Origin of the sequence: Candidatus Poriferisodalis sp. (assembly GCF_965208555.1) — a bacterium.
Classification (GTDB): Bacteria; Actinomycetota; Acidimicrobiia; order Acidimicrobiales; family Poriferisodalaceae; genus Poriferisodalis.
In genome coordinates this window covers 2,687,559-2,800,832 of the sequence record NZ_OZ242342.1, presented here as the reverse complement: position 1 = coordinate 2,800,832, position 113,274 = coordinate 2,687,559, and the positions used below count along the sequence as shown (strand labels likewise).

Below are 113,274 nucleotides of genomic sequence, written 5' to 3'. Positions count from 1 at the left end.
CCTCCGGATCGATCCGCGTTCAGTGGGGCGACCGTACCGCGCCGCAGTCGTGAATCGAGGGACCCTCAAAGGCGGAGCCGCAAGGCGAAGCCGTGGCCCGAGCGGCCTGTGAGCGGAGCGAACGAGAGCGGGAAGTGATCAGAGCCGCCGTCAGCTCGGTGTCTCGGTGTCCGGGACGATGAGGTCCCAGCGGTCACCGCAATCGGCGCAGCGGTATGCGACGACATCGCCGGGCTGGAAGCCCCAATCCGGCTCGGGCACACTCAGCAGGCCGCAGCGGCCTCCGCAGTCGACGCAGATGATCTCCTCGGGCACTGCGAGTTCGTCCATGGTCGCAGTGTCGCACCCGCGTATGGTCGCCTCATGCGCGTGGTCGGCGGGAAGCTGGGCGGCCGTCGCCTCAAGACGGTCGGCACAGATGCGGTCCGGCCGACATCGGACCGCGCCCGCGAGGCCGTCTTCAACATGCTCGTCAGCCTGGGCCTGCCCGACGGTGCAGCAGTGCTGGACCTGTTCGCCGGCTCGGGAGCGCTCGGCATCGAGGCGCTGTCACGCGGTGCTGCGCACACCACGTTCGTGGACTGGGATGCAGTCGCCTGCCGGACTGTCACGGCGAATCTGACGGCGCTTGGCATCATCGAGCACGCCACGGTGGTCCGAGCTGATGTCGGCGGATTCCTGGCTCAGCATGGCGACTCGATGGATCTCGCATTCGCCGATCCGCCCTACCGATTCGACGGCTGGCGTGATCTCCTCGACGCAGTAAACGCCGACGTGCTGGTGTGCGAGTCGGACCGCGAGATCGAGCCCGGCCCCGGTGATGAGTGGCGCACGCATCGAGTGCGCCAGTACGGCACCCCCGTCATCACCATCCTGCTTCGACACGCCGAAGCGCCATGCGGCGAGTGAGCGGTCCGGGTTAGCCGCGCTGCAAGTAGTCGGGGTCGCGGCGGCTGGCGAACCAGTCGATTTCGTCTGCAAGCGCCGGATGCGCATCGAGATCCCCGTCGGCCGCGATGAGATCGGCAGCAGCGTCGCGCGCAGCCTGTACCCAGGTCAGATCGCGGGCCAGCGATGCCAGCTTCAGATCGCTGCGGCCGGACTGGCGTTCATCGAACAGCGTGCCCTCGCCGCGCAGCTCGAGGTCACGTTCGGCCAACTCGAATCCGTCGCTCGATTCCGAGAGTGCGGTGAGCCGTTGGACAGCCGTAGGCGTCGGCTCGTCGTCGCTGACGAGATAGCACGATGATGCATGGCTCCCCCGACCCACCCGGCCACGCAACTGGTGCAGCTGCGCCATGCCGAAACGATCGGCGGACAGCACGACCATCACCGTGGCATTCGGAACGTCGATCCCCACTTCGATGACCGTCGTCGCGACGAGCGCATCCAGCCCTCCTGTCCGGAATCGGGTCATCGTGCGCTCCTTGTCGGCGGGCGGCATGCGACCGTGCAGCAACCCGACCCGAAGACCGGCAAGGGATCCGTCTGCAAGCTCGGCGTGCATCCGCTCCGCCGAGCGCGCATCGAGGCTCTCGCTCTCGGTGATCAGCGGACACACCACGTACGCCTGACGGCCGGCTTCGATCTCGCTGCGCACGTCGGACCACATCGATTCGACAGCCAGGGGCCCGCGAACCCACTGCGTCGTAATGGGTGTGCGGCCCGGCGGGAGCTCGTCGAGCACGGAGACGTCCAGATCGCCGTACACCGTCATTGCCGCAGTGCGAGGAATGGGCGTCGCCGTCATGACGAGAAGGTGGGGGATGCGGCGGTCGTCACGGCCGCCTTCCCGGAGCTGCGCGCGCTGTGAAACACCGAACCGGTGCTGCTCATCGACCACAACCACGCTGAGCGAGCCGAACTTCACCGACTCCTCCAAGAGGGCGTGCGTGCCGACAACGATGTCCGCCGCGCCCGTGGCGATTTCCGCCAGCACCTCTCGACGCTGCGTTGCCGAGCCCGAACCGCTGAGCAGGCACAGACGCAGCGGCCGCATGCCGCTGAGGCGCTCACTGTCAGGGATCTCGAAGCTGTCGAGCAGCGCCCGCAAGGCAATGAAGTGCTGCTCGGCGAGCACCTCGGTCGGCGCCATGAGCGCACCTTGGTGGCCGTTCTGCACGGCGACGAGCAACGCATGCAGGGCCACGAGCGTCTTGCCGGATCCGACATCGCCCTGCAGCAAGCGATGCATCGGGCGCGAGGTGCTCACGTCGGCATCGATGTCGGCCATCGCACGGCGCTGCGCACCCGTCAGCTCGTAGGGAAGGAGACGGTGAAATCCCTCGATGAGATCACCGGCCGGCTCGTGTGCGATGCCGAGTTCACGGGCCTCACGCGCCAAGCGTTGGCTCCGGAGCATGAGCTGCACCCGCAAGAGCTCGTCGAACACCAGCCGGTTGCGGGCTGCCGCCTGGTCGGACATCGATGACGGTTCGTGGATGTCGGCCACCGCGGCGGCCCGTTCGACGACCTGGAACCGGCTTCGCAACCAGTCGGGCACCGGATCAGCAATACCCCGGGGCGAGCAGCGCCGCTGCGCTTCGGCTACCCAGCTTGCGACATCCCAGGTGGCGATTCCAGCCGTCTCTGACTGCGGGTACACCGGCACGATCCTGCCGGTGCGGTCTCCCAGCAGATCCACCACAGGATTGGTCATCTGCTTGCGTCCCCGGTAGTTCTCCACCTTGCCGAAGATCGCCACCGCCAAACCGTCGGTGAGCTGACGCTCTCTCCACGCCTGGTTGAAGAAGATCACGCTCATCGTGCCGCTTGCGTCGCCGACCTCGACGCTCACCAGCCGGCGGCCGCCTCGCAGGCGCCGGCTCGATACCGACAGCACATCTGCCACGACTGTGATCTCCGCGCCGACGGCGGCCTCGCTGATCGGGGCCTGGGCCGTCCGGTCGATGTACCGGCGGGGATAGTAAGTGAGCAGATCGAAGACGGTCTCGACCCCGACCGCGTGCAAGGCCTTGCGTCGATGCGGACCGACGCCATTGAGGCGTTGAACGTCAATCGAGTCGAGCTCACGCAGCGTCAGCGGTTCAGGGGCCGCTACGGCTCCGGAGTCAGTCCCGTGCGATGCAGCCGCGGCGCTGGATCGGCCCGGAGCCGGCTGGCTGGGCCGGGGTGGGCTCATTCGATGCCGAAGAGGTACGGGTAGTGGTCCTGCCCGCCTGCGTGGCGCTCCAGTTCGACGTCTGGCCAATGCTGAGCCAGCCACGACGCGACGTCTTCGGTCTGGGCGGGCACCGCACCTGCCCCTTCGATCAGCGTGAGTATCTCGTGGTCGGGCTGCAGCATGTGCCCGAGCAGCCCGATGGCGGCCGCACCTGCCGTGGAGCCAGCAGCCACGATTCCCGACTCGTCGAGTCCGATCCACTGTCCGGCCGCGACATGACCGACAGACGCATTCACCTCACGCACGGCCTGTGTCACCTCGCCTGCGGCAACCGCGTCGGCTGCGTCGGTCATCGTCGCGGCGTTCTGCGACGCATCGGCAGCCGGGTCGTAGCCGATCAGCGCCGCGAGACCCGCGGGCACCGAGGTGGTGGTCACGACCTCCACGTGCTTGACCGTGTGCGCATCGACCTGGCGCGCGACCGGGATGATGTTGGAGTTGTTGGGCAGTATCACGACATGCTGCGACGGTGCGGCGGTGACAGCTGCGAGCAGTTCCGCCGTCGAGGGATTCATCGTCTGCCCCCCGGTGACGATCTCCTGAGCGCCCAGCGCAGCGAAGAGCGCGTCGAGCCCGGCCGCAGGCGAGACCGCGATGACCGCGCAATCGACCTGCGGCCGATCCCCGCTCACGGTGTCGTGCCCGCCATGAGCGCTGTGTCCCCTGTGCTCCCCGTGCGCTCCATGCACACCCAGACCAGCGACCTGCTCGTGCAGATCGGTGATCTGAATGCGGTGCGGTCGTCCCGCGTCGATGCCCGCTTCGATGACAGGGCCGATGTCGTCAGTGTGGATATGGCAGTTCCACAGGCCGTCGCCGCCCACCATCACAATGGAGTCGCCGAGCGAATCCCACGCCGACTTGAAGGCATCGATCTTCTCGTCAGGCGCCGCGAGCAGGAACATCACCTCATAGCGCGTGCCGGAGGGATCGTGCGCCTCGTGCCCGCCGTGCCCGTCCCCGTCGAGGTGGCGGTGCAGCTCAGCCCGTTGCTCGGCCACAGGATCGACACTGCCGTTCGGCAGCTGAGCACCGGCGTTTCCGTGCGCGATGACGGCGGCCACATCGGCCGGCAGTTCCACCTCGGCGGGCAGCGGGCGCCCATCGACCACATGCAGCATCGCGTCGAGCAGCAAGAGGTAGCCCGCGGCACCCGCATCCACGACGCCGGCGTCGGCAAGCACCGGCAACTGCTGCGGTGTGGCCTCCAGCGCCTCCTGGCCGGCTCGCTTGGCGCTCTCGAGCACGGCTGCGAGCCCGTGGGCGCCGGGGCCGGCACTGTCTTCGGCGAGTGCTTCGAGTGTGCGCTGCGCAGCCTGCGCCGACGCGCGCGCCACACTCAGAATCGTGCCCTCAACCGGCCTCATGACCGCACTGTCGGCGGCCGCACTCGCGGCCACCAGGCCCTTGGCCAGCATTCCGGCGTCTATCGGCGGCGGCTCGCCGGCATGATCGTCCCCCGGTGCCAGCGTTGCGGCGAATCCTCGCAGCAGCTGGCTGACGATGACCCCGCTGTTGCCTCGCGCGCCCATCAGGGCGCCGTGCGAGATGGCACGGCAGATGTCCGCCCTGCCGGTACCGGACCCGAGCAATTCCTCGCTGACGGCCGCCAGTGTCATAGCCATGTTGGTTCCCGTGTCGCCGTCGGGCACCGGGTAGACGTTCAGACGATCGATCGTGATCCGATGCTGCTCCAGCGCTGCGCGGTACACGCGCATCGTCTCGGCCAGTGCTTCGGAATCCAGAACGGTTGCGGATCCGGCCGTCGATTCGAGGTCCCGATCGCCCATGACTGCCGAAGCTACAACGCGCCCGCGGTGACCGGTTGCTAGCGTTCCGGGGACTGCGCGAGCTGCTTCTGCAGCGCGGCAGATTCCCAGCCATCGGAGGCGCATGTGCAAGGCGTCATCAAGTCGTACGACCCGGCATCCAAAGTCGGAGTCGTGACCGACGACGTCACGCGCGCCGAGCATGAACTGGCTCCGAATGCCTTGGAGGGCTCCATCTTCCGGATGGTGCGGCAAGGCCAGCGAGTGATTTACGACCTGGACGGACGGGGGCTCGCCACGCGGCTGCGTCTCGGCTCGGAAGTGGACCTGGGAACACCTGATTGGATCACCGCCGGGGGGGAGACAGCGTGATCTGAGGCCGGGGCAGACGCGCCGGCCGAAGAGCGAGTTACCCGTCTCAGTTTGTGCGCGAGCGCGAGACTCGGACCCGGAGGACAAGTTGCCTGCCACCACTCACCGCCAGTTGATCGATTGGGTCGATCATTGGGCCGGCGTGCTGCGGCCCGATGCAGTCCACTGGTGCGATGGCTCACAGGCGGAGTACGAGCGGCTCTGCCGACAGATGGTGGAATCGGGGACGCTCATCCCGCTCGATTCCGACGCTCGCCCGAACAGCTACCTCGCCCGTTCCGATCCGGGCGATGTGGCCCGCGTCGAAGATCGCACCTTCATCTGCACCGAGGGCGCCATCGACGCCGGTCCGAACAACAACTGGCGGGAACCCGCCGAGATGCGCGAGGAGCTGCTGAAGCTGTTCGAGGGCTCGATGCGTGGCAGGACCATGTATGTGGTGCCGTTCTCGATGGGACCGCTCGGCAGCCATATCGCCCACATCGGGGTCCAGCTCACCGACTCGCCGTACGTGGCCGCCTCCATGCGGATCATGACGCGCATGGGCCAGGCAGCGCTCGATGTGCTCGGCGACGGCGACTTTGTGCCCTGCATCCACTCGCTCGGCGCACCATTGGAACCGGGTCAGGCCGATGTTGCCTGGCCGTGCGATGCCGATCGCAAATACATCGTCCACTTCCCCGAAACACGCGAGATCTGGTCCTACGGCTCCGGCTACGGCGGCAATGCCCTGCTCGGCAAGAAGTGCTTCGCACTGCGGATTGCTTCGACCATGGCCCGCGACGAGGGCTGGCTGGCTGAGCACATGCTCATCGTGGGCGTCACACCGCCGCAAGGCGAGACCGTCTACGTGGCGGCAGCATTCCCCTCCGCCTGCGGCAAGACGAACATGGCGATGATGATCCCCACGCTTCCGGGCTGGAAGATCCGCACGATCGGCGACGACATCGCCTGGATGAAGTTCGGCGACGACGGGCGCTTGCACGCCATCAATCCCGAGGCCGGCATCTTCGGCGTCGCGCCCAACACGGGCAACGACACCAACCCGAGCGCGCTCGGCACCATGTGGGGCAACTGCGTGTTCACCAACGTGGCGCAGACTCCCGACGGCGACGTCTGGTGGGAGGGCCTCACGCCGGAACCTCCGGAAGGTCTCATCGACTGGCGCGGCAACGAGTGGTCGCCGTCCGACGGAACGCCCGCAGCCCACCCCAACGCCCGCTTCACGGCCCCTGCCGCCCAATGCCCCACCATTGCGCCCGAGTGGGAGGACCCCGCCGGCGTGCCCATCTCGGCCATCCTCTTCGGTGGCCGGCGCGCTACCACGGTGCCGCTCGTGGTCGAGGCCTTCGACTGGGAGCACGGCGTGTTCCTGGGCTCGCAGATGTCCTCGGAGAAGACAGCTGCTGCGGCAGGGACGGTGGGCGAGGTGCGGCGCGATCCCTTCGCAATGCTGCCGTTCTGCGGATACAACTTCGGCGACTATTTCCAGCACTGGCTGGACATCGGCGCCAAACCCGGAACCCAGCTGCCGAAGCTGTACTACGTGAACTGGTTCCGCAAGGACGCCGACGGCAACTTCATCTGGCCTGGCTTCGGTGACAACGCTCGGGTGCTCAAGTGGATCCTGGAACGGGTTGCCGGCCACGGTGAAGCCGTGCCCACCGCGATCGGCCTGGCGCCGCCGCCCGAGGCGCTCGACACCAGCGGCCTGGACCTGACCCCGGCAGAGATCGAAACGCTCCTCGGCGTCAACGAGGACGATTGGCGAGCTGAGATTGACATGATCGAAGCCCACTACCGGAATCTGGGCGAGCGCCTGCCCGCGCAGATGCGTCACCAGCTCGACCTGCTCGAGGAGCGACTCGGGCTCTGACGTGCTGCAGCGGACTGCGTACCCGCCGCGGGGCGGCAGGACCGTCAGTTGCCCAGGAACATGGCCCGGATGGCGAGCCCCATGATGAACAAGGCGCCGAGTCCGAACAGCTCGTAGCGGCGATGGGGCAACTGCTGGCGGTAGGCGTAGACGAAGGCGACCGCCACTGCGCAACAGGCCCCGTAGAACACGTGGAACGCCGGCGCATCGACCGCCGCTGCGCGCATGAGGACAACGCCCGCTGTGAGCTGGACGAAGACCAAGACCCACGCCGCCCCCAAGAACCACCACAGGCTGCGGTGTCGCAGCACGTTCCAGCGGATCGCGGCGAGCGCCCACAGCCCCGCGAGCCCGTTCGACAGCACGAGAGCCCAGCCGAGCGCAGTGTGAACTGTCGCCCAGACGTCAGCGCTCACTGCGGCGGCGCCTGCGCTCCGTGGTCGCGCCCGGGGGGCGCCTGCGTTTCGTGCTCGTGCCGGGGCGGCGCCTGCGTTTCCTGCTCGCGCCCGGGGGGCGCGACGTGCTGCGTGAACAGGTGGATGAACATGAGCAGGTTCTGAGCATCGCCGTGACCGTTGGCGAGGTTGAGCTCGCCGGGACGTCGTGCCTCGGTGTCGCTCAGCTTCATCACATCGAGCGCTCGCAAGAGCCCGACTGGCGCCCCTGCCGACACCAACTCGCTGATGTCTCGCACGAGGTGACGGCCTCGCAGCCCTTGGGACTGGATCAGGCTGCGCAGCAGCAGCCGTGCCAGCGCGCAGGCACTGGCGGGCGAAGTCTCCGCAACCGCGGCTGCCTCGGCGTACAGCGGGACCAGCTTGCGGTCGAGCCCAGGCGGAGCGTCGTGCGGCTCCCGGCGCTCCGGCTCTGCAGCGCTCGCCCCGCCAGGCGCGCCGTCGGCTGTCTCAGGCAACGGCACCGGCATCGCGCAGCTTCGCGATGTCATCGGGGTCGTAGCCGGCAATGGCCAGCACCTCATCGGTGTGCTGGCCAGGGTGCGCCGGCGGTCCCTGCACGGCTTGGACCGTGCGGCTGAAGCGCGGCGACGGGCTCGGCTGGACCACGCCGGCCACTTCGCAGAACACGTCGCGATGGATGTTGTGCGGATGCTGCGGCGCCTCCGCCAATGTCAGCACCGGGGCGAAGCACACGTCGGTGGCGTCCATGATCTCGCACCACTCGTCACGCGTCTTCGACTTGAAGACCTCCGCGATCCGCTCCTTGAGTTCGGGCCATCGACTGCGCGAGTGCTGCTTGGCGAACTCGGGATCGCCCTCGAGGCCAGCGAGCCGCAGCAACTCGGCGTAGAACTGGGGCTCGATCGACCCGACAGAGATGTAGTTGCCGTCAGCGCACTCGTACACGTCGTAGAAGTGGCTGCCGGTGTCGAGCAGGTTCGTCCCGCGCTCGTCGTTCCAGACCCCGAGCGCCCGCAGCGAGTGGAACATGGCCATGAGCGTCGCAGCTCCGTCGACCATGGCCGCATCCACCACCTGGCCTTCACCGGAACGCTGCGACTCGAACAGCGCGCAGGCCACGCCGAACGCCAGCAGCATGCCTCCCCCGCCGAAATCACCGACGAGATTCAGCGGAGCGATCGGCGGCTCTCCCTTGCGGCCGATCGGGTCGAGCGCGCCGGCCAGTGCGATGTAGTTGATGTCGTGCCCGGCACCCATGCTGTACGGGCCCTCCTGGCCCCAACCGGTCATCCGGCCGTACACCAGTCGCGGATTCCGAGCCAGGCATTCGTCGGGCCCGATGCCGAGCCGCTCCATGACTCCGGGGCGGAAGCCCTCGATAAGAGCGTCGGAATGCTCCACCAGACGCAGCAGCGCCTCGACCCCGTCAGGGTTCTTGAGATCGAGTCCGATCGATGCCCGGCCGCGGGCCAGAACGTCGATCGGCGGCCTCGCAGGGTCGCGGTCCTTCACGTTGGCCGAGCGATCGACGCGGATGACCTCCGCGCCCATGTCGGACAGCATCATGCCGCAGAAGGGACCCGGGCCGATGCCCTGCAACTCGATCACTCGCACGCCTGCCAACGGTCCTGTGCCCATGCCGACTCCCTCCGTTACTCGACGGTCACGCTACTTGGCGAAGCTTGCGGGAGGCCCACCAGCCCCAGCGCCTGCGAGCTCGCTTCGGCCACCCGCGCTATGGCGCCGGGCGTGCGCGTGCCCCACCAGAACAGATCCTGACCATCGATCACATGAGTCGGCGCAAGCGCCGACAGCTGGTCGAGATGGCGCTGGTGCCACGGATAGGGCTCGGTGGGCGCAAGCACGACGTCGAAGTGCCCTGGTGACAGATCATCAGCCTCGAGCGTCGGGTAGGTACCTCGATCGGAGAACGCCACCTCGACTCCACACCAGGAGAGCAACGACGCGCCGTAGGTCTGGGCGCCGATGGTCATGTAGGGCCGGCGCCAGATCGGGACGAAGGCACGCACAGCGCGACCTGGAGCCAGCTCGAGTGCCGCGCGCCGGGGCGGGAGCGGCTCGGCAGCCCACGCGATGCCTATCCGCGCTGCCAGGCGGCCCAACTCGGGCCCGACATCGTGCAGCGATGCGACATGCAGTGCTTCGACCTCGATGCCGGTGCCCACCAGTGCGTCGTAGTCCTCCTTGCGGTTCTCCTCGCGGTCGGCCACCACGAGATCGGGTCGCAGCTCAGCGATGGCGGAGATGTCAGGGTTCTTGGTGCCGCCGATGTGGGGCAGATCGGGTCGCTCGCAGTAGCGAGTGCAGGCAATCGGGTCGACTCCCCAGGCCGCCAGGGTCTCGGTGACGCTCGGAACCAGGCTGACGATGTGCACTGCCCGCAGCGTATGTGTGCCACCGGTTCGTGCCGACAGCGCGGTGAGACGGGTCTAGGTTCGCCGCAGTGAATGACGCAGGCCACGACGCCGATCCGGGCGAGGCATTGCCGGCCGACGATGGCCTCGATGCCTCCCAGCGGGCCGCCGTGCGCTCTGGGGCAGGCGCGTTGCTGGTGGTGGCGGGCCCAGGCAGCGGCAAGACCCGTGTGCTCACGCAGCGAATCGCCTGGCGAATTGCTACCGAGTCGATGCAGGCGCGGCGCGCCATGGCGGTGACGTTCACCCGTCGAGCTGCAAGAGAGCTCCGGTCACGGCTGCTGCAGCTGGACGTCGACGACATGGGACCGGTCGGCACGTTTCACGCGATCGCGCTCGCGCAGGTGCGCCAACACGACGCAGACCGCGGCCGGGCCGAACGGAAGATCCTGCCGAACCGGACCGCCCTCAGCGACGAGCTGTCCGAGCATCTCCAGCGCTCGTTCGGTTCGAGACCGCCGATCACTGTCGCCACGGCGTTGCGCGAGATCGATTGGGCCAAAGCGAGCGACCTGTCGGTTGCCGACTATCGCGATGGGCCCGCTCGGCACCGACTCGGGCCAGCGGCCGCGGAAGCAGCCGCTGTGCTCTTCGGCCACTTCGAGCGGGTCAAGTCGCGCCGCCGGCTGCTCGACTTCGACGACCTGTTGGCCGAGTGCACGCGCCTGATGCGCTCCGACGAGCACTTCGCGGCAGCCCAGCGCTGGCTTGTTCGGCACTTCTTCGTCGACGAGTTCCAGGATCTCAACCGGCTGCAGTGGAATCTCCTCCTGGAGTGGATCGGCGGCCCCGAGGCGGTACGCAGTGAGGCTGCCGACATCTGCGCTGTCGGCGACCTCGACCAGGCGATCTACGGGTGGAACGGCGCCGACAGCCGCTACATCGCGGAGTTCGACCGCCGCTTCGAAGGCGCTCAAGTGATCCGGCTCGAGCTCAACTACCGCAGCCATCCGTCGCTCGTCACCGCAGCACAGGCAGTGATGACTTCGGGCACAGACCCAGACGTTGCAGATGTCGGCGGAGGGGCCCAAGCACCTGCGCGACCGCACGAGACCGGCCCCGCGCCGACGATGACAGCCTTCGACGACGCTGCGGCCGAGGCCGCCGGTATCGCCCAGTGGATCGCTGACCGGCACATCGGTCGCGTCCGCTGGGATTCGTTCGGCGTGCTCGCGCGCACGAACGCCCAAATCGGTGACATTGCGGCCGCTCTGGATGCCCGCGGCATCCCCTGCCGACTCAGCGGCCAGCGAAGCACGTTTCTCCAGCTGCCCGCCGTCCGGGAGCTGCTGGAACGCTTGCGAGCATCCGGCGCAGACTTCTCCACGGTCGTCGAGGATCTGCGCGCAGATATGGTCGCTGCCGAGCCTGCCGCCGAGTCGGATGAGCGACACGGGCCGGTGCTGGCACGGGTGCTCGACCTCGCCGATGCGTACCTCGCAGAGGCGTCCGGTGCTTCGGGCCGCCATTCGGGGCACCGCCGCCCCAGCGGACAGGGTTTTGCGACCTGGGTGGGACTGCTGTCAGGCAGCCATCGCGAGCTCACCGCCGACTTGATCGACGCCGACCACGCCGGCCGCTCTTTCGACCAGCGAGACGGCGCTGTAGCGCTGGCGACATTCCATGCAGCGAAGGGACTGCAGTGGCGCCATGTCGTGATCGCCGGTGTCGAGGACGGCCTCGTGCCCCTGCGCCGTGACGACCCCGAGGAACGTCGGCTGTTCTACGTCGCCGTCTCGCGCGCCGCCCGCACGTTGCACTTCACCTGGGCGCGGCACCGCGCCGGACGGGGTGCGGCGAGCGAAGTTCGCAGCCCATCTCCGTGGCTGGAGCGCATCGCCGCAGCCACTGCGGAGCCCCCGCCGCTGTCACCTGATGACGCCGCTTCCCGGGTGGCCGGCGCCCGCGCCGCCCTCGACGCCGCCCGGAAACAGTGAGTGCCGGACTCACTGGCAGCCCGGCCAGTCACAGAGCTAGATCGGCGAACACCGGTGTGTGATCTGAGGGCTTGGTTCCCTTGCGGGCGTTGCGGTCGATGAGGCAGAACTGCGTGGCCGCGAGCACCGGCGCGGTGCCCAGCAGCAGGTCGATGCGCAAGCCGTGGCGCTTGTAGAACGCGCCGTCTCGGTAGTCCCACCAGCTGTACAAGCCCGCATCGGCGTAGTGCTCCCGGAAGATGTCGGTCAGGCCCCAGTCGCACACCTCGGCCACGGCATCCCGCTCAGGGTCGGTGACATGAGTGCGTGGCTCAGGATTGTCGGGGTCCCACACATCCCGATCGTCGGGGCACACGTTGAAGTCGCCGCCGACGAGCACTGGCTCGGCCGGATCGCAGGCGGCCTCGAGGTGGGCGCGCAGGCGTCCCAGCCAGTCCAGCTTGTAGTAGTAGTGCTCGTGGTCGACGGCACGACCGTTGGGCACGTAGACCGAGCTCACGGCGACGCCGCCGCAGCGGGCCGAGATGATCCGTGCGTCAGGGTCGGGCTCGCGGCCGTCGGCGAAGCCTGCGATCGGGTCGTCGATCCCGACAGTCGACAAGATGGCCACGCCATTCCAGCGACCCTCTCCATGGTGCACTGAGGCGTAACCCTGCGCCTCGAAGTGTGCGTGCGGGAACTGCTCGTCGGACATCTTCGTCTCTTGCAGCAACAGCACGTCCGGCTCGGCATAGCCAAGCCACTCGTCGACCCGTTCCAGCCGCGCGTTCAGGCTGTTGACATTCCACGTGGCAATCCGCACCCCTCTGACGCTAACGGCGCGGCTCAGCGGGCGAGCGGCTTGTAGGCGATGCGAGTGGGACCGGTATCGGCGCCCAGCTCGCGCTTGCGGAAGGCCTCGTAGTCGGTGAAGTTGCCTTCGAACCAGCGCACCACGCTGTTGCCCTCGAAGGCCAGCACGTGGGTCGCGATCCGGTCCAGGAACCAGCGGTCGTGGCTGATGACCACGGCGCAGCCTCCGAATGACTCCAAGGCCGCTTCGAGCGAGCGCAGCGTGTCTACGTCGAGATCGTTGGTGGGCTCGTCGAGCAACAGCACGTTGCAGCCCTCCCTCAGCGTCCTGGCCAGATGCACCCGGTTGCGCTCGCCGCCTGCGAGCTCGCCCACGCGCTTCTGCTGATCCGCGCCGGTGAAATTGAACGACGCGACGAACGCACGGCCGTTGACCTCGCGCGCGCCGTCCAGCCCCGTGATTCGCAGCGTGTCGTGCCCGTCCGTGATCTCCTCATACACCGTGCGGTCATCGTCCAGGATCGCCCGTGACTGGTCCACGTACGCGATGTCGACGGTCTCGCCGATCGTGATGCTGCCCGCATCGGGCTGCTCGTCTCCGACCAGCAGCCGGAACAGCGTGGTCTTGCCAGCTCCGTTCGCACCGACCACCCCGACGATGCCGCCCGGCGGCAGGCGAAACGAGAGGTCGTCGAACAGCAGCTTGTCGCCGTAGGTCTTGACGAGGCCCTCTGCGACGATGACTACCGAGCCCAGACGCCGCGACATCGGGATGGTGATCTGCAGAGCATCTGCTCGACGCTGCTCGTCGGCGGCTCTGCGATGGGTCGCCAGCAGTTCCTCGTACGCGCTGACGCGTGCCTGGCTCTTCGCTTGTCGCGCCCGCGGCGACATGCGCACCCACTCCAGTTCGCGCGCCAGCGTGCGCGCCCGAGCGTCTGACTCGCGCTGCTGCGAGATGAGCCGCTCATTGCGGTGCTCGAGCCAGGCGCTGTAGTTGCCCTCGAAGGGATGCGTGCGCCCGTGATCGATCTCGAGGATCCAACCGGCAACGTTGTCCAAGAAATAGCGGTCGTGGGTGATGGCGACGACCGTCCCCGAGTAGTCGGCCAGGAACCGCTCCAGCCACGCCACCGATTCCGCATCGAGGTGATTGGTCGGCTCGTCCAAGAGCAGCAGATCCGGGTGGGAGAGCAACAAGCGACACAGGGCCACCCGGCGACGCTCGCCCCCCGACAGCGTGGTCACGTCGGTGTCGGCGGGGGGCAGCCGCAGCGCGTCCATGGCTATGGCGACCTGCCGGTCCAGATCCCAGGCATTGGCTGCGGCGATCCGGTCCTCCAGCTCTGCCTGACGGGTGCCGAGCGCATCGAAGTCGGCATCGGGTTCTGCCCAGCCCGCCATGACTTCCTCGTACGCCGTCAGCAGGGCGGCGGTCGCTGCCACGCCGCTCATCACGTTGCCCTCGACATCGAGTGCGGCGTCGAGCTGCGGTTCTTGAGGCAGCAGTCCCACCGAGGCTCCCGGCGAGAGCCGCGCATCGCCGACGTAGCCGTCGTCGAGGCCGGCCATGATCCGCAGCAGCGTGGATTTGCCGGAGCCGTTGTGGCCGATCACGCCGATCTTGGCGCCCGGCAGGAAGGCCAACGTGACGTCGCGCAGCACCTCCCGGTCGGGCGGGTAGAAGCGTCCGAGCTTGCGCAGTGTGTAGATGAATCCTGAATCCATCAGTGCATCGCCATCAGCACATCGCCGTCAACTGGTGACAGGCTGCCGGTCATCGCAGCTCGAAGCCGACGAGCGCTTCCAGCTCGCGCAGGGCCAGATCTGGATCGGTCACCTTGATGGCCGCCATGCCCATTGCCGCCGCCGGCTTGCAGTTGATGCCGAGATCGTCGAGGTAGGCCGTGCGAGTCGGGTCGATGCCGAGTTCGGCGCAGGCCAGCTCGTAGATCCGCGGATCGGGTTTGCGCAGTCCCACGATGGACGATTCGATCACGACGCCGAACAGCTTCATCACCTCGGCGACCGCCGCCGCAGTGCTCGCGTCCCGGGCCATGCCAGCGCCGTGGCCCGTTCTCACGTTGTTGGTGATGCAGCCGACCGGCACGCGGGCCGCAAGGATCTCCAGTGCACGCACCATCTGTGGCCGCAGGCCGCCGCTGAGGCATGCCAGCACCTGCGAGCCGGACATCTCGTGGCCCCGATCGGCAGCCTCTGCTTCGAACAGCTCAGCGAACTCATCGACGTTGACCTCGCTGCGCTCGAGTCGTGCCCACGCGTTGGTATCGGGGTTGGTGGCGTTGATCTGCCGGATGGTGTCGCGGGGCACACCGATGCGGTCCTCGTAGCGATTGAACGCTTCGAAGGGGCTCTCGGTGATCACGCCGCCGAAATCGAAGAGCACGGCGTTCACTGACGCCGACAAAGACGGGCCCTCAGACACGGCCCGGCACGCTAGCTCAGAGGCAGTCGGTCATCGCGGCTGCATGCAGAGCGCGCGATTCAGGTGCCTGAATCGCGCGCAGCGTACCAAAATTCGCGCGAATCGCGCGAATATCCACCGTCGGCGCGCGAGCGTTCGCTATGGTCCCGACATGGCTACGGACACTTCGGCGTCGTCATCTTCGACCTCAACGGAAGCCCCCGCACCCAAACGCAAGCGGTGGAAGAGCAGGGCAGTGTCGCGCACCGTGGATGCGGGCAATTCGGCCTATTGCGCTGTCTGCGACGAGCTCATCAAGTTCCGAGCCCGCATCCGCGCTGAGCAGATCATCTGCAACGTGTACGTGAAGAACCGCTGGGATCGCGTTGAGCACTACCACCCGGAGTGCTACGAACAAGCTGGCTCCCCGTACGGCGAACCCCAGGGCTAAGGGGCTGGTCGCAGGGTCTGCAGCCGTCTCCGCAGCGGGCGCAGCGCAGCTAGAGCACTTGGCTCAAGAACAGCTTGGTGCGCTCCTCGGCGGGCTCGGTGAAGAAGTGGTGAGGTGTGCCAACCTCCACGATCTCGCCTTCTTCCATGAAGATGATCCGGTCGGCCACCTCGCGTGCGAAGCCCATCTCGTGCGTCACGACCATCATGGTCATGCCCGAGCGTGCCAACTCCTCCATCACGTCCAGCACTTCTTTGATCATCTCGGGGTCGAGCGCCGAGGTGGGCTCGTCGAACAGCATGACGCGCGGTTCCATGGCCAGCGCCCGCGCGATCGCCACCCGCTGCTGCTGACCGCCTGACAGCTGGCCGGGGAACTTCTGCGCCTGCTCGGGAATGCCCACGCGCTCCAGCAGCGACTCGGCCAGTTCCTCTGCCTCGGGCCGTGACTTGCGGCGCACCCAGATCGGAGCCAGCGTGATGTTGTCCATCACCGTCAGATGAGGGAACAGGTTGAACTGCTGGAAGACCATTCCGACCTCGGAACGAATCTTCTCGATGTTGCGCAGATCATTGGTCAGCTCGATGCCATCCACGATGATCTGTCCGCTCTGGTGAGCTTCCAGCCGGTTGATGCACCTGATCCACGTGCTCTTGCCCGATCCGGACGGCCCGAGTACGACGACGATCTCCTGCTCCTTGATGGTTGCGGTGATGCCGCTCAGGGCCTGGAAGTCGCCGAACCACTTGTCGACGTCGCGGCACACGATCATGTCGTCGCGGGCCGCAAGCTCGTCGGACACCGCGACGGTGGCGTCACCGTGGGCCGGTTGTGTGCTCATGATCAGCTCCCCCTTGTCTGCGACGATTGGCCGGTCCCGCTCATCGCTGGCCCAATCCCACACGTCGCTCGAGCCGCTGGCTGTACTTCGACATCGCGAATGCAACCACCCAATAGACAACCGAGACGAACAGCAACCCTTCGCGCCGGACCCCCAAGAACTGTGACTGGTTCGGTATCACCGAGTTGGCCATACGCAGGAAGTCGAACAGCCCGATGATGGCGAGCAGCGAGGTTTCCTTGAACGTAGCGATGACCTGGCCCACCAGCGGCGGGATGGATACCCGCAAGGACTGGGGCAGCACGATGAAGCCAGTGCGCTGCGTGGTCGTGAGTCCGACGGCGTCAGCCGCCTCGTACTGCCCGCGGCGGATCGACTGCAGCCCCCCGCGCACGTTCTCGGCGAGGTAGGCAGCCGAGAACAGCGTGTACCCGAGGATCGCCGCGGCCAGCTCCGCCAGCTCCATGCCATCGGGCAAGAACAGCGGCAGCACGCCGGAGAAGAACAGCAGCAGCGTGATGAGCGGGACACCGCGGATCACCTCGATGTAGACCGTCGAGAGCACCCGGAAGATCGGCTGGCGGGAGGTGCGGGCCAGCGCCAGCAGCACCCCGATCGGGAACGACAGCATGATCGTCAGCACCGACACGAGCAGCGTGACGCTGAACCCGCCGATGAACATGTCGGTCGGCGTCTCGACAGTGGACGGCGAGTTGATGACCGTTGCGCCGTAGAAGACGACCAGCACCGCGAACAGCCACGCCCCCACCAGTCTCCGGCGCTGGGCGGCAACGCCCGCGAAGTTGGGAGCGAACAGCCCGGCGATGGCCAACAGCAGGAAGGCGATGCGTGCAACCTGCAGCATCGAGTACCAGCCGAAGTACGCCGCTACCCAGTGGAATGCCGCCAGCAGCAGCAAGCCGATTGCCGCCAAGCGCCCGACCTCGCCGGCGTCGCTGCGCGTCAGCCACCACAGCACCGCCCCGCCCGCCGCTCCGAAGGCCAACCCCATCGGCAGCATGGTCGAGAACACATGGGCATAGTCGATCTCGGGATCGCGCATGACGACCCAGTAGAGGAAGAACGGGCTCAGCACCCATGCCAGATTGACGATCGCTCGGGTTTTCGTCAGCGCGTCCCGTGGCAGTTCCCGTGCTCCCTCGTCATCTGCTCCCTCGATATCGCCACCCGCATCAGGAGCCGCTTGCGCCGAGGCGATGGCGCGATCGCGTGCAAGCCGACCGATCCCGTAGCAGCCGATCAACAGCAGCCACATGACCGTCCAGGGCACCCTCGTGCTCATCGCCACGAGCTGCGCAGGTTCAGCGATGAACTCGCCGTCAACAAATCCGTAGTGCCCGTAGCGAATCACCCAAGTGGACGCCACGAGCAGTGCCGGCACACCGAATACCAGCCAAGCCACCCCGATCTCGATGCTGCGCCGGCTCAGATCGTCGAACAGCGACCACAGCACCAATCCGAGCCCGAACAGCACGAGCGCGATGACCCACCACACCCACCGATCCGCCATCGCGGCAGCGAAGGACTCGCGCACCACCTCGCCGGCGTCGTCGCGCACCGACTCGCCTGCTGCGTCGGTGAGCACGCTCGGCTCGCGTATCAGCACGCCGACGGCGACCAGGGCGCCCCCCGACACCAGCCAGCCCATCAACCGCTTCAGCGTCACCCCGCCCCAGCGAGCCCAGATGCCGGCGCTCAGCCCGGCGAGCACCATGACGATCCCCACCGTCACCCACACCCGGATGTACTGGTGCTCGGGATAGGCCTGAGTGAACAGGAGCCGCAGATTGGTACGCACCGCAATCCACGAGCGCTCCTCGCTGAACACGAAGTTCAGCAAGCCGCGGTACGCGAACAGGGCGACGAGGATCGCGAAGATCGTGAGTATCGAGTTGCGAACGTTGGGAAAGAGGTTTTCTCGGACCCAGCGGCCGGGCGGCAGGCTCGGCCGGTCAGGCGGGCTCGCGGTCGGGCCGACCGGCTCAGCGCCGAGAGCCGTCGATGCGGCGGGCAGCATGGGATCGGTCACGTCAGCGCTCCACGATCCGCAGCCGGATGTTGAAGAAGTTGACGACTGCAGAGATCGTCAGCGAACAGGCGAGATAGAACAGCATCCACACCGCCATGACCTGCAGTGTCTTGCCGGTCTGGTTGTAGACGGTTTGGCCGATCTGCACGAGATCGCTGTAGCCCACCGCGATCGCCAGCGAGGTGTTCTTGGTGAGATTCAGGTACTGGTTGCCCACCGGAGGCAGGATCACCCGCAGCGCCTGGGGCAGGATCACCCGCCGCAGCGCTGTCGAACGCCGCAGTCCCACGGCCTGAGCCGCCTCGCTCTGGCCCTTGGGCACTGCCAGAATGCCGCCGCGCACGATCTCGGCAATGAACGCTGCGGTGTAGAACACCACGCCGAAGTAGACGGCTGCGAAGCCGATGGGCAGGTTCAATCCGGCGGGTCCGTAGTTGGGGAAATTGCCTGGCTGCACTATGTCGGGCCGCATCGCGTCGATAGGCGGGCCAGTACGGCCGTTTCCGAACTTGTCTGCGAGCACGCCGAGGCCGTCGCTCGACGAGTTGACGACCCAGCTCGACAATCCAGGCCACAGCACGGCCACGAAGAGCACGACGATCACCGCCGCCACGACAGCGAAGATCATGCGGAACCAGTCGTCGTCAGTGAGACGAGTGAGACCCGCCGGAGTGCGGTGCTGAGCGAGGAAGCGGCGTATCCACCACACCGCCACCGCTGCGGCAGCCAGTGCAGCGACGAGCTGCACCGCGCCTTGCGGGATCGAGCCGACTGCGTCCGACAGGCCGTCGAAGATGCTCCCCAGCCAGCCGAAGATGGGATGCACCCACCACCCCACGATGGCGAAGGCCGCGACGATGCCGGTGGCCCAGGCACCGGCATTGGTCTGTGTACCGGTCTGCTCGCGTCTCGCCGCCAACCGTCGGAATGTGACGCGCGCAATGACGCCGCCGATCAGCACGACGACCGCCCATTGGTAGAAGCCGTCGGCGACGAAGACGCGCGGGATCGACAGGCCCTTGTTGGAGAGGTGAACCCAACCCGAGACCGGCCCCATGTCGAACGAGACATTCGGCAGCGACGCCAGCACTGCGGCATAGACGAGGATCTGCACCAGCAGCGGGATGTTCCGCAGCGCCTCCACGTACACGCCCGCAAGGCGTCGGAGCGGCCAATTGGAGGACAGCCGGGCCAGACCCACCAGGACGCCGATGACCGAGGCGAGCGCGATGCCCGCGGCAGCCATGCGGATGGTGTTCACCATGCCGACCCAGAGCGCCCGGCCGCCCGAATCGGGGTTGGTGTCGATGCCCCAGCCGACCTTGATGCCGATGTGGTCGGAGATGAAGTCGAAGTCGATGTTCGCGCCGCGGGCTCGCAGACTGTCCCCCGCCTCGGTGGCGAGAAACCACAACGCAGCCAAGACCAGAATGAGCGTGCCGACCTGCGCTATCCAGCGGACCACCGTCGCGTCCCGGTAGAACGGCGGGCGGGTCCCCAGCGTGCTCAGGGAGGCGTCGCGGTCCGGTTCTCGGGTGTCGCTCACCGCAGGTCACCCTACGCGACGAGGTCGCATGCATCGGGCTATTGCATTGAGACATGCACAACTCGACTTCCCGCACCCGGGCGCGCGACGGCCCCCGACCCGGTCGGGTCGGGGGCCGTGCTGTTGAGCTGTGATCACGCGCCTGCCGGACCAGGCGATGCCCAGCCGGCAGGATCGTGACTAGCGAGCAGGCGGTGCGTAGATGAGACCGCCCGCGGTCCAGCGCGCGTTTGCTGAGCCGTCGCGGCTCAGACCAACGGGGCCGAGGTTGCGGGTGTAGATCTCGTCGTAGTTCCCGACCTGGCTGATCACGTTGTAGAACGCGTCGGCCGACAGACCCATCTTGGTCTGCAGCTCGCCCTCGCCGCCGAGCATGCGGACTGCCTCGGCATCGAGGTCGCCGCTGCCCATCATCGAGTCGATGTTGGCCGAGGTGATGCCCTTCTCATCAGCGATGATCGTGGCGTACACAGTCCAGTTCACGACGTCGCCGAAGGTCGACTGGTTCTGCGGGTAGACCGGCCCCAGCGGCTCCTTCGAGATCGGCGTCGGCGGGAAGATCACCCAGTTCTGATCACCCTCCTGCTTGACCTTGCGGCCGACAAGCGCAGAGCCGTCGGTGGTGACCGCATCGCAGGCGCCGGAGATGAAGTTCTCCGTGACGATGTCGAAGTCCTCGAAGGTCGACAGCGTGATCTCGATGCCGGCTGCATCGGCAGCATCGGCGATGTTCTTCTCGGTGGTCGTGCCGGCGTTGGTGCACACCGTCGCGCCGTCGAGATCCGCCACTGTTGACGTGGCCGAGAAGTCATCATCAGCGCGCGCCATGATCTGCTGGCCGTCGTAGTAGGTGGTGGGCCCGAAGTCGAGCACGAGGTCGGTGTCGCGGCTCTGAGTCCACGTGGTGTTGCGCACGAGCAGGTCGATGTCGCCGGCTTCCAGCGCAGTGAAGCGCTCGGCTGCCGTCAGCGGCACGAAGTTGACCGCATCGGCGTCGCCCAGGATGGCTGCGGCTACTGCGCGGCAGTAGTCGGCGTCGAAGCCGGTCGTGCTGCCGTCAGGCTGCGTTTCCGAGAAGGCCACTGCCGAACCGCTGACGCCGCAGTTGAGGGTGCCACGGTCCTGGACGACCGCGAGCAGGTCGCCGGTGTCCTGCGTCATTGCGACTTCGGTTTCCGGTTCTTCGGCCGCCGCTTCGGCCTCGGTTGTGGCCGCCGGCTCGTCACCGTCGACGTCCTGATCGTCGCCATCGTCGGAGCCGCACGCGGCGGCTACCAGAGCGATCGCCATCAGCACGCCGCCGAGTCGCAGCGCAGACCGCCGAGAAATCGGCGCGATTCGTCTAAACATAGAGAACATTCCCTCCATCGGTTGTCCATGACGCAGGCGCTCGATGCGCAGTGCCGCAATCCGCCGCGCCTGACCAACCGCGAGGCTACCCGCACCGATTCGCGGCCCCGACACCTCGCGCGAAGAAATACAGGTTTTCTTTGTTGGGCATGCTTCTGCGAAACGTCTCGAGCCGGGTGCCAGCGTGCTGCAGGCGCGTCCAGAGGGCACACTTGACCGATGGCCCAACCCGACGACCACGCTCTTGCTGCGAGCGTGGCCACCGAGACTGGGGCTTTGCTGGTGGAAGTCCGCGAGCGGCTCTTCAGCTCTGGGGCCGGCACTTGGGAGATCCGTGACACGGGCGACTCCGAGGCCCACCGGCACATCGTGAAACGACTGACCGAAGCGCGGCCCGATGACGCGATCCTGTCCGAGGAAGGGCGGGACGATCTCGCTCGCCTGTCCGCTGACCGGGTTTGGATCGTGGACCCCCTGGACGGAACACGGGAGTATTCCGAACCCGGCCGCTCGGACTGGGCAGTGCATATCGCCCTTGTGGAGGACGGTGTGCCGACAGCAGGCGCCGTGGCGCTGCCGGCGGTCTCCCAGACACTGTGCACCGATCCCGGACCGGTGCTCCCGGCACCGCACGATGGGCAGCCGCGTCTCGTCGTGAGCAGATCGCGCCCGCCGGCGGCGGCCGTCATCATCGCTCAAGCGCTCGACGCCGAGCTGATGACGCTCGGCTCAGCAGGCGCCAAGGCCATGGCCGTGGTGCTCGGCATGGCCGACATCTACGCCCACTCGGGAGGCCAATTCGAATGGGACAACTGCGCGCCGGTCGCGGTCGCGCGCGCGGCCGGCCTGCACGCCAGCCGCTGCGACGGATCGGAGCTGGAGTACAACTTCGCCGATCCGTGGCTTCCCGATCTGCTGATCTGCCGTCCCGAGTTCGCCGAGGACGCCCTCGAGGCACTTCGGCAGGTCATCGAAGGCGAAGCCTGAGATGACCCATCGGACACAGATCGAAGGCGAAGCCTGAGATGACCCATCGGACACAGATCGAAGGCGAAGCCTGAGGCTGCCGAGGGGGGACACATGGAGCTGAAGGCAACCAAATACTCCGTCGAAGGGCCGGTCGCGACGCTGACGCTGTCACGCCCGCATCGCCGCAACGCCTGGACGGGTCGGATGCACACCGAAATGCGGTGGGTGCTGGAACAGGCGGAGCGAGATCCGCAGGTCCGCGTCGTCATCATCACTGGCGACGGCCGCGATTTCTGTGTCGGCGCTGACACGCAGGCCCTGGAGGGTCACGGCGAACGGGGCGGCTACGACCCGGGCACCGCACCCGACTTGGCGATGCCCGGCTATGGCGTCGCCCCCGAGTTCGATCAGAACTTCGCGTTCATGATGGCCCTGGAAACCGTGACCGTCGCTGCTGTGAACGGTGCCGCGGCGGGTGCCGGGCTGGTGCTCGCCTGCTACTGCGACCTGCGCTTCGCCGCCGCGGACGCCAAGCTGACGACCGCACACGGCCCGCTGGGTCTGCCCGCCGAGTTCGGCCTGTCATGGGTGCTGCCCCGCCTCGTCGGCATCACGCGATCAAATGACTTGCTGCTGTCAAGCCGCAAGTTCCTGGCCTCGGAGACCGAAGGCTGGGGACTGTTCAACGAGATCATGGATGGCTCCGTGCTAATGGAGCGTGTGCATGAGTACGCGTACGACATGGCAGCTCGAGTCGCACCCAGCTCGCTGGCCACGACGAAACGGCAGATCTACCTCGACCAGCACCGGGATGTCGGTACCGCCGTCTCAGAATCGGATCGGCTGCTCGAAGAGATGATCCCCAGCCCGGACTACCTCGAAGGCGTCCGAGCGCTCACGGAGCGTCGGCTGCCCCAGTGGCCTGCTGATTGACACTTGGCGCCACAGATCCAGGCTGTTGCGCCACGCGTCACAGCTCCAAGACAGTGATCACGCCGGTATCACCGTTCACCTCGATGAGCGCGCCATCCGGAATGCGTCCTGTGGCCCCGGTTGCGGAGATGACGCACGGCAGGCCCAGCTCCCGGCTCACGATGACCGAGTGGCTCAGCGCCGCGCCGACATCCACGACAACGGCGCTCGCGCTCACGAAGAGCGGTGTCCACGACGGATCGGTGAGCGGCGCAACGAGCACATCTCCGGGCGACAGCGCGGTCGGATCGCTGCTGTCGAGCACCACGCGTGCGCGCCCGCGGGCGATGCCAGGGCATCCCGGCAGCCCGGCCAGCACCTCCCCAGCCCCCAACGCGGGCATCTCGGTGGCGCCGCGGCGCGGCCAGGACGACATTGGCGGCGGATCGCCGACAATGACGAATGGCTCCTGCCGTGCGTTCGCGTCGTCCCACTGCGCCTGCCGTTCGGCGATGATCTCAGCCCAGCCGGTCGGGTCATCGAGCATCTCGTGCAGCTCAGACAGCCGCAGCATGCCGAACTCGGTCTCCCCGCTGAACTGTCCCCGCTCGACGAACCGTTGACCCAGCACTCGTGATGCGATGCGGCACTCGTTCACGAAGCGCACACAGTTGGTCTTGGTGCGTTCACGTCCCGGCAGGTACACCGCCGCAGCACCGAGCGCCAAGTTGAACTGCATCTGCGTCTCGGGATCAGCCTCCAGCGCCGCAGATATCTCAGCGGCCAGCGCCTCCCGCTGGGCCGCCAGCGCCGCCCGACGCTGCGCCGGCTCGGCATCATCGGGGGCCAGACGCATGCGGTCGATGGCCGCGAGTGCGATGTCGGGATCGGTCTCCCAAGTCGGGCAGCTCATCTCCCACTCGTTCGGCCCCCGCGACCCGAACTCGTAGACGAACGAGGCGAACGCCTCGTTGAATGCTGCAACGTCGCCCGATGGGTCATCGGGGCCTGCTGCGTCCAGTCGATCGGCCAAGCCCGCCGGTCCGGCGTCGAACAACGCACCCAGCGTGCTGGACGCGGCGACCTGCCGCCCGAGCTGCCACATCGCATCTGACGGCGCCGCCGAGGCCACATCTCCGTAACCGGCCACCAGCTTGAGCGTGTCCTCGGGCCGGCCCAGCGCCGTGCAGACCTGTTCGAGTGCGCCCAACGGCACCGCCGCCAGGAACGATGTCTTCAGATGGCGTGCGAACAGCAGGCGGAAACCGGCGCCGTCGCCGTAGCCCGATTCCAGGAAGTCGCTGATCCAGTCGACGATCTCGTGATCGCCCATCTGGGCGAAGTCGGGCCGCTGTGCGCGCAGTTCGGCGATGTTCTGCTCGTCTTCATGCACCTCCGGCAGCGCCGGCGCCGTGAACAGCATCAGGAAGGTCTCCCCGATGCGCTGCTCGGCCTCGGGGCTCGCGTCGTCGGGATGCGGCTCGTACGGCGGGATGCCCGGCTGCTCGCCGAAGAATGTCCGGTCGACAGTGTCGACGTCGATCCCGGGGGCGCGGGCGCCGAACACGCGACCGACGGCGGCGTTCAGGTAGGTGTAACCGCCGAAAACGCCCAGGAAGACGCAGTTGTCCGGGTCGAACTCGTCGTATTCGAACGCACCCATCTCCACATAGGCATCGCGGAACCCCAACTCTGATATGCGAACGCCGTCGTCGTTCTGGAACGCGAAGTCGAAGGTGCTCATCCTCACTGGATCGGGGAACACCTCGCCCACGTTGGCGCGCGTCCAGATGGGGTAGCGCTCAGAGGGCTTCGTGCCGACGAAGTAGCCGCCGCTTCGATCTGTCAGGTCCGCCATGTTTCCTCCCGACGGTGCCGAACGTGAAAGGACAGCGGGCCGGGCAGCCGCCTCCCCCTCATGGCGGCTGCCCGGCCAGGCCGTGGTGCGATGCTAGACCGTCACGCACGCGTTGCGACCAACTGGGAGGCGGCCGATGCCGGTCACCATCGAGCACTATCGAGATCTCGGCGACTTCGACTACGGCGTCTGCGACCAAGTGTCGCCGCTGATCCGGCGCGTCATCTGCAAGAACCCGACACCGTTCACCTACCGCGGAACCGGCACGTACATCGTCGGGCACGGCGATGTCGCAGTGATCGACGCAGGCCCGCCGCTCGCGAGCCACCTTGACGATGTCCTCGCAGCGCTCGAGCCGGGCGAGACAGTCAGCGCCGCGCTGGTGACACACACCCACAGCGATCATTCGCCCCTCACCGGCGACCTCGTCGCAGCCAGCGGCGCGCTCAGCTACGGCTACGGGCCGCATGCCAGCGTGTGGAAGCTCGATCCTGACGATCGCGTCGACTTCTCCGACTACATCAGCGCCGAAGAGCAGGAGAAGTACCAGGCCGAATTCGACGAGCTGCCCGAGGAGCTGAAGCGGGAGGGCGCCGACACCGAGTTCGTCCCTGATGTCGCGCTGGTCGACGGCGATATTGTCGCCGGCGACGGCTGGACGCTGCGCGCCGTGCATACGCCCGGCCATTGCTCGAATCACCTGTGCTACGAGCTGCTCGAGGAGAACTCGCTCTTCTCGGGCGACCACGTCATGGGCTGGGCAACAAGCGTCGTCGGACCGCCCGACGGCTCGATGCAGGATTACCTCGACTCGCTGGCGAAGCTGCTCGCCTTCGAGCACGAGCGCTACTGGCCGACTCACGGTCCTCCGATCCCCGAGCCGACGGCGTACGTGCGCTCGTTCATCGCGCACCGCAGCGATCGCGAGCAGCAGATCATCTCCCATCTCCGGCCCGGGCCATGCCGCATCGCGGACTTCGTGCCGAAGATGTACGAGGCCTATGACAAGCGGCTGTGGTATCCCGCCGCGAGCTCGGTCTACGCACACATGCTCCATCTCGTCGAGAGCGGTCGCGCGCGGGTGCTCGATGCCGAGGGTCGCGATGGGGGTGAGCCGAAGCTCACGTCGATCTACGAGCTGACGGCAGCTGCGTAGCGCGGTGCGACTGGTCATCGCTCGCTGCACGGTCGACTACTCGGGCCGGCTCGACGCGCACCTGCCCGAGGCGGTGCGGCTGATCATGGTGAAGGCGGACGGCTGCGTGGCCATCCATGCCGACGGAGGCGCCTACAAACCGCTGAACTGGATGAACGCTCCCAACCGGCTCGTGTGCGAGCCCGACCTGTGGCGGGTCACCAACGACCGCGGCGAGCGCCTCGAGATACGCCTTGCCGAGGTGCTGAGCGACACCGCGCACGACATGGGCATCGATCCCGGCCTCGAGCGGGACGGCGTCGAAGCACACCTGCAGGAGCTGGTGGCCGCGCATCCCGAGACACTGGCCGATGGCACTGTGCTGGTGCGACGCGAGTACCCGACCGATATCGGTCCGGTGGATCTGCTGTGCCGGGACCGAGACGGAGCAACGCTGGCAGTGGAGATCAAGCGGCGGGGCGAGATCGACGGGGTCGAGCAGCTGTGCCGCTATCTCGAGTACCTGAACCGGGACGCTCGCTTGGCACCGGTGAACGGCGTCTTCGCCGCGCAGGAGATCAAGCCCCAAGCGCGGGTGCTCGCGGCCGACCGGGGCATCCGCTGCGTCGTGCTCGACTACGACGAGTTACGCGGCATCACCAGCGACGCGCTCAGGCTGTTCTGAGCTCGGGAGCAGAGCTTCCTGCCCGCTCCGCAGCTCGGGCAGCAGCTTCTAGGCGAAGATGCACAGACCGTTGTCGATGACCACGCGCTGCTCGTCGGTGCCCTTCTGGGCGACTGTGCGGTAGATCGCGCGACCCTCGCCGTCGTCCCAGACCTGAATCGTCAGCTCGTCGCCGGGGAACACCGGTGCGGAGAACCGGGAGTCCATCGACCGGAATCGAGCCGGGTCACCCTCGCACAGGGTGTGCAGCAGTGCCCGGCCGGTGAACCCGTAGGTGCACAGACCGTGCAGGATCGGCTTGGGAAAGCCGGCGAGCTCGGTGGCGAACCACGGGTCGCTGTGGAGCGGGTTGTAGTCGCCGCTCAGCCGGTACGTGAGGGCCTGATCGGGCCGGGTCTGGTACGAGATCTCGTAGTCGGGGTCGCGGTCAGGCGCGCTGACCAGCGGGGCAGTGCTGCCCGGCTCGCCCCCGAAACCGCCTGAGCCGCGGATCACCACCGAGCTGCGCAGCTCGAAGATGACGTCACCGGAATCGGGATCGACGGCGCTGGCCTCGGTGTCGATGATCGCGTTGCGGCCTTCGCCCTTGTCCCACATCCCGGCGATGCGATCGGTGATCTCGACGGACCCCTCGGTGGGAATCGGACGATGCACGGTGATCCCCTGGCTGCCGTGCAACAGCTTGCCCCAATCCAGATCACCGGCATTGGCCATGGCGCCGCCAGCCCCGAAGCCGATGACGACGCCCTGGGTCGGGAATGCCTGATGCGTGATGTTCTTGGAGTTGTGCGTGGTGAACTCCAGCTCGGATCCGAAAGGATCCTCTGCGCCGGCCCCGATGCCGACTGCATAGAGCAGCGAGTCGCGGAATGTCCACGACCGCTTCGTCGGCTTGCCGGTGGCGCCGACGGCTTCCGGATTGAGTCCCATGATTGATGTCCTTCCTAAGTGAAACGATTTGGGTGCGAGTCGAGTCTGCAGGTCGAAAGGGGCTTGCGGCTCAGTCGGCCACGCCGCCATCGGCCGGCTGGCCGCTCATGCCGCTGTTGAGGCGGGCGTCGCGCACGAGCTGGCGGGCCGCATCGCCGATCTTGGTCGGGTCGTCGACGGCGTCGATCGTCGGGCCGCGTTCCCAGCCCTCGGCGACCGCAAGCATGCGGCCCGATGCTTCGAAGACCCGGCCGTTGACGCCTGCTGCCTCGGCTGAGCACAGCCAGGTCACGATCGGCGCGATGTAGCGGGGGTGCATCAGGGCCTGATCCTCCTCGGAGGCCTCACCCATGCCCAAGTCCTCGGTCATACGCGTGAGCGCGCCAGGTGCAACCGCATTGACGCGCACGCCGTAACGCGCCAGCTCACGCGCCGCGATGATGGTGAACGCTGCAATGCCCATCTTGGCTGCGCCGTAGTTGGTCTGTCCCGGGTTGCCGTAGATGCCCGAGACCGAAGTCGTGTTCACAATCGACGCGTTCACCTGCTCGCCGGCCTTCGACTTCTCCCGCCAGTAGGAACTGGCCCAGCGTGCGGGCGCAAAGGTGCCCTTGAGGTGGACCTTGATCACCGCGTCCCATTCGGCCTCGGTCATGTTCACCAGCATCCGGTCGCGCAGGATGCCGGCATTGTTCACAATGCCGTGCAGGTCGCCGAACGTCTCTATGGCCTGGTTCACGAGCCGCTGAGCGCCTTCCCAATCGGAGACGTCGTCACCGTTGGCGGCCGCCTCGCCGCCCATCGCCCTGATCTCGTTGACAACCTCATCGGCCGGACCGATGTCGGCGCCGGTGCCGTCGCGGGCGCCGCCCAGGTCGTTGCAGACCACCTTGGCCCCGTGCTCGGCAAGCATCAGGCAATGCTCACGCCCGATGCCGCGGGCACCTCCGGTCACGATGACGACTCGCCCCTCGCACAGCTTGCTCATGATGTCGTGATTTCCTTCCCTCGGTAGCGCCGCCCGCGTGCGACGGCGCCGTCGGCACCGCTGCCGGAGCGGCGACGACGGCTCGGAGTATCGCACGCACGCCGCGCCGCCTGCACACGGCAAGCGACCCGTACGATCAACCCCCGTGCACTGGCCGACGTGGGCACCTCGCTGGTCGATCATCACGGCGGCCGCAATCCTGGTGGCGTCGATCCTCGGCACCGCCGTGCTGGCCATCAGGGGCCCGTCTGATGCTCCTTCTCAGACCGCTCCAGTGACGTCGGTTGGGCCGCCTCCGAGCAGCACACCGGTCGCCGTTCCCACTACGGCTCCGGGAACGCCGACCGAAGTGAGTCCCGACACGGTGCACCTGCGGATTGCCGCGCTTGCGGCAGAGCTGTCGGCGACGCCGGTGGTGGTGCGCACCGATGTCGGCGATCTCACGCTGACCGCGGCCGACCTCGGCATAGCGCTTGAGCATGACGCCACCTACAACGCCGTCCGGGAACTGCGCACCGGCACTGCGCAAGCGAGCGAGGCAGCCCCCGAGTCGTGGGTCGCGTGGTCTACCGATCCCCAGTTCACCGAACGCCGGTACAGCGTCGACCGGTCAATGGCCCGTGCTGTGCTCGCCGACGCCGCTGACCTCGGCGTGACGGCCACGCCCCCGAGGGTCGTCGTCGTCAACGGCACACTCGCTGTCGACCTCGGCCTTCCTGGCCAGGTCGTCGACGCCGATGCCATCGTCGATCAGGTGCTCGAAGGCATCGCTCGCTCGTACACGCGAATCGAGATCGCTGCGGAACTGATCGAGAGCGAACCGCTTGCCCACACGCCCGAACTGCAGGAGGCCGTCAACACAGCACACCAGAACTACGGGCGCAATCTCGTCGTCGCATACGGAGAGACGACCCATGACCTCACCATCGAGACGGTCGCCGGCTGGCTCCAGCTCGATGCGGAGGCAGCACCGCCGGAGATCTCGTTCGATCAAACGCAGGTAGGGCCGTACCTCGAGGAGGTCTTCGCCGATCACTCGGCCCCATTCGCCCCCGCCGCCATGGCTGTCATCGCCGGCGTGCCGACGGTTGTGGCGAGCGACGGCAGCATCGCCTGCTGTGCCGACGATGTCGGCGCCCTCATCGAGGAGGCGTTGCTGGCACGCGTACAAGGGCCGCTCGCGCTGCCGTCGCGCCCTGCGGTGAGCCGTGAGGAACAGGCGCACCTGGAATCGCTGGGCATCGTCGAACTCGTCGGCACCTTCACCACGAAGCATGCGTGCTGTCAGGGCCGCGTCGAGAACATCCACCTCTTCGCCGATTTGATGCGGGGCGCAGTCGTCGGGCCTGGTGAAAGCCTCTCGCTGAACTCGCATGTCGGCCGGCGAACCGAGGAAAAAGGCTTCGTGGAGGGCGGCTTCATCGAAAAGGGCGTGCTCGTCGACGACATCGGCGGCGGGGTGTCGCAGTTCGCCACCACCATCTTCAACGCCCTGATCCGGGCCGGCATGACCATCGACGAGTACCAGACGCACTCGCTGTACCTCAGCCGCTACCCGTTCGGGTTGGACCCCACCATCTCGTACCCGAAGCCTGACCTGAGATTCACCAATCCCACTCCGTACGGCCTGCTCATATGGCCGACCTACACCGACACCTCCATCACCGTCGAGCTGTACTCCACCCGCAACGTCCAAGTCACGGTCGGCGAACCCGAAGAGGAAATGCAGGACTTCTGCCGCCGGGTCCGCACGGAACGGACTCGCGAGTTCTCCGACGGCACTGTCGACGTGGACACCTTCCATGCGCGCTATCGGCCCGAGGAGGGGCGTGACTGCGATGGCTCACGTTCGGTGCCGAGGCAGTGCGTCGACCCCTTGCTGGCATCCCCGGATTCGCCAGGTGAGGGACTCTCCGCCGACGGCGAGGCATCAGAAGGCTCTGAGGGCACTGATGGGGCTGCCGGCGACGCCGAAGAAGTCTTGGTCGACGACGGCAGCGAGCGCGAAGACGGGTCCATCGTGGAATGCCCGCCGCTCGAGTGCATCGAGCAGCCCGGCGAACGCGACTCTGAACTGCCGCGCTATCCCGACGATCCCTGCCTCGGCGTCGACCTGAGCACGCTGTCCCCTGGCGGCGAGACCGCCGACGGCGATGCGGCCGGCCGCGAGGACGACCCGGTGGAGCCGGACGACGCCGCTGGGGGAAGCGATCCTGACCGCGCGGAAGACGAGCCGTCAGGCAGCGGCGGGGTCGTCGAGACTGCCGAACCCGACGCATCCTGAGACGATGAACGTCGTCGATGTCCTGATCGTGGGTGCCGGCCCGGCGGGTGCATCGGCTGCGGTGTGGGCCCGGCGCGCAGGACTCGACGTGCTGCTCGTAGACCGCGCGGCGGCGGGACGTGACAAGTGCTGCGGCGACGGCCTCACCGCGCTCGCGCTGCGAGAACTCGAGTCTCTCGGCCTGCAACCCGAGCAGATGGGCTCGTGGCAGCACGTGGCAGCGGCATGTGTCCGCACGCCCCAAGGTCGCGTCATGCGATTGCCCCTGCCAGCAGGTCGCGGGCAGTTTGCGGCCGTGTGCCGGCGCGCCGAGCTTGACGCGGGGCTCATCGACCTCGCGGCTGCGGAGGACGCCGACGTTCGTCTCGGCGTCGCGTTCGACGGTTTCGAAGACACAGGAGCGCAGACGAGCACGGCATCGGTCCGACTGAGCGACGGCGACGTGGTGCGAGCCCGATTCGTGGTGGCTGCCGATGGTGTCTATTCGGCCGTGCGCAAGGCGCTCGGCATCGGCCCGCACCGCTACCGAGGTGACTGGCATGCGTTCCGCGGCTACCTGCGGGCCAGCGGAGCTGCGGCGCACGACATGTGGGTGTGGTTCGAGCCCGACCTGCTGCCGGGCTACGCCTGGTCATTCCCCCTGGGCGACGGCCGCGTCAATGTCGGCTTCGGCGTGCCTCGAGACCATCGTCGCTACGAAGCCGGAGTGGGCACGGGAACGCTCGCCGGCCGGGAGATCGCCGCCGTCTGGGCCGGCCTCACGGAGCGCCGGCACATCGAGAGCGTGCTCGGCAGCCACGAGCCGGACGGCCCGACGCGTGCCTGGCCGATACCAGCACGGCTGGGAGAACTGACTCTCGCGCAGGGACGCACGCTGCTGTGCGGCGACGCTGCTGCGGCCGCTGACCCGCTGACCGGCGAGGGAATCGGCCAGGCGCTGCAGATGGGGCGCATGGCGGCGACGGCGATCGCACGGGGCGGCCCGCCGCACAGCGTGACCGCCCGTTACGTGCGCGAGGCACAGGCCGAGTTCGTACTGGACCACCGGCTCGCGAGAGGTCTGAGCCGCGTGCTGGCCCGCGAACGCCTGGCCGAACTCTCGCTGCGAGCAGTCGACTGGTCAGCGTGGACTCGCCGCCAATTCGCCCGCTGGATGTTCGAGGACTACCCGCGAGCTGCCGTCGCGACGCCTCGCCGTTGGCACCGCGGCATGGCAGCCGCGCGCGGCGCATACGATCCCGCCTCCCGACCGGTTGCGGTCACCACCACAAGTTCGCCAAGCTAGGCGGGTGACGGACGGCGCCATGCTCGAACCAGGCATCGATGACCGGCATTGCAGGTTCACCCGCGAGCAGTGGGCGAAGCTGCGAGACGCGACGCCGCTGTCATTGACCGAAGCAGAGCTCGAGGCACTGGCGGGTCTGGTCGAACCCGTGACGCTCGACATGGTGCGGGACATCTACCTTCCGCTCTCGCGCCTGCTGAACCTGCGTGTCGCTGCGAAGCGCCAACTGCGCGCGGCCACCGAGGGCTTCTTCGGCAGGGTCTTGCCGCCGCGGCCCTACCTGATCGGCATCGGCGGCAGTGTCTCGGCCGGCAAGAGCACCACTGCACGCATTCTGCGGGCCGTGCTGGCGTCATGGCCCGATCATCCCGAAGTGGATCTGGTCACGACGGACGGGTTCTTGCTGCCCAACGCCGAACTGACTGCGCGGGGCATCCTCGGACGCAAGGGCTTTCCCGAGTCGTATCGCCGCGGCGAGCTGCGCGACTTCCTCCAACGGATTTCGAGCGGCGAGCCGGACGTCGCAGCACCCGTCTACTCGCACAGCCTCTACGACGTGACCGACGAGGTTCAGCTCATCAACCAGCCCGACATCCTCATCGTCGAGGGCCTGAACGTGTTGCAGACAGGGCCGCCGTCGAGCACGCCCTTCGTGTCGGACTTCTTTGACTTCACCATCTACGTCGACGCCGAGTCCGAGGACCTCGAGGAGTGGTACGTCGAGCGGTTCCAGCAGCTGCGCAAGACGGTGTTCCGCGAGCAGTCCGCCTATTTCGCGCAGTTCGCCGATCTGCCGCCCTCTGCTGCCGACGCGGTGGCACGCACCATCTGGCGCTCCATCAACCTTGTCAACTTGCAGGAGAACATCCTCCCGACGCGGGCTCGAGCTGACCTGGTGCTCGCGAAGGGTCACGATCACGTCGTCGACCACGTCGAGCTCCGGTACCACTAGGCACCGCACGCCCTCGACTTATGGCGAATTCCGCTGCGAATGATCCGCCGGCTGCGGGCCGGATGCCGGGCTGCACGTTCTGTTCCATCGCGGCAGGCGACATCCCGGCACTGCGCATCTACGAGGACGAGCACGCCGTGGCGTTCATGGATCGACTGCCCATGACCGTCGGTCACTGTCTGGTCATTCCCCGCAGGCACGTGACCGACATCTGGGAACTCACCGATGACGATGCGGCACACGTGATGCAGGCGGCGCGCCGGGTGGCAAGCCTGGTGCGCGAACGACTGCAGCCGGCGGGTGTGAACCTGCTTAACAACAACGGCGCTGCGGCAGACCAGACGCAGTTCCATTTCCATATCCACGTGATCCCGCGCTATGGGCGGGACCGGTTGCTGCACCCGTGGGAGCGGATCTTCGCGCCGGCAGGCGAGATCGAATCGGCGTACCGGTTGCTCAGTGCGCCCAGCTCGCAGGCCCCGGCGGCTGCCACCCCGAACAACTAGCTTCGGGCGCCATGAACGACCGCTACGCCCCCTTCTCCGCGCTCGAGATCACCGGTCCCGACGACGACGGCGTGCTCGAGATCGTGATCGATACGCCAGGCCGGCTGAATTCGGTGGATGCGCCGAAGCACCTGGCGCTGGCCGATGTCTGGCGAGCAGTCGACGACGATCCTGACACCCGGGTGGCTGTCATCCGGGGTGCCAATGGCACGTTCTCCGCCGGCGGCGACCTGGACATGATCCAGGAGATCATGGACGACTTCGAGACGCGCCAGCGGGCACTGCGCGAAGCGCGGGACATCGTCTACAACATGATCAACTGCTCCAAGATCATCGTCTCGGCGATCGAGGGCGTCGCTGTCGGTGCGGGTCTGGCGGCTGCATTGATGGCCGACATCTCCATCGCAGGGCGCAGCGCTCGGATCGTCGACGGCCACACCAAGCTCGGCGTGGCCGCCGGCGATCACGCGGCGATCGTGTGGCCGATCCTGTGCGGCATGGCCAAGTCGAAGTACTACCTGCTGACCTGCGACACGATCACGGGCGAACAGGCCGACGACATGGGCCTCGTCAGCAAGGTGGTCGACGACGATGCCGTGCTCGACGAGGCATTCGCCGTTGCCCGCAGGCTGGCGGGAGGCAGCCAGAGCGCCATCCGCTGGACGAAGTACAGCCTCAACAATTGGATGCGAATGGCAGGGCCCATCTTCGACACCTCTGCTGCCCTGGAGATGCTGGGCTTCACGGGCGCTGATGTGCGCGAGGGCCACGCCGCCATCGTCGAGAAGCGCCGTCCGAATTTCGCCTGACCCGGGCAGAGAATCGAAGAGACGAAGACATGACGAAGCTGGATCCCCCCGACGAAGACCATCTCACCGCTCATGAGCGGGCTGCGCCGATGGCTGCCCAGAACTCGGGCCCGCTCCAAGGTGTTCGCATCATCGACTGCACCCACGCGCTGGCAGGCCCGTGGTCGACGATGATGCTTGCCGACCTCGGCGCCGATGTGATCAAGGTGGAGCCGCCGCGGGGCGAGCTGGCCCGCAAGATGCCGCCGTTCACCCGCGAGGACACCGAACGGAACTTCGGCGCCGGGTTCGCCAACTACAACCGCAACAAGCGAGGCGTCGCTCTCGACCTCACCGACGATGACCAGCGGGAGCAGTTCCTGCAACTCGTCGACACAGCGGATGCACTCGTCGAGAACATGCGCGCGGGCGTGATGGATGCGCTCGGAGTGGGCTGGGAGGTGCTCCACGAGCGCAACCCGCGGCTGGTCTATGGCGCCATCCGGGGCTTCGGCGACCCCCGCTCAGGCGAGAGCCCCTATGTCGACTGGCCGGCGTACGACGTCGTGGCCCAAGCGATGTCGGGCATGGTCTCGGCCACCGGCAGCGGTCCCGACGACCGGCACGTCGTGGGTCCCTACATCGGCGACACCTACCCCGGCACGATCGGCGCCATGGGAGTGCTGGCAGCGCTGTTCCATGCCCAGCGGACCGGCGAGGGACAGTTCGTGGATGTCTCGATGGTGGATGCCGTGATGGCGCTCGGCGAAGTCGGGGTCACCCGCTACAGCGTGATGGGCCAGCCTGATACGCCGCCCAGCGGCAACAAGAACCAGTACATCGTGCCGTTCGACATCTTCGAGACGTCCGACGGGGCAGTTGCCATCGGCGCGCCCACCGACAACCACTGGCGAGAGCTGGCCGTTGCCATGGGCCGGCCGGAGTGGGCTACTGCGGACGAGACCCGCACGCTTCGTGCGAGGTTCCATCACCGCGACATGATCATCGACGCGCTCACGGAATGGGCCGCGTCGCACACCAACGCCGAGGTGCTCGAAGCGATCGGCGGCAAGGTGCCGTGCGGGCCGGTGAACCATCCCGGCGACCTGTTCACCGACCCTCATGTCGCAGCCCGCGACATGCTGGTGTCGGTCGAGCAGCCGGTGGGCCGGCCGATCGTGCAGATCGCGCCGCCGATCCGCATGAGCGCCACGCCGCCGGGCATCTACCGCCGCGCTCCCAAGCTCGGCGAGCACAATCGCGAAGTGCTCGGCGAGCTCGGCGACGACGCCGATTGAGCGAGCCCGCTGCTGAGGCGGCACTGGCCCACGGGTAGCGTGACCACAATGGGCAGGCGCAAGCGTCGGGTGCCAGCAGCGCGCACGAGGCCTTCCGGCTTCGAGCCGATCGTCGCTGGCTTGGTATCGCCGCGGCGGGCTGTGCCCGCGCACATCGAACTGCCGCCCTACGCCATCAGCGGCAGGTCCTCACCGGCCCCGAGCGGGGTGGAACCCTCCGACAGCGCCACGATCGAGGCCATGCGTGCGGCAGGTTCGGCTGCGCGGCGGGTGCTGAGCGCCGTGGCAGCAGAGATCGCGCCTGGCGTCACCAGCGATCATCTCGACGAGGTCTGTCACGCGGCCTGCATCGCCGAAGGCGGCTACCCGAGCCCGCTCAACTACAACGGCTTCCCGAAGTCGCTGTGCACCTCGGCCAACGAGATCATCTGCCACGGCATCCCCGACGACCGGCAGCTGCGTGACGGCGACATCGTGAACTGCGATGTGACGATCTACGTCGGGGGGGTGCACGGCGACCACTCCGAGACGTTCCTGGTGGGCGATGTCGACGAGACCTCGCGGCGACTCGTCGAGGTCACCCGGGAGTCCATGTACCACGGCATCGCAGCAATCCGGCCTGGCGCCCAGGTGTGCGACATCGGCCGTGCCATACAGACCCACGCCGAAGCAGCGGGCTATGGCGTCGTGCGCGAGTTCGTCGGCCACGGCATCGGGCAGATCTTCCACCGGCTGCCGAACATCCCCCACTACTTCGACCCGTCGGCGCGCACCGAGCTGATCGAGGGCATGACCTTCACCGTGGAGCCGATGATCACGCTCGGCGCGCCGCGCGCACAGCTGTGGCCCGACGGCTGGACGGCGATGACCGTCGACCGCAGCCGCACTGCGCAGTTCGAGCACACGGTGCTGGTCACCGACGACGGCGCTGAACTGCTGACCGTGACCGACGACGAGCCGCAGCCCTTTCTCTCCGCGAGCTCCGCAACCCGGCTCAACCCTGACGACTGGCCCCGGCGGCTGCACACCGCAGCCGTGGGGGCTGGCTGAGTCATGCCGCGACCGCGCGTCGCGGCAACTGCTGCGCGCTCCGACCGGCCGCCCGCTCTCGTCGCCGCCGTCCGGGTCGCAACGGTGCTTGCGGCGATGGTTGCACTCAGCGGGGCCTGTGCATCCGAGCCGGAGGCGGAGCCGATCCCGACGACCCTCCCTGTGCTGACGACACTGCGCCCGCAGCTCACCACGACGACCATCGCCGCACCGCCTCCGCAACGACGGATTTATGTCGTGCAGCCGGGCGACACGCTCAGCAGAATTGCCAATGGATTCGGCGTCTCCGTCCGATCGCTCATGGACGAGAACGGCAAGGAAGACACGCTGCTCCGCATCGGAGAGCAACTCGTGATCCCGCCGACCGTGGTCGGCGCGAACAGCTCACAGTGACGACTGCCGGTGACTCGTCCTGCTCGCGGCACTGGGGTGTGATGGCGGCGGCGGTGGCGGTCGGGTTCGCGGGCATGGCCAGCGGGTGCACCCTGTTGCCGGGCGAATCCCGCACGCAGGTCTCCGCCACGACGTTCCCCGTCGCGACAGCAGCACCGACCACGACCACAGAGCCGCCGCTGCTGACGCCCTACACCGTGGTGCGAGGAGACACGCTGATCCAGATCGCAGACCGCTACGGCATTCACCTGAATGATCTCGTACGGGTGAACAACATTGCCGACCCCACCAAGATCTTCGTCGGCCAGATCCTGATGATCCCGCCGCCGCCGGATCCCGCTGCTGGGCCCGCGCTCACCATCGCCCCCGCCACCGATCCCGTCCTCCCGCCACTGCTGCCGACCACCACCGCGCCGCCGATCACGCTCGGCGGATCCGGATGATGTCTGCATCGTCATCGACCGACGCTGCGCCAGCCGAAGCGCAGGATCCGCTGTCAGCGGCAGCACAGCAGATTGCCCGCTTCGACGGCACCGTCGACAGGTGGTGGGAGGTTCTGCGAGGCCGCAAGCTGATGGATCGAGTGATGTACGGGGCCTCGGATATCGGTGAGTTCAGCCAGCTCTGGCATGTGCTGGGTGCAATTCGAGCGCTGGCGCCGCGACGGCAAGCCTCCGATGCACTGCGGTTCAGCGCGCTCATGGCCCTCGAATCGCTGGTCGTGAATCAGGGAGTCAAAAGGCTGTTCGCACGGCGCCGGCCCGGCACGGCGGCGGAGAACCCGACCCGCCACCGACTCCGCCAACCGATCACATCAAGCTTCCCGTCTGGCCACGCGTCAGCAGCATTCTGCGCCGCAGCGGTGCTGTCACGCGGTTCCCGGCTGGGGCCCGTCTACCGGTTGGCGGCGGTCATCGTGGCCGCCTCGCGCATCCATGTGCGCTTGCATCACGCGAGCGATGTCATCGCCGGCGCCGCCGTCGGCGAGGCAATCGGGCGCCTCGCCTCCCGGCTGATGCAGCGCTGAGACTGCCTCAGGCTCGGGCCACGTCCTGATCGGCCTTGCCGACGGTCGGCAGCTCGGCCACCTCGTCGCCTCGCCGCAGCAGCGTGCGCACGTCGAGCAGCACGTCGGTGACCTCGACCGACGAGACCAATTCGCGGCGGAAGAAGTCGCCCAGCGCGTTGTCGATGATTTCGAGTGCGTCGGAGATGATGCGGGGTTCAGCGGTCCGAGTTGGCTCAGTCGTCTCGGTCATCTCGGTTTCCTCCCCGCTCCCGACGTCGGTGTCGACGGCGTCGCTGGCTGTGAACCTCACCCTATCTCGCACCCGACGCTCGCCACCGTCAGTTCGCTGAGACGTCACAGGGCCGCCGACAATCGCCTGCGGCCGCACCGGCGAACCGCGCGACCGGCAGGTACGGTGCGCCGCCATGAACGCGAATGGACCGGCTGGGGCCGGCTCAACTGGGCCACGGCCCTTTGGCGTGACGGTCGGCAGCCTGGGAGTGCTGGGGCCCGCCGCCGTCACCGACATCGCCCGCTCCGCGGAGGCGCAGGGCTACTCGTCAATCTGGACCGTCGAGGCGACAGGCACCGATGCGTTCTCGCTCTTGGGCGCCGCTGCCCACGCAGCCCCCGGCCTCGATCTTGCGACCGGCATCATCCCGGTCCAGCTGCGAGCTCCCACGCTGGTGGCCATGACGGCCGCCACCTTGCAGTTGCTCAGCGATGACCGGGATGTCCTAGTGGGCCTCGGCGTCTCGGCACCGGGCATCCTCCGCCAGCACGGCCAGCCGCCGCCTGATCGACCGATCGCGATGATGCGCGAGTATGTGGCGCTGCTGCGCGAATGCCTGAGCGGCGAGCAGGTGACCTTCGAGGGCGACTTCTGGCAGGTGCGCAAGTTCCGCCTGGCCATGCGGCTGGGCGAGCGACGCCCGAAGATCGTCCTCGCGGCGCTCAACCCCCAGATGCTGCGCCTGGCGGGCGAGGTAGCCGACGGTGTCCTGCTCAACTACCTGCCCGCTTCGCACGTCCCCAGCGTGGTGGCAGAGGTGCGCAAGGGCGGCGGCGCGCAGATCATCTGCTACGTCCACGCCGCCACGGGCGAACTGGAGCGCTCGGCCCGCTCTGCACAGCGGGACCTGCTCAACTACGCGATGGCCGACGGCTATGCCAACGCCTTCCGCGCAGCGGGCTTCGGCGACGAGGTGGACGAAGCCCGCGCCCGACAGTCCGAGCGTGACCGAGACGGCGCCCTTGCTGCGATCTCGAACGAGATGATCCAGGCGATCGACTTCATCGGCACCCCGGCAGAGATTGCAGCCTTCGCCCGGGAATATGTCGATGCAGGAGTAGAGCACCCCGTGCTGATGCCGCTGCCGTGGGGCGAGGACCGGCGCGCCGTGACTGACGAGACCATGGCGGCGTTCGCCGCCGCCTTCGCCTAGTCCCCCGCTATCGCGCGCGACGCCGCTGGCTTCGCCGCTCGGCTCGGCCTGCGCAGGTCAGTCTGCGGCGGCGACTCCCACGGGACATGACTGGCCGGTGCTGCCCAGGCCGCAATAGCCCCACGGGATCTTGTGCAGGTACTGCTGGTGGTAGTCCTCGGCGTAGTAGAAGGGCCCGGCCAGGCAGATCTCGGTGGTGATGGCACCCAGGCCGGCACCGTCGAGCACGGCCTGGAACATGTCCCTCGACGATTCGGCGATCGCCAAGTCGTCCTGGTCCGCCACGTAGATGCCCGAGCGGTACTGGGTGCCGATGTCGTTCCCCTGCCGCATGCCCTGGGTGGGGTCGTGGCCCTCCCAGAACGCCTTCAGCATCGCCTCGAAGCTGGTGACCGCCGGATCGAACACGGCCAGCACGGCCTCGGTGTGGCCGGTCAGGCCCGAGCAGACCTCCTCGTAGCTGGGATTGGGCGTGATGCCGCCGGCGTAGCCCACGGCCGTGGTGTGGACGCCGGGAAGCTGCCAGAAGATGCGCTCGGCACCCCAGAAACAGCCCATGCCGACCACGATGTGCTTGAAGCCGTCGGGAAACGGCGGCGTCATCGAGGTTCCGAGCACGACATGAGCCGGAGCGACCGGCATCGTCTGGCTGCGCCCGGGCAGCGCAGCGTCGGCATCGGGGACTTCCAGCTTCCTTGACCACAACGCCACAGCGCTTCCTCCTGCTGTGCCTGAAACGCTAGCGACCTAATGTCAGCGGAATGAGCGAATCGCTGATTCCCGCTGAGACGCTGGCGCGCGTGGGCGAGGTGCTGTCGGGGCCGGTCACCGTGGTCATCGATCGGCGCGAAGCCCAGCGCTACGCCTACGCCGTCGGCGACGAGAATCCCATCTACTTCGACGAGGTCGCTGCGGTAGCAGCCGGATACCGGACGCTGGTTGCGCCGCCGACCTACGTCACCCACGCCGTGGTACAGCCGAGAACGGCGTCCGACCTGCGTACGGACGGCCTGTACCGCGAAGGCACGCGCATCCGGCTGCTGGTCGACCGGGTGATGTTCGGCGGCGAGGAGTGGGATTTCCTGGAACCGGTCTGCATCGGCGACGAGATCACCGCCACCGTCCGCCTCGCTGCGCTCGATCAGAAGGAGGGCCGCAAGGGACCCTTCGTGCGACAGGTGCGCGAGACCACGTTCGTCAATCAATTCGGCGACAAAGTCGCCCGTTCCCGCATGATCGGCATCGCACGATGAGCACAACCACTGAAGCGACGATCGCAGCACCAGACCTCGAGACGCTCGAGGCCGGCCAAGAGCTGCCGACGATGCACAAGTTCCCCGACGAGGCGCAGCTGTTCCTCTACAGCGCGGCCAGCCACAACCCGCACCGGATCCATTACGACCGCGAATACGCCCGCTTCGAAGGGCACGACGACATCATCGTGCACGGTCCCCTGCAGGGCGCCTGGCTGACGCAGTTCGTGACCGACTGGGCGGGTCCCGCCGCCCGCCTGCTGGGCGTGACGTGGCAGAACCGCGCCAGCGGACTTCCCGGCGAGGAGCTGGTGTTCTCCGGCACGGTGACGTCGGTGGACGCGGAATCGGGGGTTGTCGAGCTGGAGATCGCCGAGCACACCTCCGACGGAAGACTGCTCATGCCGGCGACAGCTAGGGTCCGCCTGCCCGCCGCGTAGCCCAGGAGACCACCGCGCATGAAGATCGCCGTCGACTTCCCGTCCATTGCGTTCCGGGAAGGTCCCCAGCGTGTGCTCGACCTGGCGAAGGCCATCGAGGACCTGGGCTACGACGAGATCGCTGCATTCGACCACGTGGTGATGGGCCATCCGGGCGAAGGCCGATTCACCATCTACCCCGCGAACATGCCGATCCTCGAAGCGCTCATGCTGCTCGCGAACGTGGCGGCAGTGACCGAGCGGGTGACGCTGTCCACCGAGGTGCTGGTGCTGCCGCAGCGCCAGCCGGTGCTGGTGGCCAAGCAGATCTCGACGCTGGACACGCTGTCGGATGGTCGGGTTCGCCTCGGCATCGGCGTGGGCTGGCAGGACTCGGAGTACGACGCGCTCGAGGAGGACTTCCGCACTCGCGGCCAGCGCATGGACGAAGCCATCGACCTCATGCGGACCTACTGGGCCGGCGGACGCATCGAGTTCTCAGGCGAGCACTACAACAGCCACGACATGGGCATGGAGCCCGTCTCGCCGCAAGGTGCCGCTATCCCGCTGTGGATCGGCGGCGACAGCCGCGCCGCGTTGCGCCGTACCGCCCAGAAGGGCGACGGCTGGATGGCGTCGGGCGTCAGCGACGAGCGGGCACTCGAGTGCATGACCGAGATCCGCCGCCGGGCCGAGGAAGACTTCGGCCGCGATCCCGATTCCATCGGCATGCAGCTGATGCTGGCGCCGCCGCCCCGCACCGACGCCGACAAGGGCTTCTACAAGGACCTGGACGCCATCGGCGAGCGGGCTGCCGTCGTCAGGGCACTGGGATTCGACTGGGCCTCGGTGAACGTGACTGCGATCTTCCAAGCCGGTGCCCGCTCGGTCGAGGCAATGATCGACCGGCTGGGCGAGATCATCGAACGCATCCGTGCCGAGACGGCCTGAGCCCTGCCGAGTCACCCGCTGACACAACCATCACAGGACAGAACAGGACAGCCACCATGAGCCAGCCGCAACTCATCATCGACAACCTCAAGGCCTGCTGGGCGAGCTGCAAGGAGTTCTACGGCTCGCTCGAGGGCGACCAGTGGCAGGTCCAGTCGCACTGCCCTGACTGGACGGTCCACGGCGTGCTGGTGCACCAGGTGTCGGTGGAGCAGGCACTGTCGGGCTGGCTGCCCGAATCGGTCGAGACTCCTCCCCCGTTCGGTGATATCGCCGGCTACGTCTCCGCAGCCACGGCCATGAGCGGGCCTGAGCTGACGGCGTTGGCCGCGGAGGTGTGGGACGGGCGCGCTGCGCAGCTCGAAGCGCTGGACGAGGAGGTCTTCGAGCGGGGTTCGATGACCCCGGTGGGGCCCGGCACCTACGGGCGCTTCATGGCCATCCGGGAATTCGACCACTGGATGCACGAGCGCGACTGCCGCACCCCGCTGGGGATGCCCACCGACAATGGCGGCCCGGCCGCAGAGATGGCGCTGAACGAGGTGCACCTGTCCATCGGCTACATCGCCGGCAAGCGGGTGGGCCTGCCCGACGGCGCCACCATGCGGTTCGACATCACCGGCGCCGTCGAGCGCGACATCTACGTGCAGGTTGACGGCCGGGCCCGCGAGGTCGACCACGTCGAGAACCCGACCGTCACGCTGCACTGCGATTCGATGGCGTTCATGGACCTCACCTGCGGGCGCATCGACCCTGAGGGCCCGATCGCTGCGGGACAGGTGACGTGGTCGGGCGACACCGAGCTCGGCGCGCACGCCGCCCGCAACCTGCGCTTCACGATGTAGTCCCTCGCCAAGCCCTGATCTCGACAAGACCCGTCTCGATAAGCCCAGTCTCGATAAGCCAAGGAGCACCCAGATGTCAGAGACATCCCTGCCAGTGCGGCACCTGTTCAGAATGGACATCGATGCCGACCTGTCGAATGCCACCCGGATCCGCGGCGGGCCCGCAGGCACCCGGATGGTGGCCTCGGTCGACAGCGGCACCGTCACCGGCGAGCGCATCAACGGCACCATCCTGGGCCCGTCGGGCGACTGGCTGTACCGATCGGCCGACGGCACGATGCACCTCGACGTGCGCATCTCGATCCGCACCGACGACGAGGTCGACATCTTGATGGAGTACCAGGGGAAGATCTACCCCGACGGTTCGCCGCGTTCCGCGCCCACCTTCCAGACGTCAATGGAGGGCCCGTACAACTGGATCAACAAGATCCAGGCCATCGGCATCGGCTCGATCGACGATGGCAAGCTTGCCTACGAGGTCTACGAGCTGCTGTAGGTCCGTCGAACTGCCGCAGGCGGTGCGGCGGGCCGGCTCATTTCGCGGCTGAGGGGCCGCGCGGGTAACCGAACCACATCAGCGGGATGCACAGCGCCTGCAGCAGGCCCAGCAGCAGCCACATCCAGTTGTAGAGATGCACCTGGTGGGTGCCGCCGAGCACTGCGATCGCCGCGGCCACGCCGACGGCGGCCAGCCCGTAGCGCAATGACTGGTGGACGCCGTTGGCTGTGGCAATCGAAGCGGTCGGGATGTCGGCGAGCGCCGCCGAGTTGAGGTGGCTGGCCAGCACGCCCAGGCCGAGCCCGAACAGCATCGTCGAGGGGAACATCGCGAACCAGTAGCGCACGCTCTCATCGAGGAAGAACAGCAGCCAGAGCATCCCGCCTGTGGCGAACACCGATGCCAGGGTCATCAGTCCCCGGAATCCGTGCTTGTCGGCCCAGCGGCCGCTCAGGATCGCCACCGCACCCGACACGACGGGCGCCGGCGTGAACGCCAGGCCGACCCCCAGCAGGCTGTAGCCCCAGACGCTGGTGAGAAAGAGCGGCCACAGGAACCAGCTGGTGAACGCGCCGATCATCGACAGCGCGACAGCGAGGTTCGCCACCGCAAAACTGCGTATCCGGAACAGGCGCGGATCGAACAGCGGCTCAGGGTGCCGGGCCGATCGCAACAAGAACAGCGGCAGCAGGATCGCTCCCCCGGCGAAGCATGCCAGCGTCCATGTGGACGACCAGCCCCAATGACGGCCCTGCAGCGTTGCCAGCACGATCAGGAACACCGCCGCTGTGCCCATGAACACGCCGAGCAGATCCAGGGGCGTGCTCAGGTCGCGTTTGGCCGTCTCGTACAGGAATCTCAGCGAGCCCAAGAACGCAAGGGCCGCGATGGGGACAATCGCCAGGTACACGCCCCGCCAGCTCGAGACCTCCAAGATGACGGCGGCCAGTCCCGGAGCGATGCCGGAGGCGACCATGCCCGCGGCCGCCCAGATGCCGATGACGCTGGCTTGGCGCCCAGCGGGGAATTGCGGCAGCACGAGGGCCAGCGACGACGGAACCGTCAGTGCGCCGCAGAGTCCCTGAATTGCGCGGGCAGCGAGCAGGATGCCGACGCCCGGCGCCAGCCCCGCAATGATCGACGAAACCACAAGCCCCAGCACCCCGACACGGAAAACCAGCAGGCGGCCGTATCGGTCAGCCAGTCGTCCGCCGACGATGATCGTCGAGGCGAATGCCAGCGCGTAACCGCTGACGATCCAGCCGGTGATGGCATCGGACACGCCCGGGAACGACCGGACGATGTCGGGGAATGCCACGTTGGTGACCGTGACGTTGACGGTGCCGAGCACGAACGCCAGCGACCCCGTCGCGAGCGCGAGGCCGGCCCGGCGGCGTGGAGGTTCGACATCGGCGGAGGCACGCCGCTCGATCGGGAGCGGCTCGGCTTGGTGTGGCGTGGCGCGATCGATGCGCGGGGGTGCTGCGCGATCGGCGGGCTGCGGAGTGACGCTGTCGATGCGCGGCGGTGCTGCGCCGGCCGCGCTCGGTGCCAGACGCGACGCACCGTCGGCGAGCCGGAGCTGGACGACCTGCGGTGTGGGGTTCGACGCTTCTGGGAGGTCAGTCATCGCCCGCCGGGGGGCGCCGGTCTCGGAGGCCGCTGAGCCGTGTCGGATGTGCGGCCAGGGCTTCTTCGATGGGCTCGGTGCCCCAGCCGGGTGCATCGCCCAGCACGAGGTGGCCATCGACGTAGTTCGGCGCGACCGTGACGATCTCGTCGTCCCATGCAATGCGGTCGATGTCGGTCTCCATGATGATGATGTTCGGCGTGGCCGCTGCCCAGTGGGCGTTCATCATGGTGGCCAAGTGCCCATAGAAGTTGTGCGGCGCAACGCTGTGGCCCATGCCGTCGGCCATCGCGGCCATCTTCGACGACTGCCAGAAGCCGTTCCAGATGCCGTCGATGATGGGGACGTCGAACGAGCCGGCCTGCAGGTACGGGTACAGCTCGCGCACGCCGAACAGGCTCTCTCCCCCGCTGATCGTGCAGCCGGCCTTGGAGCGGATGTGCGCCATGGCGTCAGGGTGGTCGGAGTCGATCTCGATCCAGAACATCCCGCAGTCGGCCAGCTCGCGCACGATGCGGGCGTAGCCCTCCGTGCGGGCGTTGAAGTTCAGGTCGAGCAGCAGGTCCATGCTGTCGCCGGCACCGTCCCGGAACGCCTGCAGGACAGCCCGGATCTCGTCGATGAGCTGGCGCGACACGTTCAGCTCAGGGGCGAACGGCGTGCCGAAGCCCGGCAACCAGCCGCGCAAGCCGTCGGGCGTCTGGCGAAAGATGTTGGTCTTGAGGGCGGTGAATCCCTTCTCGGCGACCTCGGCGCCGAGCGCACGCACACCGTCCAGGTCGGTGATGCGGTTGCCGTAGATGTGGCCGAGGTTGATGCGCCAGGTGCCGCAATGCGACCAGTACACCCGGATGCGGTCGCGCACCTTGCCGCCGAGCAGGTCGTAGCAGGGCACTCCCAGGGTGCGGGCCTTCGCGTCGAGCAGGGCGTTCTCGATGGCACCGATGGCCTCGCCGATGATGCCGCTGGCCGCCTGGCGGGTACGGGCGAACAGGTACTGGTAGACGGGCTCATGGTCGAAAACCGAGCGCCCGCTCACCAGCGGTGCCAGGGCCTCGATGGCGGTGGTGAGGCCGGGCGAGGCGAAGCCCTCGTCGTACTCGGCCCAGCCGACCACGCCGTCGGCGGTGGTGACCTTCAAGAAGTAGTAGTTCCGCCAAGCGGCGTCGCACGACAGCGTCTCGACGCGCTCGACCACCGTTCCAGCATCCGACGATCCACTGCTGGCGGTCACATCACTCACTGCTGTTCTCCCTGACGAGCGCCGCGGCGCCAACTGTCCATCGGCCGACGGCACCCTGAAGCTAATTCGGGCTCGGTGGTACCATCCGGCCATGACGGCTGTCACGCTCAACATCGAACCGCTCGATGCCACGTTCGGAGCGTGGGTTCATGACATCGAGCTGCGATCCATCGACGACGCGACATTCGCGGCGCTGCACGAGACATGGCTCGAGTACGCGCTGCTGATCTTCTCCGATCAGTTCCTGACCAACGACGAGCAGGACGCGTTCGCCCAGCGCTTCGGCAACCTGGAATTCAACGCTGCGCCGATCTCCAACGTCGGCAAGGACGGCAAAGTCCACCACGAGCCCGCCGACGACTTGGTGAAGTCGCTCAAGGGCAACTGGGGCTGGCATCACGACAGCACCTACATGCCATTGCAGGCCAAGGGCGCTGTGTTCACCGCCGAGCTGGTGCCCAAAGACGGGGCCGACACCGGCTGGGCCGACATGCGGGCGGCGTACGAGGTGCTGTCCGACGAAGACCGTGAGCTCGTGCACACGCTGGAGGCGCACCACTCGCTCTACTACAGCCAGGGCCGGGCGGGCTTGCTGCCGAAGAAGAAGGACGACGGCACCTACGGCATGTACGGCTACCACGACATGGACATCTCAGTCCGGCCGATGGTGAAGTACCACCCCGACACCGGTCGGCCCAATCTGCTGATCGGCCGGCACGCGCACGACATCATCGGTATGGACCCAGACGAGTCTGTGGCGCTGCTGGACCGGCTCAATCAAGAGGCCTGCCAGCCGCCGCGCACCTACCAGCACGCATGGACCGCAGGCGAAGCCGTGATCTGGGACAACCGCCGGCTCATGCACCAGGGCGTGCCGTTCGACATGTCCCAGCCGCGCAAGATGTGGCATTCGCGCATCGCCGGCGAGATCGAGTCGGAACTGGCGCTGAACCACACCGCAGAGACGGCCGGCTTCAAGCACGGCCGCGACGCCATCATGAACTCGGTTTCCTGACCGGTCCGATACCGGAACCGAAAGGAACGACGTGGCTGCATACGTCATCGTGCGGGTCGACGTCACCGATCCGGAGCAATACGCGAAGTACATGAAGCTGTCGCCGGGCGCCGTGTCGGCTGCTGGCGGGCGGTTTCTCGTCCGTGGCGGCGCCACCGAGGCGTTGGAGGGCCCCGACGAGCACCGGCGGGTCGTGGTGCTGGAGTTCGACGACATGGACGCCGCACGCAGCTTCTACGACTCCGACTTGTATGTCGAGGCCCGGGGGGTGCGTGCGGGCGCTGCGGTCATGGAAATGCTCGCCGTGCAAGGCGCATAGCGCCCCCATTCACAGCGAGCAGCCACTCAGGAGCATCAGGACATGGCGCGCAGGTCGATCGAGATCGAGAGCTTCCAGCACCAGAACCCGATTCCCGCTGCGACGCGGATCGGGCCGCTGGTGGTGTCCAGCATCACGCCGCCGACCAACCCGGGCAGTCGCGAGGTGCCGGACACGCTCGAGGAGCAGATCGAGAACCTGTTCACCCACGTCGGCCAGATGCTGGAAGGCGCTGGCGCCACCTGGGACGACATGGCCAAGATGACGTTCTACGTCACCGACCCGGCGGCCTCACGCCCGGCACTGAACGGTCCGTGGCTGGAGCGATTTCCCGACCCGGAATCGCGGCCGTCCCGCCACAACATGAAGGTGGAGGGCGGCGGGCCGGTGCAGATCTCCTGCACCTTCGTGGCCTACGTCGCAGACTGAGCTGCTGCGTCTCAGCCGTCGCCCTGGGGCAGGCCGACGCCGAAGCTGATTTGGCCCAACGGACCGAAGTCGGCGACGACGGCATCGCCGGGGCGGATCGTGCGGGCGCGGATGAACGAGCCCGACAGGATCGAGTGGCCCGCCGACATCGTGACGCCGAACTCATGGAGCTTGCGGGCGAGCCAAGCCACCGAGTTGAGCGGGTTGCCCATGACGGCTGCGGCGGTGCCGGACTCTTCGAGATCACCGTTCAGGTACAGCGCGCCGCCGATGTGGCGGATGTCGATGTCGGTGAGCTTGGTGGGCCGGCCGCCCACGATGATGAACCCGCATGAAGCAGCGTCGGCGATGCTGTCCACCACGCCGGCCTGGGTGCTGCGCCGGTTGTAGCGCCGATCCACCACCTCGATGCCAGGCAGGATGAAGTCGGTGGCACGCATCACATCGATGGCATTGGTGTCGGGCCCGCCCAGGTCGGACTTCAGCACGAAGACGATCTCGATTTCCACCAGCGGGACGTTCAGGATCGAGGCGGGCACGATGGAGCCCTCGTCGAGGAACCAGTTGTCGAACAGCGTCCCGTAGTCGGGCTCGGTGGCGCCCGATGTCGAACGCATGGCCTTGGACGTGAGGCCGACCTTGTAGCCCTTGATGACGCGGCCGGCCGCCACCTTGGCGTCGGTCACGTACTGGCCGATGGCGTAGGCGTCCTCGTTGTCGGCGCCCGGGTAGGTGTCGGTGATCGGGTCGATCCACTCGCGGGTGTTCTCGGCATGCAGCAGCGCCGCAGCCGCTTCGCGCCGCTCCTCGTCGGTCATCGCCATGTCGTGCTCCCCGTCTCCGCTGCCGGGCCGCGCCTCGCAGCCGATCAGCCGAGAACGCTAGAGCTTTCGTCGCCCTGCCCATCCGCCAGCTCGTGTCACGCGAAGCCGAAGATCGGCGGGAAGGCGACGACGACTACTGCGGCCCATGCGGCATAGACGCTGAGATGGGCGGTCTGCCAGCGCACGAGGTCGTCGAAGGGACGCTGGCGGCGCCAGAGCGCAATGTAGAGCCAGACGCTGCCTGCCAGGTTCACCAGGAAGATCGCATTGATGCCCGCAATCGCGGCTCGGTTCGGGCTCCAACCGAAGTCCGCGATGCGCCCGATTACGGCCGCCAGCGTCAGGACAGCGGTGAGCAGCCCCGCAGCGGCGAGCAGAGCCGCAGCGCCATCGAAGAATCCCGGTCGATCACTCGGGCGTCGCGCGGCGCCGCAGAACAGCAGCAGGCCGACGACGAGACCCAGCAGCACGTTGAACAGGATGAGCGCCTCCCGCTCGCCCTCGATACTCCGGCCGGTCGCCGGCACAGCCACCAGGAAAACCACCAACATCGCTGCGAAGAGCGGCGTGAAGATGTACGCCAGCATCGAGGCGAACTTCGAGACGGCACCGGCCCAGAACTCGACGAGCCAGGCGGTGACGACTACGGCGCCAGCCGCCCCGGCGACCATCACCCACTCCGTCATCCACCTCGTGTCGACGTCCAGGGCAACGAACGCACCGACGGTGAGTGCGCTGAACACAGCGCCCGCGAGCGCGATCAGCGCGCCGTACACAATCCACTCGCCCGTGAAACGCACGTAGTCCATGCGCGGGCCTGACAGCCGCCATCGTTCTCCGGTCCGAGCGAGACCGACAACCAGCCACAGCAGCACGGGCAGGTGGAGCGCTGCGAGCACAAGGGTCGAACTGTCGTCGTCGAACGGATAGGCGTTGATGACCGCTGCTGAAATTGCGAAGACGGCGACGATCACGACCATCGCCCAGCGCGGCGGTCGACTCAGCCACACGAACCAGCCCGCCAGCGCAGGCAACACGAGCAGGCTGACGTTGCGTGCATAGAAACTGGCGTCGTCGGAGTCGGTCAGGCTGAATCCGAACGCCTCGGGCAGCCGCACCGCCACCGCCGCCGCGGCGGCGAACGCCGCCATGATCCAGAACCCGCGTCGCTCGGTGCCGCGCTCGTCGGCGTCCGCCAGCGCAGGCTCGGGCTCGTCCCATATGCCGGCGAAGCGCTCCCGAGCAAACGCCCTCACCTCGGCGTCGCCCCCAGCCAGCCGCCGTGCAGCGACCAGCAGCGCCTCGTCAGGAGCGAGGCCCACCGCCCGAAGCGTCTCGGCTTCGGCTCTCAGGCCACGGTGAGTGGCGGGCGGAGCATCAGCAGCCGAATCTTCCGGCTCCGTCATGGCGCGGATGCGAAGCCGGACACGGTCTGAGCGCTGTCCAGTCGGCTTCGCACCGACGGCACCGAGAGTGCTCGCTAGTGGTCAGTAGGTCGAGTTGCCCCAAGTCTCGTCGAAGACGATCTCCGACAGCGGCAGGCGATCGAGCTTGCGCGGGAACGGCGTCGACCGGTAGCCGACGGCAATGTGAGCCGCGGTCGCCACGCCTTCGGGAATGTCCAGCATCTCGGCGACCTGTGGCTCGTACATGCACAGCAGCGTGGTGAGCGCGGTGCCCAGGCCGGCCTCACGGCAGCCGAGCAGGAAGTTCTGCACGGCTGGGTAAATCGAGCCGCCGCCCACGACGCTGAGACGTCCCAGCTCGGTGTCGGTGGGATGGACGCCGTCGATGTAGCCGCAGGCCACCACGATCACCGGCACCTCGGCGAAGTGCTCGGCGAAGTGGTCAGCGCTGTCGAGCAGGCGGTTGGCCTTCTCGCCGACGATCTCGATGTCGCCCGACCGGGCCATGCCCAGGTAGGCCTTCCACGGCTCCAGGTACCACTCCTGCAGCTGCCGCTTCTTCGCCTCGTCGCGGACCACGATGAACCGCACCGGCTGGCGGTTGCCGCCCTGGGGTGCGTGCCGTGCATAGTCGAACGCCTGCTCCAGCGTCTCGTCCGACACCGGATCGGTCGTGAAGTACCTCGTCGTCATCGACGTCAGTGCTGCTTCGCCAAGTTCCATGATCCCCTCGCTTGCTTGGAGTTGGCCGTTGCCGACCAGACGCCGATCCTCGCCGACGACGCCGCAACAGTAGCCACAGCCCGAACATCAGGTCGGTTCGAACTGTCGGCCAGTCACCCGGTGCGATCGGCTCAGAACGTCAGTCCTGCAGCAGGTCGAGCACGACGCGCTTGCCCTTGTCGCCAAGCGGCTCAATTCGGTGTTCTCCGTTCTCAAAGCTCCAGACGCCCGTGTTGGCGTCGGCAGCCCGGTAGATGTGAAATGCCACACGGCGCACGCTGTCGAGATCAGCCATCCAACCGTGGTCACGTGCACACTCGTGCAGATCGTCGGAACTGCGATCGACGTGGTGAAGCCAATTCTCCATCGCCGTTGGCGCAAGCAATGAGTCGGATTTCTTGCTGTTGACGGTCCGGGATGTCATAACGAAGTTCTCGATCTGCGAGAGACGCGCCCGCGACCACGGCACAACATGATCGAGGGATCCGCTGGCCCCCTTCAATCGATCACCCGTGTAGATGCAGCGACCACTCTGAATGTCAATCAGACGCTCACGCATCTTCGGCGGCGGCATCACCCGCCCGCGTCCGAACAGATGGGAATAGACATCGTCGACCGGCAGTTGAAGTGTTTCGCGGTTGATCCTCATGACCGCCTGGGCGAACCTGAACTCGACTAACGGTCGCAGTACACCTCCGAACTTCGTCAGGCCTTGCAAGGCGTCGGGGAACAGCGTCAGGCCCGCCGTGTCCGATTCGAGGTCGTATAAGAAAGGCGCAGGCTTGCCCGGCAGCTCCTGCAGCAGACGTACCGGGTTCTTCAGCAGGGAAGCGCGGACCCTCGCGAGCGCAGTCTCGAGTGCTTCTGCCCATCTTGAGTGCCATGTGGTGCCTTCGGCGCTCCGCTTGACGACGCCCAGCGGTTTGTCGCGCAGGTCGCCGCGTCTGCAGTCCAGCAGCAACTCGCGGAGTCGGTGAATCTCCTGCATGACCGTTGTGTCATCTGCAACCGTGCCGTCGTCGCGCCGCTTGCGTGCCGAACTCTGGCGCAGCGTGACTCCTTGATACGGACGCGCATGCTCCCAGTGGATCTCGATGCAGCGCTCTGCCATCTGCGTTCGGGTGATGACCGGCGCATCGCTGTCAACGGTTGGGGCCAAGTCGAGCAATGTCAGGAGGAGCCCGAGCTTGTTGGTGCCCGTCATGGAGGCACGGTCGAGGATCTCCAGCACACCTTGAATCGGGTCCAGCCGCGTTGGCCGGTCAGATGCGTCAAGAATCACCGGAGCCGACCGTAGCGCCAGCATCGAACAGGCACGTTTCGGAGCTCGGTGATGCGGACGCCGACGGATGAGCCGGAGCGCGGTTCAGAGCGCGCCTAGGTTCGGGGTTGGACGGTGCGGGACGGCCTGGGAGGGCTTGTGAGCGAGGCGACTGACGCTGAAGAACGCGAGGTGATGGACTGGCGGCGCTACGGCGTGGCCGTGCGAGAGCTGGCGCAGATGATCGCCGACGACGGCTACCGGCCCCAGATGATCCTGGCCATCGCCCGGGGCGGGCTGTTCTGCGCGGGCTCGCTGGGCTACGCCCTGTCGGTCAAGAACATCTACGTCATGAACTGCGAGTACTACACCGGCGTCGACGAGCGCCTCGAAGTGCCGATCATGCTGCCGCCCACCCCCGACCTGGTCGACCACCGCGATTCGGACATCCTGATCGCCGACGACGTTGCCGACACCGGCCACACGCTCAAGCTGGTGTACGACTTCTGCCTGCCGCGGGTGCGCAGCGTCCGCACCGCCGTGCTGTACGAGAAGCCGTGGTCGACCGTCAACTGCGACTGGGTGTGGCGCCGCACCGACCTGTGGATCAACTTCCCCTGGTCCACCGAGCCGCCCATCGTCACCGACGAGCAGGCCCGCGCCTGACGCACACGTCGAACTAGGTCTCGTCCCCGCAGTCGGAGCACTCGCCGTACAGATCGAGGCTGTGACGCAGGGGCGTAAAACCCGCCTCGCCCGCAGCGCCGACAAGCGCTCGGTCGACCTCGTCCTCGAGCTTGCCGTCGAGGCGCATGTCCTCGATGGTCCCGCACGACACGCAGATCAGGTGATGGTGATGCCCGAGCAGCGACTCGGCCAGCTCGAAGTGGGCCCGATCGCCGCCGGCGCTGATGCGGTAGACGATGCCCCCCTCCCGGAGAGCGTCGAGATTCCGGTACGCCGAGCTCTGGGGCAGCTCGGGAACCAGCAGCACGATGTCGCGCAGCGTCAACGGGCGCTGTGCCGTCGCAAGCACGTCGACAAGGGCACGCCGCCCGCCGGTGTAGCGCTGACCGGAGACGGCCAAGCGCCGCCCGACTTCTTCGTGGAGTTGATCGAGATCCTTCGGAGGCTCCATCTGGCTTTCCCGGTCAGGCTGGCAAACAGATCAGCGGGGCAACGGCAGACCGCCCCGGGCGGTCAGAGACGTCGAGCGTGCTGGTGCTCTGCTTCGTGGTCATGGTCGTGATGGTGACCGTGGTGGCTGCCTGGCGGCGCAAGCTGGCCGTGACGGGCGTGCGAGACGACGCCGACATACGGGCTGTGACCGGGATCGCCTGCCTCGTGGGCGTGGGTGCTCTCCATGATGAACTCGTGCTCGGTGCCGTCGTGGGCCACCACTGCGCCGCCGAATGCCGCCGTCAGGTGCGCATCGGTCAGCACCTCGTCGGGAGACCCGTCGGCAAGCACCATCCCCTTCAGCAACAGCACACGATCACAGCGTCGTGCCTCCTGCAGGTGGTGCGTTGACATCACCACGAGGTGGCCGGCCGCACGCTCAGCCTCGATCACCTCGAGAATGGTCGTCTGGCTCGGCAAGTCCAGGCCGGTGATCGGCTCGTCCAAGAGCAAGCAGTCATAGTCCGACGCGAGCACCATCGCCACCATCACTCGCTGACGCTGGCCCCCGGAGAGCTCGCCAAACGATTTGTGACGCAGGTGTGCAACGTCGAGCCGCTCAGCAGCAACGCGAACCGCTTCCTTGTCGCTGCGACGAAACCGCCTCAAGAGTCCGCTGCTGCGGTATCGCCCGATGGTCAGCACCTCTTGCACGGTCATCGGCATGAAGGGGTGCGGTTGGTGATGCTGGCACACAAACCCCACCCTGACGTCGCCGGCCGATTCCAATCGGCCCGACGTCGGGCGTTGCAACCCGCTGAGCACCCGCAGCAAGGTGGTTTTGCCGCTCCCGTTCGGACCCATGAGTGCGACCGAGGACGGGCCGTCGAGCTTCAGATCGCCTGTCTCGAGCACGTGGCAGGGCCCGAACGAGACACGGATGTCGTGGAGATGAAACAGGGCCTGCCTCGCTTCGATTTCGAAGGTGCTTGGGTTACCAAGCCTCGATAGGGTAGCTGAAACTGATTCTCATTCTCACAATCTGACGTGAGGCGAGAGCGCCAGCGGGGCTCTTCCGCACTTGCATCGGAGCATACGGGAGGCACACATGACGGTCGAAGCGGTCGCGAATCGACAAGGGCGCCGGCGGATCCGCCGAAGCGGACTGGTGGTAACGGTTGCCGCGGTGCTGTTCGCAGCAGCTTGCACCGGCACCGACAGCGACACCGAGGCGGTTGACGCGACGGACGCATCGTCGACGGTGCCATCGGTGGTCGCTACCACGGGTATCTGGGCCGACGTGGTCAGCAACGTGGGCTGCGACGACAGCGTCTCGGTGGCCACCCTCATCCCGCAGGGCGGCGACCCGCACACATACGAGCCGTCGTTGCGAGACCGCGAGACGATGGACGCAGCCGATCTGGTGGTTGCGAACGGCCTCGGTCTCGAGGAGCGCCTCACCGACACCCTGGAAGCTGTCGCGGCCGAGGGCGTGCATGTGTTCGAGGTGGCTGAGCACATCGACACGATCGAATTCGAGTTCAGCGGTGGGCACGACGACCATGGCCACGGCGAAGAGGACGGGCACGACGACGACCACGAAGGCCACGACCACGACGAAGAGGACGGGCACGACGACGACCACGAAGGCCACGACCACGACGAAGAGGACGGGCACGACGACGACCACGAAGGCCACGACCACGACGAAGAGGACGGGCACGACGACGACCACGAAGGCCACGACCACGACGAAGAGGACGGGCACGACGACGACCACGAAGGCCACGACCACGACGAAGAGGACGGGCACGACGACGACCACGAAGGCCACGACCACGACGAGGAAGACGGCCACGACGACCACGACCACGAGGGCCACGACCACAGTGGTGGCGACCCTCACGTTTGGTTCGATTTGCAGCGTGTCGCAGGTGCCCTCGGCGAACTGGCCGACGAGCTGATCCATGCCGGCGCCGATGCCGACACGGTCAACGGCTGCCTGGATGCCTACCGTGAGGCGCTGGAAGCTGCCGATGCCGAGGTCGCCGAGATTCTCGAGGCAGTGCCAGCGGACCGCCGCATCATGATCACCAACCATGATGCGTTCGGCTACTTTGCCGACCGCTACGACTTCGAGGTCGTGGGCACGGTCATTCCGTCACTCTCCACTGCAGCGGAGACCAACCCTGCGCTGCTGGAGGAACTCGCCGAGATCATCGAGCACGAGGGCGTGCCTGCAGTGTTCTCAGAGACGACACACTCCGACGTCGACATCCAAGCCTTGGCGACCGCCGCAGGAGACATTGCCGTGGTGCAGTTGCTCACGGGAAGCCTCGCGCCGGTAGGCGAAGACGGCGACACGCTGATCGGCATGCTGAGGTTCAACGCGCACGCAATAGCGGACGCGCTGGGCTGAGAGCCGTAGCGTTGCAACGACACCACCCCTAGCCAGGGGCGAGCCGACCACCAGCCCATCAGGGGGATGACATGACGTTCCTCACCGATCCGGTGGGCTGGTGGATCGAGCCGTTCACCTCCAACCCCTTCATGACCAAGGCGCTCGTCGCGGGCCTGCTTGCTGTGCTGACCACCTCGATGGTGGGCACTTGGGTGGTGCTGCGGAGCCTGAACTTCCTCGGCGACGCCTTGGCGCACGGCGTGCTTCCCGGCATTGCGATCGCGTTCATCGTGGGCTTCGACACGGGCCTCGGCGCGCTGGCCGCGGCCATCGTGATGGTGAGTGCAATCTCGTTCATCCCGCGCATCTCGCCGCTGTCGGAGGACACGTCCATCGGCGTGCTGTTCGTGGGACTGCTGGCGCTCGCGGTGGTGATCATGTCGTCGGGAGCTGCCGCCGGCAGCGGTGACATCGACCGTTTTCTCTTCGGTTCGATCACCGGGGTACAGAACACCGATCTGGTGCGCCAAGCGGTGGTCGCTCTCGTGGCCGTCGGCGGTGCGGTCGTCTTCTACCGGGCGTTCTTCGTGATGACGTTCTGCGAGGTGCAAGCAGAGATGGCCCGGCTTCGGCCGCGTCTCACCCACGGCGTGCTCATGGGCTTGCTGGCCATCACCATCGTGGGTTCGTTTCAGGTGGTGGGAAGCCTGCTCGTCATGGCCTTCTTGATCGCTCCCCCGGCGACTGCTGCGATGTTCGTGCGGCGAGTGCCGCTCATCATGGTCACGGCGGTGCTGATCGGAGCCGTGTCGGTCTATGTCGGGCTGCTGCTGAGCTACCACCACCGGCTCGCCGGAGGAGGATCGATGGCGTTGACCGCCGTGGCCATCCTGTTCGCGACCATGCTGATCAGGGCGCTAGTGCATGCGCTGCGGCCAGGGCCGCCGGACGATGCGCTGCCCGTGCAGATGCTCGCCGACAGCCGCTGAGCTGACGTTGCGAGCAGCGGCGGCCGGCTACTGCTCGCCGTCGGTGAAGCTCGTGTAGATGGTGGGGTTCTCGAGATCAGCGAGCTGCTGGTTGCGATGATTCACGTCGGCCAGCAGCTCTGGATGTGACAGCACCCAGAAGCGTCGCTCGTACATGGCCTCGATCACCTTGGCAGCCACCTGGGATGGGTCCATGCCCCGTTCCAGGGCCGCAGCGATATTGGCGTTGCGGCGGCGGGCGTCGGCAGTTTCCGTCGGTGCTTCGCCTTCCGGCCGGGGCCGCCGCTCGCGGCGCAGCTCTTCGGGCCGGTTGCGCTGCGCGGTGGCGATGTTGGTGCGCACCACGCCTGGGCACAGCACCGACACGCCCACATCGGCGTTGCGGTCGCGCTGCATCTCGAGGTGCAGCGTCTCCATGATGGCCACCACGCCGTACTTGGCGGCGTTGTAGGGGCCGAGCCCCGGCACCGACATGAGCCCCGCCACCGAGGCGGTGCTCATGATGTGAGATTCCTCTGCCTCGATGAGGTGAGGCAGGAAGTGGTGTACGCCGTGGATGACACCCCACAGGCAGACGTCCACCACCCACTTCCAGTCGACGAGCTGCTGGTTGCGGATGAGCCCTCCCCCGCCGACGCCGGCGTTGTTGCACACCATGTGCACTGCGCCGAAGCGGTCGATGGTGGCCTGGGCCAGCGCTCCCACCGAGTCGGCATCGGTGACGTCGGTGATGACGCCGAGCGCCTCGACACCTCGCTCGGCGACTTCGGCTTCCGCTGCGCGCAGCGGCTCCTCTTCGATGTCGGCGAGCACCACGTTGGCGCCCTCGCCGGCAAAGCCCAATGCCAAGGCCTTGCCGATGCCCGATGCCGCCCCGGTCACCACCGCGACGCGTCCGGTCATGGTTTCCATGTCTGTCCCCCTGTGTCGGTTGGCTCGAACTCGGCAGCGCTCACGCGTTGAGATGCTCGAAGCGCTCCATGACGTCGAGATACTCGCTGATCATCTCCTCGACGACCCGCGTGGCCGAGATCGACTCGTTGAGCTGCCCGACCACCTGGCCGACGAAGTAGTTGGCCAGCTCCACTGCGCCCTTGTTGGAGGGGTTCATGGCCGCTCGGTCGATGCGGCGGCTGGCGGCACCGATCAGCATCGGCTGCAGCGGCATCGGGAGCGTCCCCGGCGAGTTCTCGCCCTCCCACTCGTCGGTCCAGGCCGAACGAAGCTGGCGGGCAGGCTTGCCGGTGCGAGAGCGCGACCGCAGCGTGTCTGATGAGCCGGCCGCCAGGAACTTCTCCTTCACGACGGGGTGCGTCTCGGCCTCCTGGGTGGTGAGCCAGACCGACCCGCACCACACACCCTGGGCGCCGAGCGCCAGCGAGGCGGCCACCTGGCGGCCGTTGCCGATGCCCCCAGCGGCCAGCACCGGCACCGGTGCGATGGCGTCCACCACTTCGGGCACCAGCACCATGGTGGCGATGTCGCCGGTGTGGCCGCCGGCCTCGTGGCCCTGCGCGATCACGATGTCGACGCCTGCGGCGACATGGCGCTCGGCGTGCACCTTCTTGCCGGCCAGCGCCCCCACGAGCACGTCGTTGTCGTGCGCGCGCTCGATCATGTCGGGAGGCGGCGGGCCGAGCGCGTTCACCGCCAGCCGGATCGGGTACGAGAACGCCACGTCCATCAGCGGCACCGCCTGGGCGTAGGTCATGGGCGGCTCGGCGTCGCCGGCGATCGCGCCGGGTTTGTCGTCGGCCGCCAACGGAGGCACGTCGTAGCGCTCCATCATGTCGTCGAGGAACTCGCGGTGCGCCGGCGGGATCATCGCCTTGAGGTCCTTGACCGACAGCTCGCCCTCAGACTTGCCCTCGTACTTGGCCGGCACGATGATGTCCACGCCGAAGGGACGGCCGCCCACCTCGTCCTGGATCCAGCCCATGTCGATGTCGAGCTGCTCGGGCGTGTGCCCCGCAGCCCCGAGCACGCCGAAGCCGCCCGCCTTGGTCACCGCCGCCACCACGTCCCGGCAATGGGTGAACGCCACGATCGGGACGTCGCAGCCCAGCATCTCGCACACAGGTGTCTTCATGCCCCGAAACTACCGGCGCAGCACTCTCCCCCGCAGCGCCAGCGCAGGACGACTGACCGCTTCAGTCAGACAGCGAGTCGATGAACGCTTGGTCATCGGCAGCGTGCTCGCTCGCCGCGACCGCTGCGGATTGCCGTCGGGCTGCTTCAGCAAAGTCGGGCTGCCTGGTGTCGGGGATACCGACCTGGATCGGCCGCAGAACTCGCCCGCGCATATCGGTGCAATGCCCGCAGATCTCGTCCGCCAAACCTGACTCGTCCAGCTGCGTCACCATGTCTCCACCCTGAACACGACTCCGGCGCTAGGCGAGCATCAACCGCTCGCCCTTGGGCTCCGGTACTGGATCTCCGAACTCGCGGGCTGTGTCGATCCACAGGTCGATCGCTGATTCGGCGTTGTGCAAGGCATCCATCTTTGTGTCGCCATGCGCAACGCAGCCAGCAAGCTCGGGAACCTCGGCGATGAATGACTCGTCCAGATTGCTCCAGTAGATGATGACTTCGTACTTGTGCACGCCGTCCCTCACAATCCGTGCCGAAGAACAGTCTGGCGAACCTGTCGGAATGTATGCCACGTCTCGACAACACATGCAATGAAATTCGGCGACGGATTGAGGGCTGCGGTGGCAGGATGCGCAGATGAGCAACTCGGGAAGCATCAGCGCAGTCGGTCACAGCTACGTGGACGCCGCCACGGGCACCAAGCTGGATGCGTGGTTCCCGGAGGGGGCGACGGTGGACTCGCCGCCGGCCCGCTCGTGCCTGGCGGTCGAGCTCGGCGTCAATGCCGGCGAGACCATCACCGTCACGATCGACGATCTCGATGCGCCTCCGGCAGACCTGGCAGATGCGTACCTGCGGCTGCACCTGCTGAGCCGCCGGGAGATCAAGCCTCACGACGCCAACCTCGACGGCATGTTCGGTCTGATGACCAATTGCGCGTGGACCAGCGCGGGGCCGGTGCTGCCCGAACGAGTCGACGATCTGCGGACTGCAGCGGCTGCGCGCAGCCAGCCGGTCACGGTCACAGCCGTCGACAAGATCCCGCGCATGGTGGACTACGTGATCCCCGCAGGCGTGCGCATCGGCGACGCCGATCGGGTGCGGCTCGGCGCCCACCTGGCCGACGGCACCACGGTCATGCACGAGGGATTCGTCAACTTCAACGCCGGCACGCTCGGGCCTGCCATGGTCGAAGGCCGTATCTCCGCCGGCGTGGTCATCGGGGCACACTCGGATCTGGGCGGCAGCGCTTCGACCATGGGCATGCTGTCGGGCGGCGGCCGGGAGCGAGTTTCCATCGGCGAGCACTGCCTGCTGGGCGCCAACTCGGGCATCGGCATCGCGCTGGGCGACAATTGCACGGTCGAAGCCGGGCTGTACGTGACTGCGGGCAGCCGGATCACACTGCCCGACGGCTCCGTCGTGAAGGGCCGGGACATCTCTGGACACTCGGGCATGCTGCTGATCCGCAACAGCGTCACCGGCGCCATCGAGATGCGAGTCGCCGACCCGGGCCGATGGGAAGGCATCAACCCCGACCTCCACAAGAACTGACCACCCGCCGCCTGCAGGGCGAGTGTGCAGGGCAATCCCCCGCTACCGACTGCTGGCAGTAGATCCCAGCCCGGAAGCCCCAAAGACGGGAGCGATAACGTCGGGCTTGCAGGTGCCGCTGCGCGAGGGGGAACCGCCGTGCCATATGTCGAGGACAGGATCATTCACGACGCGGATGCACACACCATGGAACCGCCCGAATGGCTGGAACCGTTCGCTTCGCCCGAGGTGGCGCGATACGCGCTCGACCATTTCTCCATCGGCGACAACGACAAGGTGTTCGCTGACATCGAGAATGCCCGGACTCGCCAGGCTGACCCGGAGTTCCGCGCCGGTGCCGCGGCCGAGGTGATGCTGCGCAAGAACTACATCGCACCCGGCGCCTGGGATCCCGCCGATCGGTCGCAGGCGCTCGACGACCTGGGCTTCGCCAGCCAACTCGTGTTCCCGTCGATGCCCAACACGCTCATCGAGGAAATGGAGCACACTGCCGAGCCCGCCCTTACCTATGCGGCTTCGACAGCGGCGAACCGAGCCCAGGTCGCGTTCTGCTCCGGCGATCCGCGGCTGCTGCCGGTGTGCTCGGTGCCGCTGCAGGACATCGACCGGGCCGGGCCGCACGCCCGCCAGGCCATTGACGACGGCGCGGCGGCGCTGCTCATCCCCAACCGGATGCCCAAGCTCCACGCCCACAGCCACGTCGGCTTCGACCCGGTGTGGGCCGCCGCCCAGGAGGCCGGCATTCCCATCGCGATGCACGTGGCCACGCCGGACCTGGTGATGCCGCCTCAGCACCGCAACAACGGGCTGCCTCCGGAACCCGATTTCCACGGCGGGGGCGAGAACTTCCGCTCCGTGTCGTACATGGCGATCTCCGCCGCGCCGCTGCAGGCACTCTCGATGCTGATCTTCGACGGCGTGCTCGAGCGCTTTCCCGAGCTGAAGATCGGTGTCATCGAGCTGGGCGCTGTCTGGGTGCCGGGCTTCATCCGCCAACTCGAGGCAGCCTTCGACGCATTCGAGCGGCACGAGCAGCGGCTCGGCAAGCTCAGCCTGCGCCCCTCGGAGTACGTGCACCGCCAAGTCCGGGTGACCCCCTACCCCACCGAGCCGACCGGCTGGATCATCGAGAACACGGCACCGGAGATCTGCATGTTCAGCTCCGACTATCCCCATGTCGAAGGCGGCCGCAACCCACTCCGACGCTTCGATCGCGAGGTGGAGCACCTGCCCGCCGACGTGCAGGAGCGATTCTTCCGGCTGAACTTCGAGGACCTCATGGGCACCGCCGCGTACGTGCCGGCGGCTGCGGCCTAGCGGCCCCTCAGCCGGCCATCACGCGAGCTGCAGCCATGGGAATCCGCCTCGACAAGCCGTGGCAGCGGTTTGACGACATCGCAATCGATGCACTGCCCGCACAACTCGGCGTGTACCACGTGGCCGATTCGGACGGCACCGTGCTGTCGGTCGGTTATGCCGGCGCCCGTGAGCCGTTCGGCATGCAGTCCGCGCTGCAGAGGGAGATCGAGCAGTTGGGTGGCGTCGCCACGCAGTTCCGGTGTGAGTTCACCTCCAACTACCGCAGCCGCTGGGATGAACTGCTGATGCTGCACCTCGCCGACCACGGCGAACTGCCCGAACCGCAGCGCGACCAAGCACAGCGAGTCGGGCGCCTCTCCCCCGCCTGACAGCTCCAGATCGAGGCACCGGGGCCTCGGCGGATCAGATGATCCGTTCGGTTCTCAACGCAGCCAAGTCGTCGCCGTCGAGACCGCAGAACTCGCCGTAGACGGCTTCGTTGTCGGCCCCGACGGGCCGGAACGGCTCGAGCTCGCGCTTGTCCGAGCCGTGCCAGTGCAGCGGGCTGTGCGCCAGCGGGATCTCGCCGAGCCCATCCAACTCCGTCCATTGCAGGAAGCCGCGTTCGATCATGTGCTCGTCGTGGACCACGTCGGTCACCTCGCGCACCTCGGCCACTGGCACACCGGCCGCACCGAAAGCCGCGGCCGCTTCAGCCCGGGTGTGCTCTGACGTCCAGCGCGACACCAAGTCGTCCACCTCGTCCATGTGCTCGCAGCGGCCCGCATTGCTGCGCAGGCGCTCGTCGTCGAGCAGGTCGGCGCGGCCGATCACTTCCAGCACCGCCCGCCAGTGCGAATTCATGGCCGCGATCAAAGCAATGTGCCCGTCGCTGCACGGGTACACGTTGGACGGCGAGACGCTCATGGCCGCATTGCGATTGCCCATGCGCCCGGTCACGCCATGCAGCTGCCAGGCCTGCAGCGACGTGGTGAGCGTGTAGTAGGTGGCCTCTGCCATCGACGTCGACACCAGGCGTCCCCGACCGGTCCGCTGCGCCTCGAACAGCGCCGTCACCACGGCGCCGTACAGGTGGGTGCCGCCGAGGAAGTCGATGAACGTGGCCCCCGATTTCACCGGCGGACGGTCGGCGAAGCCGTTGATGCTCATGACGCCCATGTGCGCCTGCACGGTGACGTCCATGGCGGTGCGCTGCGCATCCGGTCCATCGAGGCCGTAGCCGCTGGCCTGGGCGAACACCAGCTTGGGGTTGGTCTGCCACAGCGTCTCGGCATCGATGCCCAGCCGCTCGGGCACGCCTGGGGCGAAGTTGCACAGCACCGCATCGGCACCGTTGGCCAGCTCGATGAACAGTTCCCGGCCGCCGGGCGACTTGAGATCCAGCGACACGGTCTCTTTCGACGAGTTGAGCATGGCGAAGGGCAACCCGTGGCTGTGCCCCCGCAGCGCCTCGCCCCGGGGATGCTCCACCTTGATGACCCGTGCACCCGAATATGCCAGCAGCAGCCCGGCGTACGGCCCCTGGTAGATCTGCCCGAGGTCCAGCACCACCACACCGTCGAGCGGCAGCGGCCGGGTCGGTTCGCCGGTCCCAGTATCGGACTCAGTGTGAGATTCGCTCATTTGAAGCTGCCGCCGAGGATGTCGCGGGCCATGATCAGCCGCTGCACCTCGCTGGGACCCTCGCCGATGCGCCGGATCCGCAGCTCCCGGTACCAGCGCTCCAGCGGCAGGTCCTTAGTGACACCGATGCCGCCATGAATCTGGATGCAGCGGTCCACCACCCGGCCGGCCGCCTCCGAAGCGACCAGCTTGGCCATGGCGGCCTCAGTGCGGAACCGCTCGCCGCGGTCGGCCTTCTGGGCTGCCTCCAGCACGCACCAGCGGCCGTGGCGGATGTCGATCTCGTTGTCGACGATCATCCACTGCACCGCCTGCTTCTCGGCCAGCACCGAGCCGAAGGTCTCGCGGCTGCGCGCCCACTCGATCGCCATCTCCTGCGCCATGATCGCCGGCCCCAGGCAGCCCGCCGCATACGGGATGCGCTGGCGGCTCAGCCGGTCGTTGGCGATGCCGAAGCCCCCGTTCACTTCGCCGAGCACGTGGCTCTCGGGCACCCGCATGTCGGTGAACTCCAGCTCGGTGGCATAGCGGGTGGCTCGCAGCGTGTGCACCACCCGGCGAACGTTGAACCCTGGCGTGTCAGTGTCGACGATGAAGGCCGTGACGCCGTTGCGCCCCGGGTCATCGGAGGTGCGCGCGAACAGCAGCGCGTAGTCGGCCTTGTCGGCGCCGGAGATGAACAGCTTCGAGCCGTTCAGCACCCACTCGTCGCCGTCCTTGAAGCCCCGGGTGCGTATGGCCCGACCGGGATCGGAACCACCCGAGGGCTCCGTCAGGGCGAAACAGCCCGTCTTCTCGCCCCGCAACGTCGGGTAGAGCCAACGCTCCTTCTGCTCCTCGGTGGCCTCGTAGAGCTGTGCCAGCCCGGCCCCGCCGAAGGTGCCGTAGCACGGGTTGTAGAGCCCGGCACGGTGCTTGGACATCTCGATGGCCATGAGCGCACGGGTGGTGGTGTCGAGACCCGGACCCCCGTATTCCGCCGGGATGTCAAGCCCGTAGAAGCCCATGTCGCGGGTCATCTGCGTGAGCCGCGCCGCGTCGTCAGGCTCCAGCTCGCCGGCGTCGGGATCGAGGTCGGCTTCCAGCGGGATGATCTCGCTCTCCACGAAGCGCCGAACGGTCTCGACAATCAGCGCCTGCTCGTCGCTCATGGAGAAATCCACGCTGTGCCTCCTTGCTTCGGCGACCGATGCTAGGTCTCGGCCCGCTTCGGAACCTGACTGACGCAGTCGCATTTGACTGTGGAAGCGGCAGGATGCTCGGCTTGTGCAGCTAGCCGGCGGTCCAGTCGAGCTGGGCGAACGCCGGGGCGACGACGAGCCGGTCACCGACGGAAACGGACATGTCGACGCTGAACCCAGCATCGTCGGATGTCGCGATCGTGCCGGAGCAGGTCACCGTCTCACCGGCGTGCACCGGAGCGCGATTCCGGTACGCGAGCCGGACCAGCCGCGCACCAGAGCCAGCGGCGCGCAAGACGCATTCCGCCAGCAAGGCGCCGAGCATCTGGCCGTCGACCAGCGGCGCCGGAGCGCCCAGCCGGCGGGCGTGAGCCTCGTCGTAGTGCAGGCGATGCCAGTCCCACGTGGCGGCTCCGTACGCGACCATGTCTGCCAAGGCGATCCGCCGGTGCAGCGGCCGGAGCGACCGGCCCGGGCTCAGACGCTCCCGAGGCAGCGGTTCAGGGCCAGCACGGGCACCGAGAGACTCGGCAGCACCGACGGTCGCTGGGTCGTCCGCCTCGGGGGTTGGCGTCGTCGGCACGGCCTCTGCCGTGGAGCCTTGGGCCGCGTCCGCCTCTGCTTCCTCATCGGGCGGATCGCTCTCGGGCTGAGAGGCCGCGAGCGGGCGGAAGATCATCGTCTCGGCGTTCGTCGCGAGCGGATCGCCGTCGGCGGAATACGCCGCCTCGGCAGTGACGAACAGGAGCGGATGGCCCTCCCGATCGAGCCGCTCGGTTGCATCGGTCAGGGTCCACGTCGTGGAGATGACGTGGTCGAACCGGGCAGGCTGATCGAAGCGGTAGTCGTTGCCACCCCGGAACATGGCGCATCGCACCGGCAGCGGCAGCTCCCAAGCGTGCCCGAGATACGCATTCCCATCAGGCACAGCGCGACCTGTCAGCTGCGCTGTCTCGCAGATGAGCGTGGGCGGTGCCTCATCCCGCCAACGCCCCGGATCGGCACCGATGGCCAAGGCGAAATAGCGAATGGACGCCCGGCCGAGCGGTTCGGGCGCCACGTACGTCACCGTCGTGCCGAGCGCGGCGCGTACTTCAGGAGTCAGCAACTGCGTCATGTTTCCCGCTCTTGTTCCCAGTTTCGATGCGATACGGGCTCACGGGCCGCTCGGACCCCGGCTTCGCCCGGCTCTGCCTCTCAGGGCATCAAGGCGACGGCTTCCACCTCGATCAGCCAGCGGCGACTGAGCAGCCCCGACACCACGACACCAGTAGAGGCGGGGAACGGTCGGCCCATCACCTGCTGGCGCACCTCTCCGACAGACCGGTAGTCGCCGACGCCGTCGGGCGTCACGTACTCGACAGTCTTGACGAGGTTGTCGATGGAGGTGCCTGCCATTTCGCAGATCGCGGCGATCTCGCCGTAGACGAACTCGGCCTGCCCGCAGATGTCGCCCTCGGCGACGGTCTCGCCAGTGCCGAGATTGAACGCTGTCGTGCCGGAAATGAACAACAGCCCGCCGGCCTCTACCGCTGGGCTGAAGGTGAGCGACGAGTAGGCCTCAGCCAGGTACGGCACGACTGTCTTGGGATGCGCCGACGCCCACACATCGAGCGCCACGAGGGCTTCGGGATGAGGCAGCTCGGGCATGAGCAACCCCGTCGACGACGGGAACTGCGGTGCGAGCAACCGCCAGCGTGCCTCCGCGGTCTCGTTGTACTGGCGGCGGGTGGCCGCTGTCGTCTGCTGCACGATCCTCACGACGTTGGACAGATCCATGCCGTGAGGTTCGAGGCGGCGGCCGGCTTCTTCGAGCGCCCACTCGCACTGACCGACGAAGTCGCCCGCCAGCACCGCGTTGCCATCGTCGTCGACGGGCAGTACCTGGGGCACGTGCACCAATCCATCGACTCGGCCGGCCACGACCTCGACTTCCACCAGCGCCTCGGGCCGCACGAGCGATTCGACGACGAACGTCGAGGGCCGGACCCCACCGACAGCCGAGCCCAAGCCATGCGGACGTTCACCCGCGATGGCGTCTCGCTCCGGTGCGCCTGCGACGGTGACGTATTCGGTCACCTCGGAGCACTCGCTGATGTCGCGCCCGGCCGCGTCGAGTACCGCCTCCACTTTCGCCCAGCACACGCTGGCCTGCTCGGCACCGTCGCCGCGCACGGTGACCCGCCCGGACTCTGCGTCATATGCGCCCGCGGTCTGGCCCGCCAGCCATGCCGCCCCGCCAGCCTCGATGCCCTGTGAGAAGGAATACCGGCTGGTGTCCAGCCACGGAAATGGCTCCGGGGTGATCTCCTGGGGAGGCATGGTTCGTGCTCCTCATGCACAAACGGCGACACGGTCGGTGCCGCTCACACCTTGTCTAGTGCGCGCAAGCGTTCGACGCTAGGACGCTCACAACAGCGCCGCGCGCCTCGGCGAACTTCCCCGCCGGGACTGGGCTGCAGCCCCTCGCGCGGAGCGGCGCTTCAGTTTCCGGTGAAGTTCGGCGCGCGCCGCTCCACGAATGCAGCGATGCCCTCGCGGCCGTCGTGGGTCTGCATGGCGTCGGTGATCGTCTTGCCTTCGAACTCGCCCGCCTGCTCAAGCGGCGAATCGATACCCGTATAGATCACACGCTTGGCATGGCCCAGCGCCCACGCCGGGCCGTCAGCCAGCGCCTGAGCCAGCTCGGCTGTTGCCGAATCGACCTCGTCGTCGGGAACCACCCGGTTGACTAGGCCCCACTGCTCGGCCTCCTCTGCCGACAGCACGCGGTTGGTGAGGGTCAGGTCGAGCATCCGCCGAAGCCCGATGTGGCGGGCCAGGAAGTACGACGATGTGCCGTCGGGCGTCACGCCAGCACGGGTGTAGGCCATGGTGAACTTCGCAGACTCGCCCGCCACCACCAGGTCGAACGAGGCGGCCAGCGACATGCCGGCCCCGCCGACGCTGCCGCCCACACCTGCCACGAACGGCTTCGGCGTGCGGTTCATCTTGTTGATGGCAGCGTGCAGGTCGATGACCATGTCCGACGCAAGCTGGGGCAGGCCGTCGCCCGCCGCGTGGAACTCCTTGAGATCGCCGCCTGCGGAGAACACCCGTCCTTCCGCAGTGATCGATGCTGCCTTGACCGCATCGTCGAACTCGATCTCCAGCATCACAGCCCGCAGCTCGCGTGAGAACTGCGGGTTGACGGCGTTGGCGCCCTCAGGTCGGTTGAACCGCACGTGCGCCACCCCGTCGCGCACTTCGTAGATGATCGTCTCGAGGTCCATGTCCGCTCCTGTGATGCGCCTGCTTGCCGGTCCCACGGGAGGTTACGCGCCCGGGCTGTCCCGTGATCGAGGCCGCTAGCCGCGGGCAGCAGGCGAGAGGTCGCGGGCGGCCTGAACGGGATCGATGCCGCCGAACGGCATGATCGAGATGGCCGACACGTCGACGCCGTTCGCGTGGTAGCGGTCGATGTGCTCTCGGCACGCCTCCGGCGGGCCGTGGACCAGCAGTTCGTCGACGAGGTCGTCGTCGATGACCTCGAGCGCCCCTCGGCGGTCGCCATCGGACCAGCGTTCCCACATGGCGGCAAGCAGGTCGCCGCGACCGAGCCAGCGATGGAACTCGGCATACACCGGCACGTTGAGATAGGCGGCGATTGCCCGCTTGAAGCCCGACCGGACCACCTCGGCGTCGGGGTTGGGGCACACGAAGATGCGAGCCACCACTTCCTTGCCCTCGCCGCCCTCGTCGACATAGGGGCGGACGGTGGCTACGTCATCAGCCGACAGCCAATTGATGATGGCGCCGTCGCCCTCGCTGCCCGCCAGCCGCAGCATGCCGGGCCGCAGGGCCGCCAGCAGGATCGGCGGCTGGATCTCCGGCGGCCGGCCGAGCCGGAAGCCCTGAATGTCGAAGGTGTCGTAGGTCTCGCTGATCCGCTCGCCGGTGAGGGCTTGGCGCAGGAATCGAGCTGTGTCGCGTGTTCGCTTGAACGGCTCGTCGAAGGGAATGCCGTTCCAGCGCTCCACGATGACATTCGACGAGGCTCCGATGCCCATGGCGAAGCGGCCCGGCGCTGCCTCGCAGATGGCTGCCGTCTGCTGGGCCAGCAGCGCGGGACCGCGGGTGAAGACCGGGATGATGGCGATGCCGAGACGCACGTCGGGCACCCATTGGCTGGCCAGCACGAGCGGGGTGAAGCCGTCGGTGCCATCGGCTTCGGAGCTCCAGAACTCCGTGTAGCCGAGGTCGGCGAATTCGCGGTAGAGGTCGGCCTGTGCATGCAGGGGATCATCAAAGGGAACCGTGATGCCGTAGCGCCAGTCGTTTGCATGGGAGGTCACGGCGCGCAGGCTAGTGAGGCGGCGCAACCGGATCCGGGTGCCGCCGCAGCGGTTTCGCCGTCTTTCGTGTCACACCCCCTGATCACACTGTGCACATGGCAGAACAGCTTGATCTCGCACCTCAGCTCCGGCTGGTGTCGACCAGTCGGATGCCCCACCGGCTGAACCGGGCCACCCGTCAGGAAGGCCTGCGCGGGGTTGCTCGGGCACGGGCTGCGCTGGCCGCCACGGCGCGCCCACCCGAGATCGATCTCCACGCCGCCTGACGCTGGCCGCAAGTACAGTGCCGGCCATGAGCAGCGCATCCACGTCCCAAGCCCACAGCGACGACATCGTCATCGTCGACGCCGTCCGCTCCCCCGTCGGCCGCCGCGGCGGCGATCTGAGCGGCATTCACCCCTCCGATCTGCTCAGCGACGTGCTCACGTCGCTGATGGAGCGAACCCAGGTCGACCCGGCCAGCATCGGTCAACTCGTGGGCGGCTGCGTCAGCCAAGCCGGCGAGCAGACGGCCAACATCGCCCGCACCGCGTGGCTCGGCGCGGGCTATCCGCTCTCGGTCGCGGCCACCACCGTCGACGCGCAGTGCGGCTCGAGCCAGCAGGCCACCACGCTGGCATACGGCCTGGTGCGCAGCGGGGTGGTCGACTCCGCCATCGGATGCGGCGTGGAATCCATGACGCGCAACCCGATGGGCTCGAGCTACAAGAAGGGGCAGCGCACGGCAACGTCGCGCTACAAGGAGCACTACGAGTACACGACGCAGTTCCAGGGCGCCGAGCTCATGGCCAAGCAGTGGGGCATCAGCCGCGAGGAATGCGACGCCTACGGCCTGCGCAGCCAGAACAACGCCGCCCGGGCATGGACTGAGGATCGCTTTGCCACCCAGCTCGTCGAGATCGACGCGCCGGTGCTGGACGAGGACGGCAAGCCCACCGACGAGGTCCGCCATGTCGTGCGCGACGGCGGCATCCGGCCTACGACAGCGGAAGGGCTTGCGGGGCTGTCGCCGGTGATGGACGGCGGCGTGCATACCGCAGGCAGCTCTTCGCAGATCAGCGACGGCTCGGGCGCGGTGCTGCTCATGCGCGCCGGTCGTGCTGCCGAGCTGGGCCTGCGCCCGCTGGCCCGCATCGTCGACACGTGCCTGGTCGGCAGCGACCCAGTGCTGATGCTGACCGGGCCGATCGAGGCCACCAACTACCTGCTCGAGCGCAACGGCATGCAGATGTCCGACATCGACATCGTCGAGATCAACGAGGCGTTCGCGTCGGTGGTGCTGGCCTGGCAGCGTGAGGTGAATCCTGACATGGACGGCGTCAACCCCAACGGCGGCGCAATCGCTTTGGGCCACCCGCTGGGCGGCACCGGTGCAATCCTGCTGACCAAGGCGGTGCACGAGCTGCACCGGGCCGACAAGAGCACGGCTCTCGTCACCATGTGCTGCGGCGGCGGGCTGGGTACCGGCACCGTCATCGAGCGGCTCTGACCGACGGCAGGCCGTTCTCGGGATCCGGCCCGGTCGGCCGCGCACCCGGCGAGGCTGGTCGCCGCCCGAGTGCTGGTCGCTCGGCCGGCGGTCGCAGAGCGATCCAAGTCGCCGCGATAGCGGCCACATGCGTGGGCGCGTTCGCCGGTTGGCAGTACCTCAGCGGCGGCGCGACGACCCCGGCTGCCCAGAGCACTCCGTCGGCATCCTCGGAGACTGTGGGCGGCCCCGGCACCACTGCCCCCCATGGAGCGCTGGAGCCGAACGCTGTCGTGCTCGCAGTTATCGACGGCGACACGATGGAAGTGGACCTCGGCGGGCGCCAGGCAACCGTCAGGTTCATCGGCATCGACACCCCGGAGAAGACCGGCGGCTACCTGCCGGCCGAATGCGGCGGCGACGCAGCTACCCGGCGGACGGCCGAACTGCTCCCGCCGGGCACCGAGGTGCTCCTGCAGCGCGACGTTGAGCTGTACGACCGGTACGACCGGCTGCTGGCCTACGTCTACCGAGCCGCCGACGGCCTGTTCGTGAACCGGTACCTCGTGCTCGACGGCTACGCCGGAACCATGCACTTCGAGCCGAACGCAGAGCACCGGGCTGTGCTCGACGATGCCGAAGCCGACGCTCGCGGCGCCCGCAGAGGGATCTGGGCCGACTGTGGCGGTCCGAACCGGCCGCTCGAAGGCGCCCGTTAGCGTGTCTGTGTGGCACCGCTGTGGGAGCGGCTCGGATACGGCCCCGACGACAGACTGCTGATCATCAGCGCGGCCGGACTCGGCGGCTGCCACGCGATGAACGAAGGCGTGTACGCCGCTCTGCGGGACGGCTTGGCAACCACCGGGACGCTGCTCGTGCCGTGCCCGTGGTCGCGCGAGGCGGCGGCGAGATTCCGGGGCGAGGACATCGGCGTGGCGCTCACGCTGAACGCCGAGTTCGAGCTGTACCGGTGGGGGCCCATCACCTACGGGCCGTCGCTGCTCGACGGCAACGGCGGGATGCCCAGCACCGTCAGCGATGTGTGGGATCACGCCGACCTCGACGAGGTCCGGCGGGAATGCCGGGCTCAGATCGAGCGGGCAATCCTGTGGGGCTTCGACGTCACGCACCTCGACAGCCACCTCGACGTTCTCAGCGTCCGCCCCGAATTCTTCGACGTGTACTTGGAGCTGGCAGTGGAGTTCCAGCTGCCCGTGCGTCTCATCTCCAGCGAGGCCCGGCGCCAGCTGGGATTCCCTGCTGAGGACCTGGTCACCTCCGAGGGCGTCGTGACCCCGGATCGGGTGCTGCGCATCGCACCCGGGATGATGGGGCGGTACCGGCGCATCGAAGCGCTGCTGGATTCGCTCGAGCCCGGGCTGACCGAGCTGCAGCTGCAGCCCGCTGCCGATCTGCCCGAGCTCCGATCGCTGACCGCCGAATGGGGATCGCGCGTCGAGGACCTGCTGCACCTGCGTGACAACGCCGAGCTGCGCACCCACATCCAGCGCAGCGGCATCAAGCTGATCGGCTATCGGGCGCTGCGTCAGCTGCAGCGATCTGGCACGGGTTGATCCAGCCCGACAGTGTTCCGTCGAGCACTGTTCAGCCGATCAGCTCGGCGAGCCCAGTGAACCCGCGGCGCGCCAGGCCGGGAGCAGCTCCAGCCAGAGCGCCATGTCGCCAGAGACCTTGAGATCGCCGGCCATGTAGTGCCGGGCGGGATCGGCATCGCCGCAGACCACGTCGGCGGCGAGCTGCCACGGCGCCTCCAGCGTCAGATCAGCACCTCGGGTCGTGCCCGCAGACGCAGCGGTCAAGACGCCGGACTCGAAGATCAGGCTGACAGCAACCTTGCCGTCGGGACCGCCAGCGGTCTTCATCACGACAGTGCCCGACACGTTGCCAAGCGGCTCGTGGCCGGCATCTGCCCACGTCGCCAGGAACTCGTCGTCGAGAAAGCTCATGGCCGTAACCCAGCGAAGAGGTCGTGCTCCATCGGCTCGGTGGCGATGCGCGACTCCAGCAGCATGTACTCCTCGTACGGATGGATCGAGTCGGCGACATCGTCGGGCAGGCCGAACCAGAAGGGCGAGTCGGGATCAACCTGGGTGGCATGGGCCAGCAGCGCCTTGCGTCGCACCGCGTTGTTGACCTCGATGACCGCGGTGATGCGGTCGTCCCGGCTTGGCCTGCCCAGCCATTTCTCGTCGAAGGGGGATTCAAGCTTCAAGTCCAGGAAGGCCTGATGGATGAGCCTCATGCGCTTGTGCGACCAGACGGGCGCGTACATCTTCATCGGCGTGAATGCCGGACCGCATTCCGGCCGCCACGCCGGCTCTCCGGCGTGAGCGAAAGCGGGGATGCAGATGGCCGTGACCTGCAGGTGATCGGGGTGCGGGTAGCGGGACTGCACCAGCGGGTACGTCAAAATGACCTGCGGGCGCACACGGCGGATCACGGTGACGAGCCGGGCGACAGCTTCGTCGAGGTCGGCATTGGCGAAGGCGTCAGGGTGGGCGTTGGCTTCGGTGTCGGGCATGCCGGAGTCGCGGTAGCCCAGCATGACCACCTCGTCGTAGCCGATCTCGACCGCGGCCGCGTCCAGCTCCGCTCGGCGGACTTCGCTGAGGTTCTCCTTCACCTCGGGTCGATCCATCGCCGGGTTCAGGATGTCGCCTTCCTCTCCCCCGGTGCAGCACACCAGCGTGGTGCGGATGCCCTCATCGGCATACCGGCGGACCGTGCCCGCCCCCTTTGACGCCTCGTCATCGGGGTGGGCATGCACGGCGAGAATTGACAGTCCCGTGTCCTGCGACATCGGCGGTCAAGCTACCGGCGTCAGCTCTATGTGGCCGGTTTCCTCGTCGACGTCCATGGAGTAGCCGCAGATCGCCGCGAGCCGGTCGCGGCCCTCTTCTGGACCCGACGCGAGCAGCTCGTCGCCGACCCACAGCCGCACCGTACGCGGGGGGTTGTAGATGTAGCTGGCGGCCCGGCGGATGGCCAGCACGTGATAGCCGGGGTCCACCGCCAGCCCCAGCGAGCCGAGGGTGGAGTCGTCGGCCTCGGAACCCGGCGCCACCGGCACCTGCACGACGATGTCGTCGGTGTCGCCCAGCGCGAGCGCCAGCACCGGGTGAATGTCCTCATCCTCGAGGACGAGCGAGGTGATATTGCGGGCCTGGTCGCCGATGTCCTCTGCAGCCTCGGCGACATGCAGCAGGCCGCGCAGTGCTGCGGGATCGGCCTCCGCGGCATCGGCTCCTTCCGCTGCCGCGCGCAGCACCCAGGTCTGCATGGAGACCTTCATGCCGTCGAGCCGCTCCTGCATGGACCGCACCTCTCGGGCCAGCGACAGGTCGTGCAGCACGAGCGCGGAATAGGCCAGCCCGATGGCCGCCTCCGACAGGTTCTTCATCTCGACCAGCGTGTCGACCGCTCGGTCGAGGTCGCTCGGTGCCTGCGCCTCGTCGGGTTCGGGCGGGTTCCAGCGCTCCATGGCCGCCAGTTCGCGCAACCGCACGATGCCCGCCGGGTCGCCGCGCATGAACAGCACGTCGCCCGGCTCCACGATGCTGTCGCCGCCGACATCGGTCAGCCAGTGGCGGCCCCGCTGGATGGCGACCACGCGCATGCCGACGGCCACGGGCAGCTCCATGTCGCGCAGCGGCCGGTTTGCGAGGTGACTGCCGTCCGCCACCACCAACCTGTGCGAGACCTCGGCGGCCTGTGCCAGGTCCACGATGAGCGCCCGGGGGATGCCCAAGTGGTGCAGCACGATCTTGCAGATATCCACGGCAGCATTGGCGATCTGCTCGATGGACGACACCACCTGCAGCACAGAGCTCATGCCGTCGACCTCGCGCGGGTGCCGCACGGCCAGCATGGCGAGCGATCGCATCTCGTGCACGAGGGTGGACATGTCCTCCTCGAGACCCAGGACGGCATCGGCCATGCCCTCATCGTCGAAATAGAGCGCGGCGTAGGCCAGGTCGACCATGAGCTCAGAGGCGTCCTTGGCCTCGGAGAGCATGGATTTCAGATTTCGAGGTTTGTCTTCAGGGTCTGATCGCATTGCAAATCGTCAGCGAGCGACGCGACGGGCTCCAATCGGCTCGGGGACCTGGATGCGTCGCTGTGCCAAGCGTAGGCACAGCGGCACAGGGGCGAGGAAGGAATTCACGACAAGCCCACCCAGCTGACGGCCAGCACGAGCGCCGCGGCACCGGCAAGGTCGACGGTGCTGTTGACGAGCGGGATGCCGTAGGTATCGGGGTCGACGCCGACGCGGGTCGCGACCACGGTGCCGTAGTAGGCGATGAAGCCGGCAAGCGCCGTCGCGATCATGCCGCCGATCAGCGAGATGGCCACAAGGCGGACGGTTCCCGGTGTGGACAGTGAGAACAATGTGCCGAAGGCGCTTGCGAGCAGCCCATTCAGCACGAACACGGGCACGGTCAAGCTGAAGGCGAACAGGATGTCGAGGCGCGCGCCTCGCTGCGGCAGGGCACGCGGCTCGATGACGCCCAGATGCAGCTTGGTCGACAGCCGGCTCGACAAGATGCCGCCGATGGCGCCGGCGGCAGCAAGACACGCCGGCACCAATATGAGCACGGCACGCTTGTCGGCCAGGTCCTCGAGACGGTGCTCGATCACGACGCCGGCCACGATGAGCACCAGGCCTCCGACGAACAGCACAGGGATCGACTCACGCAGGATCTGCCAGAGCTGTTCGAGCCCAGAGCGCCACGCCCAGAACATGGCCGCGGCAGCTGCGGCGACGCTGGCGGCTGCGAGGATCGGCGTGAGGGCGGTGATGCCCACGAGATAGGTGGCCAGGAACAACGCCGGCAGCGTGACCACGTCGCCGACAGCGGATATGAGCGGCGCACTGACGTTGTCGAGGTCCCAGCCCCGGCGAGTGGAACTGGCCGCGAGACCGAGCGTGACGACGAGCACCACGATCGAGGCCAACTGAGCGCCGACGACCGACACCACGATGAGATCGGTGATGCCGATGATGTCCGACAGGCCGAAAACCGGCGCCATCACCTTGGCCATGACGCCGAGCCCCACTGCCGTCACCAGCGTGAGCACGGCTGCAGCGATGACGTTCTGGCCCACGATCGTGTCGCTGCGGGCTGTGGCTCTGAAGGTTCCCGCGTGAATGGTGGTGGCGAGACGGCTGCCCAGCGCGCCGAAGATGTCGCCGCGCATGCCGATCGCAGCGGGAACGAGCACGAGCAGGCCCGGCAGGCGCTCGAGCGTGCCGGTGACCGCCGCGAGCAGGACGCCTGCAGCGGTGGCGGTCAGGCTGCTGACCGCAAGCGCGGTGAGGCTCTGGCGGGCACCGGTGACATCAGGGCCCAGCAGGCCACGCAGGAAACCCAGCGGGTGCAGCCTGACCACCGGGCGAAGCACCCGGTTGCGGCCGAGTCGAGCTGTTTCGCGTCGCAGTGCGAACTCCCTATGAGGGTGGTGCGAGCAGCGACTCGAAAAACGCCGCGAGGTCGGCGGGCCCCACACTGCCGGCGTACCGCAAGACGACCGCGTTCTCGGCATTGACGGCGACGAGGTAGGGCACCGACTGCAGGCCGAATGCATCGACGATGGACAGTGACGGCGTGTCGGCGACGACGGGGTGCTGCCAGCCTTCGTCGCGCAGCCACACCTCCGGTGGGTGGTTGCCGCGTGTGGGGTCTTCGAGCACCGAGACTGCGTAAAAGTCCACGCCCGAGGGCAGCTCATTGGACTCCAGCCATTCCATGAGGTCGGCTACCTCGGCTTGGCAGTGCGGGCACCAGTGGGCGTAGAACGCGATGACCATCGGACGTCCCTGGGTGGTGATCCGCACCACTTCGCCCGTGAGCAGATCGGTGCCCACGACGACCGGCGGCGCGCGGCCGACGGCGGGATCGTCCTCCAGTTGCTCGAACTGCGGCAACGCGGTGCCGAACACCTCGGTCCGACCCGGCGTGCCATCCGCGGCAGAGGTTGCGGCTGCGCCGGACGTGGTCGCAACGGCTTCGTCAGGCGTGCTGGTGGCCGCCGTCGTCTGGTCACCACCGCATGCCGCGACGAGCCCTGCCGCACACAACAGGATCGCCAGGACCGCCACTCGTCGCACGACAGTCAAGGCTAGGCACGGCACGAACGCCGCCCGACGCGAGATGGCAGCCACGCCCGGGGCTTGCCCGGCGGTCGATGGCAGACTTGGCCCGTGGAGACCCGCCAGCTCGAATCGACACCCGGCTTCGTCATCTTTGACCTGCCCGGCGCCCAGAACTACGTCGGGGCGGCGCGCCTCGGCAGCCGGCTCATCCCCGGCAACGCGACGATGCTGGTACGGCACCTCACCTACGTCTTCGCCACGCTGGAGCAGCAGCGCAGCGGTGCCAGCATCGGTTTGAAGTCCGACCCCGCCGATGCCGCGGGGGCGGTCGAGGCGCTGGCGGCTGAGCTGGCCGATGACTTCTCCAGCGGTCGGCTTTCAACCAGTCCGGGCCTGCGGCTGAATGCCGAATTGCTTGCGCCCGTACTGACCCACGACCAGCGCAATCTCATCGGCAATGACGACCGCGACGGCATCTCGTTCAGCGACGAGCTGATCGGCGTCGGTGCTGCCGCGGCGGCAGCCAGCCTGCTCGGCGGCCTCGACGGCAAACGCATAGCGATCGAGGGCTTCGGGCCGGCGGGGCTCGGCATCGCTCGTGAAGCGACGGCGGCCGGGGCCTCGATCGCCCGGGTCGCGACTGCGAAAGGCTGTACGGGCGACCAGGGTGAGGGTGGTCAGCTCGACCCGGTGGCGCTGGCCGAAGCCTGGCTGGCAGACGGCGAGATGTGCGTGGAATCGCTGTCGGGAAACGGCGGGCCTGCCAAGCCGTGGGCGGTCTGGAAGGACGATGTCGACGTGCTGTTCTGCGGCTCAAAGCCGGGCGCGATGTCCGGCGAGGGCGCGTCGATGGCCGGCACTACACCCGTCGTCGCGTTCTCAGCGGCGGCCGTGTCATCCAAGGCGCTCGCCGTGCTGCGGGCAGCAGGCACGCCAGTAACGGCTGATTTTGTCGCTGCCGTGGGGCCCGCATTGGGCTGGTGGGCCGACCCGGTGCTCACGCACGACGACCTGCGCTCAGCCACGGCAGAGGCCGTGAACTCCGTCATGTCCGAGACTGCAGACCATGACGACGGCCCGTTCATGGCGGCGTGCTATCGAGCAGAGTCGTTTCTGCAGACATGGCAGGACGAGCTGCCGTTCGGACGACCGCTGGGCTGATCTGAGACTGGGCTGAATCGGCGACAGCCCCGTCAGCGGAAGTCGCGGCTCCCCACCGAAGCGGGCACATCGAGAGCTTCGATTCTCTCGGCAATCACATTGGCCACGTTCTCATGGCGTTCGAGACGGCCTGACACCACCAGCGCGGGCATGTCGCGCGCAACCGAGCGGTACCGCTGCCAGCATCCCCGCGACACCACCACGTTCACCAGACCCGTCTCATCCTCAAGATTCAGGAACGTCGTGCCGCCGGCCGTCATGGGCCGCTGGCGGTGGGTCACCAGGCCGGCAACGCGGATCTTGCCCGGCGGGCACGTGAGCAGCTCCGCAGCAGTGCGAACCCCCGCAGCAGCCAGCTCGGTTCGCAGGAACTTCGTCGGATGCCCGCGGGGGGCTATCCCGGTGGCCCACAAGTCCGCTGCAGCGGTCTCGGTCGCTGACATGTCCCGCAGCGGCGGTGACTCTGCACCGGTCACGACCCCCGAGAGCCGGTCTGAGCCTCCCTGATGCACGGCCCCGGCCGCCCACAAGGCCTCGCGTCGCGACAGCCCGAAGCAGTCGAACGCCCCCGCGGCGGCCAACGCCTCCAGCGCCTGCAGACTCAGTTCTGCTCGACGCTGAAGGTCTTCCATGCTGCTGTAGGGGCCGCCGGCGGCGATCCGCTCGGCAAGCTCATCGCTCACCTCCCGCACTGACGACAGCCCCAGCTGCACAGCCATCCCGCCAGTGGAGGCGTTGCACAGCTCCAGCGTGGCTGTCTCGGAGGACAGGTTGATGCAGGGCGTATGCACCACCACCCCGTGACGGCGAGCGTCCTGGCACAGCGAGTGCGGCGAGTAGAACCCCATGGGCTGCGCATTCAACAGCGCTGCGCAGAACGCCGCCGGGTAGTGCAGCTTGATCCACGACGAGGCATACACCAGGTGAGCGAACGACACCGAGTGACTCTCGGGGAAGCCGTAGTCGGCGAAGGCGACCATCTTCTCCCAGACCCGTTCGGCCACATCGCCGACCAACCCCCGCTCGGCCATGCCCGCAAAGAGGCGCTCGCGCAAGCGGCCCATCCGCTCGCGGGACCGCTTAGAGCCCATGGCCTGGCGCAGCTCGTCGGCCTCGGCGGGTGTGAACCCGGCGACATCGATGGCTATCTGCATGAGCTGCTCCTGGAACAGCGGGATGCCCAGCGTCTTTTTCAGCGAGTTCTCGAGCAGGGGGTGCAGGTAGGTGACCGGCTCTTCCCCGTTGCGCCGCCGGATGTAGGGGTGCACCGAGCCGCCCTGGATGGGCCCGGGGCGGATGAGCGCCACCTCCACCACCAGGTCGTAGAAGCAGCGGGGGCGCAACCGCGGCAAGGTGGCCATCTGGGCGCGTGACTCCACCTGGAACACACCGATGCTGTCGGCCCGGCAGAGCATGTCGTAGACCTCGTCTTCCTGCGGCAGCATGCCGATGTCGATGTTCGTGTGATGCGCGTCAGCGATCAGGTCGACGGCGTGGTGCAGGGCCGACAGCATTCCCAGCCCGAGCAGATCGAACTTCACCAGCCCGACTGCTGCGCAGTCGTCCTTGTCCCACTGCAGCACCGAGCGATCCGCCTTGGTCGCCCATTCAGTGGGGCAGACATGGGTCACCGGCCGGTCGCAGATGACCATGCCGCCCGAGTGGATGCCGAGGTGGCGCGGCGCCCCCTCAAGCGCAGCGGCCAGCTCTGCCACGTCGGCGGGAATGCCGGTCTCATTGCGACCTGACGGCGGCTCGGGCCCCGCGTCGCGCCAGTCGCGTGCACGGGGCCGGCCTGCCCGATGGAGCTGGGCCGCGGACCCGTTCGAAGCGTCATTCGAGGAGGGCAGCGGGCTGTAGCGGTCCAGTGACTTCGACCAGGCATCGGCTTGGCCGGGTTCCCAGCCCAGCGCTCGTGCCATGTCACGCACCGACGAGCGCGCCCGGTAGGTGATGACGTTCGCCACTTGCGCCGTGTGAGCACGGCCGTAGCGCTCGTACACGTATTGGATGGCCTCCTCCCGGCGACCGCTCTCGATGTCGATGTCGATGTCAGGCGGCCCGTCGCGCTCGGGCGACAGGAAGCGTTCGAACAGCAGCCCCAGAGCGACCGAGTCGACATTGGTGATGCCGAGCGCGTAGCAGACCGCTGAATTCGAAGCTGAGCCGCGGCCCTGGCAGTAGATGTCGCGACTGCGGCAGAACGACACGATGTCGAACACCACCAGGAAGTAACCGGCGAAGCCGAGCTGTGAGATGAGGTCGAGCTCGTGATTGAGCTGCGCCCACGCCCCCGGCACCCGCTCGCTCTCAGGGGTGCCGTACCGCCACAGTGCCCGCTGAGTCACGAGGTGCCGCAAGTACGACATCTCGTCATGACCGTCGGGACAGGGGTACGGCGGCAAGTTGGGAGCGACCAGCGACAGGTCGAATGCGCAGTCGCGGCCGAGCTGCGCAGCAGCGCTCACCACACCCGGCCAGCGGGCGAATCGGCGGGCCTGCTCGGCACCGGATCGCACGTGCGCTGTAGCTGCTGGCGGCAGCCAGCCGTCCAGCTCTCCGAGGCTGCGCTGGGCTCGAACTGCGGCCAGAGCGGCAGCCAGCCGTCGCCCGGCGGGAGTGGCGTAGTGGACACCGTTGGTGCAGATCGGCTCGACACCGGCTCGCACCGCCAGCTCGGCCAGCGCGTCGTTCCGCTCGCTGTCGAGCGGGTCGCCGTGATCCCACAGCTCGACGAAGACGTTGTGACGGCCGACGGCTTCGACGAGACGGCCGAGCTGGGCGGCTGCGGCGCGCGGCCCGCCATCGTGCCCCCCTGAGATGAGCGCTGCGGGAACAGCGCCCTTGCGGTGCCCGGTGAGGATCGCCCACTCGTCGCGATGTGCCGCTGCGGCTGCGAGGAATTCACTGGTGCTCAGGCGCGGGGCGTGCTTGCGGCCCGCCATCTGCGCTGCCGAGATCAGCTCGCCCAGCGAGGCGTATCCTGCCGGCGAGCGAGCCAGCACCACGACATGGGATCCCGCAGGATCAGCGCACCCAGTGCGCTCCGGCCGCGTGGCGCTGTAAGCGTCGAGCGTCAACTCAGTGCCGAACACCGTCGGCAGACCGGCTTCGGCGGCAGCCTCCGCGAAGCGCACCACCCCGTAGAACCCGTTGTGGTCGGTCAACGCCAGCGCTTCGAGCCCCAGCCGCACTGCTTCGTCCACCAGCTCGGCTGGGCTCGACGCCCCGTCCAGGAAGCTGAAGTTGGAATGAGTGTGCAGTTCCGCATACGGCACCGTGGGGGCTGCCGGCCGCGGTCGAGCGACAGACTCGACCTGCTCGTTGCCCGCAGCGAGATTCTTGCCATGACTGTGTTTGATGGGCCGGCCCTCATCGGGCCGGCCGGGGAACGGAGGCCGGTCGGACAGTCGCCGCTCCAGTTCCCGCCAAGAGATCCCCGGATTCGTGAAACCCACGGTGCAACATTACCGAACGAAAGTTCTGAGAACAAGGGTTCTTACTGACCCCGCCCGGCAACCGAACTACGTTGCGGCCATGGCTGAGACCTCGACCACAGGCGCATCGAGCGGCGAGTCTGGCGAAGACCTACCCGACGGCGTGGCAACCGCCGAGCTATTCGCCTCGGGAGCCGCCTCGGCAGTCGAACTGCTCGACGAGGCCATCGCCCGAGCCGACCGGGTGAACCCGCAGATCAACGCCATCATCGGGCGGCTTGACGACAGCGCTCACCAAACGGCACAACGACTCGACGCGGCGCGCGGCACGAGCGAGCCGGTTGGCTCGCTGGCAGGCGTGCCATTTCTCACCAAGGACCTGACGTGCACGACCGACGGCCAGCCGTACCACGCAGGCAATGCTGCGCTCAAGGAGGCGGGCCACGTCGCATCGAGCACCGCTCACCTGGCCACGATGTTCGCCGAACTGGGATTGGTGAACTTCGGCCGCACAAACACGCCCGAATTCGGCCTCACCATCACGACTGAGCCGCTGGCCTACGGGCCGACAGCCAATCCGTGGGACACCGGCCACTCGACGGGCGGCTCCAGCGGAGGATCGGCCGCGGCGGTGGCCGCGGGCATCGTGCCCATCGCCCACGCCAACGACGGCGGCGGCTCCATCCGTGTGCCGGCGGCGAACTGCGGCCTGTTCGGCCTGAAACCGAATCGGGGACGGGTATCGCTGGGCCCTGACTCAGGCGACGGCTGGGCCGGACTCAGCGTGGACGGCGTGGTGAGCCGCAGCGTGCGCGACAGTGCCCGGGTGCTCGACGGCATCAGCCGGCCCTGGCCGGGGGACCCGTACTGGGCACCGCCGCCGTCGGACACGTTCTCTGACGCTGCTGCGCGTGAGCCCGCATCGCTGCGGGTCGGCCTCTGCGCGCACTCCGCCTGGGGGCCAGTGGATCCCGAGTGCGCCCAAGCGGTCCACGGCGCCGGCAAGTTGCTCGAGAGCCTGGGCCACCACGTCGACTATTCAGCGCCCGACGACCTGTTCCACGAAGAGTTCTTCGAGCACTTCCGCACCATCGTGGCCGTGTGCAACGTGACTTCCCTGGCGGGCTACGAAGCCGCCTTGGGCCGGCAGATGAGCCGGGCCGACACCGAGGGCGACACCTGGGCACTGATGCAGATCGGCCGCGAGATAAGCGGCGCCCAGTACATCGCGGCCGTGGAGTGGTGCCACGCGTGGACCAGGAGTCTGGCCGGCTGGTGGGCTGATCACGACGTGCTGGTGTCGCCGATCATGGCCGAGCCGCCTCCCCGGCTCGGCGAGCTGCGGAACCCCGAGACCGGCCGTGGGCGGCTGAATGACCTGCTGCAGTTCACGCCGCAGTTCAACGTGACCGGCCAGCCGGCAATGTCAGTACCCCTGCATTGGACTGCCGCCGGGCTGCCCGTCGGTGTGCAATTCGTGGGTCCCCATGCCAGCGAGGAGATGCTGCTGTCGCTGGCGAGCCAGCTTGAGCAGGCGGCCCCATGGGCCGAACGCACTCCGGCGCTGTGGGCCGGAAGCGACTGACCCCGGCTGGTCGGGGCTGGGGCATTGGAGAGCGGCGACATGTCCGCCGACCTGCGTTCGGTTGACGCAACGGCACTGGCGCAGGCGTTCGCATCCGGCGAGACGAATCCGGCCGAAGCGATGCAGGCCGCGCTCGAACGGATGGAGCGGCTGAACCCGGCTCTGAACGCGATCATCCACCCCCGGCCTGAGCGGGCGCTGGCCGAGGCAGCCGATGCCGCGGCGCGCTGGGAACAGCGCCGGAACAGGCGACCGGCCCCTCAGCAGGGGGTGCCGAGTTCGCCGGCCATCACGTTCGACGGCGTGCCGATGGCCATCAAGGACCTCGGCTGCGAGCAAGCCGGCGAGTTCCACCACGCCGGGGCACAGTTCCTGGTCGAGCTGGGCTGGCGCGGCAGCCTCGACAGCCACCTGTACCGGTTGCTGCGCAGTGCCGGCATGGTCTCGGTGGGACGCACGAACACCCCCGAGTTCGGCACCACCATCACCACCGAGCCGGCTGCCTACGGCCCCACGGCGAACCCGTGGGACCTGACCCGCTCGCCTGGCGGCTCCAGCGGAGGCTCAGCGGCTGCGGTGGCGGCAGGCATAGTGCCGGTTGCGCACGGCAACGACGGCGGCGGTTCGATCCGTGTCCCCGCAGCGGCCTGCGGGTTGGTGGGGCTGAAGCCGTCGCGAGGCCGGGTCTCCACCGCTCCGCGGCTCGGCGAGCACCGCGGCGGCTTCGCGGTGGACGGGATGCTCACGCGCACAGTGCGCGATGCGGCACGCTGCCTCGACATCATCAGTCGCCCGGCACCGGGCGATCCCTATGTCGCTCCCCCGCTGGGAACCGCCGAGACATTCGCCGACGCCCTGGCAGCCCCGCCGACGCCCTTGCGCATCGCAGTGTCGACCGGCGGGCCGAGCCGGGCGACGGAGTCGGCACAGCACGCCGTCGAGTTCGCCGCGAGCCTGCTGGCAGAGCTGGGCCATCGCATCGAGCCCGATACGGCACCCGACGGCTGGTATAGCTCCGACCTCGTCGACCACACGATCGTGGTGCGCACCGTCGCCATGTCTGCCGAGATGGCTGGCTGGGCAGAACGGCTGGGGCGTCCGATGACCGCCGACGACATCGAGCCCGCCAACTGGTGGTCGGCCGAGCTGGGACGCTCGCTGCCCGCCTCTGCCTACGTGCAGTCGCTCGCTGAGCTTGCTGGCTGGCGCAGACGCGTCATGTCGTTCTGGAAGATGAATCCCGCCGGCCGGCCGGGTACTCCGGATCCCAGCGGTTACGACCTGCTGCTCACCCCGGTGCTTGCCGACGTCACGCCGCCGCTCGGCTATCTGGCTGACCCGATCGACGGGGCCCGGCGGATCGCTGAGCTGGCAGCGTTCGTGAATCAGGCCAACGTCAGCGGGCAGCCAGCCATCGCGCTGCCGGTTGCATTCGACCCCGACGGAGTGCCGCTGGGCGTGCAGCTGCACGCTGCGCACGGTGGCGAGCACCTGCTGCTGGCCGTCGGCCAGCAGATCGCCGATGCCGGCGGGCTGATCCCGCTCCGCGACCTGCCAGCGGCAGAGTCATGACGCCCTCGGAGCGGGCTTTTGCCCGGGCCGTGGAACTGCTCGGCGAGGTCCACGCAGGCGTGCGCAGCGCCGTGGTGGTCACCGACGCCGAGACGGCCCGGGCGCACCGGCGCATCATGATCGTCCGGGTGGCTGCATTCGCCATCGGTGCCGCTTTGGCAATCGCCTGGGGCATCGGCTGGCTGCTGATCGTGGCCGCCGTCGTGGTTCATCAGCTGCTGTTCAACGTGCAACGACTGCTGGCAGCCACCGGCGACGGTCTGGTTCTGGCCGACATCGGATTCCGCAGGGCGGTCATCGTTGCCCGATGGGACACCGGCACCGACGCCACCCTGGTGCTGCGCACCAGCAGCCCGCGAGTGGAGGTTTCCGTGGATCCGCCCCTCGATGACCAGGGCGTCGGCAAACCTTGGACGGGCCACGTGAACGGCAACGACCTCGACAGCTTCGAGACCACGATCCGGGCGGCGGGCGGCGAGCCGCTGCGCCGGACGGCAACCGACTGATCGTCGCGCGCACCGCGGGCACCCTCGACCGAATCGGGCGGACGGCGGCCGGCCCAGTACGGTGACGCGCCGTGAAACTGCTGCGTTACACCCTTGCCGGCGAGGGCTCCACTCACATCGGCATGGCGGCCTCCGATGGCGTGGCGCGACTTGACGGCGTCGAGGTAGACGGCGCCCCGATTGCGACCATCGGCCAGGCGATCGCCGCCGCCTTGGCCGATCCGGCCGCGTTCGCAGGGGCGGCGGCCGACCATGGGTGGGACGACATCGCGTTCGCTGTTCCTGCCGACGTCGGCGCTCGCATGCTGTGCGCCGGTGCGAACTATCACAAGAAATACCCGCTGGACGGCAAGGTGCAGGCCCCGGCGCAGCCGGTCTATTTCAACAAGCCTCCGGGCACGCTCGTCGCACACGGCGAGGACTTGGTGCGGCCATCGGTGTCGGTCCAACTCGACTACGAGGTGGAGCTGGCAGTGATCATCGGCCGCGCGGGGCGTCACATTGCTGCCGCAGAAGCCCTCGACTACGTGGGCGGCTACACGATCCTCAACGACGGATCGGTGCGTGACTGGCAGCGTCACAGCGTGGCGGCGGGCAAGAACTTCTTCCGCTCCGGGTCGATGGGTCCGTGGATCACGACGGCAGACGAGATCGCAGACCCGGCGGCGCTGGAGGTGATCTGCCGGGTCAACGGCGAGGAGCGTCAGCGGGCCGGCGTCAGCGAGATGATCTTCTCGGTCGCCGAGATCGTCTCCTACCTGTCGGCAGTGATGCCGCTCGAACCCGGCGATGTCGTCGCCACCGGATCGCCCGAAGGCACCGGCGGGTCGCACGACCCGCCGCGCTGGCTGATTGCGGGCGACGAAATCTCCTTCGAAGTTCCCGGCATCGGAGTCCTCCAGAACCGGGTGATCGACGAGTAGCCGCGTCGCCCGACGCCATCAAGCTGAGAGCCGGCTGAGAATCTCTGGGGCGACACCCGCAGGCGACCGGCCATCGGTACCTTGGGCCGAAGGTCCCGGTCGTCGCCCGCGGCGGCCACAGGCGACCGCAGGCAGACGACGGCGCCGGCTCGAGGTCGGCCGCAGCAAGGACGCGCCCGGTGCGAGGTTCACAGCGGCAATCGCGCCCCACCACTGCAGGCTCCACCTGTGGGCGGCGCAGCGCGGCGCGCCGTGGTGCAGCAGCGGTCGCGTTCGCTCTTGTCGTCAGCATCGTGCCGCTCGCCGGCACGGGGGCGCAATCGCAGCCGTCCAACGCCGAGCTGCGCAAGCGCCAGGAACAGCTCGAACAACAGCAGAAGGAGCTGGAGGCCCAGCTTGCCGAGGAGAAACGGATCCGCGACGAGGCTCAGGCAGAACTGCTCGCGAAAGTCATGGAAGTCGACCTGCAGCAGGCCGATGTCAACGAGGTGCTGGAGGCCTTCGACCAACTGAGGCTGCTGACGAACGAGCAGCGGGCCGATCTCGATCAGGCCGAGCTGGCATTGGCCGCCGCGGAGGCATCGGTGGCGGCAGCGCTCCAGCGCCAGATCTCGCTCGATGCCCAGCATGACGAGCTGGGACTGCGGGTCATCGACCTCATCGTGCAGACCTACATCGGCCACGACGCGTTGGTAGAGGGCTCCTACGGCTTGGTCCGCACCGGCGACATCTACGACGCCGCTCGCATCCGTGTGCTGATCGGCGCTGCACTCGGCGATCTGAACGTGACCGCTGACCAGCTCAGAGCGCTCACTATCGACGCCGAACTGGCGCTGCGCGAGTTCCAGCGCGCCGAGGAACTGCGAGATATCCGCCGCATCGAGTCCGAGCGAGCCTTGGAAGACCTGCTCGACGCCGTCGAGCAGGAGGCGATCGTGCTGGTGGAACTCGAGGACGAGCTCGACGCCTTGCTGTACGAGCAGGCGGCGCTGGCGGAATGGAACGATGCCGCTGCGGCCGATGTCGCCAAGACCGCAGACCTCGTCAACAGTGCCATCACCGAGCAGAAGCGCATCGAGACGGAACTGAAGCGGCGCAAGGCGGAAGAGGAACGGAAGCGACGCGAGGCGGAGGAACGGGCCCGCCGGCTTCGCGAAGGCACCGCCGGGCAGCCCACCGACAACAACATCGACCTCGCCGAGCTCACCTGGGTGGGCGGCATCCAGGTCCACGAGTCGATTGCGAACAAGGTGCAGGATCTTCTCGAGCATGCTGCTCGCGACGGCCTCCGGCTGACCGGCGGCGGCTATCGGAGTGCCGCTTCGCAGATCGCGCTGCGGCGGGCTCATTGCGGCACCAGCGAGTGGGCGATCTGGCAGAAGCCCTCCTACCAGTGCCGGCCGCCCACGGCCCGGCCCGGGCGTTCCATGCACGAGCGCGGCCTAGCCATCGACTTCCGGCACAACGGCCGATCGGTCACCAGCCGCAATTCGACGGCGTTCAGATGGCTGAAGGCCAATGCCGCGACCTACGGCTTGTACAACCTGCCGAGCGAGCCCTGGCACTGGTCCACCAACGGCAACTGACGGGGACTCAGTCGTAGGTGGCTTCGCGCTGCCAGCGACCTCGCTCGACAGCGCAGAGATGGGCAGTGCCGTCATCGAGCACCAGCTGGAGCCGGGCTTGGCGACGACGCTTGGCGGGATCCCACCAGCGCTCGTCCAACGGCCACGGCCCTGCCCACGCCGTGATGCGGCGAGAGCGCCCGTCGGGCCAGCGCAGCAGGGCCGGAACGGCGTTGAGCTGTGCCCTGCCGCTCACGCCCACCGGCTCGTCGTTCGCATCGAGCACCACGAGCGGCTCGGGCTCAGCCAGCACCTCGGCGGGGGCCGGCACGCCGAGCCGTCCCGGCCACGGAGCTGGGTCTGATGCGCCGGTCCCACGAGGACCGGCTGGGTCTAATGCGCCGGTCCCACGAGGACCGGCTGGGTCTGATGCGCCGGTCCCACGAGGACCGGCTGGGTCTGATGCGCCGGTCCCACGAGGACCGGCTGTGCCGAACGGAAGGCGCTGCTCGAGATCGGCGAAGCGGCGGCCGGAGCCCAGCCGGCCCACGGTGACCCCGTCGAACCCGACCAAAGCCTGAACTCGCTGCAGCGCTCGCTCGGCCCGCTCATCGGTCTCGGACTGGCCGCCCCAGAAGCCGAGCTGGCGTCCTTCATCGGGAAACGTCTCGACAACCCGCAACCGGACGAACGAGATACCGCCGGTGGGACTGTTCCGGCCCTTGGCACTGCGCCAGCCGTCGAGCTGCCAGCGCACACGATCGACTACATCGGGCGGGCTGAAACGGAACCCATGACGCCACCGTCCGCTGCTGGTCTCGCCGTGCTCGGTCTCGGCACTGATCTCCACGCACACCAGTGCCTGACCCTCCCGGGCCAACTGGGCGTCGAGCTGATCTGCCAGAGACTTTGCAGCAAAGGCCACCATGTCGAGCCGGTCCGCGGGCGGGTCGATCTCGGTCGCAACGCTGAGATCAGGCTGAGCGGCGGCAGGCTGGCTCAGGCGAGGATCGCGCCCGCTGGCCAGTGCGTGCATCCATTCGCCTTGCCTGCCGAACCTGCCGACGAGATCGCCCGCAGGCAGTGCAGCAAGGTCGCCCAGGCAGCGCAAGCCCAGCTGCCACAGCATGCTGATCAGATCATCAGTCGTCCCGGCGGCGGCACATCCCGTCAGCAGGGAGAACTCTTCGGTCAGCGTCCACAATGACAGCCCGCTCAGGAACTCTGCACTGCCGCACGGCGGCACCACCATCACCTGTGTCAACGGGTTCGCAGCCGGTGCCGTCCGCGCAGCCAAACCGGCTGCAAACAGACCGTCGGCGATGCCGACACGGACGGAGACACCAGCCGGTACGCCAGCCGATGCATCAGCCAGCGCCTGGGCGACGGTGTCCTGCACCAGCATCGCCAGCGCTTCGTCGCCGCCGTAGTAGCGCGATGGACCTCGAGTGGCGACGACACAGCAGCCAGGTGCCAGCACCTCGACTCTCGGGGTCAGGTCTTCCAGCGCTGCAACCACGGGGGCGAAGCGGCGGGCGTCGAGATCGGAATCGCGTTCGATCAGCTCCAAGGTCTCGCACTCGGACAGGGCCCTGCGGCGACGCATCCCCGCTTTCACCCCCGCCGCGACCGCGGCAGGCGTGAGAGCAGTGACCCGGCCGGCAGACACCACTGCTGCAGCCCTCGCCGGGTCGAGTCCCGCTGCGATCGCGGACCAGTGCTCGACCTCCGCCACCAGCATCCGCGGCCCGCACTCGGCAGCGGTGCTCCGGCCGGCCCGACTGTCTCGATCGGCTTGGCTATCCCGCACGACTCAGCAGGGGGACGACCACATCAGTGACAACCGCATCAGCATCAGTGCGGGGAGCATCGGTGCGGGAGGCATCGGCGAGATCGGCAGGCTGATCGGTGCCAATCGGAGTGACCGCATTGCGAACGGTCATGATGCGCCCGGTGGCATCAGGCAGCCACAGGACGGCCCGTCGCGGCAGCGACGCCGCACCGCGGCCCACGGCGACCACCTCGGCCCGCCGTTCCCGCAACCGTCCATGGCCCTGCTCGAGGCCGGTCCACACTGCACGTTCCACCGTGAGGGTCACGTCTGGACTGAATGCGCCCGATGCGGCGATCTCGATCACCACGGTTCCGCGCTCTCGCAGGCGGGCCCGCAGGCGCCGACTATGGGCGGCTGCCAGCCGCACGCTCCCAGCCAGCAGGACGACATCGACGTTGCCGATCAGAGCGTTCAGCACCTCGGCCGCGGCATCGCCGGGTTTGTCCACGAACGCCCACCGGTCCAGCGATGCGCCCCGCTCGGCCGCTGCTGAGATGCCCATGCGCCCCAGGCCCACCGCAGTCACCCACCCGCCAGTACGCGAGACCTCCGCCGCGAAGGCGGTAGCCAAGGTCAGTGCTCCTGGGCCCTGAGCAGCCAGCACCGACCCTCTGACGAGCCCCGGCTGCGTCAGCAGCGGGGCGAGTTCGTCGGCAACCGGCAGCAGCCGATCGCGGCGACCGATGGCCGTGTCACTCAGGCGCACTGTCTCTGCCGCCACTGCCTCTGCAGCCATCGCGACAGGTTAGACGAACAAGCGTCCCCGCAAACGACTGTTTATCGTCGTTGTCGGTGCTACTTCGTGCCGACCAGCAGGGTGGCGCCGACAGGTCCGGCGTGCTCGCTGTGCAGCGTGCCGGCGGAAACCTCGCACCAGTCCCCCACCGCCATGACCCGGGTCTCGTCTTCCAACCCCAGCCGGAACTCGCCATCAGTCACCATGGCCATGGCCGAGAAATCATGGCTGTGGAGCTCACCGTCGGCATGAGGCTCGAACACGGCGTCACGCGGCTCGCCATAACCCCGCGCCGCAAGCTCAGTACGGAACTCTTCTTCGGTCATGCCGCAACCGTAGTCAGCGTTGTGCTGATCACAACAGCGCACAAGCCGTGCTTGTCACTATCGGTAGCAAGCTACCGACCGTGCTTGTCGCTACCGGTAGCAAGCTACCGATAGTGGGCGAACAGCTCTTCGATGAGTTCGGCGATGCCGTCGGAGGTGTGGCCCCGGGAGAGGTCGATGGTGGCCACGTTGCCGTACACGTGAATGTGGTCGACACCGCCCCGCTGGAACAGGCGCCACGCCAGCAGATCGGCCGGGTCCTCGGCGCTGGCGGCATCTTCGGCGCTGTTGTAGTAGCGGTGGCCCGCTCCGGTCAGCGGGCGGTTGGTCTCGAACTGCACCGTGCCCACACGGACGGACGACGGTCGTTCTGCTACTCGAACGGGCTGACCCATGGCCGATGAGCGTAGCGAGATATGTCGCTAGCTTGGGGCTGCTCGCATTCCGGATTTGCCACTACTTGCACGAAACAGGAGCCCGACATGGCCGCTGCCGACACCGCTGAGATCACCGAGGAACAGTTCGCCGTTGAGGCGCTGGAATTCTTGGAGGCCAACGCCAAGCGCAAGGCCGAGCGGCGCGAGTTCGTGTGGGGCGAGGGGCCTGACAACGCAGCGCTCTTCGAGGAGATCGACCGCGAGCGCGAGCGGCGGGAGCTGGACGCGTCAAAGGAGTGGCGGGCCGCCAAGTACGACGCCGGCTTCGGCTGGATCAGCGGACCGGCCGAATTGGGCGGCGGCGGCATGCCCCGCAAGTACGAGCGCATCTGGGGCCAGCTCGAGAGCCAGTTCGACACGCCCGACGGCGGCTTCTTCGGCATCGGCTTGGGCATGGTGGCGCCGACCATCCTGGCTCACGCCAGCCCTGAAGTGTCCGCCGAGGTGCTGCCCCAGATGTACCGGGCCGACATCGTGGGCTGCCAGCTGTTCTCTGAGCCGGGCGCCGGTTCCGACCTGGCCAGCTTGCAGATGCGGGCCGAGCGCGACGGTGAGGAGTGGATCCTCAACGGGCAGAAGGTGTGGACTTCGGGCGCGCACTACTCCGACATCGGCGAAGTCATCGCCCGGTCCGACTTCGACCTGCCCAAGCACCAGGGCCTCACCGGCTTTCTCGTGGACATGAATTTACCCGGCGTGGACGTGCGCCCGCTGCGACAGATGACCGGCGGGGCCAACTTCAACGAGGTGTACTTCACCGACGTGCGCGTGCCCGACTCGCACCGCCTCGGCGAGGTGAACCAGGGCTGGGGCGTGGCGCTGACCACGCTGATGAACGAGCGGGCGGCGATCGGCGGCGGCTCGGGCGGCGGCACCGGCGGCGGCAGCTTCACCAAGCTGGCCGCCATGGCCAACCACTACGGGATGTCAGGCGATGCGCTGGCTCGCCAGAAGCTCGCTGAGATCTACACCCACGGCAAGGTGCTGGGCTGGTCGAATCAGCGCACGATGGACGCGCTGCGTGCCGGCAAGACACCGGGCCCCGAGATGTCGCTGTCGAAGATGGGCCTGATTCGCCAGATGAACGCCACCTGCGAGTTCGTGGCCGACACCATCGGCCCCAAGCTGGTCGTCGACTCGGGCGAATGGGGAACCTTCTCGTGGGCCGGCTATGTGCTGGGCTTCCCAGCCATGCGGATCGCCGGCGGCTCGGATGAGGTGATGCGCAACATCGTGGGCGAGCGGGTGCTGGGGCTGCCCAAGGAGCCCGGCATCGACACGACGAGCCCCTTCCGCGAGCTGAAGGTCGGCACGCAGCGCGCTGAGTAGGCCGACACTCATGAAGATCGGGTTGGCGCCCACGAACAGCGACTACGGGCCTGCGACCGCCGACATGGCGGTCGAGGCGGAGCAGCGGGGCTACGACTCGCTGTGGGTGGGTGAGCACAGCCACATTCCCGCCAGCCGCCAGACGGTCCACCCCGACGGGGGCGATCTGCCGCAGCTCTACTGGCACATGCGCGACCCGTTCGTCTCACTGGCGACGGCCGCAGCGGCAACGTCGAAGATCAAGCTGGCGATGGGCGTGTGCCTCGTGCTCGAACACGAGATCCTGGACTTGGCCAAGAGCGTGGCGACGCTGGACGAGGTATCCGACGGCCGGCTGCTCTTCGGCGTGGGCGTGGGCTGGAACCGCGAAGAGCTGGCCAACGTGTCGAACGTGCCGTGGGCGCAGCGCTACAACGCCATGCGTGAGACGGTCGAGGCACTGCGGCTGCTGTGGACCGAGCACGAAGTCGGGTACTCGGGCGAGTTCGTGAGCTTCGCGCCCTCGTGGGTGTACCCGAAGCCGACCCAGCAGCCAGGCCCTCCGGTGCTGGTGGGCTGCCGGGGCCGGATCGGCATGCGTCACGTGGCTGAGTACGCGGACGGCTGGTGCCCGCTCGATGTCGGCTTCAGAGACGTCAGGGTCGGCATGGAGCGATTCCGGGCCGCTGCGGAGTCAGCGGGCCGTGATCCCGATGGCATCCCGATCTCCATGTACTGCTACGCAACGCCCGACGAACAGAAGCTGGAGCTGTACCGCGAACTCGGCGTCGAGCGGGTCGTCCTCGCCGCCCCCGACGGCGCGGATCGCTTAGCGCGCTACGTCGACCGCAACCAGCACCTCGTCGACACGTTCGCCGACTGACGCTCGCCGCAGCCCGAGCGGGTCAGAGCCGGCTGGGCAGATCGGCCAGGGGCACGAGCTCGGCTTGGGGAGTCTCGATGTCGCCTTCGGGCAGCATGAAGCGCCAGAACGCGATGCCGAATGGACGACCCTCGGTGTCGAGCCAGTTGGGAACGCCCGGGTCGGCATGTGCGATGACGGCGGTGAAACTGCCGTCGGCATTGGCGACCATCTGGGCACGGTTGAGCGAGATGGAGCGGTTCGCGTAGTCGAGCGACTGCAGGTGGCGGTTCCACAGGCTGATGTTGGCGTAGCGGCACTCGGGCCAGCGGCCACGGATCACCAGTGCCTCGTCGGGCCCGACCACGAACGGTGCCAGGGCATAGGCGGCGTCGGTGGCCGACAGGCCGAGGTCGCCGGGCAGGCCGGGCGGCGGGAACTCGTTGGGCACCAGCGACACCCACGACCGCGGCTCGCCCTGGGCCATCGGCACGCGGTCCACCGTGAGCTCGCGGATAAAGGCAGCGGCTCGCCGGATGCCGGCGCTGACCGTGGCATCCGACGGCCGAGGCGGAGGCGTGCCGTCGATCACCTCGATCTGCATCGCGGGCCACCGATCCGGGTCGGTGCCTGCGTAGGCGGTGTCCTCGAAGTAGTGACGGCTGATGATCTGGCCTTCGTCGGGCGGCGGCGCAAGCCAATTGCGCTCCTGCGGCTCGCCGCCGATGACGATCTCGAAGCGGCCCTCGGCATCCACGTCCAGCGTCGTGTCATTGAGCACGCCGAGCACCTGGTTGTCCATCGACCCCCAGCCGGCGCTCGACTCGACGGTGATCGACAGGTAATCGGCGCCCTTGGTCTCCCCCCGCACCCGGTAGGCGTAGTCAGCCGACACTGGGGCCTCGAAGTAGACCGTGTCGGGGTTGTCGCCGAGCAGCTTGCGGTTCGGTGTCACCAGGCGCTCGAACCGGGGGGCGGACGGGTCACGCTCGAACAGCCCCACCAGGCCCCACTGCAGGTAGTGCATGAGGGCACGGTGCGCCTCGACGGCGTCGTCGGCCGTGTACAGGTTCCACTCGGGCGACACCCAGCGCTCGTCGGCATCTCGCAGCACCTCGAGCAACTCGGCGAGAGCCCGGCGGGATTCGGTCTCGGGAAGCGGGTCCATGATCGGCGCCGGCTCAGCCCTCTGGGGGCAGGTCGAAACGCTCGATGTACTGCGCCGTGGCGTCGCGGATGCCTTCGGCGGTGAAGCCCCAGTCCTCGGGCTGGTAGCGATGCACGCCGTACTTGCCCTTGGGTTTGTGGTCCAGGTAGTCCCGCACAGCGGTCGCGTAGGCATCGGTCATCGACAGGCCCATCTGCTCGAGTGCCGCACCCAGCGTGGCCACAGGGTCGGTCACGAGCTGCATGTAGTTGACGTCCACGAAGCGTTCGTCCGGCACCACACCGGTTGCTCGCAGATTCACCGAGTCGTTGAGGGCGAACGCGAACGCGTCGTGCACGAAGTGCGCGTTCCCGACGGCGTCGACGTCGCTGAAGCGCATCCAGTGGACCATGGCCGTGATGTTGGCCGTGGAGGCCATCGTGCGGGCCGGATCGCGGTGGGTCTGGATGACCCAGGCGTCGCCGAACGCTGCGAACAGCTGCGGCAGCACGAACAGGTGGCCGGGCGTCTTGAGCACCCATTGCGTGGGGCCCCCGCCGTGCTGGAGCACCTGGAGGATCTGCCGCTCGTAGCTGTAGTTCACGTCCAAGTCGGGAATCCACTCGGTCAGCGGGGCGATCATGCTCCAGTGGAACCCGGCGAAGCTGCCGGTGGTGAGGGTGATGCACTCGACAGGCAGATCGGCCCGGAACTCGTGCATGGCCAGGAACTCGGGCTGGATGTCCGCCCAGAACTCCTGCTCGCACTGACCCATCTCCATCCGATCCGCGAGGCCCCCCTCGGGCAGCGGCACCGGGTGCAGCGCCTCGGCGCCCAGCGGGGCCCGCAGGTCGGGATGCAACCCCAGCAGCTCGAACAAAATGGAGGTGCCCGAGCGCGCCGGGCCGGCGATCATCACCGGCGAGGCCACGGGCTCAGCGGTGATCTGCGGCGTCGTGTCGATGGCGGCGGTGAGCAGCAAGCGGGTGCGCAGCGAGCGGAGCAGCTCTTGCTTGGTCATCAGCCGACCCAGCAGGTGCATGGGCGAGGCGTCCAGCTCGGCAGACAGGGCCTCGAAACGCTTCTGCCAGTCGGGATCGCCCAGATCGCCGGTCGGCATGCCGCCGACTGCTGCGGTGGCCAGCTTCAGCAGCTCACCGGTGTCGATGGGCACCAGGTCGCCGGGTCGCCCCCCGATCGAGTCGCCCATGAGGTTGATGCGCCGCACCCAGTCAGGCCGGGTGTAGCGCTCCCCCATGGACGGAAGTGCATTGCTTTCATGAGACATACGGGCGGCAAGGTATCAGCACGCCGCGACGGCCATGTAGTGGGCTAGTCAGCAGGAGGTGCGAGTGTGTCCTTGATGAGGTGCTGCACCACCTCGGCCAGGGCCTCGCTGTGATCCGCGCCGGCGTCCTTCGCTGCCTGGTAGACGGCAAGCTGGTTGTTCGCTGAAGTGCCCCGTTCGCAGATGGTGCGCAGCTGACCAACCTCGTCGACGCAGTCGAGTGCCTCGGCATCGGGGCTGACGAGCTCGATCAGCTCGTCGACCAAGTCCGCGTATGGCACCAGCGAGCCCTTGCCGAAGTCGATCAGCGAACCGTTGACGCCATAACGCTCGGCCCGCCACAGGTTCTCGCCGATCAGGAAGTTGGCATAGCTGCGCCATCGCTGGTTCCCGTCACGCAGCCGCCACAGCATCCGCAGCAGGCAGACATATGCAGCTGCGACGGCAATCGTGTCCTCCATGCGGGTGGGCAGGTCGGTGACCCGCATCTCCAGCGTCGGGTAGCGCTCCGAGGGCCGGATGTCCCACCAGACCTTCGAAGAGTCCTCGATGATCCCGGCATTCACCAGCACGTCGACGTGGCGCCGGAACTCGGCCCATGAGTCGAACTTCGGCGGCAGGCCCGTGCGCGGAAGCGTCTTGTACACCGCCGACCGGTAGCTGGCCAGCCCGGTGTCGCGGCCCTGCCAGAACGGCGACGACGTGGACAGGGCCAGCAGGTGCGGCAGGAAGTACGTCACCTGGTTCATCAGGTCGATCCGCAGTTCGGGATCCTCGATGCCCACGTGCACGTGCAGCCCCGAGATGACGAGCTGGCGCGTGATGTCCTGGAGGTCATCGGCGAGGTCCCGGTAGCGCTCCTTGTCGGTGATCTCGAGCTCCTCCGGCTTGGCAAAGGGATGAGTGGACGCAGCGATCGGCGCAAGCCCGTGCTCGGCGGCGGCCTCGGTGACTGCCAAGCGCAGCAAGCCGACGTCGGCGCGCAGATGCTGCATGTCACGGCAGATGCCGGTGCCGATCTCGATCTGCGCGCTGAAGAGCTCCGGACTCACGAGGCCGTGGCGCAGCTCGGCGACCCGCTCGATCAAGCCGGGCGGCTGGACCTTGACCAGTGCGCCGCTGTCATGATCGACAAGGAGGTATTCCTCCTCGATCCCTATCGTCCAGCTCGGTTCGTCGATCACGATCAGCAACCTCCGCGGCTCAATTGCGAGCCGTGACGATCCACGCGGCAGCAGGGAACACGACGCCTGCTGGGGTCTCGAACGGCGCGAGTGCCGCTATCACGGCTTCCTTGGCTTGAGCGTGCACTGCGGGCGGGTGCCCCTCCAGCGCCCGCTGGGCGATGCCGAGATCCATGGTGAACTGGGCCGTCTCGGCGAGCGTGTTGCCCGCGCCGTAGATCATCTCGGTCTCGAACGACGCAAAGTCGATGGCCGACCAGCCGGCATCGCTGAGGATGCCGCTAACGAAGTCGGTGTCAGCAAACGCGAACGGATCAACCGTGGGACCGTCGCTGTCGGGCATCTCCACGATCTCCAGCACCGCCTTGTTGACCGTGATCAGCCACGGGTTCTGCCGTGGCGTCTGCCAGCAGGCGAAGGCGAGCTGTCCGCCCGATCGAGTCGCTGCCCGCACGTTGGCGAACGCTGCTGCGGGATCGGCGAAGAACATCACGCCGAACCGGGAGAACACCACATCGAAGCCGCCGAACGCCCCATTTCGGGCCGTCGCCTTCGCTCCGAGTGCGGTCATGTCGGCGGTCTGCGCGTCAGCCACGGCGAAGCTGATGGGTGCCGCCGCAGGATGCTCGGCAGCGTGGGCGGCAGCCCGCTGCCGGGCCACCTCTACGAGCAGGTCGCTGATGTCAACCCCCAAGACTGATCCGCTCACCCGCTCGCTCCACTGCAGCGACGTCTGGCCACAACCGCAGCCCACGTCGAGCACGTGCGCTCCGGACGGGGGTTCCTGGGCGATGTCCATCGCCGCCAAGCCGATGTGCGCGAGCTGTGCGTCGAGTCGCTCCTGCTGCTGCACCCAGATGTCCGCTTTGCGCCAGAACTCGCGCTGGCCGGCGTTGGGATCGTCGCTCACGCTCATCGGTCGCCCCTCTCCGAAGCTGCCATCTTCTAGCAGCCCGCGCCCGCAGCTTGCTCCCGAGGCGGCACGCGGCCCTTGGGCCGGCAGGCCGATCAGAACGGTAGGTCAGAACAGTGTCGTATCGGGTCCTGCGAAGGCTCTCGAGTAGGTCGCCAGCGCCGTCTCGGCGTCGCGATGCGCACGGCTCGGCACCGGCTCGGCATCGGGCAGCGCGTCGGTGAACGACCAGCTCAGCCGGTGAATGGCGCACGGTCCGTGGGTGGCCAGGGCCGCACGGTGGACCGGCGCGGGATAGCCCTTGTTCGACCCGAACCCGTAGGGAGGGAAATCGGCCGACAGCGCCGACATGATCCGGTCCCGCACGACCTTGGCCATGATGGAGGCTGCGGCGATCGACAGGCAGCGCCGGTCGCCCTCGACGAGCGCCCTGCTGGGGCGCCAGTCCACGAAGTTGAACTTGCCGTCGAGCAGCACGCGGTCTGGCTCGGCCGGCAACGCGTCCAAGGCCCGGCGAGTGGCGACACGCAGGGCGTCGGTCATGCCCAGCTCGTCGCACTCTGCTGCGGTGGCGTGCCCTACCGACCAGGCGCGGGCCCAACCGTCGATGCGCTCGAAGAGCTGCTCACGCACATCGGGGCGGAGCTCCTTCGAATCGCGGATGCCGTTCACCCGGCCCTGCGACGAGACGACGACGGCGCCCACCGTCAGCGGTCCCGCCCAGGCGCCGCGGCCCACCTCGTCCACGCCGACGACCGTCGTCTCACCCGATTCCCAGCACCGCCGCTCGAACGTGAGGCTCGGCCGCACCGTCATGGAAGTGAACCTAGCTGCCGACCCCGTGCCGGTCGGCAAGGCGGTCACACGACAGAGGTGTCATGCCGGGTGCGCTATGCAGGGTGCGGCGCCAGCAGGATCTCGCCCCGCCAGCCGGTCGCCGCGAACGCCGGATCCAGTCCCGGTGCCGTGACTTCGGGCGCGCTGCCGCCCGGGTCGTGCGGCACGACGTCCCACAGCAGCGCCGGTCGCTGGCCATGCCAGCGCACCGCCCATGACACCCTGCCGATGCGCGTCGGCACATCGTGGATCTCGACCGGCTGGCCCAGCCACGCCGCCGGCCAGTGGGCAGCCAGCCGCAGCGTCGGCGTCTGCGCTGCGTGCAACGAGCCGCCGTCAGGCACATCGACCAGCAGACGAAGCAGCGTCCGCACGAACAGCCCGCCCACCATGAGGTCGTGCCCCGTGCCGTTGGTGCCGGTGTGCAACTGCGGATGCACATAGGTCGGCCAGCTGAACGTCGACGACGCCACCGACACCAGCGCCTCGAGCCGCTCGAAGGCACGCGCCGGTGCTGGTCGCGCCTCGGCAAAACCCAGCAGCGCAGTGGCGACCAGGTCATGGCCGCACGAAGCCGCCGTGTCGGCAACGAAATCGATCGGGGTGCCGTCAGCCGGCTCGGATGTCACAAACGGCAACGGCGGTGCCCAGGGAACCGCCCCATGAATCCACAGTCCGGTGTCGTGCGATATCCACTCCCAGCGCTGGCTTGGCGGCGCCGCGGCTGCCCCGCGCTGTGGAGCGGTCCAAGGAACCCGGTCCGCACGATCCCGGTAGAACGACGGCGAAGCCGGAACGTCCGCAGGGTCCACGCGCTGCGCCTCGCGCAGTCTCATGGCCTCGTGCCGCAACGCAGTCGCCGCCCGATCCGCACCGTGCCGCAGCAGAAGCCGGTAGCCGGCTCGCAAGCCTTCGCGAATCGTCCATGGCCCTTCCCGCCTGTCCGCGTCGCGCGTCAGCAGCCACCGTGCCCCAGTTGCGGCGAACTCCCCGATGGCCTCGGCGAAGGCGGGGTCGGGGTGAAGCGACAGCAGATGCTCGGCGAGCACGAGCGATGTGCCCGTGACCGAGACGCCCATGCTGGAGGTCTCGCCGGAAGGAAACTGCGCTTGGGCTTGACGCAGCAGGAGATCCCGCACCTGCTCAGGCGCTCCCGACTCGATCAGCGCCAGCAATTGCACCAGGTCGTCGCCGGCGAACTGAAAGTCGGTGGCCAGCGCCGAGGCGAGCATGGGACCGGCGACACCTGGTCCGTCATCGAACGGCGCGGTGGCGAGCAGTTGGGCGGCACGTGCCGACAGCACGGCATCGGCTAGACGGCCACTGGGCAATTCGATCCGGCAGCCTGCATCGACGCGCTGCCGCCAGCCGTTTGCCACCCGCTCCAGGCCAGGCACCGCATCCAGCACGGCGGAACCGAGCGCGGGGCTGCCGGCATCGTCCCACTCGAATGCCGAGCCTCGCCCGACAACCGCAGCACGCAGCGTCGCGCCGGCGACGAGCGGGAAGACCGCTGCCGCGTTGGCCAGACGCTGGGGGCACGTCACCGAGACTGGAACGCGCTCGAGTTCCGGTGTCGATGCCGGATTGCCGAGAGACCCACTGCTTCCGATGCTGACGGGCACCGAACTGGCCTGTTCCGTGGCGGCATGCCCGTCTGAGGACACGAGCCCTGCGGCGCAGTCGGTCCCGTTGCTGCCGACGACCACGTCGCCCGGCACGCGATCAAAGACCACAACCGCGCGGTTCGCCGCAGAGAGATACACATTGCCAAGCGTCATCACACGACCGTCGATGAGGATCTCATCGATCCCCCACGCGTTCGACCACTGCCAGATTTCGTTCTCTTCGTGCTCGAACGCACCCAAGTTGCATGGCCGTGCCGCGAGCGCCACGGCCACGGGCGCAGGCGTGCGATTGGCGATCTCCATCACCAATACCTCAGGAACGGCACTTGCGCCGCCGCCTTGCAGCCGCTCGCCCTGCGCGGTGACATGCCGCTCGGCGTCGCCGAACTGGACGGCAGCGCCCCGGGCCGCCGCAATGCGGTGGGAGACATCGCCGCCACCGATCCGCATGATCGTCTCGACCACCGGCATTCCATCCACCAGGCGCTGCCTTACGGAGGACGCCCGCGATGGGAAGGCCCACTCCTCGCCGGAACGCACCCACCAATCCAGCGACCATCCCCCGCACACCACCAGTCCCCGCGGATCCACCTCAGCCCGCTCGAGCGTCTCGGGCAGCCCGACAGTCGTCCATGAACGCCCGAGCGCGTTCGCGAGCACGCTCGCTTCGACATGGTCGTCGCTGTTCCAGTAGCGGACCCGACTCGGTGCCGGGGCGTACGCAGCCGAGTTGGGGTCGAGCTGACGCTCCGCCCACCACGGTCGGACCCAGCCGGACGGCGGCTCAGCGGGACGCGGGGGGCGGGGCCGGTCTAATCGAAGCCGGACTGAACGGGAACGCCTGCCTCGAAGCCAGCGAAGCACGCCTGCCCGCGGTTTTGCGACATCGGAGAGGGAAGCCCATTCGCCCACCTCATCGGCCCGTTTGCCGAATCTCACTCCACTGTCCTAGCAAGCCGACGAGTACGGGAGGTCGAACGCCGGTTCCGAGAGACCAGCGAGCGGGGGTGCAAGGCGCGACACCGATCACCCGTTACGGAAACGGTGCGTGAGCATGATTCGCGAAGGCCGGCAGGAATTCGCCGCTGAGGGATTCCTCGTGGACGGCAAGGCGGTGCTGTTCGAATGCCGTTTCCAGTTGTGCATCCCACGGCGTCGGGCCGCACGGCTTGGCGTCGCGCAGCAACTGCACGCCGTCGGCTTCGGCACGTTCGACAGCCTGCAGATAGTCCGCAGCGCTCATCATCCACGGCTCGCATCCGCGCTCAGCCATCCAGCGGCAGATGGCGATGCCCTTCGCGTCGAAATCGCCGTGATAGGCGAGCGCTGCGCCGCCGCGCGCCAACTGCCGCAGCAGTTCGGCCACGGCCGCAGATGGGTTCCCGTTTGTGCAGACCAGGCCGAACGACGCCCGAGAAGCGATTGCCGCCTCGACGACACTGGGGTTCTCGACCACGAGCACCGGCGTGCCGCGAGACACTTCGATGGGATGTTCACGCAACGAACGCAGGCTGACATGCAACGGCAGTCGGCCCTCCTTCGCTGCATGGAACATCTGGTCCAACGAGGAACAACCCGACGGCCGCAGGCCCCACGTCAGCACCGGCGCTGACACCGAATCGGTGCTAATGCCCGCCGCCTCCCACAACGCCCGTCCCTCCAAGTGCTGCTGCGACGGCCCGACGTGAAACCGCAGCACGTGATTCGCCGCAGCGCCGAGCCGTGTGCCGACATCAAGCGCGTGCGCCGAGCCGAACAGGTGCGCTGCTATCTCAGAGCGCAGCCGATACCTGTGCAACGGTCCACTCGCCCGATCGGCGGAAGTCTCGGCGCGCGGCCCCAAACGAGAACCTCCCGAGCGGCACGAACCGAGATCGGTTTCTGAGTCGTCGGAATCTCTGTCGAGCAGATCGACGAAGAGTCGAACGTTGCTGGCCAAGACGCGCACTTCCTGCGCATCCAGTCCGCTGATGAGGCCTGCGCCCCGGATTCCTGCTCCCCACTCGACAGCCCAGGGTTCGGGCCACGCTGAGGTGGATTCCTCGAGCGCCTGACGTGCGCGCTTGCCGCGCTGCCGAGACGTTCTGCGTTCGACGGCGGCCACGTCAGGTGGGTGCCCAAGCTGCGTCAGCGCCGTTTCCAGGCTCGGTCCCAAACCGAGGCGCCGCAAGCCGGTTGCGAGCGCGCCGAGGTCCAAGCGCTTGGTCGGCGTGCGGTCCAGCAGTGCCGCCAAGGCAGGCGAGCAGCGGATCTCGAAGTGCGGCATCGCCATGGTCCGCCCGACAAGCTCGCCGTCGCGATCGATGCGCTGACGCACCGCACGCCACAGCGTGTCGAGGCCCGGGTCGCGAAGCGAAGCAGGCACATCGTCACCATCCCCGGCAAATCCCGTCGCGTTCACAGCAACGGCACTTCCTCGTGAGACACCTCAGCGGCGTAGCGGAAGGCGGCAGGCAGCACCAGCACATCGCCATTGCTGCCGTTAGTTTCCACCAGGCGATGATCGGCAAGCAGTTCGAGTGCTTCGGCTGCCAGCCGTTCGGGGTTCTTGCGTAACTCGGACCAATACGCGTCGTGCTCGGCGGCGAGATCGCGCACGATGCTGTCGACATCCGCGCGGGCCGCGCGGTCGGTCGCTCGATGCGCGAGTCGGTCGATGAGCAGCAGCGCTGCCTGGCCAATGGTGCCGGTGGGTGGGAACGTGACATCAGTCAGCCGCCCGGTCTCATCCACGGCCATCAGCCCTTCGGCGCGTGCCTCGATGCACATGCCGAACATCTCCTCGAAGTGGCCGGACTCCTCGCCGAGCCGCCGCCGCAGCTCGAACCATTCGGCTTCGCTCAGATCGCCGCGATAGACGACGGGCTCTTCGAGCAGCAACGCCCGCATCCATGACCGCGCCGAGCGCCGGTGCTGAGTCCGGTCGATCAACTGGTCGACGCTCTCCGCACCTGCGAGCGTGTTCAGCGGGAGCGCAGCGACTCGGTCCGGGCGGATCTCGAGCACTGCGTCGGCGTCCTGGTCCTCGCGGTAGGCGTCCACGCCGTGGTGGAGTTCGATTGCGAGCCCGTGGACGATCATCCAGCGCAAGGCAGTCACCAGCGCCCTGCGATCTGCGGACTCGACGCTGAATTCGATTCCTGCGTCCGCGGCGGCAGCTCGCATGCTGTCCACTAGATCGCGCAGGCTGACAACGTTCGGACCCGAGACGACTGCGGCCAGCACCAGCGCAAGCGCCCGATACTCCGCCACCCGGAATGGACGAGGCTGCGTGCCGGCGGTGCGCAGAGGCCGACGACTCGGCACGACCGTGGTCTTGTACAGCCGCGCCGTGTCAGCGCTGATCTCCAGCCGGTAGCCGAAACGCTGCGTGAACCACTGGTCTAGCTGCTGATGGTGACGCCGGACCAAGCCGAACTCCTCCGGATGCCGTTCCGCTGCGATCAGCGGATGCACTGCGAGGAAGCCCGCTGCTTCGCGAAGCTCGTCAGCATGTCGATCTGCGGCGAGGGATGCGAGCCCGCTCATGCTGCGGCCTCCGCCCGGCGTGCATCTAGGCCGGGTTCGCCGCCGCAGGCACCCGAATCAGCACCCATGGCCTCAGTGGGGGCGACGGCAAAGACTGCGACCACGACGTCGTGCATCGTCAGGCGCCCGTGCGGGCAGGACACTTCGGTGCGCCGCGCCGGATCGCGGCGAAGTTCGCAGCGAAGATCTGTGCCGTGAGCGCTTCGGGTGCCGTTCGCATCGACGGAGCGGGGCGCGGCGGCGCTGATGAGGTCGCGCAGCAGTACGAAGGCACTGGCCGACAGCATTGCGCCGTCGAGACGCCCTTCCCCGTCAGCAGCCGCCAGCAGTTGCGCCGCGGCAGCAGACTGCTCGACGCGCTCACGCTTGACCTGCTCGCTCAGCGCCCTCCGTTGCGGGCTGCGGTCGGGAATCGGCGTGATGATCCCGCCGACGGTGCGTTCCCCTCGCTTGCGCAGCGAGACCGGCACCGCTGCAGCGGGCGCATCTGCCCACGGTGTGCTCGTGGGTGCGGGGTCGTCGACGTCTGCGGATACGAAGCCGGCGTGGCGGCACGAACCCAACCCGAGCGCGGCAGCGGCGATCTCGTGAGCACGCGATTGGTCTGACGCTGCGTCGAAGAAGATGGCCAATCGCAGAAAATCGCCGCGACGCGACGACATGCCGCTGCCGTGGCGAGAGAGTCTGCTGAGGTTCGTCGTCAGTGTCCTCACCGCAGCGAGCGCCTTCTCGGTGAGCTGGGTCAGACGAGATGGCCGTTGCGGGGCATCCTCGAACCAGATGCTGAGCAAGCGCCAGTCGTCTATTGCGATGCCCCGGACGCGCTGAACGCTGAACCCATCGTCGAGACCGGCTTGGGTCATGCGTCCGGCCAACCCGCGGTCGACCTTCGCCAGCAGCCCGTTCAGCCGAGGCACGATTACCGCCAGAGAACGAGCGATGGGCCTTCGCATCCGTTCGACCTCATCGAGGCGCTCACTGATGTAACCCACGATCACCTCGGCCAAACGCCGCACGTCATCGGGACCGAGGTCGTAGCGGTTCTGCCATTGGTCCAGGTGTCGGAAGAAGCGCGTCAGTTCGGCGGTGAAGCGTTCGTGCGTGTCGAAGACCGAGCGCACGAGCTCTGTGGCATCTTCGGTTGCGAGGTCCGCAAAGTCACCGGGCGCATGGTCGGCCAGCGTCGCCAGGCTGCGGTGCAGTTCGCGCATCCGGCCGACTTGAGGATCGGCAAGCTCGTCAGCACTGGCCAGCATGCCCTCGACCAGGTTGTGCACCTGCTGTCCCGCCGGAGTCATGAGGTAGCGGTGTCGCTTGCGGTAGTAGTCGTCGATGCTCGACGGCCTGCCGACATCGGTCGAGGCTTCCAGGTTGCCCCACTTGCGCAGGCTCTCAAGCCGGTCCCCCACGACCTCCTCGGCGAGCAGCACGCGGCCATCGAGCCGCTCGCGAACCTCGCCCGCGTCGAAGTCGGAGAAAAATGTGTCGGCGAAGACCGCGAGGATCGCCCGGTACTCGTTCCATTCATCGCCCCCGATGTAACGGAACAGCAGCCGTGCAGCGGGGTTGGCCGCCGGCTCGAGAGTCATGCGGCTTCGACCTGTTCCAGCCCGCGCCCATGCCAGCTGTAGCGCTCCAGCAGGATCGTTCGCAGCGCTGGATCACGCACGATCTCGATAATCGACAGCTCGGGCACCGACGCATGGTCTCCCCACAACCGCTCACTGGTCGCGATGAAGTCCAAGTCGAGCTCGACGAGCAGACCAAACAGAGCCTCATGGTTGTCGGCGGAGACTTTGGCGAAGGCGTCGTCAAGCAGCACGAAGCGCCCGATGCCCGGCGGCTCTTCGTGCGGCGCAGCCGCCGCAGCGGCCATGACATCGTACGAAGCAGCCACCGCCACGAACAGCGGCAGGTACGTGACCAGCTTCTTCTCGCCCTCCGAAAGAGGCGTGCGACGGCTGAGGCGCGCTTCGTCCGCCTCGGGTCGGCGGATCATGACATCGAGCTGGTGCCACGTCTTGTAGTCGAGTGTGCGGGCGATGAGCTGTCGATACGGGGCGTCAGGCTCGTCGGCACGGGCCTCGGCCAACCGGGCCGCGAGGGCAGACCGCACTTGGTCTGTCTCCTCGACGGTGCGCACGTCGGGAGGCTTGGCGAGCAGCCCGACCATGTGGGACACGGCAGGGTCGAGGTCTGGCGAGCGACGCCAGCGCAGCCGCACGCCGACGCGGTGCGCGGTGGAGATCCGGCTGAGCCGTTCGTTCATCAGCCCGATCATGTGAGCGGCGCCGTGCATCTTCTGGACGATCTCGGCGGCGATGAGGCCCTGCAGCAGCTCGCGCAGCGCGTCTCGCTGCTTACGGTCGAGCAGCCCGGTCGTCACCTTGAGCTGTGACACCGCGGCGGCGTACGCTTCGGGCAGCGTCGCGTTGCCAACGTCCGGCCAACTGACTTCGATGCGCAGCGGCAGGTTGGCGTCGTCCTGAATGTCGACTGCGTCCCAGCCGGCGCCGAGTGAATCGCGCCGCCGCCGAAGCGAGTCGCGCACGTTCTGTGCGGTGACCGTCGCCCCGACGCTGTTCGCATCGTCCTCGGTGCCGCCGCGACCACCGGCAGCCGGACTGGCACCGTCGAGAACCAGATCTGCGTCCGAGTCGAGCGTCGAACCATCGTCCGGCGCCCGAGCGTCGAGTGCTTCGAGCGGTGCGGTCAACTGCTCGATTCCAGCCAACACCTCTCGCAAGCCACTGCTGCCGCTTGCTGCGGCGCTCGGCACCACGGACATCGCGCCGTCATCGAGCGCGCCCACGTAGCCGGGAGTGGCCAGCACATCACCGAGATGGTGCCGGAAGGCATCGCAACGGTCCTCGGCAGCGGACAAGCTGCGCGCCGCCATGTCCGCCTCAGCGCTCTTCGTTGCCCGCATCGCGTTCGCAGCTTCACGCTCGCGTCGTCTGACAGGCAGGGCTTCCTCCACGACGCGCTGCTCGGTTTCGAGCCGGTCTCGGTCGTTGCGAAGCTTCTCGTAGGTGGCGCCGACGGATGCGGTCAGCCGATCCAGTCGTGCGCGCGTTTGTTCGAACTCCGACTCCGCGCGGCTCAATCGCTCGCGGGCGGCGGAGCGTTCGTCCAGCGCACCGCACAGCTGCGTCGCCGTGCGGACCCAGTCGCGGACGCCCTGTTCAAGAGTGCGCAGTTGCTCGTTGCCTGCAATGAGCAGACGATCGAGATCGGTCAGGTCCTCGCTCACCTTGTTGCGGGCAGCATGTTCGCGCGGCAGCGAGAGCTGAGCCGCCACGCGGTGCAGTTCGGCGCCAGCATCCGCGGCAGCCGTCTCGGCTGAATCGACTTCGGCTTGGGCCGCTCGGCGCTGCTCGTCGACACGGTCGTGTTCCGCTATTGCTGAGGCAGCGGCCAGTTCGGCATCGTCCAGCGCGGACGACGTCGGGAATGCGTCGCGGTGAGTTTGCAGACTGTCCAGCAACTGCCGCTGCTCAGTGTGCAGATCGTCGAACCGCAACGCCTCTGTACGCAGACGGTCGAGTTCGCGGCGTGCCGCCTCGCGTGCGCGTGCCAACGCTGCTTGCCGAGCCGCCGCTCCGATGTGCTCGGACTGCGGCTTTGCGTGACGGCCCCGCAGCGAGCCCACTGCGAAGGCGCCGTCGGTGCCGACGTACGCGCCGCTCATGCCGGTCACTGGTTCTTCAGACGAGTTTGCAGATTCGGGAGCATCGCAGCTCACCGAATCGAGCAGACGAGCAACAACGCGAGTGTCCACATCGTCAGCCAGATGCTCGGGAACGCTGACCTGCAGCAGCAGACTGAGCGGCCGGTCGACGCGGCGCGACCCCACGGCTACCAGTTCGCCCGTTGCCAACTCGAGCGCGTCGTCTCCGACAGGGCGTGCTTCCAGCAGGCCCGATGCCTCCAAGGCTGCTTCCAGCCCGGCCTGTGCGGCAGGCTGCAACCCCGTCGTGAAGTCGACCACTTCTGCGAGGCAGTAACCGTCCGACGACTGCCAGGCAAGTCGAGGGGGCTGCGGCGCCGCACGGCTGATCAAGTCGTCCAGCACCGACCGCTGCTCGGTGACCGCGGTGTGAGCCTCGCTGCGGCGGTGCGCGGTCGCTGCGGCAATCTCGTGCTGACGGGCAACAGCCGCCTCTACCGGCGCCAGCATCTCGGAGCGCAACGCCGCCCGCTGCTCACGAGACGGGGCTCGCGGGATGCTCGGGCTTGCAAGCATTCCCGAATCCGCGGCCCATTGCCCGACGCTCGCCTGCCAATCCCGGTGCGCCTCGGCCAGTTGCCGTTCGGACTCCTCGCATCGCTCGGCTGCTTGGCGAAGCAATTCGAGCGCCGCGTCGAGCGCCGTCTGTGTGTGCCCGTGTCTCGCCTCGGCGTCGTCGAGCCGTCCTTGTGCCGCACCGACAGCCGCCAGGTCACGGCGCCGATGCCCGATGGCTGCACTGGTCTCGTCTAAGCGTCGCGCCGATTCACCGGTCTCGACCGCCTCGGGCATGACTGCATCGGCCCCGTCAATGTCGCCGTGTCTCAGGCTCAGCCCCTGTGGCGGGCGGGCGGCGAGCCCGCAGGCACCGGCCAGCCGCGATGCGTCGACGAGCGCCCGGTTCACACGATCCAAGTGGCCTTCGCTTCGACGCTGCGCTGCGGTGGCCCCGCCGACAAACCCGTCCACTCGCTCAGCCGCTGCATTCACGGCGCGCTGCGCTTCGACTGCGCTCCTGCGCTTCGTTTCCACCAGATCGCGCACCGCGTCGAGCTGCTGTCCTTCCCGATATGCACTCGACTCGACGATGGCCATGGTCTCGGCGCGCAGCACTTCGGCACGACGCTCCACAGCGCCGATGCGCTCCCCTAGGCGCTGGAATTCCCGCTGGGCCTCGGCGGCCTCGCTGCGCAATCTCGTCTCGTCGCGACGCCATCGCCGAGCTTCCGACAACAGTTGCCGGCCCTGCGTCGCACGCTCGCGCAGGTCACTGCGGCAGTAGCCGCGGTAGCGCTCCAAGAGTGCGCCGAGCGCCGCGACGGTGCGTTCGGTTTCGGCCATATTGCGACGATGCTCATCAAGGTCATCGAGCGGCGCCGCGGCATCGGCCAGCGCCCGGTCGGACAGCTGCGGCAAGGCATCCATGAGGTAGTTCGGCAAGTCCACGTCGACGCGGTCGCCCACCCGCGGGCTGCGCACCTTGTCGATGAGCCGGAAATGCTGTTCGGGAGGGGCGCCGCCGAACAGCGTTCTCGCTACGAGCGCCCGGTACGCAGGACGGTCGGCCTCACGGAACACGGCGCCTTCCCCCAGCCGCTCCCGAAGTTGGTCTGCCGACAGCGGCACCCGCGCAACGACCAACTCGAAGTCGATGCACGGCCGCTGCGAGGTGGCGAACCACCACGTCGTCACGCGGTCAGACTGCCGGTTGGCCCGGATGCCGCAGCCGCACGTAAAGAACTCCTCACGCCTTCGGAACTCGATCCACAGGTAGCCGACAGGCTGCGCGTCGTCGCGTCCGGCCAGCATCCATGCGTGCAGTAGGCGGCTCTGCTCCCCCGCAGCATCGATGTTGCGCTGCTTCGCCGTGAGCAGGAACGGCAGCAGCATGTTCATGGCGGTGGACTTGCCCGAGCCGTTCGCGCCGCGCAGCAGCAGCCGGCCACCGGCGAAGTCAAGCACCTCGTTGTCGTACTGGTAGATGTTGATGATCCCCGCTCGTTCGAGCCGCCAGCGGGCAGGTCCATCAGCAGCAGCGTCGCTCACGGCGCAGAACGTACCTAACCGGTGTGACACGTCGTCGACCGCCACATCGCATCTACGATGTCAAGTGGTCGGAGTCACGTCTGTTGGTGCTGCAGCCACACGGGGCAAGTGCGAAGCCGTATCAGGTTCGCCAAGTTCTGAGGGCGATCGAGGAGTTGGAAGCGCAGAATGGCCACATCCGAACTCCCGAGCGAGTATCGGTTCCACACGGAATGGTCCGAGGAAGACCAGGAGTGGGTCGGGCTGTGCGACGCCTTCCCGTTGGCGAGTTGGCTCGAGCTCAAACGTGACGCTGCCGAAGCGGGTATCCGAGCGGTCGTCGCCGAGGTGCTCGGCCTGCGCGACACCGGGACCGACCCGCTACCACCCGCCTGAGCGGCCATACACTCGCCGCGGGTGACTGCAACCGGCGTCACGCCGACCGTGCTCATTCCCGTCAAGGGCTTCCGGCTCGCCAAGGGCCGCCTCGCGGACCGCTTGAGCGAGTCCGAGCGCAGCGATCTGGCGCGCGCCATGGCAAGCCAGGTCGTCAAGGCCGCCGGCTCGTTGCCGACCAAGATCGTGTGCGACAACGACGAAGTGGCCGAGTGGGCGCACGCGGTGGGCGCTGAGGTGCTGTGGATCGACGCCGACGGTCTGAATCCGGCGATCGCCGCCGCCGTGGCCGCACTCGAGACAGCCGGCACCAGCGGCGACGGTCTTGGCCATGTCGTGATCGCACACGCCGACTTGCCGCATGCTGAGACGCTGGACGGGCTGGCTGAGGCAGGCACCGTGACCATCGTCCCGGATCGACATCTGGACGGCACCAATGTCATGGCACTGCCGCTGGGTGCCGGTTTCGAGTTCCACTACGGGCCCGGCTCGTTCGAGGCTCACTGCGCCGAGGCGCTGCGGTGCGGGCTCGACCTGCGAGTGCGGCGGGTCGCCGCTCTCGAATTCGACATCGACACGCCCGATGACCTCGACGCCGCCGAGCTCGGCGGGCGTGCCCACGACGATGCCTGTTGAGGCCCCGAGCCCAAGCGCCGGCTTCTCGGTGGATCTGCCAGTACCGGGATCGGCGCTGGTCATCGCCGCGCATCCTGACGATGCCGAGTTCGACTGCGGTGCCACGCTGGCCAAGTGGGCGGCCGCCGGCGCGGTCGTGCACCACTTCATCTGTACCGACGGCTCGAAGGGCACTTGGGACCCTGACTGCGACCAGGCTGCGCTGGTTCGCCTCCGCCAGGACGAGCAGCGTGCCGCTGCGGCGGCGCTGGGCGCGACCGGCGAGGTCCGCTTCGGCGGCCATGTTGACGGCGAACTGAACAGCGATCTGGCCACCAGGGCCCAAGTCGCCGAGGTCATCCGCGAGCTTCGACCTGCCGTGGTGCTCGGCCATGATCCGTGGAAGCGCTATCGACTGCACCCGGATCATCGGCACGCAGGGCTGCTGGCCGTCGAGGGCGTGGTGGCGGCGCGGGACCCGTTCTTCTTCCCGGAGCAGGGCCTGCCGCCGCACCGGCCTGACGAGCTGCTGCTGTTCGAAGCTGACGAGCCCGACCACGCCGAGAACGTCGAAGGCTGGACTGCCGCCAAGACCGAGGCGCTGCTGTGCCATCGCAGCCAATTCGTGACGACCCACGACATTGCCGACCCCGACGACCCCGCCCAGGTGCAGCGTTTCGCCGATTGGGTGGACGCCGTAGCCGTGGCCAGCGGCCAGCAGGCGGGGATCGCCTACGCCGAGCTCTTCAAGCGCATCGACAGCGTGTGAGCTCCTAGCCGATATCGCTGTCGTCCCAAAAGCCGGCCAGCGGGGCTGCAGCGCCATCGGCGTAGCTCGTCAGCCGGGCAGCGGCGGCTTCGTCGAACAGCTCGATGACGTCAAGAACCGTCGCCGGACCCAGCGTGCGCAGGGCACGATCTCCTTCGCTCCCCACCCGGGGCAGATGCGGCGTCAGCATCAACAGCCGAGCTTCGGATTCAGCGGCCGCCAGCACCGAGGCTCGGCCCAGTGCCTTCCACAGGGTGTCGGCCCGCAACAGCCCGGGCCGCACGGTCGTGAAGGCCCCGGCCACATCGATCCACCACTCGCGCTTCGATCGATCGGCCACCAGGAAGCTGAACTTCACACCCGAGCCGCGCACCGTGGCAGGGCTGCGGACGATCTCGAAACCCGAGCGTTCCAGCATCTCGCTGGCGATGTCGTGCGCCTTGCGACCGGCTTCCACCGCTTGACGGACAAATGCGTCGGCGGTCATTGCATCGGCAATCGGTGCCGCGGCCGGGACACTCGACTCCGAAAGAGTCATCGATGCGGCCAGGCCGGATCGGGGCACATCCGACGCCACCCGTGCTGGCGAGGAAACCTCACTCGGTTCGAACAGCGGCTGCTGCGCTGTGCGGGGCGAGCCTTCGGTCGGAGCTGAGGCCGCAGCGACGACGCGCGCACGGGCCAAGTCCGCGTAGTCGGGGTTCAGGTCGTAGCCCACTGGCCGCCGCCCGCACAGCACGCTCGCCACGAGCGTCGTGCCCGAGCCCATGAATGGGTCCAGCACGAGATCGTCCTCGTAGGTGTACAGGTCGATCAGACGCCGCGGGAGCTCCAAGGGGAACGGCGCGGGGTGCCGCACCCGCTGCGCGCTCTCGGGCCCCATGTCCCACACGTCGAGCGTGGCCTCCATGAACTCGTCGGTGGACAGGCTGCTGCGGTGCGGCAGGCCCTCGCTCTCGCGCTGCGATGCCGAACGAGCCCGGTCGAAGCGGCCCTTGCTGGCGATCACGATGCGCTCGGTGGTGTCGCGCAGCGTCGGGTTGGAAGGGCTGCGGAACGAGCCCCACGCGCACGACCCGCTCGAGCCCTTGCTCTTCTGCCAGACGATCTCGCCCCGCAGCAGCAGGCCGAGCTCCTCGAAGATCTTGGCGACGTCGCCCGACAGGCTGCGATACGGCTTGCGGCCCAGGTTGGCCACGTTGACGGCGATGCGGCCGCCCGGCTCCAGCACCCGTGCACACTCCGCAAAGACGTCCTTCAGCATCGCGAGATAGTCGAAGTAGCTGGTGGGGATGCGGCGGTCAGCACCGGCTGCAATCGCGTCTTCGTAGGACTTGCCGACGAAGTACGGCGGTGAGGTGACCACCAGCGCCACGCAGGCATCGGGCAGTTCGGCCATGCGGCGAGCGTCCCCGCAGAAGCAGCCGTCGCCGATGCGTGCCAGCAAGTCCGGGTCGTGCGCGGGCCCGCGGGCCACCACGTCGTCGTCGGACAGGATCGGCGGCGTGAAACGGGCGTAGAACGCCGATGCGTCATGGCCCTCGCGCCGTGAGGCACCGAATCGGGACGTCGCCGTCCGGCGAGCGGACGGTGCAGCCAAGCCCGCTCCGCCCAGTGGCTCCCGGGGAGTCATTTTCCACAAGGTACCGAACAGACGCGCGCCCGCCAAGAGCGGGCGCCGAACAGACGCGCGCCCGCCAAGAGCGAGAGCGAATCAGGCGTCGTGCAGCACCATGCGGACGCGCTTGTTGCCCTTGCCCTTCGACTCGGTCTTGATGATCTCGAACCGGCCCACCGCTCCGGTGGAGGCCACATGCGTGCCGCCGTCGGCCTGGCGGTCGAGCCCGACGATGTCCACGACCCGGATGTCGGTCACCCACTCGGGGATCAGGTTGACCTTGGTGCGGATGAGCTCGGGATCGGCGAGCGCCGCCGAGCGCTCCAGGAAGCTGACCTCGATGGGCCGATCCGCGGCGATCTCGGCGTTGACCAGCTCGGTCACCCGCGCTGCGAAGC

At 67.7% G+C, this 113,274-nt stretch carries 107 protein-coding genes and 1 pseudogene (1 of these 108 cut by a window edge); 49 read left to right on the top strand and 59 right to left on the bottom strand.

Translation table 11 applies throughout. The annotated features are described in order from the left end of the window. Positions 1-150 precede the first annotated feature (150 nt). Positions 151-330 (bottom strand): hypothetical protein, encoded by a 180-nt coding sequence (locus ACOGXE_RS12895; RefSeq protein ID WP_419931315.1) that lies wholly within the window; start codon positions 328-330, stop codon positions 151-153. 33 nt (positions 331-363) lie between these two features. Between ACOGXE_RS12895 and rsmD the strand changes: the two genes are divergently transcribed. Next, entirely contained in the window at positions 364-909 is a 546-nt protein-coding gene (gene rsmD / locus ACOGXE_RS12890) for a 16S rRNA (guanine(966)-N(2))-methyltransferase RsmD (RefSeq protein ID WP_419931314.1), read from the top strand. A 10-nt stretch (positions 910-919) separates the two neighbouring features. Here the strand turns inward: rsmD and recG are convergent, their stop codons facing one another. Beyond that, entirely contained in the window at positions 920-3,037 is a 2,118-nt protein-coding gene (gene recG, locus ACOGXE_RS12885) for an ATP-dependent DNA helicase RecG (protein ID WP_419933521.1), read from the bottom strand. Positions 3,038-3,138: 101 nt separating this feature from the next. Beyond that, on the bottom strand, positions 3,139-4,974 hold the full coding sequence (locus ACOGXE_RS12880) for a DAK2 domain-containing protein (protein WP_419931313.1): 1,836 nt from the start codon (positions 4,972-4,974) through the stop codon (positions 3,139-3,141). A gap of 153 nt (positions 4,975-5,127) precedes the next feature. On the opposite strand from ACOGXE_RS12880, the gene ACOGXE_RS12875 reads away from it, so the two are divergent. After that, the gene (locus ACOGXE_RS12875) at positions 5,128-5,325 is read left to right on the top strand and encodes a hypothetical protein (protein WP_419931312.1); all 198 of its coding nucleotides are present in this window, start codon (positions 5,128-5,130) and stop codon (positions 5,323-5,325) included. A 79-nt stretch (positions 5,326-5,404) separates the two neighbouring features. Next, positions 5,405-7,201 (top strand): annotated as a pseudogene (locus ACOGXE_RS12870) (phosphoenolpyruvate carboxykinase (GTP)); the annotation flags it as partial. A gap of 44 nt (positions 7,202-7,245) precedes the next feature. Here the strand turns inward: ACOGXE_RS12870 and ACOGXE_RS12865 are convergent. The 4 genes from ACOGXE_RS12865 to ACOGXE_RS12850 are packed head-to-tail and all read right to left on the bottom strand — an operon-like array spanning position 7,246 to position 10,016. Then, positions 7,246-7,617: a hypothetical protein gene (locus ACOGXE_RS12865; protein ID WP_419931311.1), complete on the bottom strand. Its 372-nt coding sequence runs from the start codon at positions 7,615-7,617 to the stop codon at positions 7,246-7,248. Beyond that, positions 7,614-8,126 (bottom strand): hypothetical protein, encoded by a 513-nt coding sequence (locus ACOGXE_RS12860; RefSeq protein WP_419931310.1) that lies wholly within the window; start codon positions 8,124-8,126, stop codon positions 7,614-7,616. Before ACOGXE_RS12860 ends, ACOGXE_RS12865 begins: the two co-directional genes overlap by 4 nt. Continuing rightward, a complete protein-coding gene (locus tag ACOGXE_RS12855) occupies positions 8,107-9,258 on the bottom strand; it encodes a CaiB/BaiF CoA transferase family protein (RefSeq protein WP_419931309.1) in 1,152 nt (383 codons plus the stop codon). Before ACOGXE_RS12855 ends, ACOGXE_RS12860 begins: the two co-directional genes overlap by 20 nt. Before the next feature lie 14 nt (positions 9,259-9,272). Beyond that, a complete protein-coding gene (locus tag ACOGXE_RS12850; protein ID WP_419931308.1) occupies positions 9,273-10,016 on the bottom strand; it encodes a helical backbone metal receptor in 744 nt (247 codons plus the stop codon). A gap of 68 nt (positions 10,017-10,084) precedes the next feature. On the opposite strand from ACOGXE_RS12850, the gene ACOGXE_RS12845 reads away from it, so the two are divergent. Then, complete coding sequence (locus ACOGXE_RS12845) at positions 10,085-11,992, top strand: ATP-dependent helicase (protein ID WP_419931307.1); 1,908 nt, start codon at positions 10,085-10,087, stop codon at positions 11,990-11,992. Positions 11,993-12,020: 28 nt separating this feature from the next. Here the strand turns inward: ACOGXE_RS12845 and ACOGXE_RS12840 are convergent, their stop codons facing one another. From ACOGXE_RS12840 to ACOGXE_RS12830, 3 genes are read right to left on the bottom strand one after another with little or no spacing between them, the layout of a single operon-like run. Then, complete coding sequence (locus tag ACOGXE_RS12840; RefSeq protein WP_419931306.1) at positions 12,021-12,794, bottom strand: exodeoxyribonuclease III; 774 nt, start codon at positions 12,792-12,794, stop codon at positions 12,021-12,023. A gap of 23 nt (positions 12,795-12,817) precedes the next feature. Next, positions 12,818-14,512: an energy-dependent translational throttle protein EttA gene (gene ettA / locus ACOGXE_RS12835; protein WP_419931305.1), complete on the bottom strand. Its 1,695-nt coding sequence runs from the start codon at positions 14,510-14,512 to the stop codon at positions 12,818-12,820. A 49-nt stretch (positions 14,513-14,561) separates the two neighbouring features. Then, entirely contained in the window at positions 14,562-15,230 is a 669-nt protein-coding gene (locus ACOGXE_RS12830) for an HAD-IA family hydrolase (RefSeq protein WP_419931304.1), read from the bottom strand. Positions 15,231-15,465: 235 nt separating this feature from the next. Between ACOGXE_RS12830 and ACOGXE_RS12825 the strand changes: the two genes are divergently transcribed. Beyond that, positions 15,466-15,660, top strand: a complete 195-nt coding sequence (locus tag ACOGXE_RS12825; protein WP_419931303.1) for a hypothetical protein — start codon at positions 15,466-15,468, stop codon at positions 15,658-15,660. A 49-nt stretch (positions 15,661-15,709) separates the two neighbouring features. Here ACOGXE_RS12825 and ACOGXE_RS12820 read toward each other — a convergent pair whose 3' ends face one another. From ACOGXE_RS12820 to ACOGXE_RS12805, 4 genes are all read right to left on the bottom strand, one after another. Then, positions 15,710-16,432 (bottom strand): amino acid ABC transporter ATP-binding protein, encoded by a 723-nt coding sequence (locus tag ACOGXE_RS12820; RefSeq protein ID WP_416246674.1) that lies wholly within the window; start codon positions 16,430-16,432, stop codon positions 15,710-15,712. A 109-nt stretch (positions 16,433-16,541) separates the two neighbouring features. Beyond that, a complete protein-coding gene (locus tag ACOGXE_RS12815; protein WP_419931302.1) occupies positions 16,542-18,551 on the bottom strand; it encodes an ABC transporter permease subunit in 2,010 nt (669 codons plus the stop codon). A 1-nt stretch (position 18,552) separates the two neighbouring features. Continuing rightward, complete coding sequence (locus ACOGXE_RS12810; RefSeq protein WP_419931301.1) at positions 18,553-20,097, bottom strand: amino acid ABC transporter permease; 1,545 nt, start codon at positions 20,095-20,097, stop codon at positions 18,553-18,555. A gap of 180 nt (positions 20,098-20,277) precedes the next feature. Next, positions 20,278-21,561 carry an amino acid ABC transporter substrate-binding protein gene (locus tag ACOGXE_RS12805; RefSeq protein ID WP_419931300.1) on the bottom strand — a complete coding sequence of 428 codons (1,284 nt, stop codon included), beginning with the start codon at positions 21,559-21,561 and terminating at the stop codon, positions 20,278-20,280. Between the two features lie 105 nt (positions 21,562-21,666). On the opposite strand from ACOGXE_RS12805, the gene ACOGXE_RS12800 reads away from it, so the two are divergent. Both ACOGXE_RS12800 and ACOGXE_RS12795 read left to right on the top strand, forming a co-directional pair. Continuing rightward, positions 21,667-22,434, top strand: a complete 768-nt coding sequence (locus tag ACOGXE_RS12800) for a 3'(2'),5'-bisphosphate nucleotidase CysQ (protein WP_419931299.1) — start codon at positions 21,667-21,669, stop codon at positions 22,432-22,434. A 93-nt stretch (positions 22,435-22,527) separates the two neighbouring features. After that, positions 22,528-23,349 carry an enoyl-CoA hydratase-related protein gene (locus tag ACOGXE_RS12795; protein WP_419931298.1) on the top strand — a complete coding sequence of 274 codons (822 nt, stop codon included), beginning with the start codon at positions 22,528-22,530 and terminating at the stop codon, positions 23,347-23,349. 37 nt (positions 23,350-23,386) lie between these two features. Here ACOGXE_RS12795 and ACOGXE_RS12790 read toward each other — a convergent pair whose 3' ends face one another. After that, complete coding sequence (locus ACOGXE_RS12790; protein ID WP_419931297.1) at positions 23,387-25,186, bottom strand: PEP-utilizing enzyme; 1,800 nt, start codon at positions 25,184-25,186, stop codon at positions 23,387-23,389. 136 nt (positions 25,187-25,322) lie between these two features. Between ACOGXE_RS12790 and ACOGXE_RS12785 the strand changes: the two genes are divergently transcribed. Together ACOGXE_RS12785 and nucS are read left to right on the top strand one after the other, a co-directional pair. Beyond that, complete coding sequence (locus tag ACOGXE_RS12785; RefSeq protein ID WP_419931296.1) at positions 25,323-26,342, top strand: MBL fold metallo-hydrolase; 1,020 nt, start codon at positions 25,323-25,325, stop codon at positions 26,340-26,342. A gap of 4 nt (positions 26,343-26,346) precedes the next feature. Beyond that, entirely contained in the window at positions 26,347-27,006 is a 660-nt protein-coding gene (gene nucS, locus ACOGXE_RS12780) for an endonuclease NucS (RefSeq protein WP_419931295.1), read from the top strand. A 48-nt stretch (positions 27,007-27,054) separates the two neighbouring features. Here nucS and ACOGXE_RS12775 read toward each other — a convergent pair whose 3' ends face one another. Both ACOGXE_RS12775 and ACOGXE_RS12770 read right to left on the bottom strand, forming a co-directional pair. Next, positions 27,055-27,936, bottom strand: coding sequence for a MaoC/PaaZ C-terminal domain-containing protein (locus ACOGXE_RS12775; protein ID WP_419931294.1), 882 nt, complete (start codon positions 27,934-27,936; stop codon positions 27,055-27,057). A gap of 70 nt (positions 27,937-28,006) precedes the next feature. Further along, complete coding sequence (locus tag ACOGXE_RS12770) at positions 28,007-28,924, bottom strand: SDR family oxidoreductase (protein ID WP_419931293.1); 918 nt, start codon at positions 28,922-28,924, stop codon at positions 28,007-28,009. A 145-nt stretch (positions 28,925-29,069) separates the two neighbouring features. On the opposite strand from ACOGXE_RS12770, the gene ACOGXE_RS12765 reads away from it, so the two are divergent. Genes ACOGXE_RS12765 through ACOGXE_RS12720 form a run of 10 tightly spaced genes read left to right on the top strand, consistent with a single transcriptional unit; the run spans position 29,070 to position 38,507 of the window. After that, positions 29,070-31,208, top strand: a complete 2,139-nt coding sequence (locus ACOGXE_RS12765; protein ID WP_419931292.1) for a VanW family protein — start codon at positions 29,070-29,072, stop codon at positions 31,206-31,208. Between the two features lie 4 nt (positions 31,209-31,212). Beyond that, positions 31,213-32,493 carry an NAD(P)/FAD-dependent oxidoreductase gene (locus ACOGXE_RS12760; protein ID WP_419931291.1) on the top strand — a complete coding sequence of 427 codons (1,281 nt, stop codon included), beginning with the start codon at positions 31,213-31,215 and terminating at the stop codon, positions 32,491-32,493. A gap of 19 nt (positions 32,494-32,512) precedes the next feature. After that, a complete protein-coding gene (coaA, locus tag ACOGXE_RS12755) occupies positions 32,513-33,445 on the top strand; it encodes a type I pantothenate kinase (protein WP_419933520.1) in 933 nt (310 codons plus the stop codon). Positions 33,446-33,465: 20 nt separating this feature from the next. Further along, entirely contained in the window at positions 33,466-33,951 is a 486-nt protein-coding gene (locus ACOGXE_RS12750) for an HIT family protein (RefSeq protein WP_419931289.1), read from the top strand. Between the two features lie 11 nt (positions 33,952-33,962). Then, positions 33,963-34,760: an enoyl-CoA hydratase/isomerase family protein gene (locus tag ACOGXE_RS12745; RefSeq protein WP_419931288.1), complete on the top strand. Its 798-nt coding sequence runs from the start codon at positions 33,963-33,965 to the stop codon at positions 34,758-34,760. A 29-nt stretch (positions 34,761-34,789) separates the two neighbouring features. Next, on the top strand, positions 34,790-36,037 hold the full coding sequence (locus tag ACOGXE_RS12740; RefSeq protein ID WP_419931287.1) for a CaiB/BaiF CoA transferase family protein: 1,248 nt from the start codon (positions 34,790-34,792) through the stop codon (positions 36,035-36,037). Positions 36,038-36,085: 48 nt separating this feature from the next. Then, on the top strand, positions 36,086-37,087 hold the full coding sequence (map, locus tag ACOGXE_RS12735; protein ID WP_419931286.1) for a type I methionyl aminopeptidase: 1,002 nt from the start codon (positions 36,086-36,088) through the stop codon (positions 37,085-37,087). 3 nt (positions 37,088-37,090) lie between these two features. Next, positions 37,091-37,480, top strand: a complete 390-nt coding sequence (locus ACOGXE_RS12730) for a LysM peptidoglycan-binding domain-containing protein (RefSeq protein ID WP_419931285.1) — start codon at positions 37,091-37,093, stop codon at positions 37,478-37,480. Beyond that, positions 37,477-37,923 carry a LysM peptidoglycan-binding domain-containing protein gene (locus ACOGXE_RS12725; RefSeq protein WP_419931284.1) on the top strand — a complete coding sequence of 149 codons (447 nt, stop codon included), beginning with the start codon at positions 37,477-37,479 and terminating at the stop codon, positions 37,921-37,923. The genes ACOGXE_RS12730 and ACOGXE_RS12725 overlap by 4 nt, the downstream gene beginning before the upstream one ends. Beyond that, positions 37,923-38,507 carry a phosphatase PAP2 family protein gene (locus tag ACOGXE_RS12720; protein ID WP_419931283.1) on the top strand — a complete coding sequence of 195 codons (585 nt, stop codon included), beginning with the start codon at positions 37,923-37,925 and terminating at the stop codon, positions 38,505-38,507. The genes ACOGXE_RS12725 and ACOGXE_RS12720 overlap by 1 nt, the downstream gene beginning before the upstream one ends. A 7-nt stretch (positions 38,508-38,514) precedes the next feature. On the opposite strand, the gene ACOGXE_RS12715 is transcribed toward ACOGXE_RS12720, so the two are convergent. Then, positions 38,515-38,799 carry a hypothetical protein gene (locus tag ACOGXE_RS12715; protein ID WP_419931282.1) on the bottom strand — a complete coding sequence of 95 codons (285 nt, stop codon included), beginning with the start codon at positions 38,797-38,799 and terminating at the stop codon, positions 38,515-38,517. A 169-nt stretch (positions 38,800-38,968) separates the two neighbouring features. Here ACOGXE_RS12715 and ACOGXE_RS12710 point away from each other — a divergent pair, with 169 nt between their 5' ends. After that, positions 38,969-39,934: an LLM class F420-dependent oxidoreductase gene (locus ACOGXE_RS12710; protein WP_419931281.1), complete on the top strand. Its 966-nt coding sequence runs from the start codon at positions 38,969-38,971 to the stop codon at positions 39,932-39,934. Positions 39,935-39,991: 57 nt separating this feature from the next. Here ACOGXE_RS12710 and msrA read toward each other — a convergent pair whose 3' ends face one another. After that, entirely contained in the window at positions 39,992-40,576 is a 585-nt protein-coding gene (msrA, locus tag ACOGXE_RS12705; RefSeq protein WP_419933519.1) for a peptide-methionine (S)-S-oxide reductase MsrA, read from the bottom strand. A gap of 119 nt (positions 40,577-40,695) precedes the next feature. Between msrA and ACOGXE_RS12700 the strand changes: the two genes are divergently transcribed. The 5 genes from ACOGXE_RS12700 (at position 40,696) to ACOGXE_RS12680 (ending at position 43,898) form a co-directional block, all read left to right on the top strand. After that, on the top strand, positions 40,696-41,187 hold the full coding sequence (locus ACOGXE_RS12700; RefSeq protein WP_419931280.1) for an FAS1-like dehydratase domain-containing protein: 492 nt from the start codon (positions 40,696-40,698) through the stop codon (positions 41,185-41,187). Beyond that, positions 41,184-41,627: a MaoC/PaaZ C-terminal domain-containing protein gene (locus ACOGXE_RS12695; protein ID WP_419931279.1), complete on the top strand. Its 444-nt coding sequence runs from the start codon at positions 41,184-41,186 to the stop codon at positions 41,625-41,627. The genes ACOGXE_RS12700 and ACOGXE_RS12695 overlap by 4 nt, the downstream gene beginning before the upstream one ends. A gap of 18 nt (positions 41,628-41,645) precedes the next feature. Then, entirely contained in the window at positions 41,646-42,557 is a 912-nt protein-coding gene (locus ACOGXE_RS12690) for an LLM class F420-dependent oxidoreductase (RefSeq protein WP_419931278.1), read from the top strand. Positions 42,558-42,613: 56 nt separating this feature from the next. Next, positions 42,614-43,402 (top strand): maleylpyruvate isomerase family mycothiol-dependent enzyme, encoded by a 789-nt coding sequence (locus ACOGXE_RS12685; RefSeq protein ID WP_419931277.1) that lies wholly within the window; start codon positions 42,614-42,616, stop codon positions 43,400-43,402. Between the two features lie 73 nt (positions 43,403-43,475). Further along, entirely contained in the window at positions 43,476-43,898 is a 423-nt protein-coding gene (locus ACOGXE_RS12680) for a DUF3237 domain-containing protein (RefSeq protein ID WP_419931276.1), read from the top strand. A gap of 37 nt (positions 43,899-43,935) precedes the next feature. Here ACOGXE_RS12680 and ACOGXE_RS12675 read toward each other — a convergent pair whose 3' ends face one another. Next, positions 43,936-45,531 (bottom strand): MFS transporter, encoded by a 1,596-nt coding sequence (locus tag ACOGXE_RS12675; RefSeq protein WP_419931275.1) that lies wholly within the window; start codon positions 45,529-45,531, stop codon positions 43,936-43,938. Next, complete coding sequence (locus ACOGXE_RS12670; protein WP_419931274.1) at positions 45,524-46,774, bottom strand: mandelate racemase/muconate lactonizing enzyme family protein; 1,251 nt, start codon at positions 46,772-46,774, stop codon at positions 45,524-45,526. Before ACOGXE_RS12670 ends, ACOGXE_RS12675 begins: the two co-directional genes overlap by 8 nt. 91 nt (positions 46,775-46,865) lie before the next feature. Here ACOGXE_RS12670 and ACOGXE_RS12665 point away from each other — a divergent pair, with 91 nt between their 5' ends. Genes ACOGXE_RS12665 through ACOGXE_RS12655 form a run of 3 tightly spaced genes read left to right on the top strand, consistent with a single transcriptional unit; the run spans position 46,866 to position 48,537 of the window. After that, entirely contained in the window at positions 46,866-47,789 is a 924-nt protein-coding gene (locus ACOGXE_RS12665; RefSeq protein WP_419931273.1) for a TauD/TfdA dioxygenase family protein, read from the top strand. Positions 47,790-47,820: 31 nt separating this feature from the next. Next, on the top strand, positions 47,821-48,108 hold the full coding sequence (locus ACOGXE_RS12660) for a DUF1330 domain-containing protein (RefSeq protein ID WP_419931271.1): 288 nt from the start codon (positions 47,821-47,823) through the stop codon (positions 48,106-48,108). Between the two features lie 42 nt (positions 48,109-48,150). Next, positions 48,151-48,537, top strand: coding sequence for a RidA family protein (locus tag ACOGXE_RS12655; protein WP_419931270.1), 387 nt, complete (start codon positions 48,151-48,153; stop codon positions 48,535-48,537). An 11-nt stretch (positions 48,538-48,548) separates the two neighbouring features. Here ACOGXE_RS12655 and ACOGXE_RS12650 read toward each other — a convergent pair whose 3' ends face one another. The 4 genes from ACOGXE_RS12650 to ACOGXE_RS12635 all read right to left on the bottom strand — a co-directional run bounded on the left by ACOGXE_RS12650 (position 48,549) and on the right by ACOGXE_RS12635 (position 52,772). After that, positions 48,549-49,361, bottom strand: a complete 813-nt coding sequence (locus ACOGXE_RS12650; protein ID WP_419931269.1) for a 2-keto-4-pentenoate hydratase — start codon at positions 49,359-49,361, stop codon at positions 48,549-48,551. A 95-nt stretch (positions 49,362-49,456) separates the two neighbouring features. Next, positions 49,457-50,767: a hypothetical protein gene (locus tag ACOGXE_RS12645; protein WP_419931268.1), complete on the bottom strand. Its 1,311-nt coding sequence runs from the start codon at positions 50,765-50,767 to the stop codon at positions 49,457-49,459. 81 nt (positions 50,768-50,848) lie between these two features. Further along, on the bottom strand, positions 50,849-51,490 hold the full coding sequence (locus tag ACOGXE_RS12640; protein ID WP_419931267.1) for a nitroreductase family protein: 642 nt from the start codon (positions 51,488-51,490) through the stop codon (positions 50,849-50,851). Positions 51,491-51,629: 139 nt separating this feature from the next. Next, a complete protein-coding gene (locus tag ACOGXE_RS12635) occupies positions 51,630-52,772 on the bottom strand; it encodes an HNH endonuclease (RefSeq protein WP_419931266.1) in 1,143 nt (380 codons plus the stop codon). 174 nt (positions 52,773-52,946) lie between these two features. Between ACOGXE_RS12635 and ACOGXE_RS12630 the strand changes: the two genes are divergently transcribed. After that, on the top strand, positions 52,947-53,417 hold the full coding sequence (locus ACOGXE_RS12630) for a phosphoribosyltransferase (RefSeq protein WP_416246710.1): 471 nt from the start codon (positions 52,947-52,949) through the stop codon (positions 53,415-53,417). Between the two features lie 13 nt (positions 53,418-53,430). Here the strand turns inward: ACOGXE_RS12630 and ACOGXE_RS12625 are convergent, their stop codons facing one another. Together ACOGXE_RS12625 and ACOGXE_RS12620 are read right to left on the bottom strand one after the other, a co-directional pair. Then, entirely contained in the window at positions 53,431-53,889 is a 459-nt protein-coding gene (locus ACOGXE_RS12625; protein ID WP_419931265.1) for a Fur family transcriptional regulator, read from the bottom strand. A gap of 62 nt (positions 53,890-53,951) precedes the next feature. Then, positions 53,952-54,785 (bottom strand): metal ABC transporter ATP-binding protein, encoded by an 834-nt coding sequence (locus ACOGXE_RS12620; protein WP_419931264.1) that lies wholly within the window; start codon positions 54,783-54,785, stop codon positions 53,952-53,954. A gap of 193 nt (positions 54,786-54,978) precedes the next feature. Between ACOGXE_RS12620 and ACOGXE_RS12615 the strand changes: the two genes are divergently transcribed. Both ACOGXE_RS12615 and ACOGXE_RS12610 read left to right on the top strand, forming a co-directional pair. Next, positions 54,979-56,289, top strand: a complete 1,311-nt coding sequence (locus tag ACOGXE_RS12615) for a metal ABC transporter solute-binding protein, Zn/Mn family (RefSeq protein ID WP_419931263.1) — start codon at positions 54,979-54,981, stop codon at positions 56,287-56,289. A gap of 71 nt (positions 56,290-56,360) precedes the next feature. Beyond that, positions 56,361-57,260, top strand: coding sequence for a metal ABC transporter permease (locus ACOGXE_RS12610; protein ID WP_419931262.1), 900 nt, complete (start codon positions 56,361-56,363; stop codon positions 57,258-57,260). Between the two features lie 27 nt (positions 57,261-57,287). Here ACOGXE_RS12610 and ACOGXE_RS12605 read toward each other — a convergent pair whose 3' ends face one another. The 4 genes from ACOGXE_RS12605 to ACOGXE_RS12590 form a co-directional block, all read right to left on the bottom strand. Beyond that, entirely contained in the window at positions 57,288-58,172 is an 885-nt protein-coding gene (locus tag ACOGXE_RS12605; RefSeq protein ID WP_419931261.1) for an SDR family NAD(P)-dependent oxidoreductase, read from the bottom strand. Positions 58,173-58,212: 40 nt separating this feature from the next. Beyond that, positions 58,213-59,349, bottom strand: a complete 1,137-nt coding sequence (locus ACOGXE_RS12600; protein WP_419931260.1) for a nitronate monooxygenase — start codon at positions 59,347-59,349, stop codon at positions 58,213-58,215. Positions 59,350-59,410: 61 nt separating this feature from the next. Beyond that, on the bottom strand, positions 59,411-59,623 hold the full coding sequence (locus ACOGXE_RS12595) for an antitoxin MazE-like protein (protein ID WP_419931259.1): 213 nt from the start codon (positions 59,621-59,623) through the stop codon (positions 59,411-59,413). Positions 59,624-59,650: 27 nt separating this feature from the next. Further along, positions 59,651-59,863 (bottom strand): type II toxin-antitoxin system HicB family antitoxin, encoded by a 213-nt coding sequence (locus ACOGXE_RS12590; RefSeq protein WP_419931258.1) that lies wholly within the window; start codon positions 59,861-59,863, stop codon positions 59,651-59,653. Between the two features lie 124 nt (positions 59,864-59,987). On the opposite strand from ACOGXE_RS12590, the gene ACOGXE_RS12585 reads away from it, so the two are divergent. The 3 genes from ACOGXE_RS12585 to ACOGXE_RS12575 all read left to right on the top strand — a co-directional run bounded on the left by ACOGXE_RS12585 (position 59,988) and on the right by ACOGXE_RS12575 (position 62,593). After that, on the top strand, positions 59,988-60,905 hold the full coding sequence (locus ACOGXE_RS12585) for a DapH/DapD/GlmU-related protein (RefSeq protein WP_419931257.1): 918 nt from the start codon (positions 59,988-59,990) through the stop codon (positions 60,903-60,905). Between the two features lie 138 nt (positions 60,906-61,043). Next, positions 61,044-62,222, top strand: coding sequence for an amidohydrolase family protein (locus ACOGXE_RS12580; RefSeq protein ID WP_419931256.1), 1,179 nt, complete (start codon positions 61,044-61,046; stop codon positions 62,220-62,222). Between the two features lie 35 nt (positions 62,223-62,257). After that, a complete protein-coding gene (locus ACOGXE_RS12575) occupies positions 62,258-62,593 on the top strand; it encodes a DUF7508 domain-containing protein (RefSeq protein ID WP_419931255.1) in 336 nt (111 codons plus the stop codon). 34 nt (positions 62,594-62,627) lie between these two features. Here ACOGXE_RS12575 and ACOGXE_RS12570 read toward each other — a convergent pair whose 3' ends face one another. From ACOGXE_RS12570 to ACOGXE_RS12545, 6 genes are all read right to left on the bottom strand, one after another. After that, complete coding sequence (locus ACOGXE_RS12570; protein WP_419931254.1) at positions 62,628-63,848, bottom strand: CaiB/BaiF CoA transferase family protein; 1,221 nt, start codon at positions 63,846-63,848, stop codon at positions 62,628-62,630. Next, a complete protein-coding gene (locus ACOGXE_RS12565; RefSeq protein WP_419931253.1) occupies positions 63,845-65,011 on the bottom strand; it encodes an acyl-CoA dehydrogenase family protein in 1,167 nt (388 codons plus the stop codon). Before ACOGXE_RS12565 ends, ACOGXE_RS12570 begins: the two co-directional genes overlap by 4 nt. A 109-nt stretch (positions 65,012-65,120) precedes the next feature. Then, positions 65,121-66,146, bottom strand: coding sequence for a MaoC/PaaZ C-terminal domain-containing protein (locus ACOGXE_RS12560; protein ID WP_419931252.1), 1,026 nt, complete (start codon positions 66,144-66,146; stop codon positions 65,121-65,123). 80 nt (positions 66,147-66,226) lie between these two features. Further along, on the bottom strand, positions 66,227-67,351 hold the full coding sequence (locus ACOGXE_RS12555; protein ID WP_419931251.1) for a RidA family protein: 1,125 nt from the start codon (positions 67,349-67,351) through the stop codon (positions 66,227-66,229). 161 nt (positions 67,352-67,512) lie between these two features. Further along, a complete protein-coding gene (locus tag ACOGXE_RS12550; RefSeq protein ID WP_419931250.1) occupies positions 67,513-68,301 on the bottom strand; it encodes an enoyl-CoA hydratase/isomerase family protein in 789 nt (262 codons plus the stop codon). A gap of 75 nt (positions 68,302-68,376) precedes the next feature. Then, positions 68,377-69,363 (bottom strand): LLM class F420-dependent oxidoreductase, encoded by a 987-nt coding sequence (locus ACOGXE_RS12545; RefSeq protein WP_419931249.1) that lies wholly within the window; start codon positions 69,361-69,363, stop codon positions 68,377-68,379. A gap of 95 nt (positions 69,364-69,458) precedes the next feature. Between ACOGXE_RS12545 and ACOGXE_RS12540 the strand changes: the two genes are divergently transcribed. The 4 genes from ACOGXE_RS12540 to ACOGXE_RS12525 all read left to right on the top strand — a co-directional run bounded on the left by ACOGXE_RS12540 (position 69,459) and on the right by ACOGXE_RS12525 (position 72,405). After that, positions 69,459-69,629 carry a hypothetical protein gene (locus ACOGXE_RS12540; RefSeq protein WP_419931248.1) on the top strand — a complete coding sequence of 57 codons (171 nt, stop codon included), beginning with the start codon at positions 69,459-69,461 and terminating at the stop codon, positions 69,627-69,629. Between the two features lie 26 nt (positions 69,630-69,655). Beyond that, entirely contained in the window at positions 69,656-70,852 is a 1,197-nt protein-coding gene (locus ACOGXE_RS12535; RefSeq protein ID WP_419931247.1) for a steroid 3-ketoacyl-CoA thiolase, read from the top strand. Between the two features lie 131 nt (positions 70,853-70,983). Next, positions 70,984-71,550 carry a thermonuclease family protein gene (locus ACOGXE_RS12530; protein WP_419931246.1) on the top strand — a complete coding sequence of 189 codons (567 nt, stop codon included), beginning with the start codon at positions 70,984-70,986 and terminating at the stop codon, positions 71,548-71,550. Positions 71,551-71,559: 9 nt separating this feature from the next. After that, positions 71,560-72,405 (top strand): ChbG/HpnK family deacetylase, encoded by an 846-nt coding sequence (locus ACOGXE_RS12525; RefSeq protein WP_419931245.1) that lies wholly within the window; start codon positions 71,560-71,562, stop codon positions 72,403-72,405. Positions 72,406-72,444: 39 nt separating this feature from the next. Here the strand turns inward: ACOGXE_RS12525 and ACOGXE_RS12520 are convergent, their stop codons facing one another. The 5 genes from ACOGXE_RS12520 to ACOGXE_RS12500 all read right to left on the bottom strand — a co-directional run bounded on the left by ACOGXE_RS12520 (position 72,445) and on the right by ACOGXE_RS12500 (position 76,961). Next, the gene (locus ACOGXE_RS12520; protein ID WP_419931244.1) at positions 72,445-72,798 is read right to left on the bottom strand and encodes an SCP2 sterol-binding domain-containing protein; all 354 of its coding nucleotides are present in this window, start codon (positions 72,796-72,798) and stop codon (positions 72,445-72,447) included. Beyond that, a complete protein-coding gene (locus ACOGXE_RS12515; RefSeq protein WP_419931243.1) occupies positions 72,795-73,652 on the bottom strand; it encodes a PIG-L family deacetylase in 858 nt (285 codons plus the stop codon). The genes ACOGXE_RS12520 and ACOGXE_RS12515 overlap by 4 nt, the downstream gene beginning before the upstream one ends. Positions 73,653-73,658: 6 nt before the next feature. Further along, positions 73,659-74,867 carry a potassium channel family protein gene (locus ACOGXE_RS12510; protein ID WP_419931242.1) on the bottom strand — a complete coding sequence of 403 codons (1,209 nt, stop codon included), beginning with the start codon at positions 74,865-74,867 and terminating at the stop codon, positions 73,659-73,661. Between the two features lie 146 nt (positions 74,868-75,013). Further along, entirely contained in the window at positions 75,014-76,243 is a 1,230-nt protein-coding gene (locus tag ACOGXE_RS12505; protein WP_419931241.1) for a magnesium transporter, read from the bottom strand. A gap of 58 nt (positions 76,244-76,301) precedes the next feature. Further along, positions 76,302-76,961, bottom strand: a complete 660-nt coding sequence (locus ACOGXE_RS12500) for a redoxin domain-containing protein (RefSeq protein WP_419931240.1) — start codon at positions 76,959-76,961, stop codon at positions 76,302-76,304. 93 nt (positions 76,962-77,054) lie between these two features. Between ACOGXE_RS12500 and ACOGXE_RS12495 the strand changes: the two genes are divergently transcribed. After that, positions 77,055-78,107, top strand: a complete 1,053-nt coding sequence (locus ACOGXE_RS12495) for a hypothetical protein (protein WP_419931238.1) — start codon at positions 77,055-77,057, stop codon at positions 78,105-78,107. 32 nt (positions 78,108-78,139) lie between these two features. Here ACOGXE_RS12495 and ACOGXE_RS12490 read toward each other — a convergent pair whose 3' ends face one another. After that, entirely contained in the window at positions 78,140-81,565 is a 3,426-nt protein-coding gene (locus tag ACOGXE_RS12490; RefSeq protein ID WP_419931237.1) for an error-prone DNA polymerase, read from the bottom strand. Positions 81,566-81,644: 79 nt separating this feature from the next. Here ACOGXE_RS12490 and ACOGXE_RS12485 point away from each other — a divergent pair, with 79 nt between their 5' ends. The 5 genes from ACOGXE_RS12485 (at position 81,645) to ACOGXE_RS12465 (ending at position 87,716) form a co-directional block, all read left to right on the top strand. Further along, positions 81,645-83,129 carry an amidase gene (locus ACOGXE_RS12485; protein WP_419931236.1) on the top strand — a complete coding sequence of 495 codons (1,485 nt, stop codon included), beginning with the start codon at positions 81,645-81,647 and terminating at the stop codon, positions 83,127-83,129. Between the two features lie 39 nt (positions 83,130-83,168). Then, positions 83,169-84,701, top strand: coding sequence for an amidase (locus ACOGXE_RS12480; RefSeq protein ID WP_419931235.1), 1,533 nt, complete (start codon positions 83,169-83,171; stop codon positions 84,699-84,701). Continuing rightward, entirely contained in the window at positions 84,698-85,207 is a 510-nt protein-coding gene (locus ACOGXE_RS12475) for a hypothetical protein (protein WP_419931234.1), read from the top strand. The genes ACOGXE_RS12480 and ACOGXE_RS12475 overlap by 4 nt, the downstream gene beginning before the upstream one ends. A gap of 71 nt (positions 85,208-85,278) precedes the next feature. After that, positions 85,279-86,130: a fumarylacetoacetate hydrolase family protein gene (locus ACOGXE_RS12470; protein WP_419931233.1), complete on the top strand. Its 852-nt coding sequence runs from the start codon at positions 85,279-85,281 to the stop codon at positions 86,128-86,130. Positions 86,131-86,423: 293 nt separating this feature from the next. Then, a complete protein-coding gene (locus ACOGXE_RS12465) occupies positions 86,424-87,716 on the top strand; it encodes a M15 family metallopeptidase (RefSeq protein ID WP_419931232.1) in 1,293 nt (430 codons plus the stop codon). A gap of 7 nt (positions 87,717-87,723) precedes the next feature. Here the strand turns inward: ACOGXE_RS12465 and ACOGXE_RS12460 are convergent, their stop codons facing one another. The 4 genes from ACOGXE_RS12460 to ACOGXE_RS12445 form a co-directional block, all read right to left on the bottom strand. After that, entirely contained in the window at positions 87,724-89,436 is a 1,713-nt protein-coding gene (locus ACOGXE_RS12460) for a DNA polymerase Y family protein (RefSeq protein ID WP_419931231.1), read from the bottom strand. A gap of 58 nt (positions 89,437-89,494) precedes the next feature. Next, a complete protein-coding gene (locus tag ACOGXE_RS12455) occupies positions 89,495-90,265 on the bottom strand; it encodes a hypothetical protein (RefSeq protein WP_419931230.1) in 771 nt (256 codons plus the stop codon). A gap of 59 nt (positions 90,266-90,324) precedes the next feature. Further along, positions 90,325-90,591: a cupin domain-containing protein gene (locus tag ACOGXE_RS12450; protein WP_419931229.1), complete on the bottom strand. Its 267-nt coding sequence runs from the start codon at positions 90,589-90,591 to the stop codon at positions 90,325-90,327. Between the two features lie 104 nt (positions 90,592-90,695). Continuing rightward, positions 90,696-90,986, bottom strand: coding sequence for a hypothetical protein (locus tag ACOGXE_RS12445; protein WP_323670980.1), 291 nt, complete (start codon positions 90,984-90,986; stop codon positions 90,696-90,698). Between the two features lie 87 nt (positions 90,987-91,073). On the opposite strand from ACOGXE_RS12445, the gene ACOGXE_RS12440 reads away from it, so the two are divergent. Both ACOGXE_RS12440 and ACOGXE_RS12435 read left to right on the top strand, forming a co-directional pair. Further along, positions 91,074-92,357, top strand: coding sequence for an acyl-CoA dehydrogenase family protein (locus tag ACOGXE_RS12440; RefSeq protein ID WP_419931228.1), 1,284 nt, complete (start codon positions 91,074-91,076; stop codon positions 92,355-92,357). 10 nt (positions 92,358-92,367) lie between these two features. Further along, a complete protein-coding gene (locus ACOGXE_RS12435; protein WP_419931227.1) occupies positions 92,368-93,219 on the top strand; it encodes a TIGR03619 family F420-dependent LLM class oxidoreductase in 852 nt (283 codons plus the stop codon). 22 nt (positions 93,220-93,241) lie between these two features. On the opposite strand, the gene ACOGXE_RS12430 is transcribed toward ACOGXE_RS12435, so the two are convergent. The 10 genes from ACOGXE_RS12430 to ACOGXE_RS12385 all read right to left on the bottom strand — a co-directional run bounded on the left by ACOGXE_RS12430 (position 93,242) and on the right by ACOGXE_RS12385 (position 109,499). Further along, positions 93,242-94,366 (bottom strand): DUF1214 domain-containing protein, encoded by a 1,125-nt coding sequence (locus ACOGXE_RS12430; protein WP_419931226.1) that lies wholly within the window; start codon positions 94,364-94,366, stop codon positions 93,242-93,244. 13 nt (positions 94,367-94,379) lie between these two features. Continuing rightward, entirely contained in the window at positions 94,380-95,633 is a 1,254-nt protein-coding gene (locus tag ACOGXE_RS12425; protein WP_419931225.1) for a sulfotransferase family protein, read from the bottom strand. Positions 95,634-95,677: 44 nt separating this feature from the next. Then, a complete protein-coding gene (locus ACOGXE_RS12420) occupies positions 95,678-96,814 on the bottom strand; it encodes a carboxylate-amine ligase (protein ID WP_419933518.1) in 1,137 nt (378 codons plus the stop codon). A 22-nt stretch (positions 96,815-96,836) separates the two neighbouring features. Continuing rightward, positions 96,837-97,733 carry a methyltransferase domain-containing protein gene (locus tag ACOGXE_RS12415; RefSeq protein ID WP_419931224.1) on the bottom strand — a complete coding sequence of 299 codons (897 nt, stop codon included), beginning with the start codon at positions 97,731-97,733 and terminating at the stop codon, positions 96,837-96,839. A 105-nt stretch (positions 97,734-97,838) separates the two neighbouring features. Next, positions 97,839-98,546, bottom strand: coding sequence for a ribonuclease HII (locus ACOGXE_RS12410; RefSeq protein ID WP_419931223.1), 708 nt, complete (start codon positions 98,544-98,546; stop codon positions 97,839-97,841). 74 nt (positions 98,547-98,620) lie between these two features. Next, the gene (locus tag ACOGXE_RS12405) at positions 98,621-100,855 is read right to left on the bottom strand and encodes a hypothetical protein (RefSeq protein ID WP_419931222.1); all 2,235 of its coding nucleotides are present in this window, start codon (positions 100,853-100,855) and stop codon (positions 98,621-98,623) included. 373 nt (positions 100,856-101,228) lie between these two features. Beyond that, entirely contained in the window at positions 101,229-102,560 is a 1,332-nt protein-coding gene (locus ACOGXE_RS12400; RefSeq protein WP_419931221.1) for a DUF2399 domain-containing protein, read from the bottom strand. 32 nt (positions 102,561-102,592) lie between these two features. Beyond that, entirely contained in the window at positions 102,593-103,723 is a 1,131-nt protein-coding gene (locus ACOGXE_RS12395) for a TIGR02678 family protein (RefSeq protein WP_419931220.1), read from the bottom strand. Continuing rightward, positions 103,720-105,312: a TIGR02677 family protein gene (locus ACOGXE_RS12390; protein WP_419931219.1), complete on the bottom strand. Its 1,593-nt coding sequence runs from the start codon at positions 105,310-105,312 to the stop codon at positions 103,720-103,722. Before ACOGXE_RS12390 ends, ACOGXE_RS12395 begins: the two co-directional genes overlap by 4 nt. Beyond that, positions 105,309-109,499 carry an SbcC/MukB-like Walker B domain-containing protein gene (locus tag ACOGXE_RS12385; protein WP_419931218.1) on the bottom strand — a complete coding sequence of 1,397 codons (4,191 nt, stop codon included), beginning with the start codon at positions 109,497-109,499 and terminating at the stop codon, positions 105,309-105,311. Before ACOGXE_RS12385 ends, ACOGXE_RS12390 begins: the two co-directional genes overlap by 4 nt. Before the next feature lie 168 nt (positions 109,500-109,667). Here ACOGXE_RS12385 and ACOGXE_RS12380 point away from each other — a divergent pair, with 168 nt between their 5' ends. From ACOGXE_RS12380 to ACOGXE_RS12370, 3 genes are read left to right on the top strand one after another with little or no spacing between them, the layout of a single operon-like run. Beyond that, positions 109,668-109,874 carry a hypothetical protein gene (locus tag ACOGXE_RS12380; protein ID WP_419931216.1) on the top strand — a complete coding sequence of 69 codons (207 nt, stop codon included), beginning with the start codon at positions 109,668-109,670 and terminating at the stop codon, positions 109,872-109,874. A gap of 21 nt (positions 109,875-109,895) precedes the next feature. Beyond that, positions 109,896-110,510, top strand: a complete 615-nt coding sequence (gene cofC / locus ACOGXE_RS12375; protein WP_419931215.1) for a 2-phospho-L-lactate guanylyltransferase — start codon at positions 109,896-109,898, stop codon at positions 110,508-110,510. A 28-nt stretch (positions 110,511-110,538) separates the two neighbouring features. After that, positions 110,539-111,258, top strand: coding sequence for a PIG-L deacetylase family protein (locus ACOGXE_RS12370; RefSeq protein WP_419931214.1), 720 nt, complete (start codon positions 110,539-110,541; stop codon positions 111,256-111,258). Positions 111,259-111,262: 4 nt separating this feature from the next. On the opposite strand, the gene ACOGXE_RS12365 is transcribed toward ACOGXE_RS12370, so the two are convergent. Both ACOGXE_RS12365 and ACOGXE_RS12360 read right to left on the bottom strand, forming a co-directional pair. Next, positions 111,263-112,891, bottom strand: a complete 1,629-nt coding sequence (locus tag ACOGXE_RS12365; protein ID WP_419931213.1) for a DNA-methyltransferase — start codon at positions 112,889-112,891, stop codon at positions 111,263-111,265. Positions 112,892-112,972: 81 nt separating this feature from the next. Further along, positions 112,973-113,274, bottom strand: the end of a protein-coding gene (locus ACOGXE_RS12360; protein ID WP_419931212.1) for an alanyl-tRNA editing protein. 442 nt of this gene lie beyond the right edge of the window; 302 of the gene's 744 nt are visible here — the last part of the coding sequence; its start codon lies off the right edge, out of view — the gene reads right to left on this strand; it ends in the stop codon at positions 112,973-112,975.

What these genes read in the sequence shown, in the direction of transcription:
- ACOGXE_RS12540 (WP_419931248.1), top strand. Translation starts at nt 69,459, where the DNA reads ATGGCAGAACAGCTTGATCTCGCACCTCAGCTCCGGCTGGTGTCGACC.
- ettA (WP_419931305.1), bottom strand. Translation starts at nt 14,512, where the DNA reads ATGGATTCAGGATTCATCTACACACTGCGCAAGCTCGGACGCTTCTAC.
- ACOGXE_RS12880 (WP_419931313.1), bottom strand. Translation starts at nt 4,974, where the DNA reads ATGGGCGATCGGGACCTCGAATCGACGGCCGGATCCGCAACCGTTCTG.
- ACOGXE_RS12435 (WP_419931227.1), top strand. Translation starts at nt 92,368, where the DNA reads ATGAAGATCGGGTTGGCGCCCACGAACAGCGACTACGGGCCTGCGACC.
- ACOGXE_RS12415 (WP_419931224.1), bottom strand. Translation starts at nt 97,733, where the DNA reads ATGAGCGTGAGCGACGATCCCAACGCCGGCCAGCGCGAGTTCTGGCGC.
- ACOGXE_RS12775 (WP_419931294.1), bottom strand. Translation starts at nt 27,936, where the DNA reads ATGGGACTCAATCCGGAAGCCGTCGGCGCCACCGGCAAGCCGACGAAG.
- coaA (WP_419933520.1), top strand. Translation starts at nt 32,513, where the DNA reads ATGCTCGAACCAGGCATCGATGACCGGCATTGCAGGTTCACCCGCGAG.
- ACOGXE_RS12550 (WP_419931250.1), bottom strand. Translation starts at nt 68,301, where the DNA reads ATGGACCTCGAGACGATCATCTACGAAGTGCGCGACGGGGTGGCGCAC.
- ACOGXE_RS12450 (WP_419931229.1), bottom strand. Translation starts at nt 90,591, where the DNA reads ATGACCGAAGAAGAGTTCCGTACTGAGCTTGCGGCGCGGGGTTATGGC.
- ACOGXE_RS12645 (WP_419931268.1), bottom strand. Translation starts at nt 50,767, where the DNA reads ATGACGGAGCCGGAAGATTCGGCTGCTGATGCTCCGCCCGCCACTCAC.
- ACOGXE_RS12800 (WP_419931299.1), top strand. Translation starts at nt 21,667, where the DNA reads ATGGCCCAACCCGACGACCACGCTCTTGCTGCGAGCGTGGCCACCGAG.
- ACOGXE_RS12425 (WP_419931225.1), bottom strand. Translation starts at nt 95,633, where the DNA reads ATGTCTCATGAAAGCAATGCACTTCCGTCCATGGGGGAGCGCTACACC.
- ACOGXE_RS12700 (WP_419931280.1), top strand. Translation starts at nt 40,696, where the DNA reads ATGAGCGAATCGCTGATTCCCGCTGAGACGCTGGCGCGCGTGGGCGAG.
- ACOGXE_RS12605 (WP_419931261.1), bottom strand. Translation starts at nt 58,172, where the DNA reads ATGGAAACCATGACCGGACGCGTCGCGGTGGTGACCGGGGCGGCATCG.
- ACOGXE_RS12770 (WP_419931293.1), bottom strand. Translation starts at nt 28,924, where the DNA reads ATGAGCAAGCTGTGCGAGGGGCGAGTCGTCATCGTGACCGGAGGTGCC.
- ACOGXE_RS12790 (WP_419931297.1), bottom strand. Translation starts at nt 25,186, where the DNA reads ATGGCGGACCTGACAGATCGAAGCGGCGGCTACTTCGTCGGCACGAAG.
- ACOGXE_RS12615 (WP_419931263.1), top strand. Translation starts at nt 54,979, where the DNA reads ATGACGGTCGAAGCGGTCGCGAATCGACAAGGGCGCCGGCGGATCCGC.
- ACOGXE_RS12445 (WP_323670980.1), bottom strand. Translation starts at nt 90,986, where the DNA reads ATGGGTCAGCCCGTTCGAGTAGCAGAACGACCGTCGTCCGTCCGTGTG.
- ACOGXE_RS12460 (WP_419931231.1), bottom strand. Translation starts at nt 89,436, where the DNA reads ATGCTGGTGGCGGAGGTCGAGCACTGGTCCGCGATCGCAGCGGGACTC.
- ACOGXE_RS12690 (WP_419931278.1), top strand. Translation starts at nt 41,646, where the DNA reads ATGAAGATCGCCGTCGACTTCCCGTCCATTGCGTTCCGGGAAGGTCCC.
- ACOGXE_RS12745 (WP_419931288.1), top strand. Translation starts at nt 33,963, where the DNA reads ATGAACGACCGCTACGCCCCCTTCTCCGCGCTCGAGATCACCGGTCCC.
- ACOGXE_RS12785 (WP_419931296.1), top strand. Translation starts at nt 25,323, where the DNA reads ATGCCGGTCACCATCGAGCACTATCGAGATCTCGGCGACTTCGACTAC.
- ACOGXE_RS12665 (WP_419931273.1), top strand. Translation starts at nt 46,866, where the DNA reads ATGACGGCTGTCACGCTCAACATCGAACCGCTCGATGCCACGTTCGGA.
- ACOGXE_RS12380 (WP_419931216.1), top strand. Translation starts at nt 109,668, where the DNA reads ATGGCCACATCCGAACTCCCGAGCGAGTATCGGTTCCACACGGAATGG.
- ACOGXE_RS12760 (WP_419931291.1), top strand. Translation starts at nt 31,213, where the DNA reads ATGAACGTCGTCGATGTCCTGATCGTGGGTGCCGGCCCGGCGGGTGCA.
- ACOGXE_RS12410 (WP_419931223.1), bottom strand. Translation starts at nt 98,546, where the DNA reads ATGACGGTGCGGCCGAGCCTCACGTTCGAGCGGCGGTGCTGGGAATCG.
- ACOGXE_RS12475 (WP_419931234.1), top strand. Translation starts at nt 84,698, where the DNA reads ATGACGCCCTCGGAGCGGGCTTTTGCCCGGGCCGTGGAACTGCTCGGC.
- ACOGXE_RS12625 (WP_419931265.1), bottom strand. Translation starts at nt 53,889, where the DNA reads ATGGAGCCTCCGAAGGATCTCGATCAACTCCACGAAGAAGTCGGGCGG.
- ACOGXE_RS12720 (WP_419931283.1), top strand. Translation starts at nt 37,923, where the DNA reads ATGTCTGCATCGTCATCGACCGACGCTGCGCCAGCCGAAGCGCAGGAT.
- ACOGXE_RS12680 (WP_419931276.1), top strand. Translation starts at nt 43,476, where the DNA reads ATGTCAGAGACATCCCTGCCAGTGCGGCACCTGTTCAGAATGGACATC.
- ACOGXE_RS12395 (WP_419931220.1), bottom strand. Translation starts at nt 103,723, where the DNA reads ATGAGCGGGCTCGCATCCCTCGCCGCAGATCGACATGCTGACGAGCTT.
- ACOGXE_RS12510 (WP_419931242.1), bottom strand. Translation starts at nt 74,867, where the DNA reads ATGCTCTCCGAGGCCAAGGACGCCTCTGAGCTCATGGTCGACCTGGCC.
- msrA (WP_419933519.1), bottom strand. Translation starts at nt 40,576, where the DNA reads ATGCCGGTCGCTCCGGCTCATGTCGTGCTCGGAACCTCGATGACGCCG.
- ACOGXE_RS12630 (WP_416246710.1), top strand. Translation starts at nt 52,947, where the DNA reads ATGGACTGGCGGCGCTACGGCGTGGCCGTGCGAGAGCTGGCGCAGATG.
- ACOGXE_RS12485 (WP_419931236.1), top strand. Translation starts at nt 81,645, where the DNA reads ATGGCTGAGACCTCGACCACAGGCGCATCGAGCGGCGAGTCTGGCGAA.
- ACOGXE_RS12675 (WP_419931275.1), bottom strand. Translation starts at nt 45,531, where the DNA reads ATGACTGACCTCCCAGAAGCGTCGAACCCCACACCGCAGGTCGTCCAG.
- ACOGXE_RS12430 (WP_419931226.1), bottom strand. Translation starts at nt 94,366, where the DNA reads ATGGACCCGCTTCCCGAGACCGAATCCCGCCGGGCTCTCGCCGAGTTG.
- rsmD (WP_419931314.1), top strand. Translation starts at nt 364, where the DNA reads ATGCGCGTGGTCGGCGGGAAGCTGGGCGGCCGTCGCCTCAAGACGGTC.
- ACOGXE_RS12390 (WP_419931219.1), bottom strand. Translation starts at nt 105,312, where the DNA reads ATGACTCTCGAGCCGGCGGCCAACCCCGCTGCACGGCTGCTGTTCCGT.
- ACOGXE_RS12740 (WP_419931287.1), top strand. Translation starts at nt 34,790, where the DNA reads ATGACGAAGCTGGATCCCCCCGACGAAGACCATCTCACCGCTCATGAG.
- ACOGXE_RS12650 (WP_419931269.1), bottom strand. Translation starts at nt 49,361, where the DNA reads ATGGCGATGACCGACGAGGAGCGGCGCGAAGCGGCTGCGGCGCTGCTG.
- ACOGXE_RS12560 (WP_419931252.1), bottom strand. Translation starts at nt 66,146, where the DNA reads ATGACGCAGTTGCTGACTCCTGAAGTACGCGCCGCGCTCGGCACGACG.
- ACOGXE_RS12860 (WP_419931310.1), bottom strand. Translation starts at nt 8,126, where the DNA reads ATGCCGGTGCCGTTGCCTGAGACAGCCGACGGCGCGCCTGGCGGGGCG.
- ACOGXE_RS12535 (WP_419931247.1), top strand. Translation starts at nt 69,656, where the DNA reads ATGAGCAGCGCATCCACGTCCCAAGCCCACAGCGACGACATCGTCATC.
- ACOGXE_RS12585 (WP_419931257.1), top strand. Translation starts at nt 59,988, where the DNA reads ATGAGCAACTCGGGAAGCATCAGCGCAGTCGGTCACAGCTACGTGGAC.
- ACOGXE_RS12365 (WP_419931213.1), bottom strand. Translation starts at nt 112,891, where the DNA reads ATGACTCCCCGGGAGCCACTGGGCGGAGCGGGCTTGGCTGCACCGTCC.
- ACOGXE_RS12555 (WP_419931251.1), bottom strand. Translation starts at nt 67,351, where the DNA reads ATGCCTCCCCAGGAGATCACCCCGGAGCCATTTCCGTGGCTGGACACC.
- map (WP_419931286.1), top strand. Translation starts at nt 36,086, where the DNA reads ATGGGCAGGCGCAAGCGTCGGGTGCCAGCAGCGCGCACGAGGCCTTCC.
- ACOGXE_RS12730 (WP_419931285.1), top strand. Translation starts at nt 37,091, where the DNA reads ATGCCGCGACCGCGCGTCGCGGCAACTGCTGCGCGCTCCGACCGGCCG.
- ACOGXE_RS12795 (WP_419931298.1), top strand. Translation starts at nt 22,528, where the DNA reads ATGGAGCTGAAGGCAACCAAATACTCCGTCGAAGGGCCGGTCGCGACG.
- ACOGXE_RS12600 (WP_419931260.1), bottom strand. Translation starts at nt 59,349, where the DNA reads ATGAAGACACCTGTGTGCGAGATGCTGGGCTGCGACGTCCCGATCGTG.
- ACOGXE_RS12640 (WP_419931267.1), bottom strand. Translation starts at nt 51,490, where the DNA reads ATGGAACTTGGCGAAGCAGCACTGACGTCGATGACGACGAGGTACTTC.
- ACOGXE_RS12515 (WP_419931243.1), bottom strand. Translation starts at nt 73,652, where the DNA reads ATGTCGCAGGACACGGGACTGTCAATTCTCGCCGTGCATGCCCACCCC.
- ACOGXE_RS12480 (WP_419931235.1), top strand. Translation starts at nt 83,169, where the DNA reads ATGTCCGCCGACCTGCGTTCGGTTGACGCAACGGCACTGGCGCAGGCG.
- ACOGXE_RS12655 (WP_419931270.1), top strand. Translation starts at nt 48,151, where the DNA reads ATGGCGCGCAGGTCGATCGAGATCGAGAGCTTCCAGCACCAGAACCCG.
- ACOGXE_RS12575 (WP_419931255.1), top strand. Translation starts at nt 62,258, where the DNA reads ATGGGAATCCGCCTCGACAAGCCGTGGCAGCGGTTTGACGACATCGCA.
- ACOGXE_RS12895 (WP_419931315.1), bottom strand. Translation starts at nt 330, where the DNA reads ATGGACGAACTCGCAGTGCCCGAGGAGATCATCTGCGTCGACTGCGGA.
- ACOGXE_RS12750 (WP_419931289.1), top strand. Translation starts at nt 33,466, where the DNA reads ATGGCGAATTCCGCTGCGAATGATCCGCCGGCTGCGGGCCGGATGCCG.
- ACOGXE_RS12455 (WP_419931230.1), bottom strand. Translation starts at nt 90,265, where the DNA reads ATGGCTGCAGAGGCAGTGGCGGCAGAGACAGTGCGCCTGAGTGACACG.
- ACOGXE_RS12440 (WP_419931228.1), top strand. Translation starts at nt 91,074, where the DNA reads ATGGCCGCTGCCGACACCGCTGAGATCACCGAGGAACAGTTCGCCGTT.
- ACOGXE_RS12595 (WP_419931259.1), bottom strand. Translation starts at nt 59,623, where the DNA reads ATGGTGACGCAGCTGGACGAGTCAGGTTTGGCGGACGAGATCTGCGGG.
- ACOGXE_RS12520 (WP_419931244.1), bottom strand. Translation starts at nt 72,798, where the DNA reads ATGAGCTTTCTCGACGACGAGTTCCTGGCGACGTGGGCAGATGCCGGC.
- ACOGXE_RS12855 (WP_419931309.1), bottom strand. Translation starts at nt 9,258, where the DNA reads ATGGGCACAGGACCGTTGGCAGGCGTGCGAGTGATCGAGTTGCAGGGC.
- ACOGXE_RS12610 (WP_419931262.1), top strand. Translation starts at nt 56,361, where the DNA reads ATGACGTTCCTCACCGATCCGGTGGGCTGGTGGATCGAGCCGTTCACC.
- ACOGXE_RS12570 (WP_419931254.1), bottom strand. Translation starts at nt 63,848, where the DNA reads ATGAGCGAATCTCACACTGAGTCCGATACTGGGACCGGCGAACCGACC.
- ACOGXE_RS12820 (WP_416246674.1), bottom strand. Translation starts at nt 16,432, where the DNA reads ATGATCGTGTGCCGCGACGTCGACAAGTGGTTCGGCGACTTCCAGGCC.
- ACOGXE_RS12685 (WP_419931277.1), top strand. Translation starts at nt 42,614, where the DNA reads ATGAGCCAGCCGCAACTCATCATCGACAACCTCAAGGCCTGCTGGGCG.
- ACOGXE_RS12695 (WP_419931279.1), top strand. Translation starts at nt 41,184, where the DNA reads ATGAGCACAACCACTGAAGCGACGATCGCAGCACCAGACCTCGAGACG.